The organism is Citrobacter telavivensis, from assembly GCA_009363175.1.
GTDB classification, from domain to species: domain Bacteria; phylum Pseudomonadota; class Gammaproteobacteria; order Enterobacterales; family Enterobacteriaceae; genus Citrobacter_A; species Citrobacter_A telavivensis.
The window spans coordinates 1,494,752-1,610,094 of record CP045205.1; the positions used below are offsets into that span (position 1 = coordinate 1,494,752).

General features: G+C 53.9%; 102 protein-coding genes, 3 tRNA genes and 1 pseudogene (2 of these 106 running past the window's edge). 68 read left to right on the forward strand and 38 right to left on the reverse strand.

Annotation, left to right across the window (positions count from 1 at the left end):
• From GBC03_09285 to GBC03_09295, 3 genes are all read left to right on the forward strand, one after another.
• Positions 1 to 848: the 3' portion of a DUF1116 domain-containing protein gene (locus tag GBC03_09285; protein ID QFS70387.1), read on the forward strand. The gene continues 571 nt to the left of window position 1, outside the view; only the last 848 of its 1,419 coding nucleotides appear in the window; its start codon lies off the left edge, out of view; its stop codon occupies positions 846 to 848.
• An 88-nt stretch (positions 849 to 936) separates the two neighbouring features.
• Entirely contained in the window at positions 937 to 1,887 is a 951-nt protein-coding gene (locus GBC03_09290) for a carbamate kinase (protein ID QFS70388.1), read from the forward strand.
• A 12-nt stretch (positions 1,888 to 1,899) separates the two neighbouring features.
• On the forward strand, positions 1,900 to 3,282 hold the full coding sequence (locus tag GBC03_09295) for an amidohydrolase family protein (GenBank protein ID QFS70389.1): 1,383 nt from the start codon (positions 1,900 to 1,902) through the stop codon (positions 3,280 to 3,282).
• 15 nt (positions 3,283 to 3,297) lie between these two features.
• On the opposite strand, the gene GBC03_09300 is transcribed toward GBC03_09295, so the two are convergent.
• The 6 genes from GBC03_09300 to rcnA form a co-directional block, all read right to left on the reverse strand.
• Positions 3,298 to 4,023 (reverse strand): fimbria/pilus periplasmic chaperone, encoded by a 726-nt coding sequence (locus GBC03_09300; protein QFS70390.1) that lies wholly within the window; start codon positions 4,021 to 4,023, stop codon positions 3,298 to 3,300.
• Entirely contained in the window at positions 3,989 to 5,326 is a 1,338-nt protein-coding gene (gene stbD / locus GBC03_09305; protein ID QFS70391.1) for a fimbrial usher protein StbD, read from the reverse strand. The genes GBC03_09300 and stbD overlap by 35 nt, the downstream gene beginning before the upstream one ends.
• 6 nt (positions 5,327 to 5,332) lie before the next feature.
• Positions 5,333 to 7,885 carry a fimbrial outer membrane usher protein gene (locus tag GBC03_09310; GenBank protein QFS70392.1) on the reverse strand — a complete coding sequence of 851 codons (2,553 nt, stop codon included), beginning with the start codon at positions 7,883 to 7,885 and terminating at the stop codon, positions 5,333 to 5,335.
• Positions 7,866 to 8,624, reverse strand: coding sequence for a fimbrial chaperone (locus GBC03_09315; protein QFS70393.1), 759 nt, complete (start codon positions 8,622 to 8,624; stop codon positions 7,866 to 7,868). Before GBC03_09315 ends, GBC03_09310 begins: the two co-directional genes overlap by 20 nt.
• 52 nt (positions 8,625 to 8,676) lie before the next feature.
• Entirely contained in the window at positions 8,677 to 9,210 is a 534-nt protein-coding gene (locus tag GBC03_09320) for a fimbrial protein (GenBank protein QFS70394.1), read from the reverse strand.
• An 834-nt stretch (positions 9,211 to 10,044) separates the two neighbouring features.
• Entirely contained in the window at positions 10,045 to 10,968 is a 924-nt protein-coding gene (gene rcnA, locus GBC03_09325; GenBank protein QFS70395.1) for a nickel/cobalt efflux transporter RcnA, read from the reverse strand.
• A 120-nt stretch (positions 10,969 to 11,088) separates the two neighbouring features.
• On the opposite strand from rcnA, the gene rcnR reads away from it, so the two are divergent.
• Positions 11,089 to 11,361, forward strand: coding sequence for a Ni(II)/Co(II)-binding transcriptional repressor RcnR (gene rcnR / locus GBC03_09330; GenBank protein ID QFS70396.1), 273 nt, complete (start codon positions 11,089 to 11,091; stop codon positions 11,359 to 11,361).
• Positions 11,362 to 11,388: 27 nt separating this feature from the next.
• On the opposite strand, the gene GBC03_09335 is transcribed toward rcnR, so the two are convergent.
• Both GBC03_09335 and GBC03_09340 read right to left on the reverse strand, forming a co-directional pair.
• Entirely contained in the window at positions 11,389 to 11,700 is a 312-nt protein-coding gene (locus tag GBC03_09335) for a hypothetical protein (GenBank protein ID QFS70397.1), read from the reverse strand.
• A gap of 20 nt (positions 11,701 to 11,720) precedes the next feature.
• Complete coding sequence (locus GBC03_09340; GenBank protein ID QFS73960.1) at positions 11,721 to 12,422, reverse strand: helix-turn-helix transcriptional regulator; 702 nt, start codon at positions 12,420 to 12,422, stop codon at positions 11,721 to 11,723.
• A gap of 593 nt (positions 12,423 to 13,015) precedes the next feature.
• On the opposite strand from GBC03_09340, the gene GBC03_09345 reads away from it, so the two are divergent.
• The gene (locus GBC03_09345) at positions 13,016 to 13,819 is read left to right on the forward strand and encodes a hypothetical protein (protein QFS70398.1); all 804 of its coding nucleotides are present in this window, start codon (positions 13,016 to 13,018) and stop codon (positions 13,817 to 13,819) included.
• Positions 13,806 to 14,276, forward strand: a complete 471-nt coding sequence (locus GBC03_09350) for a hypothetical protein (protein ID QFS70399.1) — start codon at positions 13,806 to 13,808, stop codon at positions 14,274 to 14,276. The genes GBC03_09345 and GBC03_09350 overlap by 14 nt, the downstream gene beginning before the upstream one ends.
• 29 nt (positions 14,277 to 14,305) lie before the next feature.
• Here GBC03_09350 and GBC03_09355 read toward each other — a convergent pair whose 3' ends face one another.
• The gene (locus GBC03_09355) at positions 14,306 to 15,535 is read right to left on the reverse strand and encodes a transporter (GenBank protein ID QFS70400.1); all 1,230 of its coding nucleotides are present in this window, start codon (positions 15,533 to 15,535) and stop codon (positions 14,306 to 14,308) included.
• A 142-nt stretch (positions 15,536 to 15,677) separates the two neighbouring features.
• Positions 15,678 to 16,133, reverse strand: a complete 456-nt coding sequence (locus tag GBC03_09360; GenBank protein ID QFS70401.1) for a multidrug/biocide efflux PACE transporter — start codon at positions 16,131 to 16,133, stop codon at positions 15,678 to 15,680.
• 101 nt (positions 16,134 to 16,234) lie between these two features.
• Between GBC03_09360 and GBC03_09365 the strand changes: the two genes are divergently transcribed.
• From GBC03_09365 to kduD, 4 genes are all read left to right on the forward strand, one after another.
• Positions 16,235 to 17,122, forward strand: a complete 888-nt coding sequence (locus GBC03_09365) for a LysR family transcriptional regulator (GenBank protein ID QFS70402.1) — start codon at positions 16,235 to 16,237, stop codon at positions 17,120 to 17,122.
• 99 nt (positions 17,123 to 17,221) lie between these two features.
• Complete coding sequence (locus GBC03_09370; protein ID QFS70403.1) at positions 17,222 to 18,400, forward strand: acetyl-CoA C-acyltransferase; 1,179 nt, start codon at positions 17,222 to 17,224, stop codon at positions 18,398 to 18,400.
• A 412-nt stretch (positions 18,401 to 18,812) separates the two neighbouring features.
• Complete coding sequence (gene kduI, locus GBC03_09375; protein QFS70404.1) at positions 18,813 to 19,649, forward strand: 5-dehydro-4-deoxy-D-glucuronate isomerase; 837 nt, start codon at positions 18,813 to 18,815, stop codon at positions 19,647 to 19,649.
• A 55-nt stretch (positions 19,650 to 19,704) separates the two neighbouring features.
• Complete coding sequence (gene kduD / locus GBC03_09380; GenBank protein QFS70405.1) at positions 19,705 to 20,466, forward strand: 2-dehydro-3-deoxy-D-gluconate 5-dehydrogenase KduD; 762 nt, start codon at positions 19,705 to 19,707, stop codon at positions 20,464 to 20,466.
• Positions 20,467 to 20,522: 56 nt separating this feature from the next.
• Here the strand turns inward: kduD and GBC03_09385 are convergent, their stop codons facing one another.
• Complete coding sequence (locus GBC03_09385) at positions 20,523 to 20,849, reverse strand: cupin domain-containing protein (GenBank protein QFS70406.1); 327 nt, start codon at positions 20,847 to 20,849, stop codon at positions 20,523 to 20,525.
• A gap of 141 nt (positions 20,850 to 20,990) precedes the next feature.
• On the opposite strand from GBC03_09385, the gene GBC03_09390 reads away from it, so the two are divergent.
• Positions 20,991 to 21,683 (forward strand): aspartate/glutamate racemase, encoded by a 693-nt coding sequence (locus GBC03_09390; protein QFS70407.1) that lies wholly within the window; start codon positions 20,991 to 20,993, stop codon positions 21,681 to 21,683.
• On the opposite strand, the gene GBC03_09395 is transcribed toward GBC03_09390, so the two are convergent.
• Positions 21,670 to 22,605, reverse strand: a complete 936-nt coding sequence (locus tag GBC03_09395; protein ID QFS70408.1) for a LysR family transcriptional regulator — start codon at positions 22,603 to 22,605, stop codon at positions 21,670 to 21,672. The genes GBC03_09390 and GBC03_09395 overlap by 14 nt on opposite strands.
• A 117-nt stretch (positions 22,606 to 22,722) precedes the next feature.
• On the opposite strand from GBC03_09395, the gene lysA reads away from it, so the two are divergent.
• Entirely contained in the window at positions 22,723 to 23,985 is a 1,263-nt protein-coding gene (gene lysA, locus GBC03_09400; GenBank protein ID QFS70409.1) for a diaminopimelate decarboxylase, read from the forward strand.
• A 105-nt stretch (positions 23,986 to 24,090) separates the two neighbouring features.
• On the opposite strand, the gene GBC03_09405 is transcribed toward lysA, so the two are convergent.
• The 3 genes and pseudogenes from GBC03_09405 to GBC03_09415 all read right to left on the reverse strand — a co-directional run bounded on the left by GBC03_09405 (position 24,091) and on the right by GBC03_09415 (position 26,405).
• A complete protein-coding gene (locus tag GBC03_09405; GenBank protein QFS73961.1) occupies positions 24,091 to 25,104 on the reverse strand; it encodes a LacI family DNA-binding transcriptional regulator in 1,014 nt (337 codons plus the stop codon).
• A 13-nt stretch (positions 25,105 to 25,117) separates the two neighbouring features.
• Positions 25,118 to 26,146: an HTH-type transcriptional regulator GalR gene (gene galR, locus GBC03_09410; GenBank protein ID QFS70410.1), complete on the reverse strand. Its 1,029-nt coding sequence runs from the start codon at positions 26,144 to 26,146 to the stop codon at positions 25,118 to 25,120.
• A gap of 25 nt (positions 26,147 to 26,171) precedes the next feature.
• Positions 26,172 to 26,405, reverse strand: a pseudogene (locus GBC03_09415) (hypothetical protein).
• Positions 26,406 to 26,736: 331 nt separating this feature from the next.
• On the opposite strand from GBC03_09415, the gene GBC03_09420 reads away from it, so the two are divergent.
• Together GBC03_09420 and lplT are read left to right on the forward strand one after the other, a co-directional pair.
• Complete coding sequence (locus tag GBC03_09420) at positions 26,737 to 28,896, forward strand: bifunctional acyl-ACP--phospholipid O-acyltransferase/long-chain-fatty-acid--ACP ligase (GenBank protein ID QFS70411.1); 2,160 nt, start codon at positions 26,737 to 26,739, stop codon at positions 28,894 to 28,896.
• A complete protein-coding gene (gene lplT / locus GBC03_09425; GenBank protein ID QFS70412.1) occupies positions 28,889 to 30,085 on the forward strand; it encodes a lysophospholipid transporter LplT in 1,197 nt (398 codons plus the stop codon). The genes GBC03_09420 and lplT overlap by 8 nt, the downstream gene beginning before the upstream one ends.
• Positions 30,086 to 30,118: 33 nt before the next feature.
• On the opposite strand, the gene GBC03_09430 is transcribed toward lplT, so the two are convergent.
• The 5 genes from GBC03_09430 to GBC03_09450 all read right to left on the reverse strand — a co-directional run bounded on the left by GBC03_09430 (position 30,119) and on the right by GBC03_09450 (position 33,470).
• A complete protein-coding gene (locus tag GBC03_09430; protein ID QFS70413.1) occupies positions 30,119 to 31,159 on the reverse strand; it encodes an NADP(H)-dependent aldo-keto reductase in 1,041 nt (346 codons plus the stop codon).
• A 107-nt stretch (positions 31,160 to 31,266) separates the two neighbouring features.
• A complete protein-coding gene (gene ygdR / locus GBC03_09435; GenBank protein ID QFS70414.1) occupies positions 31,267 to 31,485 on the reverse strand; it encodes a lipoprotein YgdR in 219 nt (72 codons plus the stop codon).
• A gap of 137 nt (positions 31,486 to 31,622) precedes the next feature.
• The gene (locus tag GBC03_09440) at positions 31,623 to 32,336 is read right to left on the reverse strand and encodes a TerC family protein (GenBank protein QFS70415.1); all 714 of its coding nucleotides are present in this window, start codon (positions 32,334 to 32,336) and stop codon (positions 31,623 to 31,625) included.
• 64 nt (positions 32,337 to 32,400) lie between these two features.
• Complete coding sequence (mutH, locus tag GBC03_09445; protein ID QFS70416.1) at positions 32,401 to 33,096, reverse strand: DNA mismatch repair endonuclease MutH; 696 nt, start codon at positions 33,094 to 33,096, stop codon at positions 32,401 to 32,403.
• Positions 33,097 to 33,275: 179 nt separating this feature from the next.
• The gene (locus tag GBC03_09450; GenBank protein QFS70417.1) at positions 33,276 to 33,470 is read right to left on the reverse strand and encodes a hypothetical protein; all 195 of its coding nucleotides are present in this window, start codon (positions 33,468 to 33,470) and stop codon (positions 33,276 to 33,278) included.
• Between the two features lie 310 nt (positions 33,471 to 33,780).
• Between GBC03_09450 and rppH the strand changes: the two genes are divergently transcribed.
• The 12 genes from rppH to recD all read left to right on the forward strand — a co-directional run bounded on the left by rppH (position 33,781) and on the right by recD (position 52,052).
• A complete protein-coding gene (gene rppH, locus GBC03_09455) occupies positions 33,781 to 34,311 on the forward strand; it encodes an RNA pyrophosphohydrolase (protein ID QFS70418.1) in 531 nt (176 codons plus the stop codon).
• A 12-nt stretch (positions 34,312 to 34,323) separates the two neighbouring features.
• Positions 34,324 to 36,570, forward strand: coding sequence for a phosphoenolpyruvate--protein phosphotransferase (gene ptsP, locus GBC03_09460; protein QFS70419.1), 2,247 nt, complete (start codon positions 34,324 to 34,326; stop codon positions 36,568 to 36,570).
• Between the two features lie 148 nt (positions 36,571 to 36,718).
• The gene (locus GBC03_09465) at positions 36,719 to 37,594 is read left to right on the forward strand and encodes a prolipoprotein diacylglyceryl transferase (GenBank protein ID QFS70420.1); all 876 of its coding nucleotides are present in this window, start codon (positions 36,719 to 36,721) and stop codon (positions 37,592 to 37,594) included.
• 6 nt (positions 37,595 to 37,600) lie between these two features.
• The gene (gene thyA / locus GBC03_09470; GenBank protein QFS70421.1) at positions 37,601 to 38,395 is read left to right on the forward strand and encodes a thymidylate synthase; all 795 of its coding nucleotides are present in this window, start codon (positions 37,601 to 37,603) and stop codon (positions 38,393 to 38,395) included.
• Between the two features lie 185 nt (positions 38,396 to 38,580).
• Positions 38,581 to 39,051, forward strand: a complete 471-nt coding sequence (locus GBC03_09475; GenBank protein ID QFS70422.1) for a prepilin peptidase-dependent protein — start codon at positions 38,581 to 38,583, stop codon at positions 39,049 to 39,051.
• The gene (locus tag GBC03_09480) at positions 39,042 to 39,605 is read left to right on the forward strand and encodes a prepilin peptidase-dependent protein (GenBank protein ID QFS73962.1); all 564 of its coding nucleotides are present in this window, start codon (positions 39,042 to 39,044) and stop codon (positions 39,603 to 39,605) included. The genes GBC03_09475 and GBC03_09480 overlap by 10 nt, the downstream gene beginning before the upstream one ends.
• The gene (locus GBC03_09485) at positions 39,602 to 40,009 is read left to right on the forward strand and encodes a DUF2509 family protein (GenBank protein QFS70423.1); all 408 of its coding nucleotides are present in this window, start codon (positions 39,602 to 39,604) and stop codon (positions 40,007 to 40,009) included. The genes GBC03_09480 and GBC03_09485 overlap by 4 nt, the downstream gene beginning before the upstream one ends.
• A complete protein-coding gene (locus GBC03_09490; protein QFS70424.1) occupies positions 39,994 to 40,314 on the forward strand; it encodes a prepilin-type N-terminal cleavage/methylation domain-containing protein in 321 nt (106 codons plus the stop codon). The genes GBC03_09485 and GBC03_09490 overlap by 16 nt, the downstream gene beginning before the upstream one ends.
• Before the next feature lie 15 nt (positions 40,315 to 40,329).
• Positions 40,330 to 43,698 carry an exodeoxyribonuclease V subunit gamma gene (gene recC, locus GBC03_09495; protein QFS70425.1) on the forward strand — a complete coding sequence of 1,123 codons (3,369 nt, stop codon included), beginning with the start codon at positions 40,330 to 40,332 and terminating at the stop codon, positions 43,696 to 43,698.
• 113 nt (positions 43,699 to 43,811) lie between these two features.
• Positions 43,812 to 46,700 (forward strand): pitrilysin, encoded by a 2,889-nt coding sequence (locus GBC03_09500; GenBank protein ID QFS70426.1) that lies wholly within the window; start codon positions 43,812 to 43,814, stop codon positions 46,698 to 46,700.
• A complete protein-coding gene (gene recB / locus GBC03_09505) occupies positions 46,693 to 50,238 on the forward strand; it encodes an exodeoxyribonuclease V subunit beta (protein ID QFS70427.1) in 3,546 nt (1,181 codons plus the stop codon). Before GBC03_09500 ends, recB begins: the two co-directional genes overlap by 8 nt.
• A complete protein-coding gene (gene recD, locus GBC03_09510; protein QFS70428.1) occupies positions 50,235 to 52,052 on the forward strand; it encodes an exodeoxyribonuclease V subunit alpha in 1,818 nt (605 codons plus the stop codon). Before recB ends, recD begins: the two co-directional genes overlap by 4 nt.
• Positions 52,053 to 52,152: 100 nt before the next feature.
• Here the strand turns inward: recD and GBC03_09515 are convergent, their stop codons facing one another.
• A complete protein-coding gene (locus GBC03_09515; GenBank protein ID QFS70429.1) occupies positions 52,153 to 53,484 on the reverse strand; it encodes an amino-acid N-acetyltransferase in 1,332 nt (443 codons plus the stop codon).
• Between the two features lie 234 nt (positions 53,485 to 53,718).
• Between GBC03_09515 and GBC03_09520 the strand changes: the two genes are divergently transcribed.
• The gene (locus tag GBC03_09520) at positions 53,719 to 54,972 is read left to right on the forward strand and encodes an AMIN domain-containing protein (protein ID QFS70430.1); all 1,254 of its coding nucleotides are present in this window, start codon (positions 53,719 to 53,721) and stop codon (positions 54,970 to 54,972) included.
• A 71-nt stretch (positions 54,973 to 55,043) separates the two neighbouring features.
• Here the strand turns inward: GBC03_09520 and GBC03_09525 are convergent.
• From GBC03_09525 to GBC03_09535, 3 genes are all read right to left on the reverse strand, one after another.
• Positions 55,044 to 55,120 (reverse strand) — tRNA-Met (locus tag GBC03_09525).
• A gap of 94 nt (positions 55,121 to 55,214) precedes the next feature.
• A tRNA-Met gene (locus GBC03_09530) sits at positions 55,215 to 55,291 on the reverse strand.
• A 94-nt stretch (positions 55,292 to 55,385) separates the two neighbouring features.
• A tRNA-Met gene (locus tag GBC03_09535) sits at positions 55,386 to 55,462 on the reverse strand.
• A 207-nt stretch (positions 55,463 to 55,669) separates the two neighbouring features.
• On the opposite strand from GBC03_09535, the gene mltA reads away from it, so the two are divergent.
• Together mltA and tcdA are read left to right on the forward strand one after the other, a co-directional pair.
• Complete coding sequence (mltA, locus tag GBC03_09540) at positions 55,670 to 56,767, forward strand: murein transglycosylase A (GenBank protein QFS70431.1); 1,098 nt, start codon at positions 55,670 to 55,672, stop codon at positions 56,765 to 56,767.
• Positions 56,768 to 56,875: 108 nt separating this feature from the next.
• Positions 56,876 to 57,682 (forward strand): tRNA cyclic N6-threonylcarbamoyladenosine(37) synthase TcdA, encoded by an 807-nt coding sequence (gene tcdA, locus GBC03_09545; GenBank protein QFS70432.1) that lies wholly within the window; start codon positions 56,876 to 56,878, stop codon positions 57,680 to 57,682.
• Positions 57,683 to 57,706: 24 nt separating this feature from the next.
• Here tcdA and csdE read toward each other — a convergent pair whose 3' ends face one another.
• Both csdE and csdA read right to left on the reverse strand, forming a co-directional pair.
• Positions 57,707 to 58,153 carry a cysteine desulfurase sulfur acceptor subunit CsdE gene (gene csdE / locus GBC03_09550; GenBank protein ID QFS70433.1) on the reverse strand — a complete coding sequence of 149 codons (447 nt, stop codon included), beginning with the start codon at positions 58,151 to 58,153 and terminating at the stop codon, positions 57,707 to 57,709.
• A complete protein-coding gene (gene csdA, locus GBC03_09555) occupies positions 58,153 to 59,358 on the reverse strand; it encodes a cysteine desulfurase CsdA (GenBank protein ID QFS70434.1) in 1,206 nt (401 codons plus the stop codon). Before csdA ends, csdE begins: the two co-directional genes overlap by 1 nt.
• Positions 59,359 to 59,550: 192 nt before the next feature.
• Here csdA and GBC03_09560 point away from each other — a divergent pair, with 192 nt between their 5' ends.
• The 5 genes from GBC03_09560 to GBC03_09580 all read left to right on the forward strand — a co-directional run bounded on the left by GBC03_09560 (position 59,551) and on the right by GBC03_09580 (position 63,300).
• Complete coding sequence (locus tag GBC03_09560; protein ID QFS70435.1) at positions 59,551 to 59,778, forward strand: YgdI/YgdR family lipoprotein; 228 nt, start codon at positions 59,551 to 59,553, stop codon at positions 59,776 to 59,778.
• 351 nt (positions 59,779 to 60,129) lie between these two features.
• Positions 60,130 to 61,047: a transcriptional regulator GcvA gene (gene gcvA, locus GBC03_09565; protein QFS70436.1), complete on the forward strand. Its 918-nt coding sequence runs from the start codon at positions 60,130 to 60,132 to the stop codon at positions 61,045 to 61,047.
• An 18-nt stretch (positions 61,048 to 61,065) separates the two neighbouring features.
• Positions 61,066 to 61,461: a DUF423 domain-containing protein gene (locus GBC03_09570; protein ID QFS70437.1), complete on the forward strand. Its 396-nt coding sequence runs from the start codon at positions 61,066 to 61,068 to the stop codon at positions 61,459 to 61,461.
• A complete protein-coding gene (rlmM, locus tag GBC03_09575; GenBank protein QFS70438.1) occupies positions 61,454 to 62,554 on the forward strand; it encodes a 23S rRNA (cytidine(2498)-2'-O)-methyltransferase RlmM in 1,101 nt (366 codons plus the stop codon). Before GBC03_09570 ends, rlmM begins: the two co-directional genes overlap by 8 nt.
• Before the next feature lie 578 nt (positions 62,555 to 63,132).
• Positions 63,133 to 63,300 carry a DUF4223 domain-containing protein gene (locus tag GBC03_09580; protein QFS70439.1) on the forward strand — a complete coding sequence of 56 codons (168 nt, stop codon included), beginning with the start codon at positions 63,133 to 63,135 and terminating at the stop codon, positions 63,298 to 63,300.
• Positions 63,301 to 63,884: 584 nt separating this feature from the next.
• Here the strand turns inward: GBC03_09580 and fucR are convergent.
• The 4 genes from fucR to fucI all read right to left on the reverse strand — a co-directional run bounded on the left by fucR (position 63,885) and on the right by fucI (position 68,350).
• On the reverse strand, positions 63,885 to 64,595 hold the full coding sequence (fucR, locus tag GBC03_09585; protein ID QFS70440.1) for an L-fucose operon activator: 711 nt from the start codon (positions 64,593 to 64,595) through the stop codon (positions 63,885 to 63,887).
• Between the two features lie 42 nt (positions 64,596 to 64,637).
• Positions 64,638 to 65,060, reverse strand: a complete 423-nt coding sequence (gene fucU / locus GBC03_09590; protein ID QFS70441.1) for an L-fucose mutarotase — start codon at positions 65,058 to 65,060, stop codon at positions 64,638 to 64,640.
• A gap of 10 nt (positions 65,061 to 65,070) precedes the next feature.
• Positions 65,071 to 66,468 carry an L-fuculokinase gene (gene fucK / locus GBC03_09595; protein ID QFS70442.1) on the reverse strand — a complete coding sequence of 466 codons (1,398 nt, stop codon included), beginning with the start codon at positions 66,466 to 66,468 and terminating at the stop codon, positions 65,071 to 65,073.
• Between the two features lie 106 nt (positions 66,469 to 66,574).
• Positions 66,575 to 68,350, reverse strand: coding sequence for an L-fucose isomerase (gene fucI / locus GBC03_09600; GenBank protein QFS70443.1), 1,776 nt, complete (start codon positions 68,348 to 68,350; stop codon positions 66,575 to 66,577).
• A gap of 478 nt (positions 68,351 to 68,828) precedes the next feature.
• On the opposite strand from fucI, the gene GBC03_09605 reads away from it, so the two are divergent.
• The 5 genes from GBC03_09605 to fucA all read left to right on the forward strand — a co-directional run bounded on the left by GBC03_09605 (position 68,829) and on the right by fucA (position 74,184).
• The gene (locus GBC03_09605) at positions 68,829 to 70,328 is read left to right on the forward strand and encodes an ATP-binding cassette domain-containing protein (protein ID QFS70444.1); all 1,500 of its coding nucleotides are present in this window, start codon (positions 68,829 to 68,831) and stop codon (positions 70,326 to 70,328) included.
• 3 nt (positions 70,329 to 70,331) lie between these two features.
• On the forward strand, positions 70,332 to 71,315 hold the full coding sequence (locus tag GBC03_09610) for an ABC transporter permease (GenBank protein ID QFS70445.1): 984 nt from the start codon (positions 70,332 to 70,334) through the stop codon (positions 71,313 to 71,315).
• 73 nt (positions 71,316 to 71,388) lie between these two features.
• Positions 71,389 to 72,339, forward strand: coding sequence for a substrate-binding domain-containing protein (locus GBC03_09615; GenBank protein ID QFS70446.1), 951 nt, complete (start codon positions 71,389 to 71,391; stop codon positions 72,337 to 72,339).
• 141 nt (positions 72,340 to 72,480) lie between these two features.
• On the forward strand, positions 72,481 to 73,479 hold the full coding sequence (locus GBC03_09620) for a substrate-binding domain-containing protein (protein ID QFS70447.1): 999 nt from the start codon (positions 72,481 to 72,483) through the stop codon (positions 73,477 to 73,479).
• Between the two features lie 57 nt (positions 73,480 to 73,536).
• A complete protein-coding gene (fucA, locus tag GBC03_09625) occupies positions 73,537 to 74,184 on the forward strand; it encodes an L-fuculose-phosphate aldolase (protein ID QFS70448.1) in 648 nt (215 codons plus the stop codon).
• 64 nt (positions 74,185 to 74,248) lie between these two features.
• On the opposite strand, the gene xni is transcribed toward fucA, so the two are convergent.
• From xni to queF, 5 genes are all read right to left on the reverse strand, one after another.
• On the reverse strand, positions 74,249 to 75,004 hold the full coding sequence (gene xni, locus GBC03_09630) for a flap endonuclease Xni (protein QFS70449.1): 756 nt from the start codon (positions 75,002 to 75,004) through the stop codon (positions 74,249 to 74,251).
• 154 nt (positions 75,005 to 75,158) lie between these two features.
• On the reverse strand, positions 75,159 to 76,526 hold the full coding sequence (locus tag GBC03_09635) for an L-serine ammonia-lyase (GenBank protein QFS70450.1): 1,368 nt from the start codon (positions 76,524 to 76,526) through the stop codon (positions 75,159 to 75,161).
• 60 nt (positions 76,527 to 76,586) lie between these two features.
• Positions 76,587 to 77,876: an HAAAP family serine/threonine permease gene (locus GBC03_09640; protein ID QFS70451.1), complete on the reverse strand. Its 1,290-nt coding sequence runs from the start codon at positions 77,874 to 77,876 to the stop codon at positions 76,587 to 76,589.
• Between the two features lie 507 nt (positions 77,877 to 78,383).
• Complete coding sequence (gene ppnN, locus GBC03_09645; GenBank protein QFS70452.1) at positions 78,384 to 79,748, reverse strand: nucleotide 5'-monophosphate nucleosidase; 1,365 nt, start codon at positions 79,746 to 79,748, stop codon at positions 78,384 to 78,386.
• A 112-nt stretch (positions 79,749 to 79,860) separates the two neighbouring features.
• Complete coding sequence (gene queF / locus GBC03_09650) at positions 79,861 to 80,709, reverse strand: NADPH-dependent 7-cyano-7-deazaguanine reductase QueF (GenBank protein QFS70453.1); 849 nt, start codon at positions 80,707 to 80,709, stop codon at positions 79,861 to 79,863.
• Positions 80,710 to 80,777: 68 nt separating this feature from the next.
• Here queF and GBC03_09655 point away from each other — a divergent pair, with 68 nt between their 5' ends.
• From GBC03_09655 to GBC03_09690, 8 genes are all read left to right on the forward strand, one after another.
• Positions 80,778 to 81,323 (forward strand): SecY-interacting protein, encoded by a 546-nt coding sequence (locus tag GBC03_09655; GenBank protein QFS70454.1) that lies wholly within the window; start codon positions 80,778 to 80,780, stop codon positions 81,321 to 81,323.
• A 636-nt stretch (positions 81,324 to 81,959) separates the two neighbouring features.
• Positions 81,960 to 82,289 carry a hypothetical protein gene (locus GBC03_09660; GenBank protein QFS70455.1) on the forward strand — a complete coding sequence of 110 codons (330 nt, stop codon included), beginning with the start codon at positions 81,960 to 81,962 and terminating at the stop codon, positions 82,287 to 82,289.
• Complete coding sequence (truC, locus tag GBC03_09665) at positions 82,289 to 83,083, forward strand: tRNA pseudouridine(65) synthase TruC (protein QFS70456.1); 795 nt, start codon at positions 82,289 to 82,291, stop codon at positions 83,081 to 83,083. The genes GBC03_09660 and truC overlap by 1 nt, the downstream gene beginning before the upstream one ends.
• Before the next feature lie 6 nt (positions 83,084 to 83,089).
• Positions 83,090 to 83,539 (forward strand): flavodoxin, encoded by a 450-nt coding sequence (locus tag GBC03_09670; GenBank protein QFS70457.1) that lies wholly within the window; start codon positions 83,090 to 83,092, stop codon positions 83,537 to 83,539.
• A gap of 482 nt (positions 83,540 to 84,021) precedes the next feature.
• The gene (locus GBC03_09675; protein QFS70458.1) at positions 84,022 to 85,380 is read left to right on the forward strand and encodes an MFS transporter; all 1,359 of its coding nucleotides are present in this window, start codon (positions 84,022 to 84,024) and stop codon (positions 85,378 to 85,380) included.
• Positions 85,377 to 86,717, forward strand: a complete 1,341-nt coding sequence (locus GBC03_09680) for a glucarate dehydratase (protein ID QFS70459.1) — start codon at positions 85,377 to 85,379, stop codon at positions 86,715 to 86,717. The genes GBC03_09675 and GBC03_09680 overlap by 4 nt, the downstream gene beginning before the upstream one ends.
• A gap of 20 nt (positions 86,718 to 86,737) precedes the next feature.
• Positions 86,738 to 88,078 (forward strand): glucarate dehydratase, encoded by a 1,341-nt coding sequence (gene gudD, locus GBC03_09685; GenBank protein QFS70460.1) that lies wholly within the window; start codon positions 86,738 to 86,740, stop codon positions 88,076 to 88,078.
• A gap of 88 nt (positions 88,079 to 88,166) precedes the next feature.
• Positions 88,167 to 89,309, forward strand: a complete 1,143-nt coding sequence (locus tag GBC03_09690; protein ID QFS70461.1) for a glycerate kinase — start codon at positions 88,167 to 88,169, stop codon at positions 89,307 to 89,309.
• A gap of 38 nt (positions 89,310 to 89,347) precedes the next feature.
• Here the strand turns inward: GBC03_09690 and barA are convergent, their stop codons facing one another.
• Complete coding sequence (gene barA / locus GBC03_09695; protein ID QFS70462.1) at positions 89,348 to 92,104, reverse strand: two-component sensor histidine kinase BarA; 2,757 nt, start codon at positions 92,102 to 92,104, stop codon at positions 89,348 to 89,350.
• A gap of 57 nt (positions 92,105 to 92,161) precedes the next feature.
• On the opposite strand from barA, the gene rlmD reads away from it, so the two are divergent.
• The 8 genes from rlmD (at position 92,162) to queE (ending at position 102,155) form a co-directional block, all read left to right on the forward strand.
• Positions 92,162 to 93,457 (forward strand): 23S rRNA (uracil(1939)-C(5))-methyltransferase RlmD, encoded by a 1,296-nt coding sequence (rlmD, locus tag GBC03_09700; GenBank protein ID QFS70463.1) that lies wholly within the window; start codon positions 92,162 to 92,164, stop codon positions 93,455 to 93,457.
• 259 nt (positions 93,458 to 93,716) lie between these two features.
• Complete coding sequence (relA, locus tag GBC03_09705) at positions 93,717 to 95,951, forward strand: GTP diphosphokinase (protein QFS70464.1); 2,235 nt, start codon at positions 93,717 to 93,719, stop codon at positions 95,949 to 95,951.
• Positions 95,952 to 96,068: 117 nt separating this feature from the next.
• Positions 96,069 to 96,896, forward strand: coding sequence for a DUF4225 domain-containing protein (locus GBC03_09710; protein QFS70465.1), 828 nt, complete (start codon positions 96,069 to 96,071; stop codon positions 96,894 to 96,896).
• Between the two features lie 2 nt (positions 96,897 to 96,898).
• Positions 96,899 to 97,222 carry a hypothetical protein gene (locus GBC03_09715; protein QFS70466.1) on the forward strand — a complete coding sequence of 108 codons (324 nt, stop codon included), beginning with the start codon at positions 96,899 to 96,901 and terminating at the stop codon, positions 97,220 to 97,222.
• A gap of 68 nt (positions 97,223 to 97,290) precedes the next feature.
• Positions 97,291 to 98,100 (forward strand): nucleoside triphosphate pyrophosphohydrolase, encoded by an 810-nt coding sequence (mazG, locus tag GBC03_09720; protein QFS70467.1) that lies wholly within the window; start codon positions 97,291 to 97,293, stop codon positions 98,098 to 98,100.
• A gap of 224 nt (positions 98,101 to 98,324) precedes the next feature.
• On the forward strand, positions 98,325 to 99,962 hold the full coding sequence (pyrG, locus tag GBC03_09725; protein QFS70468.1) for a CTP synthase (glutamine hydrolyzing): 1,638 nt from the start codon (positions 98,325 to 98,327) through the stop codon (positions 99,960 to 99,962).
• An 88-nt stretch (positions 99,963 to 100,050) separates the two neighbouring features.
• Entirely contained in the window at positions 100,051 to 101,346 is a 1,296-nt protein-coding gene (locus GBC03_09730) for a phosphopyruvate hydratase (GenBank protein ID QFS70469.1), read from the forward strand.
• Positions 101,347 to 101,483: 137 nt separating this feature from the next.
• The gene (gene queE, locus GBC03_09735; GenBank protein ID QFS70470.1) at positions 101,484 to 102,155 is read left to right on the forward strand and encodes a 7-carboxy-7-deazaguanine synthase QueE; all 672 of its coding nucleotides are present in this window, start codon (positions 101,484 to 101,486) and stop codon (positions 102,153 to 102,155) included.
• An 84-nt stretch (positions 102,156 to 102,239) separates the two neighbouring features.
• Here the strand turns inward: queE and queD are convergent, their stop codons facing one another.
• Entirely contained in the window at positions 102,240 to 102,602 is a 363-nt protein-coding gene (gene queD, locus GBC03_09740; protein ID QFS70471.1) for a 6-carboxytetrahydropterin synthase QueD, read from the reverse strand.
• A gap of 305 nt (positions 102,603 to 102,907) precedes the next feature.
• Between queD and cysJ the strand changes: the two genes are divergently transcribed.
• The 4 genes from cysJ (at position 102,908) to GBC03_09760 (ending at position 107,709) form a co-directional block, all read left to right on the forward strand.
• A complete protein-coding gene (gene cysJ / locus GBC03_09745; GenBank protein QFS70472.1) occupies positions 102,908 to 104,707 on the forward strand; it encodes an NADPH-dependent assimilatory sulfite reductase flavoprotein subunit in 1,800 nt (599 codons plus the stop codon).
• Positions 104,707 to 106,419, forward strand: a complete 1,713-nt coding sequence (cysI, locus tag GBC03_09750) for an assimilatory sulfite reductase (NADPH) hemoprotein subunit (protein ID QFS70473.1) — start codon at positions 104,707 to 104,709, stop codon at positions 106,417 to 106,419. Before cysJ ends, cysI begins: the two co-directional genes overlap by 1 nt.
• 160 nt (positions 106,420 to 106,579) lie before the next feature.
• Positions 106,580 to 107,314, forward strand: coding sequence for a phosphoadenosine phosphosulfate reductase (gene cysH, locus GBC03_09755; GenBank protein QFS70474.1), 735 nt, complete (start codon positions 106,580 to 106,582; stop codon positions 107,312 to 107,314).
• Between the two features lie 113 nt (positions 107,315 to 107,427).
• Positions 107,428 to 107,709: a hypothetical protein gene (locus GBC03_09760; GenBank protein QFS70475.1), complete on the forward strand. Its 282-nt coding sequence runs from the start codon at positions 107,428 to 107,430 to the stop codon at positions 107,707 to 107,709.
• Positions 107,710 to 107,809: 100 nt separating this feature from the next.
• Here the strand turns inward: GBC03_09760 and GBC03_09765 are convergent, their stop codons facing one another.
• Entirely contained in the window at positions 107,810 to 108,847 is a 1,038-nt protein-coding gene (locus GBC03_09765; protein ID QFS70476.1) for an aminopeptidase, read from the reverse strand.
• A gap of 274 nt (positions 108,848 to 109,121) precedes the next feature.
• Here GBC03_09765 and cysD point away from each other — a divergent pair, with 274 nt between their 5' ends.
• The 9 genes from cysD to surE all read left to right on the forward strand — a co-directional run.
• Entirely contained in the window at positions 109,122 to 110,030 is a 909-nt protein-coding gene (cysD, locus tag GBC03_09770) for a sulfate adenylyltransferase subunit CysD (GenBank protein QFS70477.1), read from the forward strand.
• 9 nt (positions 110,031 to 110,039) lie between these two features.
• On the forward strand, positions 110,040 to 111,467 hold the full coding sequence (cysN, locus tag GBC03_09775) for a sulfate adenylyltransferase subunit CysN (GenBank protein ID QFS70478.1): 1,428 nt from the start codon (positions 110,040 to 110,042) through the stop codon (positions 111,465 to 111,467).
• A complete protein-coding gene (gene cysC, locus GBC03_09780; GenBank protein ID QFS70479.1) occupies positions 111,467 to 112,072 on the forward strand; it encodes an adenylyl-sulfate kinase in 606 nt (201 codons plus the stop codon). The genes cysN and cysC overlap by 1 nt, the downstream gene beginning before the upstream one ends.
• Positions 112,073 to 112,118: 46 nt before the next feature.
• On the forward strand, positions 112,119 to 112,442 hold the full coding sequence (locus GBC03_09785) for a DUF3561 family protein (GenBank protein ID QFS70480.1): 324 nt from the start codon (positions 112,119 to 112,121) through the stop codon (positions 112,440 to 112,442).
• A gap of 183 nt (positions 112,443 to 112,625) precedes the next feature.
• Complete coding sequence (ftsB, locus tag GBC03_09790) at positions 112,626 to 112,937, forward strand: cell division protein FtsB (protein ID QFS70481.1); 312 nt, start codon at positions 112,626 to 112,628, stop codon at positions 112,935 to 112,937.
• An 18-nt stretch (positions 112,938 to 112,955) separates the two neighbouring features.
• On the forward strand, positions 112,956 to 113,666 hold the full coding sequence (gene ispD, locus GBC03_09795; GenBank protein QFS70482.1) for a 2-C-methyl-D-erythritol 4-phosphate cytidylyltransferase: 711 nt from the start codon (positions 112,956 to 112,958) through the stop codon (positions 113,664 to 113,666).
• The gene (ispF, locus tag GBC03_09800; protein QFS70483.1) at positions 113,666 to 114,145 is read left to right on the forward strand and encodes a 2-C-methyl-D-erythritol 2,4-cyclodiphosphate synthase; all 480 of its coding nucleotides are present in this window, start codon (positions 113,666 to 113,668) and stop codon (positions 114,143 to 114,145) included. Before ispD ends, ispF begins: the two co-directional genes overlap by 1 nt.
• Positions 114,142 to 115,191, forward strand: a complete 1,050-nt coding sequence (truD, locus tag GBC03_09805; GenBank protein ID QFS70484.1) for a tRNA pseudouridine(13) synthase TruD — start codon at positions 114,142 to 114,144, stop codon at positions 115,189 to 115,191. Before ispF ends, truD begins: the two co-directional genes overlap by 4 nt.
• Positions 115,172 to 115,343, forward strand: partial view of a 5'/3'-nucleotidase SurE gene (gene surE / locus GBC03_09810; GenBank protein ID QFS70485.1) — the beginning only. It continues 590 nt past the right edge of the window; the window shows 172 of its 762 coding nt (coding positions 1-172); its start codon is at positions 115,172 to 115,174; its stop codon lies off the right edge, out of view. The genes truD and surE overlap by 20 nt, the downstream gene beginning before the upstream one ends.

Below are 115,343 nucleotides of genomic sequence, written 5' to 3' on the forward strand. Positions count from 1 at the left end.
TGCGTATGGGAGCCAACGACCAGAGCGTGATCGACCGTCTGAACTGGATGCGTGACGTGCAGGGGCCCATGCTGCGCGATGCGATGAAGATTATCGGTGAAATCGATCTGCGCTTAATGCTGGCACAGGCGCTACATATGGGCGATGAGTGCCACAACCGTAACAACGCGGGCACCACGCTGCTGATTCAGGCGCTGACGCCGGGCATCATTCAGGCCGGTTACCCGGTTGAACAACAGCGTGAAGTGTTCGACTTTGTTGCCAGCAGCGACTACTTCTCCGGCCCGACGTGGATGGCGCTGTGTAAAGCGGCAATGGACGCGGCGCACGGTATCGAATACAGCACGGTGGTAACCACGATGGCACGTAACGGCGTGGAGTTTGGGCTACGGGTTAGCGGCCTGCCGGGTCAGTGGTTTACCGGTCCGGCACAGCAGGTGATTGGCCCCATGTTCGCAGGGTACAAGCCGGAAGACTCTGGTCTGGATATTGGCGACAGTGCGATTACCGAAACCTACGGCATCGGCGGTTTTGCGATGGCCACGGCACCGGCTATCGTTGCACTGGTCGGCGGAACGGTGGAAGAGGCGGTCGATTTCTCCCGACAGATGCGTGAAATCACGTTGGGCGAAAACCCGAACGTCACCATTCCGTTACTGGGCTTTATGGGGATACCGACGGCGATCGACATTACCCGCGTCGGTAGCAGCGGCATTCTGCCGGTGATCAACACCGCGATTGCGCATAAAGATGCCGGTATCGGCATGATTGGCGCCGGGATTGTCCACCCGCCGTTTGCCTGCTTCGAAAAAGCGATCCTGAGCTGGTGCGAACGCTACGGCGCATAACCACTCACCCCCCGGCGCTTTCTGAGCCGGGGGTTCTTTCTCAACACACACAATAATCCCATCACACTCTGTACCGGAAACCTACACGATGAAAGAACTTGTGGTCGTTGCCATTGGTGGCAACAGCATTATCAAAGATAACGCCAGCCAGTCGGTTGAACATCAGGCCGAGGCGGTGAAAGCCGTCGCCGATACCGTACTGGAGATGCTGGCATCGGACTACAATATTGTGCTGACCCACGGCAACGGCCCGCAGGTTGGACTGGATTTGCGCCGCGCGGAGATCGCTCATGAACGTGAAGGGCTACCGCTGACGCCGCTGGCAAACTGTGTCGCCGATACGCAGGGGGGAATTGGCTATCTGATCCAGCAGGCGCTGAATAACCGACTGGCGAAGCGCGGCGAGCAGAAAGCCGTCACCGTCGTCACCCAGGTGGAGGTGGATAAAAACGATCCGGGATTTACCCATCCCACTAAACCCATCGGTGCGTTCTTTAGCGAAGCCCAGCGCGATGAATTACAGCGGGTTAACCCTGGCTGGCGGTTTGTGGAAGATTCCGGGCGCGGCTACCGTCGGGTTGTCGCGTCACCTGAACCGAAGCGCATTGTTGAGTCGGAAGCGATTAAGGCACTGACTCAGAAGGGCTTTGTCGTTATTGGCGCGGGCGGCGGCGGGATCCCGGTGGTGCGCGGCGAGCAGGGCGATTATCAGAGCGTCGATGCGGTTATCGATAAAGATCTCTCTACCGCGCTGCTGGCGCGCGAGATTCAGGCGGACATTCTGGTTGTCACCACCGGCGTTGAGAAGGTGTGCATTCACTTTGGCAAACCCGAACAGCAGGCGCTGGACTGGGTCGACATCCCTACGATGACCCGTTATATGCAGGAAGGTCACTTCCCGCCGGGCAGTATGCTACCAAAAATTATCGCCAGCCTGGCTTTCCTCCAGCACGGCGGCAAACGCGTCATCATCACTACGCCTGAGTGCTTGCCTGCGGCCATTCGCGGCGAGACGGGCACCCATATCGTCCATTCATAACAGGAAGCAACGATGAAGGAAAACAAAAGCCGCCGTGAGTTTTTGAGCCAGAGCGGGAAGATGGTCACCGCCGCCGCGCTATTGAGTGCTGGCGCGCCGGTCGCCTATGCGGCAACCTCTGGTGCAGCAACCTGTGACGCCAGAGGCACCATGACGATTAACGATACCCATTACTACCTCGACAACGTCCTGCTTGAGACGGGCTTTGACTATGAGGGCACGGTCGCGGTTCACACGCGTACGGCGCTGCAAACCGTGGAGATTCAGGCGGGCAAAATTGTCGCGCTGCGCGACAACAAAAGTCATCCGGACGCCACGCTGCCGCATTACGATGCGGGCGGCAAACTGATGCTGCCGACCACGCGCGACATGCACATCCACCTCGACAAAACGTTCTACGGCGGGCCGTGGCGTTCGCTGAACCGTCCGGCAGGCACGACCATTCAGGACATGATCAAACTTGAGCAAAAACTGTTGCCAGAACTGCAGCCCTATACGCAGGAACATGCCGAAAAGCTGATCGACCTGCTGCAGTCGAAAGGGACCACCGTGGCGCGCAGCCACTGCAATATCGAACCGGTCTCTGGCCTCAAAAATCTCGAGAATTTGCAGGCGGTACTGGCACGGCGTAAAGCGGGCTTCGATTGTGAAATCGTGGCGTTCCCACAGCACGGCCTGTTGTTATCGAAATCAGAACCATTGATGCGTGAAGCGATGCAGGCCGGCGCGCACTATGTCGGCGGGCTGGATCCGACTAACGTCGACGGCGCGATGGAAAAATCTCTCGATACTATGTTCCAGATCGCTCTCGATTATAACAAGGGCGTGGACATCCATCTGCATGAAACCAGCCCGGCGGGCGTCGCGGCGGTGAAGTATATGGTTGAAACGGTTGAGAAAACGCCGCAACTGAAGGGCAAGCTGACCATCAGCCACGCCTTTGCGCTGGCGACGATGAATGCACAGCAGGTTGATGAGATTGCCGCACGCATGGCGGCACAGCAAATATCCATCGCGTCAACGGTGCCGATTGGCACGCTGCATATGCCGCTTAAGCAGTTGCACGATAGCGGCGTGATGGTGATGACCGGCACGGACAGCGTGATCGACCACTGGTCGCCTTACGGTCTGGGCGACATGCTGGAGAAGGCTAACCTTTACGCCCAGCTCTATATCCGTCCCAATGAACAAAGCCTTTCCCGCGCGCTGTTCCTTGCGACAGGTAACGTGCTGCCGTTGAACGAGAAAGGTGAGCGTGTCTGGCCGAAAGTGCAGGATGACGCCAGCTTTGTGCTGGTGGACGCCTCCTGTTCTGCCGAGACGGTTGCACGAATTTCACCACGAAGCGCCACATTCCATAAGGGACAACTGGTGTGGGGAAGCGTCGCACGCTAAACGGGGGAGAGCCCGCTACGGTTGCGACGAGACGGTTTTTTCGTAGTGCCAGGCAGTGCCGTGATCGTTGATCGCGTCATAGCGGATCGACGAACACGGCGCACCACGTCCCTGTAGCGGTACCGGGACAGTAGAAAGCGGTGCGATCATGACGCCGCTTGCACTGCCGGCTTCACAGCTTATTCCGGCCAGCGTGATATGCCACGGGGTAGGGTTGGTTATTTGCAACTGATTCTGTGGTCCAGCATACGTCACGCGCAGCTTTTCTGCGTCGCTTTCCTGGAGCACGCCAATGCCCTGCGGACGGATAAACAGCTTCATGCGGATGCGTAATGGCAGTACCACTTTTTGTGCCGCCTGCGCATCGGTCTGCGTCATGGGGGGAATTTGATACACATTCAGCCAGTAAAGCGCTTCACGATCGCGCGGCAGGGCGGCGGTGTCGGTGAGTTGCAGCGTAATGCTGCGCAACTCGCCGGGCTGCATTTTAAACACCGGCGGCAGCGCGATGACGGGCGTCGTCTCCTCGTTGGGCTGGCTCGACGGATTGCCCGTATCGGTCCAGACCTGAACCAGTGCCGGCTGCTGCGGGGAATTAATCAGCGCCAGCGACGTGCTTTTGTCACCGGCATTAAAAATCACTCGGGTCACTTCGCTATTCACTACCGCGTGGCTGGAGAACGGCAGAACGTTCAGTAGCAACGCGCTACTGAAAGCTAACCACCACCTGAAGTTGTGCATAAACTGATCCTGCTGTAATGGCTTCGCCAGGAATTGCTTCCAGCGAGGCGGTGAATTCACCGTTGTAAAATTCGGTCGAACCGCTTGAGGTTTTACTGGTTAAATCGGCATAGCCATACCACCCTCCGGCGTTGCCCGTCGCGGTCGCCGTCAGATTCGGCAACAGGTTGATGGCGCTACCGCCCAGTTTTTCGCTGTAAATACGAATGCCTACGCCGGACGCCACGCCGCTGGCACCGTAATGGTTATCGAGCAGCCAGGTCCAGGCCCCCGATCCGGTCTTGAGCCCTAACTGGTTCGCCGCATTCGCCGCCGTCAGGTTATTCACCAGAAACCCCATCGCCACATTCGCTTTGCTGGTGGTCGAGACCGCGGTACTGGAAATCGCGCCGGTTTCGCATTCGACGGTGATGTTAAAGGGCGTCTGCGCCGTGCCGCCGCCGCTCAGTTCACCAACGCTAATCGGCGGCAGGCGGACGATGGCGGGATAGTCGTCGATCCGACAGGCGGCGCCGCGCACAAAGTAACTTTGACTGGTGAGCGTCCAGCCGCCTGGCCACTGCATGGCACCCCAGCCGTCGTAATTGGTTCTGCTGTCTGCGCCGTCAAAGAGTCCGGAACTCATGCCACCGCCGTGAAAGGCGATATAGCCCGCCGGCCCCGCGTAGGTATAGCCATAGCGATTTGAACCGTTCACGCCTTTCGACGCGTCATCAACCCGAAAAAGCTCAACGAAAACATCGCTGAAGGCGCTGCCCGGGATGTAAATATAGGTCCCGTCATTAAACATCTCGCTTTCAGGGATGAGGCGTGTTTTCCAGTAGCGCGAGTAGTATTGCCCGGTTTTCAGGTTCGTCAGTCGGAGCGCCACGTTTTTGACGTAGGTGTAGTACGCGCCTTCAATACCCGCAACCGCTTCTCTGCCGCCCCAGGCGTCATCGCCGTTGGTGGCGTAATACTCATACACTTTGCCGATTTCTGCGACATCACAGCGGAAATAGATTTGGTTGGCGTTGACGCCCTGGGTGCGGCCGTTAGGCACAAAGCTGGCCGTTGAGCTGGCGAGCAGCGTGCCTTCACTCTGAAAGCCGGTGCCGCTGCTTAAGGTGATGACGCCGGGCAATCCCAGTTTGCCTTTTACTTCGCTATCGCCAACGCCACCCCAACTGGCGCCGACGTAGCCTGCGTCTTTTGCCACCTGCGACAGGTCGTTGGCTGAGGTCACCCTTTTACAGGCAGACCATGCGGGCGGTGTCAGTACGACAGCGACCAGCAGTAGCGGGAGGACAGAGGATAATTTCATGAGTCATCATTCCTGGCGACAAGGTAGCGTGAGTTGATACAACGGCGTGTCGCTCGTCGTCGGCAATTGATACCAGACCTGGCACCGCTGAGCGGCATTTTTGCCCCACTTAACAAACAGCACGCCGGACTGCGCGGCGATTCGGGCGTAGATTTGGCCGCCCTGACCCATGATGCCCACGTCGTCACCGTTGCCGTCCGTGACGTCCGCGCCCATCGGCGGCAGGCTGCCGTCGGGCAGGGTGGTATTGATCAGCGTCGCTTTGCCGTGAGTGGTCTTGAACGTCACGCGGGAAATCGCCCCTGCATAGGGGACAAGGCGCTTGCTGCCGCCCTGAAGTTCGACGTCATCGGCCATATTCTGGCTGTCGAGACTGATGGTGTTATAGCGATAGGGCGTTAGGGACGGGAGGATCGCGTAGCCGAAACGGTCTACCGTCGCGCCCTGACCATTACGTATCGTCGCACCGCGTGCGCCCGGGGCCTCTACCAGTGCGAAGGTGTCGCTGGTATACGGGCCAGCGGTAATTCCGCCGCGATGGGCGACCAGCGTACCGGACATGCCCAACCCATACTGCTGATAGCTGTCACCCCGGGAGGCCCAGGCGCGGAAGGCACCGACGGAGGTGCGGCGTTCAATATTACCGCCCCAGGTTGAGCTGTCGCCGCTATCATTGTTGTGCTCAATACCGCTGTAGAGCGCCCACGAGGTGGTACTTTTCTCGCCCGTTGTCCCACTCATCCCGACCGTTGCCGTCCGGCTGTCGCGACTGCGGTTCATGTCCAGATTGATCTGCGAACGGCTGGAGCCAAAGTCGAACGGAATCGAAATCCCCAGCGACACGGTGTTTTCGGTGTATTTACGCTGGTTCTCATTATCGAAATCGCGATCGTTGACGCTGCTGAAGTAGCGGCTGGAGTAAGTGCTACGCTGGCGTGCGGCGCTGACATTGAAGCTGATATCCCGCCAGCTATTGCTGTAGCCGAGCTGTAGTTGAGTGATGCGTGAGGCGTTGTTGTAGTAATCCGACGTGCTGCCGGTAAAGCTCAGCATGCCCCAGTTGCCCATCGGCTGGCTGAGGGTCGCCGAGAAGTTGTTCCGCTGATTGAGCGTGTCGGAGTAGTAGGTGGTGCCGCTTTTTTCCTGGCGACGCACGCCGAGTACGTCCTGCAAATCGCGATAGCCGCTGGTGGAATAGCGATACGCTGCGAGGACCAGGTTGGTTCCGGTGGTGAAGGTTTTACTATAACTCGCCTCGACGCGCCAGCCCTGTTGCTTCTCGTCATTTTCTACACGGGCGCTGGAAAATACCGTGTTCAGACCGAAGGCGCCGACAGAGGTCGCCAGCACGCCGCCCGCGAGAATGGCCTGATAATTATCCGCCAGTCGCGACCCCATGTTGGCCGTCAGCACGTTGCTCATCCCGCGCTGCAACACACCTTCTATAAACTTATTTTCCACGCTGTAGTACTGACGAACGTAGCCCATCGCCAGTTCGTAGTTCCAGTTACCGGGACGAATCGAGTCTGGTACGGCAGAGTAGGGGACGGTAAAGCGCGATACCTGTCCGTTGGCGTCAATCACATCGACCGTCAGATCGCCCTGACCGCGGGTGTTGTACAGATCGTTAATGACGAAGGCTCCGGGCGCGACAGTGGTCTCGTAGATGACTTTTCCCTGCTGGCGCACAACGACATGGGACGTTGTGGTGGCGACGCCGCGCACTTCCGGCGCATAGCCCCGTTTTCCCTGTGGCCACATGCGCTGATCGGTGCTGAGCTTGACGCCGTTGAATGACAGACTGCCAAACAGACTGCTGTTGGTGTAGTTATCACCGAAGGCAATGATGCTGTCCAGTTGCGGCAAAGGCCGTTGTACCGAGGTGGCGACCGCATTGTATTTGTAGTGACCTCCCGTCTGATTGTCATCGGCGTAGCGCAGGTTACCCTGATGACGAACCTGCCAGAGGCCAAGGTTGATCCCACCGTTGATATTGCTCCACAGATAGTCATAGCGCAGATGGCTGTCCGTGTTTTCGGTATGGTAAAAATTGGTGTTGTGGCGCAGAAACAGCGCGGTTTCACCGGCATCCCATTCGGATACCGGAATGAAGCCTCTTGGCGAATGTAACAGCCCCGCCTGAGGAATCACCATGTTCAGGCGTAACGTGCTTAAATCCACTTCCCAGTTGATTTTCTGTCCCAGACTGTCAATTGGCAGACACGCGTCGGGCGTAGAATTTTGCGTTGTACGAATAGCACTGGCGGCAATCAGTTCAGGTGACAGACAGGGCTGAACCCGCGCATTGTCGCCTTCCGGTTTTACCAGCGTGATTGACTCCTGGTGACGAATCAACTGGTTATTGAGATAGACGTCGAGCACATAGTTGCCCGTTGAAAGCGCGTCATCTCGCTGATTAAAGCGATCCAGATCCAGTGTCTTACCCACATCGGAACCCTGCAAAAGCGCCGGGTCAAAGTAATATTCCGCGCACGCCGTCGCCGGGGTTAACGCCAGGCCTATCAGGGGCGCGACGACGTTATAGCGGATAGTCGGCACTGATGCGTGCTCCCTGATCGTTGATCAAGGTAACGCGTACGCGCTGTGCGTCAGCGCCAGAGGTACGCGGAAAGTGAAACGTTTCGCTGGCAAAGGGCGAAATCATGTCGTTTTTGGGGTGCAGAATTTCCGATGAGCGACCGGGTTGCAGGACCGCAACCGTGACAAAATAAGGCTGGTTATTTTTTATGCTTATCGCCAGTTCTTTATTTCCGCTAATACGTTTGACCTGCAGATTTTCCAGCATTTTTTGCGGATCGCCGACGAGACCTGCCGGGCGATAAAAAAGTTTAACCCGATTGCGCAACATAATCAGCAGACTGTTTTGTTTTTCTGTGTGGGTCGCGGATTGTCCGGCATTGGCGGGCGGGATCTGCATGAAATTAAAATAGACCAGCGATTCCCTGTCCTGAGGTAATGCTTTCCCCCGGGTGTAAACAATACGAATGATTTGCCCTTCTCCAGACTGAATACGAAATGCCGGAGGTGTGGCAATAAACGGAACCTGCGCAGATTTATCCGGACCATCGGCCATATTGCCGTTATCGAACCAGCTCTGGACAACATAGGGAATGGCATCTTTATTTTTCAGATGCACATCGGTAGATTTCGCTGCACCATTATAAATAATACGCGTTCCTGTCATCGTAATACTGGCATTCACGTGGCTACAGCAGGCGCTAAAAAAGAGAAACAGGCAACCTGAAATAAACGGACGATAACGATGAGAAGTTCGCATTGTATTTTCCCTGAAGGTGGGTGGCGGGAGTTCATTCCCGCCAGGACTACTTTTACTGATAAGAAACGGCGTATTGCAGTGAGGCCAGCACCGTACCGGTGGTGGCGGCACCACCGCTGTAATACTGAGCTTTATAGGTCGCGCTCGCGGAGTCCTTGTTAGCGGCGAGAGAGAGGTCGCCGGTACCGGTAAAGGCGCTGCGGAAGTCAATTTCATCGCCGCTGGTATCGAGGATTTGGATCTCCACATCTGTCGCAGAGCCCGTGCTGCCGAGGTTCCCGGTGGCTGAACTGATGTTGTTGCCAACGAAGACCGTTGAGATCTGCACGCCAGAAGGTGAGCCGGTACAGTTGCTCACACCAACATCAAATGTCGTCGCGCCAGCCACCTGATTGGCATTCAGTTCGGTGGCCGTCACGGTCGGCAGCAATACCACCGGAGAGGCATCAGAGCCATTTACCGATATTGAACAGGTCTCGTCACTCACTTCACCCATAAACGTAATGGTGTTGTCAGAGGCTAGTGCATTCGTGGAAAAGAGCGCAGAGGCCATCAGCGCCGAAAGGAAGGCACGATTTAAGGTCATAATATAAACTCCATTTTTTTCAGTCGTGTTGATTTACCCTGCGGGACAGGGTTCTTCCATGCGCAGGGACATTTATCGCGATGGCTCTGTGCGGGAATGGGGACAAAATAAAATAATTGGTGATTTTCTTAAAAGGTGAATGCTTCCTGTATCAGGAATATCGTAACGGCAATGATTATATTTTCGTAGCGAGAATAAATTCACCCTGGTTAATCAGTTAATTTGTCTGCGTGGATATTACCGAGAATATCCATAAAGAGGAAAATCGTTTAAAACGAACAGATAGATTACTGGTGATAGGTTGAGTCTATTAAAATCTGGAAATAGATCGGCGGTAGCTTTATTAGGAATTTTAGATTATTAGATGATTAATGTTGAAGTGTTTCGCCGGGTGAAAAGCGTATTCCCGCCTGACAGGTTCCCGGACCAGGAAAATTCACACGCTATACATAAAGAAAAATGAATAGTGCACCGTGCTAATTATTTTGCTGATGACATTCAGGGATGAGAATTTTATTTGATTACAGAGTTGTTTCTGGAAGCTTAATGTCGGGGGTTCCAGTAATCGCGGACTGCTCAACATCAAAAAACAAGAAAAAATTTTTTCCTCTGCAATTGATGTCGCGTCATTTTTGCCAGGTTCATGGCAAAAAACGCGGTGTCAGACCCTGAAAGAGATGACTTTTGACAATTTTTTCACCAGCAATTTGTGCCATGCGGTACGCGTTGATTCTTTTGCGCTGACAAACCCTTATCTTCACAACGAGAAAAATGAGGTTTTTTTGGAAAGATGAGTGAGCACAGCGACAGGCGCTGTGCGTCAGAAACGTATTTTCAGGAAGCGTGAACAATCCCCATGTAGCCATGAATGCCCATATAAAGGCCGACCAGACCGATTAGCAGGCTGGAAAAATAGGGCGCTTTTCTTGCCAGTGCGTTGAATCCACTCCAGCGTTTGGCGACCTGGTGGACGCTAACTGCCGCACCCACGCCGACCGTCACCAGCGTTATAGCCAGTCCCAGACTAAAGCAGAGCACCATCGTTGCACCGAGAGTAAAGGCTTTCAACTGGATACAAATCAGCAGCACGGTAATCGCTGCGGGGCAGGGGATCAGCCCACCTGTCAGACCGAACAGCAAGATTTGCCCATTGGTCACCTCTTTGCCGTGAAAACGGCGCTGAATATCACTGGCATGCGCGCGCTCGTGGGCGTCCTGCCAGGCTTTCGATCCTTCCGACAGTTCCGCCAGAACGTTGTGGTTGTGCTGATGCTCGCGATCGTGATGCGCGTGATCGTGGTGGTCATGATGATCGTGAGCATGATGATCGTGATGATGATCGTGATGATGATCGTGGTCATGGTCGTGATGAGGGGCATGAGCGTGGTCGTCATGCTGCATATCGGTGAGCCAGTTTCGCTCCCCCTGCCACGTCCGCCAGAACATCCAGGTCGCAGTGCCCAGAATAATAAATGCGGAAATCAGTTGCAGCCAGGGCTCCACGGACTCTGCGGTAAACGCCCGACTGATATACATGCCGCCAAGAGCAATCAGCCAGACCACGGCGGTATGGGAGAGCGTTGCCGCCAGTCCCAGCATCACCGCCTGTTTGATGGTCCCTTTAATGGCGATGATAAATGCCGCCATCATCGTCTTCGAGTGGCCGGGCTCCAGTCCATGCAGCACGCCGAGAAGAATCGCGCTGGGAATAAAAAACCACGCGTTACCTTGCTGAAGAAGTGTTGAAAATTCGCCCATGATAATGATTCTTAGTTGCCTGTTTTGCCAGATTCTACCCCCCCCCCAGTACCAAATACTACCCCCCAGTAGCAGCGTAATGCTATAATCCACAACGATTTATGTTAATGAGGTGTTGCGATGTCACATACCATCCGGGATAAGCAGAAACTAAAAGCCCGAACCAGCAAAATTCAGGGACAGGTCGTTGCGCTGAAGAAAATGCTCGACGAACCCCATGAGTGTGCCGCTGTGTTGCAGCAGATCGCCGCGATACGCGGGGCGGTAAATGGATTAATGCGGGAAGTGATCAAAGGGCATCTGACCGAGCATATCGTTCATCAGAGTGATGAAGAGAAGCGAGAAGAGGATCTGGACGTGGTTCTTAAGGTTCTGGATTCCTATATAAAATAGCCGGGAACGTTGTCCCGACTCTGTGTCTTAGCAATACACTACAGCCTGATTCCGCTGGGAAATATAGCGCTCAACGTGCTTATAGCCACTAATGGATTCCAGCGCATGCAACAGGCAGCAGACCGCCCGGGCATTCGTTCGATCGGTTTCGTCTTCACTATGACTTTGCAACGCCTCTTCGCATAGCTTGCGCACGGCAGGTGGAAAGGCGAGTTTTTGCAGAGAGCGCTCCAACTCTCCAAAGGCGAGCTCATTACGTGCCGTAAAGAGCGATAACAATATCGCACTCAGCGCGCGCGTTTCTTCTTCGTAGTATCCCACTTTATATCCCTTGTCCATTTCGTTCCCTGTTGTCGGACTCATCTGCGTCTTTGCAAATGCACTGCTGTACCATCCGTCTCTTTAAGCAACAGCGGATAAGATGACTTATCGCCAGAAACCGGATGCGAGTGAATAAACAACGAATTGATTCGTCCACCCATTCTTTTTTCAATTCTTTGCTTGTAGGCGTAGATGCTGCGGATATCCATGTCCAACAGTTGAGCGATCTGGTGCGGATTGCTGCCTGCAACCATATGGCCCAGAATGGTGAACTCCATCTGCGTCAACGTATTCCCTTTGGTGAACGACAAATGCCGTCCGATAAACACCTGGCGGATCTTCTCATTGGCGACATCCAGTCCGTCATCGTGGTAAATGATGGCGGAAATCGCAGGATGTTTTTTACGCCAGTAGTTGGCGAGCGACTGCATGTTGCGATCGCTTATCAAAATAATGCCCATGCGCGTGCTTGCGAGATATTCTATCCACTCTATATCCAAAAACAGGCGTAAAAAGCTGATAGAGAAATCTACAAAAATATAGCCACTAAGTCTGGCGTTGTGATTATTATTTAAAATCCCTTCAATGACCCCCTTATTAAAATAAATGCTTTCTTCTGGCCACATGCAAAAGCAAGCATTGGCACAATACTGTAAGCGGGGTGATTTTTCGGGCATTATTTTACAATGCAAGGTACAACTGCTGCATGTCAAATTCTTTAATTTAACGTCCAGCCCCATATTGAGAGCCTCCCTATCCGTAGATGATTTCATAATTTCATCCGTTTTAAAACATGTCAATACTCAACAAAATGCAACTTTGATAGAGAGAAAATCCGAAAATTTATTTATTGCTATTATTCTTAATCGTGACTTTTGTTAGGGCGTTGCCTCTGTATCAATTCAGGTTTCTATCGGGGTCATTCTCCAACGGGCGAAGCATGAAAAAACGCCTCCAGGAATTTTGTAACAACCACCAGGAAAATCTATATTGCAAAAATGTTTAAGTTTTATCGCTAAATGGCATTAATGGCAAAAAGTTGAACTTATGTTAAATTGTCTGAAACAATTGTAACAATGCTTTTGTCTTTTATTAAGTAATGCTATTTATCTGTTTGTCCGTTTTTTAAACGTGAAACAATAATAATGAGTGCTGAGTGATAAAGCATCTAAAATGGTCTTAATTAAGAATACATGATCTTTTTCAGCTGGAAGTGTATTGATTTATAAGAAATTTTATTTTTGAGCTATGACCGCACTGACATATCTATTATATATTTGGTGATCTCTGTATAAGATTTTTGTAGCATGTCATTCATCAAGTAAATGCGAGAATGCACACCGTGTTTGAGAAGTACACGCACACAACATTATATACAATTAATAACCTGGTTGACTTTCACCCGGGTGACAGAACGCTGACAAATAAAAATACGCAAAAAACGGTCATTCTTCAAAACCCTGCGAGTTTCATTCTTTTATATCTCCTCACAAATTGTGGGGTTGTTATTCCACAAACCCAGCTCGTAGAGGTGGGCTGGGGGGATAAAAACACTATCACCTCCGTCAATACGTTATATCAGACGGTGCTCACGCTCAGAAATGCGTTAACTGAAGTCGGGTTGCCGCGCGATCTGATTAAAACCGTTGCCCGGCGCGGTATGATGATGACCGCGGAAATTCAACGTACGGAGATGGAATCGGTTGATAATGCGGGAGAGAGCGTTACCGGGGAGGAGCCAACATCACCCGCGCTGACGGCACCTCCGCTCAAAATGCGGCCTTCAAGGGAAACGCTAATGGTGGGTGCCGTTTTACTGTCGGTATTGCTGATCGGTGTCGGCCTTTCTTTTGGTTTGTTATATCCGACGGCAGAATCGCTGTTTTCTTCCTATGCTATTGTTGATACCACCTCCTTTTCATCCTGTACCCTGTTACTGAAAGGCAATAGTACGCTAAATACTCGCTATGCAACATTCCTGACAAGACACCCGGATATCTGTCAGAACCATAAATATGTGTATCTCTCGGGAATGAACAGCGCGAAAAATATTGCGGCAGTCGCCTGTCAGTTAGATATAAGGGAAAACCCTCAGACCAAATGTACGACGTGGTACTCGATTAATGATAAAAATTAAAATAGTAGTATTCATTTCACTGGTTGTAGTAGTGATATTGGCAGGCGCAGGTTATTGGTATTCACATAAAGGCAAAAGTGGGATTGATTGCCAGGGTCGCGTGGTATGGGAAATTAATAATGAGGAGTTCCGGGGAGACGTCGCCTACCAGATGCAGAATAACCAGGGGATAGTCACAATCACCGGCGATTTGCATACGCCGGAAGCTGATAATTATAAAATTAGCCGGATTATCTATTTCACTTATTACAAGGTGCGGGACAACTATGTTATTAGCAGCAATAACCTCGTGCGGTTTCCGAGTGATAATTTAGAGGCGAAAAAAGGATACCGGTCACTGCCCTCGCTCTATCTCTCCGAGCGCGCTTCTTTCTCGCTATTGATTAAACGTTATCGGGAAGGGTGGGTCTTTACGACGGTAGGCGCCCCTTCGCTGCTGTGTCGCAGTATTGAGTAAACGGCCCGGACGAGCCGTTTACTCCAGCATTAGCCGAGAAACATCACGGACACGCAGAGCAGGCCGACAATCAGGGTGATCAGATTACCAGGAGAACGGTACGGTTTTAACGCCGGGATCAGGTATGTCGACAGGGTCGGCATAATGAACAAAATCATGGCGATGAGCGGTCCGCTGATGGCGTAAATCATCGAGATGGCATTCGGGTTGATGCAGCAGACAATAAAGGTGATAGCTGACACCAGCATGATGGACAGGGCGCGGTTAAAGGCCCGGCTTTTCTTCACACCAACCTGTTGCAGACCGGTTTTGACCACCTCGGTTGCCCCTTCGATAACGCCAAAGTAGGTGCCGAGAAAGGATTTCGACATTGCCACCACGGCGACGATGATACCCGAAACAGAGAGCCACGCCGGGGCGGCAGGCATCATGGATAAGGCCGAAAGGATAGTGACGCCCTCATTTTTGGCGGCTTCGATATACGACGGCGGAATCGATAACAGGCAGCTAAAGACGAAGAACAGCACGCTTAAGCAGATAATCAGATAGGCTACCTTCATGATTTTTTTGCATTTACCCATGGCCAGCTCGCCATATTTCTCACGTCTGTCGATGGCAAACGTGGAGATAATAGGCGTATGGCTAAAAGCAAAAACCATCACCGGAATCGATATCCAGACCTGACGCAGGGTGTGCTGATCGAACGCCATTTGTCCGGTGAGTAACGAGGGTTGCCAACTGCCGGTCAGATACAGCGAGAGAAATAAGAAGTAAGCGATCAGCGGGAACACCAAAAATCCCATCACCCGAATGGTCGCATGGCGGCCCATCAGAAAAATCAGGTTCAGGGTTAACACCACACCGAGGCTGACGCCCATGCGGATGCCCAGGCTAATCTCAAGATACCGGGCTAACTGCTCTGTCAGGGAGTTGGTTATGGCGACGGCATAAATCAGAACCACAACAAAAAAGGCAACAAAGTACAGCGCGGTGATGAGGCTGCCGATCTTCTTACCATAATAATGTGTCACCGCGCCGGTGATCCCTTCTCCTGCGGAGGTTTTAGACGAGAGAATGAACTGACATAAGGCTCTGTGCGGCCAGTATGTGAGAGGCCAGGCGACCAGGGCGGTGACAAACAATACCATCGCGCCCGCGGAGCCAAGCTGGATGGGGAGAAACAGGGTTCCTGCGCCAACGGCAGTCCCATATAACGCAAAGCTCCAGAGCGTCTCTTCTTTTGACCAAATTTTCGACATTTCTTGAACGTATCAACTATAAAATAAACAAAAAGAAGCGCAATTTACCATAAATGAGCGGGCGGGCGTGAGGACTGAACGGGAGAAGGGGTGGCAACGGGCCTTGCCGGAACCCAGGTGATTCCGGCAAATGTGAGAATTATCAGGCAGTCACGCGCTGTTCGCGACGCTTCATAACGCGTACGCGTAACGTGTCGTAAGCCCAGTTGTAGAACATGGTGTAGGGCAGGAAGAACAGGAAGAAGCCAATCTCCAGCGTAAAGGCCTGTATCAGGCTAACGTTCAGCACGTACGCCACGATACTCACGCCAATGACGATAAAGCCGCTTTCAAACCCCAGCGCGTGAAATGCACGCACTTTCGCCGTTCGCTTCACCAGATGTGAAGGCCAGAAACGGTCAAACAGCGCGTTGTAGATGATGTTCCAGATCATCGCCGTGGTCGCCAGCAGGATCGTCAGTCCGCCCATTTCCAGCACCGATCGCTGCATTAACCAGGCCGTGGTCGGTGCCAGGATCGCCGTGGCAATCCCTTCAAAACATACGGCGTGGAAGACACGCTCCAGTAACGAACGACGTTGAACCGCATTGTGTTGCATAACTTACCTTTATTAAAAACGCCCGGATAACGGAATAGAGGGTATTTTATCGCTTTATATGATATCTAAAAGATAGTATCCATCGATAAAGTAGATAGTTTATGCGTTACTCACCTGAAGCTTTAACCGCATTTGTCGAGACCGTTTCCTGTGGGTCTTTCTCGGCTGCAGCACGCAGACTGCGTAAAAGTCAGTCCACCATTAGCACGGCGATTGCCCATCTTGAAGCCGATCTTGGCGTTCAACTTTTTGACCGTTCCTCGCGTCAGCCGGTGCTGACGGAAGAAGGAAAGAAAGTGCTCGTCTACGTTCAGGCGATTCTCTCGGCCAGCGAGCGTCTCGATGAGGTAGCGCTTTCGCTGGCCGGAGAAACCGAAGCGCGGCTGACGTTTGTGCTCTCCGATACCCTGCACCCCGATGTGCTGGAGGAACTGATGGTGCAGTTTGATCGCCAGTTTCCGCATACCGAGTTTGAATGTTTGATTGGTGAGGATGTGGACGTCATCGATCTGTTGCAAAAAGAGCGGGCGCAGGTCGGTTTGATTGAAGCCAGGGACCACTATCCCACGGATATCGGTGCGACGCGCTTGCCAATGCAAACGTGGATGGGGCTCTACGTTGCCGCTTCCCATCCCCTGGCGAAAGAGAAGAAACTGCAATGGGATCAACTGCACGTCTGGCGTGAGTTGCGCCTTAACACCTACATCGATCGTGGCGCTCCGCTTGCCCGTGGTCCGGTGTGGTCCGCGCCGAACTATTTGCTGTTGTTGAGTATGGCAGTACAGGGTTTTGGCTGGTGCGCGCTCCCCTGTGCGTTGGTGGAGGAATTTGCGGCGGAAAAACCACTGATGCAACTCGATGTTCCGGGATGGCCCAAAGCGATTGCTATCGATCTGCTCTGGAACAAAAAATCACCGCCCGGCGCGGCGGGGAACTGGCTTAGATACCATTTACAGCAAGGCAGTGTCCCAGGCCGCGGGGCGTTATAACGATTTCCTTTGTGATAAAACTCACTTTTCTTAAACAATCAAGATAACTATTTTTAACAATCCTCTACTATTGCGGTGTTATTTTGCGCTGAGGTCGTAATGAAAGAGGTGGTGATAGTCGGGGCGTTGCGTACGCCAATTGGTTGTTTTCAGGGGACGCTGGCACGTCATTCTGCCGTGGAATTGGGCAGTATGGTGGTCAAAGCGTTGATTGAAGCCAGCGGCGTGAAGGCGCATGCCGTTGATGAAGTGATCCTCGGGCAGGTGCTGACGGCGGGGGCGGGACAAAACCCGGCGCGTCAGTCAGCAATCAAAGGGGGATTACCGAATACCGTTTCTGCTATCACCATCAACGACGTTTGTGGCTCAGGGCTTAAAGCGCTGCATCTTGCCACGCAGGCGATCCAGTGTGGCGAAGCGGACATTGTGATTGCGGGTGGGCAAGAGAACATGAGCCGTGCGCCGCATGTCCTCACCGACAGCCGGACCGGCGCGCAGTTGGGCAACAGCCAACTGGTCGACAGCCTGGTGCACGATGGCCTGTGGGATGCCTTCAATGATTACCACATGGGCGTGACTGCCGAGAATCTGGCGCGTGAATACGGCATCAGCCGGGAACTGCAGGATGCGTATGCCCTCAGTTCGCAGCAAAAGGCGCGAGCGGCCATCGATGCCGGTCGCTTTAAAGCGGAAATTGTTCCGGTTGCCACCCAGCGTAATGGGCAAACCGTGATGGTTGATACTGACGAGCAGCCGCGAACCGATGCCAGCGCAGAAGGTCTGGCGCGGCTGGATCCGGCCTTCGAACTGTCAGGATCGGTGACCGCCGGCAATGCTTCTTCGATTAATGATGGCGCAGCGGCGGTGATGATGATGAGCGAGTCCAAAGCGCAGGAGCTGGATTTGCCCGTGCTGGCCCGCATCCGCGCTTTTGCCAGCGTCGGCGTAGATCCTGCTCTGATGGGCATTGCCCCCGTGTATGCTACTCGCCGCTGTCTGGAGCGGGTCGGCTGGCAGCTGGCCGATGTGGATCTCATTGAAGCGAATGAGGCGTTTGCCGCCCAGGCGCTTTCCGTGGGCAAAATGCTGGAGTGGGACGAGCGCCGGGTGAACGTCAATGGCGGCGCGATTGCCCTTGGACATCCGATTGGCGCTTCCGGCTGTCGTATTCTGGTTTCTCTGGTTCACGAAATGGTCAAACGCAATGCCCGCAAAGGTCTGGCGACGCTGTGCATTGGCGGTGGGCAAGGCGTAGCATTAGCCATCGAACGCGATTAACTCCCCTTTTTTCTCTCCCTCTACATTCCCTTTATACCCGTTATGCCGTGCGAGAAATCGTGACGGCATTACTGCGTTTTGTTTTGTATTCCCTTCATTATTAGCATCAGACAGATGAACTAAGCGAATGAACATACAGCGGTTTGCCTGGGAGCGTGGGTGTCGCAGACTCGGGGTTAAATCCTATTTCTTTGTTTTACTATACGATTTTACCCCTGCGCTTAATCATGGAATGAATCGATCGTGATCGGAATTACACTTTTGACAATAAGATGCAGAAAAAGTGAAACGATGTTTTATTTGTAATTGAAAACGGGTTCCTGGAGGACTATCATGGGCGCATAACGTAAAACGGAACAGCGTTTCGCTCTCCGTCGAGGAATTCCCGCTCAGTACATCACTGGAGGTAAATGTGGACGTAAGACAAAGTATTCACAGCGCGCACGCCAAAACACTGGATACCCAGGGGCTACGCAAGGAGTTTTTGGTTGAGAAAGTGTTCGTGGCTGACGAATACACAATGGTTTACAGCCACATTGACCGCATCATCGTCGGCGGCATTATGCCGGTGGCAAAAACGGTCTCCGTCGGCGGCGAAGTCGGTAAACAACTCGGCGTGACCTATTTCCTGGAACGTCGTGAACTGGGTGTGATCAACATCGGCGGCGCAGGCACCATCACCGTCGACGGTCAGTGCTATGAAATCGGCCACCGCGACGCGCTGTATGTCGGCAAAGGGGCAAAAGAAGTGGTCTTCGCCAGCGTGGATAGCGCGACGCCAGCCAAGTTCTACTACAACTGCGCGCCGGCTCATACCACCTACCCAACCAAAAAAGTGACGCCTGCCGATGTTGCGCCCGTGACGTTAGGCGACAATCTCACCAGCAACCGTCGCACCATCAATAAATATTTCGTGCCGGATGTGCTGGAGACCTGCCAACTGAGCATGGGCCTTACCGAACTGGCACCGGGCAACCTGTGGAACACTATGCCGTGCCACACCCATGAACGCCGCATGGAAGTGTACTTCTATTTCAATATGGAAGAAGACACTTGTGTCTTCCATATGATGGGGCAGCCTCAGGAAACGCGTCATATCGTTATGCACAATGAACAGGCGGTCATTTCGCCAAGCTGGTCGATCCACTCCGGGGTGGGCACCAAAGCCTATACCTTCATTTGGGGCATGGTCGGTGAAAACCAGGTCTTTGATGACATGGACCACGTTGCGGTGAAAGATCTGCGCTAGTCGCGGGCGCTCATAACGCCTGTCCGTGACAGGTATGAAAAACTAAGGATTTACAATGATTTTGAATGCATTCTCTCTCGAAGGTAAAGTCGCTGTCGTGACCGGTTGTGATACGGGTCTGGGCCAGGGCATGGCGCTCGGTCTGGCGGAAGCCGGCTGCGATATCGTCGGGATTAACATCGTTGAACCGACCGAAACCATCGAGCGAGTGACCGCACTGGGCCGTCGCTTTTTGAGCCTGACCGCAGACCTGCGTCAGATCGACGGGATCCCGGCGCTGCTGGAGCGTGCGGTTGCTGAGTTTGGTCATATCGATATTCTGGTTAACAACGCTGGCCTGATCCGCCGTGAAGATGCGATCAATTTCAGCGAAAAAGACTGGGATGACGTGATGAACCTGAACATCAAGAGCGTGTTCTTTATGTCTCAGGCGGCGGCAAAACATTTCATCGCGCAGGGTAACGGCGGCAAAATCATCAATATCGCTTCCATGCTCTCCTTCCAGGGCGGTATCCGCGTCCCGTCTTACACGGCTTCCAAAAGCGGCGTAATGGGGGTAACCCGTCTGATGGCGAACGAATGGGCGAAGCACAATATCAACGTCAACGCGATCGCACCGGGTTACATGGCAACCAACAATACCCAGCAGCTGCGTGCCGATGAACAGCGTAGCGCTGAAATCCTCGACCGCATCCCGGCTGGCCGTTGGGGTCTGCCGAGCGATCTGATGGGACCGGTGGTGTTCCTGGCATCCAGCGCATCGGATTACATCAACGGCTACACCGTGGCTGTTGACGGTGGCTGGCTGGCACGTTAATTCGCCCCCGTTTATCGAAAAACCCTGCCATCGCGCAGGGTTTTTTATTGATGAAATCAGGCGTTGAGAAAATCCTCGCGAACCGGTGTAAAAGTATCCAGCAGGGTTCCCGGTTTCAGGCAGACACAGCCGTGCACAATATCCGGTTGCTTATATAACGTATCCCCTGCGCGTACCACCTGCTTCTCGTCACCGATGGTAAATTCAAATTCACCGGATAAGACATAGGTCAGTTGTTCATGAGGATGATGATGCAGCGGGCCGATCGCCCCTTGTTCGAAATTCACCTCAACGGCCATCATGTTGCCATTATGCGCGAGGATGCGGCGGGTGACGCCATTGCCCAGATCTTCAAGCGTCGTCTCGTTATGGAAAACAAACATGCGGGATCCTGTTAGTGTTTGAAACAATGTTTCATTCAAGCTAACTCAGGCACGCGATAAAGAAAACGGCAGATCGAATGAACTGGAAACTTGATCACAAGTTTGCTTCACTGCTGTAAATCACTGATGAAGGAGCAGGTAATGAAGACGATCGGCTTGTTAGGCGGCATGAGTTGGGAATCGACGATCCCGTACTACCGGTTAATTAATGAAGGGATCAAACAGCAACTGGGTGGGCTTCATTCTGCGAGCCTGCTGCTGCACAGCGTTGACTTCCATGAGATCGAAGCGTGTCAGAGTCGCGGTGAGTGGGACAAAGCCGGAGAGATACTTGCGCAAGCCGCGATCGGGCTGCAGCAGGCGGGGGCGGAAGGGATCGTCTTATGTACCAACACGATGCACAAAGTGGCGGAAGCCATTGAATCGCGCTGCTCGCTGCCTTTTCTACATATTGCCGATGCAACCGGTCGCGTCATCTCCTCGCAGGGAATGCGCCGGGTTGCACTGCTGGGTACGCGTTACACCATGGAGCAGGATTTTTATCGCGGTCGTCTGGAACAGCAGTTTGCTATTGAGAGCCTGGTGCCAGATGCGCAGGCTCGGGCGAAGATCAACCAGATTATCTTTGATGAGCTTTGCCTGGGACACTTTACCGAGACCTCGCGCCAGTACTATGTCGAGGTGATTGAAGACCTCGCGGCGCAGGGTGCAGAGGGCGTCATTTTTGGCTGCACCGAGATTGGCCTGTTGGTACCGGTAGAGCGCAGTCCAATTCCCGTGTTCGACACCGCCGCGATCCATGCCGCAGACGCCGTGACGTTTATGCTGTCGTAACCGGTCCGAGGATCTGCTCCAGCGCCGTCACCAGAAGGTGATGGCGGGTTTGCAGATGATCGCTGAAGGCCTCGACCAGTGCGGAAGCGGGACGGTGGACCGGACGAACCAGGCTGACGGTAAACGGCACGGAAATACTGAAACGGCGCACGACCACGCCGCTCGCCGCATAATCCAGCGCGGTGAACGGGTTTACGACTGAAAGACCAACGCCGGCGCGCACCATTGCGCACACTGACGCCGCGCTGTGGGTCTCCACGACCATTCGCCGTTTAACGTCGTGCTCATTAAACAGCGCGTCCAGCAGCTTCCGGTAACTGTCCGTGCGCGACAGGCTGATGTAGTTCTCCCCCTGAAAATCCTGCGGCGTTAATACCGGCTTTTCCGCCAACGGATGCCCCGGCGGCAGCACGCAGACTTCATCGAGCGAGAAGAGTTCCGTACGTTGCGTTCCGGCAGGCGTATGCAGCGTCTCTGTTAACCCCAGATCGTGACGCTGGGCGGAAAGCCACTCTTCCAGCAGCGGTGACTCCTGAGGCACGATGTTCAGGCTGACGTCCGGGTAGCGGGCGAGAAACGGCTGAATCAACGCAGGCAGCAGCGACTGCGAAAAGACCGGCAGACAGACAATCGACAACTCTCCCTGGCGAAACTCCCGCAGGCTTTCCGCCGCGCTGACAATTCGATCCAGCCCGTACCAGGATCGCTGAACCTCTTCAAACAGACGTAACCCCTGGACCGTCGGATGCAGGCGACCGCGTGTGCGTTCAAACAGCGTTAATCCCAGCACTTTTTCAAATCGTGCCAGTTCGCGACTGACGGTGGGCTGTGACGTATGCAGCAGTCGCGCGGCTTCAGTCAGGTTTCCGGCGGTCATGACCGCATGAAAAATTTCAATATGACGTAAGTTAACGGCAGCCATAGTCACCTCGTTTGATTCAACCCATATCATTTTTGCATAGAGTCGATATAAAACGATATTTTTTATTCTCTTCGTACTGTGGCGTAATGATAAAAAACGTCATGTCCGGAGTCCGTTATGCCTCATTCACTGTATTGCACCGATACCGATCTCACTGCGGAAAACCTGCTCAGGTTGCCGGCTGAATTTGGCTGTCCGGTCTGGGTTTACGACGCACAGATCGTTCGTCGCCAGATTGCGGCGTTGCAGCAGTTTGATGTGGTGCGCTTCGCGCAGAAAGCCTGCTCCAATATTCATATTCTGCGTTTAATGCGTGAGCAGGGCGTCAAAGTGGACTCTGTGTCATTAGGCGAAATCGAGCGTGCGCTGGCGGCGGGATACGATCCGCAAGCGCACCCGGATGACATCGTTTTTACCGCCGATGTGATTGATAGCGCCACGCTGGCCCGCGTCAGCGAATTGCGCATTCCGGTCAATGCCGGCTCTGTCGATATGCTCGATCAGCTTGGACAGGTTTCGCCGGGCCATCGTGTCTGGCTGCGCGTTAATCCTGGTTTTGGTCATGGTCACAGCCAGAAAACCAATACCGGTGGCGAAAACAGTAAACATGGCATCTGGCATACCGATTTGCCGCAGGCGCTGGCGGTGATGCAGCGCCATCAGTTGAAACTGGTCGGTATTCACATGCACATTGGTTCAGGCGTTGACTATGAACATCTGGAGCAGGTGTGTGGCGCGATGGTGAGTCAGGTGGTTGATTTTGGTCAGGATCTGGAGGCCATTTCCGCCGGTGGCGGCCTGTCGATTCCTTATCACGATGACGAAGAGGCGGTGGACACCCGGCATTACTTTGGCCTGTGGAACGCCGCGCGCGAGCAGATCGCCCGTCATCTGGGACATCACGTGAAGCTGGAAATTGAGCCTGGACGTTTTCTCGTCGCTCAGTCAGGCGTACTGGTTACCCAGGTACGCAGCGTGAAGCAGATGGGCAGTCGTCATTTCGTGCTGGTGGATGCGGGTTTTAACGATCTGATGCGCCCGGCGATGTACGGCAGTTATCACCATATTACCGCGCTGGCGGCGGATGGCCGCTCGCTGGAGAAGGCACCGCGGGTCGATACGGTCGTCGCAGGACCACTGTGTGAATCGGGCGACGTCTTTACCCAGCAGGAGGGAGGCAAGGTGGAGACGCGTGCGCTGCCGGTCGTGGCACCGGGAGATTATCTGGTGCTGCATGATACCGGCGCATACGGTGCGTCGATGTCGTCGAACTACAACAGCCGTCCGCTGTTGCCGGAAGTGTTATTTGACAACGGTCAGGCGCGACTGATTCGCCGTCGCCAGACCATTGAAGAACTGTTAGCGCTGGAAGTGTTTTAATTTCTTGTCGGGCAGCGGCTTATCCGGCCTGCGGAGTTACCGTCGTTTGTAGGCCTGATAAGCGAAGTGCCATCAGGCATTGCGTCGCGCAGATAACATTACGATTTATATGTTAAAATACGGCCCGGTGGTCACCGAGTCGCGCAGGACCAGCGTGCCGGTAAAGGGCGGGATCGGTTCAACCTCTTCACCATTGACCATGCGAATTGCCTGGTCAATGGCGGTGGTGATCATCGTGTCGATGGGGAGATAAACCGTCGACAGTCCTGGCTCAAGCCATTTCGCACTCGGCGCATCGTCAAACCCAAACAGCGACACATCCTGCGGAATGTTAAGCCCGGCCTGGTGCAGGGCTTTCGATGCGCCCAGCGCCATATCGTCGTTACAGGCGAACAGGGCGCTGAACGTTACCCCTTCCCGCAGCAGTTCGTTACAGGCGTCATAGCCGCGCGTCATGCTGGAATCGCCATACTTCACCTTCGCCGGATCCCAGGCGATGCCATTTTTCTCCAGCGCCTTACGGTAGCCCATCAGACGCGACTTCCCGGTCGGCGTGTGTCCCGGCACGGTAATACAGGCAATCTCGCGGTGTCCCTGAGAAATCAGGTAATCCACCGCCTGAAATGCCGCATCTTCCTGTTCAAAAAAGATGGCGCGTTCACGGGCGAGGCTGACGTCGCGGTTGATGATAATCAACGGCATCGTAATCGAATCCGCCAGCGCCAGGATCGCCTTTTCGCTCATATAACGGGTGTAGAGAATGATGGCGTCACACTGCCGGTCGGCCAGCATCTGCACCGCTTCCTGTTCGCGCTCTGGTGTATCGTGACCATCGGTGACAATCAACTGCTTGCCATGAGATTCAGTCTGCCGCGAGGCCTGCTGTAGCAGGCGGCCAAAGTAGAAGCCATCAAAGGTCGATACGACCAGTCCAATGCTGTTGCTGGTCCGGTTCGCCAGCGATCGGGCCAGAAAGTTTGGGCGATAGTCCAGCGCCTGCATCGCCTTAAACACTTTCTGACGTGTACTCTCTTTAACCTGACCGGTGCCGTTCAGCACGCGAGAAACGGTGGCTTTCGAGACACCGGCACGACGGGAAACATCCAGCATTGTTATCATGACGCGTTCCTGATTACTCGTTTGATGACGCATTGCCCGACTCCACTGGCGTCGTCACGGAATGGCGACGGACCAGCGTAGGGCTGAAGACATGGGTGACATCCGGCAGCGGACGTTTTTCCGCCAGCGCGAGCGCCAGTTCTGCGGCCTGCGTCGCCATCGTCACGATGGGATAACGCACGGTGGTCAGCCGCGGGCGAACGTAACGCGAAACCAGCACATCATCAAAGCCGATAAGCGAAATTTCCGCCGGGACGTCCACGCCGTTATCATTCAGCACGCCCATTGCGCCTGCGGCCATGGAGTCGTTATAACAGGCTACTGCAGTGAAGTTTCTGCCCCGACCCAGCAGTTCGGTCATCGCCTGCTCCCCGCCGCTCTCATCCGGCTCGCCAAACGTCACAAGGCGATCGTTAACCGGGAGATGGCTCTCTTCAAGGGCATCGTAATAGCCTTTGAGGCGATCTTCCGCATCCGAAATAGAATGATTCGAGCAGAGATAGCCAATGCGGGTGTGGCCCTGTTGGATCAGATGACGGGTCGCCAGCCAGGCGCCGTAGCGGTCATCCAGCGCCACACAGCGTTGTTCGAAACCGGGCAGGATCCGGTTGATCAGCACCATGCCGGGCATTTGCTTCATTAATGACGCCAGATCGGCATCCGGGATCATCTTGGCGTGAACGACGAGCGCTGCGCAGCGGTGACGAATGAGTTGCTCGATCGCCTGGCGCTCTTTTTGTTCATTATGGTAGCCGTTGCCAATCAGTAAAAAATTCCCAGTGTTATAGGAGACCTGCTCCACGGCTTTCACCATCGCGCCGAAAAAAGGGTCGGAAACATCACCAACCACCAGGCCTATGGTCTCGGTGGACTGCTGCGCCAGCGCGCGCGCGTTGGCGTTGGGATGGTAGCTGAGCGACTCCATCGCACTGGTTACCGCCAGGCGTGACGCCTCGCTGGCTTTGGGGGAATGGTTGATGACGCGGGAAACGGTGGCGACTGATACACCAGCCAGTCGGGCTACATCCTTTATGGTCGCCATGACAGTACCTATTGTGGGTAAACGCTTACATTCTGTCAGTGTTACGGAAAACGTCTGCTGGTTCAAGCAGATTGCCTGTTACGACGCGGCAAATGTGAGCAACACCCTCGGAATTAAGACAAAAATCGAAAGATGCAAACCATTAGTTACACTTTGCGAAGGGCTGTTGCGATTGTTCGCTGGCGACGTTTCCTGGCGGCTTGATAAAGTTGAGATCCCAGAGGTATTGATAGGTGAAGTCAACTTTCGGGTTGAGCACACGAATTACACCAACCTGCGCCAGTTGCGCAGGTTTTTTTTTGCGATTTCCGCAATCTGTAACAGTAAGCGATAATTTACACAACTGGTTGCATTTCCCTTCATTCCTTTGCGTTTTCTCGCTGGCGAAGCGGTCACGTACCGACCACAATCAAGATCCCAGAGGTATTGATTGGTGAGATTATTCGGTACGCTCTTCGTACTCTGTCTCTTGCACCAACCTGCGCGGATGCGCAGGTTTTTTTTCGCCCCGACTTTACTGTCGCTCCTGTTGCCTTGTTCGTGTAATCTGCCACCATTATTTTACCGAATCGTGCGCAAAGGGAGTTGAAATGTTATTTGGCTTTTTCCGTAACCTGTGCCGTGTGCTCTACCGGGTACGCGTGACGGGGGATATGCAGGCGTTACAGGGAGAGCGCGTCGTAATCACCCCTAACCACGTTTCTTTTATCGACGGTATTCTGCTGGCGTTGTTTCTGCCGGTACGCCCGGTGTTCGCGGTCTACACCTCAATTAGCCAGCAGTGGTACATGCGCTGGTTAACCTCGCTGATTGATTTTGTGCCGCTCGACCCGACGAAGCCGATGGCGATTAAACATCTGGTTCGCCTGATCGAGCAGGGTCGTCCGGTAGTGATTTTCCCGGAAGGACGCATATCGGTGAGCGGCTCGCTAATGAAAATCTACGACGGTGCCGGATTTGTCGCCGCGAAATCCGGCGCGACGCTGGTGCCGGTACGGATTGAAGGGGCAGAGCTCACCCATTTTAGCCGCCTGAAAGGGCTGGTGAAACGTCGCTTCTTCCCGCAGATCCATCTGCATGTTTTGCCGCCAACTCGTCTGCCTATGCCAGACGCGCCGCGCGCGCGCGATCGTCGTAAAATTGCTGGCGAAATGCTGCATCAAAAAATGATGGAAGCGCGAATGGCGGTGCGCCCGCGCGAAACGCTGTATGAATCGCTCCTGGCAGCGAAGTACCGCTATGGCGCGAGCAAGCACTGTATCGAAGACATCAACTTCAAGCCGGACAGCTACCGACAGTTGCTTACTAAGACGCTGTTTGTCGGGCGTATTCTGGAAAAATACAGCGCAGAGGGCGAAAAAATTGGCCTGATGCTGCCGAATGCCGCCATCAGCGCGGCGGTGATTTTCGGCGCGGTGTCTCGCCGTCGTATCCCGGCAATGATGAACTACACGGCGGGCGTCAAAGGGCTGACCAGCGCCATCACCGCCGCGGAAATCAAAACCATTTTTACCTCCCGTCAGTTCCTGGATAAAGGCAAACTCTGGCACTTGCCGGAGCAACTGACGCAGGTTCGCTGGGTCTATCTGGAAGATCTCAAAGCTGATGTGACCACCGCAGACAAGCTGTGGATCTTTGCGCACCTGCTGATGCCGCATCGGGCGCAGGTCAAACAGCAGCCGGAAGAGGCGGCGGTGATCCTTTTTACCTCTGGCTCTGAAGGCCATCCAAAGGGCGTGGTGCATAGCCACAAGAGCCTGCTGGCTAACGTCGAGCAGATCAAAACCATTGCTGACTTCACTGCCAATGACCGCTTTATGTCGGCGCTGCCGCTGTTTCACTCCTTCGGCCTGACGGTGGGGCTGTTTACGCCGCTGCTCACCGGCGCTGAAGTGTTCCTCTATCCCAGTCCGCTGCATTATCGCATTGTGCCGGAACTGGTTTACGACCGGAACTGCACGGTGCTGTTCGGCACCTCCACGTTTCTTGGGAACTATGCGCGCTTTGCCAATCCGTATGATTTCTATCGCCTGCGCTATGTGGTGGCGGGAGCGGAGAAACTCCAGGAGAGTACAAAACAGCTCTGGCAGGACAAGTTTGGTCTGCGCATTCTCGAAGGTTACGGCGTGACGGAATGTGCGCCTGTAGTCTCGATTAACGTCCCGATGGCAGCGAAGCCTGGAACCGTAGGGCGGATCCTGCCCGGCATGGACGCGCGCCTGCTGGCGATCCCCGGCATTGAAGAGGGAGGACGTTTGCAACTGAAAGGACCAAACATCATGAACGGTTACCTGCGCGTGGAAAAACCGGGCGTGTTGGAAGTGCCGGTGGCGGAAAACGCTGCGGGAGAACTGGAGCGCGGCTGGTATGACACCGGAGATATCGTGCGCTTTGATGAACAGGGATTCGTGCAGATTCAGGGACGTGCCAAGCGCTTTGCGAAAATTGCCGGTGAGATGGTCTCGCTGGAGATGTTGGAGCAACTGGCGCTTGGTATATCGCCGGAGAAAATGCATGCAACGGCTATCAAGAGTGATGCCAGCAAAGGCGAAGCGCTGGTGCTCTTTACCACCGACAGCGAACTGACGCGTGACGTTTTACAGCAGTACGCCCGCGCGCACGGCATCCCTGAACTGGCGGTGCCGCGCGATATCCGTTACCTGAAACAACTCCCGTTACTCGGCAGCGGTAAGCCGGATTTCGTTACGCTGAAAAGCTGGGTTGATAATCCGGAAAAACAAAATGCCTGAGTCAGTACATACCAATACCTCTGTCTGGTCGAAAGGGATGATGTCGGTTATCGCGGCGCAGTTTCTCTCGGCGTTTGGCGATAACGCCCTGCTGTTTGCCACGCTGGCGCTGCTGAAGGAACAGTTCTATCCGGACTGGAGTCAGCCGATTCTGCAAATGGTGTTTGTGGGCGCTTACATCCTGTTTGCGCCATTTGTGGGGCAGGTCGCTGACAGCTTTGCCAAAGGTCGGGTGATGATGTTCGCCAACGGCCTTAAACTGCTGGGGGCGGCAAGCATCTGCTTTGGCTTCAATCCGTTTCTCGGCTATACGCTGGTGGGCGTTGGCGCGGCGGCTTACTCACCGGCCAAATACGGCATTCTGGGTGAACTGACCACCGGCGATAAGCTGGTGAAAGCCAACGGTCTGATGGAAGCATCCACCATTGCGGCGATCCTGCTTGGCTCGGTGGCCGGTGGGGTGCTGGCCGACTGGCATGTCATTGCCGCACTGGTTGCCTGTGCGCTGGCCTACGCCGGAGCCGTGGTGGCAAACCTCTCTATTCCCAAACTGGCCGCCGCGCGTCCTGGGCAGTCCTGGCATCTGGCAAAAATGACCCGCAGTTTCTTCTGCGCCTGTGTTTCACTGTGGCGCAACGGCGAAACACGTTTCTCGCTGGTGGGCACCAGTCTGTTCTGGGGCGCGGGAGTGACGCTACGTTTCCTGCTGGTGCTGTGGGTGCCGGTGGCGTTAGGCATTACCGATAACGCCACGCCAACCTATCTTAACGCGATGGTCGCGGTCGGTATTGTGGTCGGGGCGGGTGCCGCTGCCAGACTGGTGACGCTGGATACGGTGGTGCGTTGCATGCCTGCGGGGATCCTGATTGGCGTCGTCGTGCTGATTTTTTCTCTGCAACACGCGCTGCTGCCTGCCTATGCGCTGCTGATGCTGATTGGTGTGCTGGGCGGCTTCTTTGTGGTACCACTGAATGCGCTGTTGCAGGAGCGCGGTAAGAAGAGTGTCGGCGCGGGTAATGCGATTGCGGTACAGAACCTCGGTGAGAACAGTGCGATGCTGTTGATGCTGGGGCTCTACTCGCTGGCGGTATGGGTAGGGATCCCGGTCATTGCCGTGGGTATCGGTTTTGGCGGTCTGTTCGCACTGGCCATTGCGGCGCTGTGGATCTGGCAGCGCCGTCAGGCGTAATCAACGCGCCGGAATTCCTCCGGCGCGCTTCTGTTACGGTGCAGGATAGGTGTAAACCTGATGCACCGCTTCAATTTCTGCCAACACCTCTTCGCTTAACTCCAGATGTAAGCTCTCAACGTTGGTTTTCAGTTGTTCCATGGTGGTGGCGCCAAGCAGCGTACTGGCAACAAACGGCTGACGACGAACGAATGCCAGCGCCATCTGCGCCGGACTGAGGTTATGGCGTCTGGCTATCTCCACATACGCAGCCACGGCTTTTTGCGTCTGCTCGCCGCTGTAGCGGGTAAAACGACTAAACAGCGTATTGCGCGCCCCGGCCGGTTTCGCGCCGTTCAGGTATTTACCGGTCAGCGTGCCAAATCCCAGACAGGAATAGGCCAGCAGTTCGACGCCTTCGTACTGGCTCACTTCCGCCAGTCCCACTTCAAAACTGCGGTTGACCAGACTGTAAGGGTTCTGGATGGTGACAATGCGCGGCAGGTCATGTTTATCCGCCAGGTGCAGATAGCGCATCACGCCAAAGGCCGTTTCATTTGAGACGCCGATGTAGCGAATCTTACCCGCGCGCTGAAACTCGGCCAGCGCATCCAGCGTATCCAGCAGCGACACCACCGGCGCGGCATCGGTCCAGCTGTAACCGAGCTTGCCAAAACAGTTGGTCGGGCGCTGCGGCCAGTGAACCTGGTAGAGATCCAGATAATCGGTTTGCAGACGCTTCAGGCTGTCGTGCAGCGCTTCGCGGATGTTCTTACGATCCAGTGCCTGGTTCGGACGAATGCTGTTGTCGTTATTACGCGACGGGCCGCTGACCTTGGAGGCGACAATCAGTTTTTCACGGTTGCCATGTTTGGCCAGCCAGTTTCCGACGTAAGTTTCGGTGAGCCCCTGGGTTTCCGGGCGCGGCGGGACCGGGTACATTTCGGCCACGTCGATCAGGTTAATGCCGTTGGCGACGGCATAGTTGAGCTGTGCATGTGCGTCGGCTTCGCTATTTTGTTCACCAAACGTCATTGTGCCCAGCCCCAGTGTACTAACTTCAAGCGAGCTGTGGGGTATACGGTGATATTGCATAGCCGTTTCCTTTTTATAATCACGACATAAGGATTATAAAAATGGCTGAGGGAAGGGAAAAAGGGAAGAAAAATTGTTAAGGCCAGCAGCGTGGCTGACCTCAACCCTCAACGTTCAATGATCTGAGAAACCTCGTCACGGTTAATTTGCATGGCGTTGCCCTGCTGGTCGTGGTAGCTCACCAGACCGGTATCATCGTCAATCTCGGGTTTCCCGTCGGTCAGGATCATCCGACCATCTTTGGTCGCCATCACATAGTCGCTACTACAGCCGGAAACAGCAAAAGCCAGTCCAACTGCGGAAATTATCACTGCCCATTTTTTCATCCATTTATCCTCACGTGGCCTGCGTCTGATAATAGTCTAGTAATAACCTGACGTTATGGGCAGGAAAAGCAGGAAAATCTTAAACTGGGAGGGGAAAAGGAAAGAATTTCGCTCCCCAACGGGAGCGAAAAAGACAATTACAGCGGGTTTTTTTTATTTCGCAACAGGTTCAGGCTCTCGACCGCAATCGAGAAGAACATGGCGAAATAGATGTAACCCTTCGGCACGTGAACATCGAAACTTTCCAGAATCAGGGTGAAGCCCACCAGAATCAGGAACGACAGCGCCAGCATCTTCACGGACGGGTGTCGGTCGACAAACTCGCCAATAGGACGTGCTGCAAACATCATTACGCCAACGGCAATCACCACCGCCGCCATCATAATGAACAGATGATCGGACAAACCGACCGCCGTGATCACCGAGTCCAGACTGAAGATGATGTCGAGCAGCATGATTTGCACGATTGCTCCCAGGAAGGAGGTGACGCGCATGTTCATCCCTTCTTCTTCACCTTCAATGGATTCGTGGATCTCCTTACTCGCTTTCCAGATCAGGAACAATCCGCCGAGCAGAAGGATCAGGTCGCGGGCGGAAATGGCCTCACCAAACACGTCAAACAGCGGATTGGTCAGCCGGGTCACCCAGGCGATGGAGGCCAGCAGCGCCAGACGCATGATCATCGCCGCCGCAAGACCCAGACGTCGGGCATGTGCGCGTTGCGCAGTCGGGAGTTTTGCAACCACCAGAGAGAGGAAAATAATATTATCGATCCCAAGCACGATCTCCAGCAGCGTCAGCGTACCGAGCGCAAGCCAGGCGTTAGGATCGGTTATCCATGCAAATAACATTGAACAAAGTCCTGCCAAAAAAAAGAAGCGCTAATTATATGCTTCCGGGGCACCGGGCGAAAGTCTAACGCTGCTGTAACAAAAAGTGGCGTTCCAGCAGGGCGCGTGTGAAGTTCTTTTTCAGATAAAAACCACGCGGCAACGTCAGTATTGGCTCGCCCTGGGCGCCGATGGCCTCGGTGAGCGCTTTGGCGTTTGCCGCCTTTGGTCTCAGTTGTAAAAATTCGCCATGCCGGGCGGTAATGCGTTCAACCTGACCGAGCACAATCATGTCCATTAACTCTTCCCAGTCCAGACGCAACTGACGGTCTTCTTCTTCATCGGGACTCCACAGCACCGGCGAACCCACCCGCCGTTGTGCGAGGGGAATGCTGCGCTCGCCTTCTACCGGGATCCACAGCACTCGCTTCAGTTTGTGCCGCACGTGGCTGGTTTCCCACGTTACGCCACTGTTTCCCGTCAGCGGCGCGACGCAGACAAAGGTGGTTTCGAGCGGGCGCCCAAGGCTATCCACAGGAATGGTTTTCAACTCGACGCCGAGTGCGGCGAAATCCTGCTCAGGCTTACTTCCGGCGCTGGCGCCCAGCCAGAGTTCCAGCAACACGCCGATCCAGCCTTTGTCCCGCTTGAGATCTTTCGGCGCAACAATGCCCGCCAGCGCAGCCAGTTCGCCTAACGAATAGCCCGAAAGCTGCTGCGCCTGCTGGAGCAGAAGGGCTTCAGATTCCGGCGGAAAGCGTAAAGGATGGAGTCCGGACATGGCGTCATACCTTAGGTGAAAAAATAAACAATGATTTTATACCGTGGAAAAGAAGTTTATCGTTTTCCACATGTGATATCCAATGCCATGATTTATATTGATTTTTAGTTTACGGCATCACGTGTTGCGCAACACCAGAATGGGTTTTCCATTTCTGGTCACTGAAAATAAACAGGATCTTACACCATGTTATCCACAGAAAGATGGGATAACTGTGAAAAACCCCGACTACTGTTTCCATTTACAGCCTTGACGTGCGACGAAAATCGAATTTTCACACAATTTGTGTTTAACTTATTGGCACAATCTGTGGATAAAGTCGGCGCTGTTCGATCTTTCATCAGCCTGAGGATCGTCAGTGTGATACTTGTCACTTTTTTGCCTGATAACAGGTGGGATGACCAAGTAACCTCATGAATATAAGAAAAGATTTTTTTCACCCTGTCGGCAGTTTATTCAAACTGTACCGGTTTTTCCCGGAGTAATTCCGTACTTCTTCACAACTCTATCCACAGAAAAGGTGAATAAAATCGCCCATATGGGTGAGTGTCTGTTTATAACTTTGTCTTTAACTGTGAGTTATTCAATTGTTATTAGATGCACACCGTCTTAACTCAGTGGTTTACCGTCTGTCAGGAGTGTGAAACAATCATTCTCATATAAGGTTTATATTGAGGTAGTCCGGTGATTGATGACGATGGCTACCGCCCAAATGTAGGTATCGTAATTTGTAATCGTCAGGGGCAGGTGATGTGGGCCCGGCGGTTTGGTCAGCACTCCTGGCAGTTCCCACAGGGTGGGATAAACCCAGGAGAATCAGCAGAACAGGCGATGTACCGGGAACTGTTTGAAGAAGTAGGGTTAAGCCGTAAAGATGTGCGAATCCTTGCCTCTACTCGCAACTGGTTGCGTTACAAGTTACCAAAACGTTTGGTGCGTTGGGATACAAAGCCGGTATGTATCGGCCAGAAACAAAAGTGGTTTCTTTTGCAGTTGATGAGCGGGGACGCGGAAATCAATATGCAAACCAGCAGCACTCCTGAGTTCGACGGCTGGCGTTGGGTAAGTTACTGGTACCCGGTCCGGCAAGTGGTTTCATTTAAACGCGATGTCTACCGCAGGGTGATGAAAGAGTTCGCAAGTGTTGTGATGGCGCTTCAGGAAACGACGCCGAAGCCGCAAAGTACACCTGCTTATCGACGTAAAAGAGGTTAAGCCACGCAAATTATGCTCACCCGCCTGCGCGAAATAGTCGAAAAGGTGGCCAGTGCTCCGCGTCTTAATGAAGCGCTGAATATTCTGGTTACTGACATCTGTCTTGCGATGGATACAGAGGTCTGCTCGGTTTATCTGGCCGATCATGACCGGCGTTGTTATTACCTCATGGCGACGCGGGGGCTTAAAAAACCGCGCGGTCGCACTGTCGCACTCGCGTTTGATGAAGGTATCGTCGGCCTGGTTGGCAGGCTGGCGGAACCTATCAACCTTGCCGATGCGCAAAAACATCCCAGTTTTAAATATATCCCCTCGGTAAAAGAAGAGCGCTTCCGTGCCTTCCTCGGGGTGCCGATCATTCAGCGTCGTCAACTGCTGGGCGTCCTCGTTGTACAGCAGCGTGAACTGCGCCAGTATGACGAAAGTGAAGAATCTTTCCTCGTGACGCTCGCCACGCAGATGGCGGCGATCCTGTCACAATCTCAGCTTACCGCCCTGTTCGGCCAGTATCGCCAGACGCGTATTCGTGCGTTACCGGCGGCACCGGGCGTGGCGATCGCAGAAGGCTGGCAGGACGCGACGCTGCCGCTGATGGAGCAGGTGTATCAGGCCTCGACGCTGGATCCTGCTCTGGAGCGTGAGCGCCTGACCGGTGCGCTGGAAGAGGCGGCAAATGAGTTTCGCCGTTACAGCAAGCGTTTTGCCGCAGGCGCGCAGAAAGAGACCGCTGCGATATTCGATCTCTATTCACACCTGCTCTCCGACGCCCGCCTGCGACGCGAACTGTTTACCGAAGTCGATAACGGTTCGGTGGCAGAGTGGGCGGTCAAAACGATCATCGAAAAGTTTGCCGAACAGTTTGCCGCGCTGAGCGATAACTACCTCAAAGAGCGTGCGGGCGATCTGCGTGCGCTGGGTCAGCGACTGCTGTTTCATCTTGATGATTCCGTACAAGGGCCAAATGCCTGGCCAGAACGCTTCGTGCTGGTGGCTGACGAACTCTCCGCCACGACGCTGGCGGAACTGCCGCAGGACCGACTGGCGGGTGTTGTGGTTCGCGACGGGGCGGCCAATTCCCATGCTGCCATTATGGTGCGTGCGTTGGGCATTCCCACCGTGATGGGGGCTGATATCCAGCCGTCTGTACTGCACCGGCGTACGCTGGTGGTGGATGGCTATCGCGGTGAGCTGCTGGTCGATCCTGAACCGGTATTGATCCAGGAATATCAGCGGCTTATCAGTGAAGAAAACGAGCTTAGCCGTCTGGCGGAAGATGACGTCAATTTACCTGCACAGTTGAAAAGCGGCGAGCGGGTCAAGGTCATGCTGAACGCGGGACTCAGCCCGGAGCATGAAGAAAAGCTGGGCAGTCGTATCGACGGTATTGGCCTGTATCGCACCGAAATTCCCTTTATGCTGCAAAGCGGTTTTCCTTCTGAAGAGGAGCAGGTGGCGCAGTATCAGGGTATGTTGCAGATGTTTAACGACAAGCCAGTGACGCTACGAACGCTGGACGTTGGGGCGGACAAACAGTTGCCGTACATGCCGATCAGCGAGGAGAATCCCTGCCTGGGTTGGCGAGGGATCCGCATTACGCTCGACCAGCCAGAGATCTTCCTTGTCCAGGTCCGCGCCATGCTGCGCGCCAATGCGGCGACGGGCAACCTGAGTATTCTGCTGCCGATGGTAACCAGTATTGACGAGGTGGATGAAGCGCGCCGCCTGATTGAACGTGCCGGGCGTGAAGTGGAAGAGATGATCGGTTACGCGATCCCGAAACCGCGTATCGGCATCATGCTCGAAGTGCCGTCGATGGTCTTTATGCTGCCGAATCTGGCAAGTCGTATCGATTTTATCTCCGTCGGCACGAACGATCTGACTCAGTACGTGCTGGCGGTGGATCGCAACAATACGCGCGTCGCCAGCATCTACGACAGCCTGCATCCGGGGATGTTACGTGCGCTGTCGATGATTGCGCAGGAAGCCGAGCGCAGCGATATCGACCTGCGCGTGTGTGGCGAAATGGCGGGCGATCCGATGTGCGTGACCATCCTGATTGGGCTGGGTTTCCGCCATCTCTCAATGAACGGTCGCTCCGTGGCGCGCGTGAAATACCTGCTGCGCCGTATTGATTACGAAGAGGCAAAAACGCTTGCCCAGCGTAGCCTTGAGGCGCAACTGGCAACGGAAGTGCGCCATCAGGTGGCGGCGTTTATGGAGCGTCGCGGGATGGGTGGTCTGATCCGTGGAGGGATGTAAAAGCGCTATACAGATCTTTTACATCTTCGGCGCAGCCTCGTTAACCCCCTTATGCTATCATTCGCTCCTTTGGAGCGCCTGTAAGCAGTGGGTGCGCATATCGCTCGCTGAGTTTTTTCAGCGGAATAACAAGAACTTGTGGTGACAGATGACCAGTAGCTATCTGCATTTTCCGGAATTCGATCCGGTCATTTTCTCAATTGGGCCCGTTGCACTTCGTTGGTACGGCTTAATGTATCTGGTGGGCTTCATTTTCGCGATGTGGCTGGCGACGCGTCGTGCCAATCGCCCTGGCAGTGGCTGGACTAAGAATGAAGTCGAAAACTTACTCTATGCAGGTTTCCTCGGGGTCTTCCTCGGTGGGCGTATTGGCTACGTACTGTTCTATAACTTCCCGCTGTTCCTGGATAATCCGCTCTACTTGTTCCGCGTCTGGGACGGGGGCATGTCCTTCCACGGTGGCCTGATTGGCGTGATTCTGGTGATGATTATTTTCGCCAAACGCACGAAGCGCAGTTTCTTCCAGGTCTCTGATTTCATTGCTCCGCTGATCCCCTTTGGCCTGGGGGCCGGGCGTCTGGGCAACTTTATCAACGGCGAACTGTGGGGCCGTGTCGACCCGAATTTCTCTTACTCCATGCTGTTCCCTGGGTCACGCACCGAAGATATTCTGCTGCTGCAAACCAACCCGCAATGGCAATCCATTTTCGATACCTACGGCTCCTTGCCGCGTCACGCGTCTCAACTCTATGAGATGGCGCTGGAGGGGGTAGTGCTGTTTATCATTCTTAACCTGTTTATTCGTAAACCGCGCCCGATGGGGTCCGTCTCCGGGCTGTTTTTGATTGGCTATGGCGCGTTTCGTATCATCGTTGAATTCTTCCGTCAGCCGGATCAGCAGTTCACCGGCGAATGGGTACAGTACATCAGCATGGGACAGATCCTCTCGATTCCGATGATTGTCGCTGGTGTTGTCATGATGATGTGGGCCTATCGCCGTCGCCCACAGCAACACGTTTCCTGAGGAACCATGAAACAGTATTTAGAACTGATGCAAAAAGTGCTGGATGAAGGCACACAGAAAAACGACCGCACCGGAACCGGAACGCTTTCCATTTTTGGTCATCAGATGCGTTTTAACCTGCAGGACGGATTCCCGCTGGTGACGACAAAACGTTGCCACCTGCGCTCCATCATCCATGAACTGCTGTGGTTCCTGCAAGGTGACACCAACGTGGCCTATCTGCACGAAAATAACGTCACCATCTGGGACGAATGGGCGGATGAAAACGGCAATCTGGGCCCGGTGTACGGCAAACAGTGGCGTGCCTGGCCGACGCCGGATGGTCGCCACATTGACCAGATCACGACCGTGCTGAACCAGTTGAAAAATGATCCCGATTCGCGCCGTATTATCGTTTCGGCGTGGAACGTCGGCGAACTGGACAAAATGGCGCTGGCACCGTGCCACGCGTTTTTCCAGTTCTATGTCGCGAACGGCAAGCTCTCCTGCCAGCTGTATCAGCGCTCCTGCGACGTGTTCCTCGGCCTGCCGTTTAACATCGCCAGCTATGCGCTGCTGGTACACATGATGGCGCAACAGTGCGATCTGGAGGTTGGCGATTTCGTCTGGACCGGTGGTGACACGCATCTGTACAGCAACCACATGGAGCAGACGCACCTGCAACTGACTCGCGAACCGCGCGCGCTGCCGAAGCTAGTGATCAAACGTAAACCCGATTCTCTCTTCGACTACCGCTTCGACGATTTTGAAATCGAAGGTTACGACCCGCATCCGGGGATTAAAGCGCCGGTTGCTATCTAAACTGACCCTTATCCTGTCATAGCCGACGCCTCCGTGCGTCGGTTTTTTTTATCCAGATGCTGGTTTTTCGGCGTGGATTCCTGAAATGTTGCAACCAGCTGCAACAGAGGAAATTTCCCTCGTAACGCGCCGAAAAACCTGAATTCTCGCCTCGTTTTAACTTCCCGACGCGTCATACTGCCGCCATGAATACACAGCAGGGCTATACGCTCATCGAAACGCTGGTCGCGATGCTTATTATTGTCAGCCTGAGCGCAACGGGTCTCTACGGCTGGCAGCAGTGGCAGCAACAGCAACATCTCTGGCAGACAGCCTGTCAGCTGCGCGATTTCTTGCTGCAGCTACGGGAGGACGCCAACTGGCATAACCGCGACCACATCATTACCGCCATCAGGGAGGACGCGTCATGGTGTCTTGTCAGTTCGACAGCCTCACGAAATACCTGTACGCCGCGCTCTGCGCTCGTTTTTGTGCCGCTCTGGCGCGATGTCGATCTCGTCGGGGTCACCGCCTCGCTGGCGTTTTATGGTCAACGCAATACCGCGTGGCCGGGGAATATTCGCCTGAAAAATACGGCAGGAGAGTGGCGAGTGGTGGTTTCGCCCTGGGGACGCATTCGCCTGTGCGAACGCGACGATACCCAGGGCTGTCGGTGAGTGAGCGTGGTTTTTCTCTGCTTGAGGTACTGATTGCGATGGCAATCAGTAGCGTACTGTTGTTGGGGGCTGCCCGGTTTTTACCGGCGTTACAGCGCGATATTTTGCAGCAGACCCGCAAACTCGCGCTGGAGGATGACGTGTGGCAGCGGGTGTATACCGTCGCGAAGCACCTTCAACGCGCGGGATATTGTCACGGTAGTTGTCGTGGCGAAGGGGTAAACATTGCCGAGGCGGGCCAGTGCGTTATCGTACAGTGGGACGCAAACGCGAATGGTATCTGGGAAACCGAGCCGGTAAAGGAGGCTGAACAAACCGGATTTCGTCTGAATGACAACGTGCTGGAGACGCAGCGCGGCGCGAAAACGTGCGGCGGAAAAGGATGGGATAAAATGACCGATCCTGATGTTGTGCAGATTACGGCATTTGAGGTCACGCGCCAGGATATCGCGGGCTTTGCACCCGAACTGACCTTACATCTGCGCGGCAGTAGTCGGGCAGATCCGCAAACCGTGGCCGACGCGCGCTACAGCGTCAGCGGCTTTAATTTATGAATCGCGAGCGGGGCGTTTCCTCTCTGGCGCTGGTTCTGATGCTGTTGGTCCTCGGTAGCCTCCTGTTGCAGGGCGTTAATCAGCAGCAGAGCAGTTTTGCTTCGCGGGTGGCGATAGAAAGTCAGGCTTTGCAGCGCCAGGCTGTCGTGCAGTCAGCCATGGAGTGGGGCAGGATGCAGCAATGGTCAGTAAACTCCGATAAACCGTGTCGGTACTATGGAGAGGACAATGTTGCTGTTTGCCTGCGCAGACTCGCTGACAGTCGCGCGTTGCTTATTGCCAACTATCAGGGAACGTCCGTATGGCGAGAAGGCGAACAAAAGGAGGAATTCGTTATTTTTTCTCCTCATGGCTGGAGCGATTTCTGTCCGCTACGGGAGGCCGCATTATGCCAGATCCCCTGAGCCGACAGCGTGGGTTTAGCTTGCCGGAAGTGATACTGGCAATGGTCCTCATGGTGATGGTGGTGACGGCGCTTTCCGGGTATCAGCGCGCGTTGATGAACAGTTTTTTCATCAGAGGTCAGTATCTTCAGCTCTGGCGGCAGGGCTGGCAGCAGACGCAACTGCATTCGTTTTCGCCACCTGTTAACTGGCAGGTTAACCGGATGCAGACAACGCAGGCGGGATGTGTCAGCATCAGCGTTACGCTATCTTCACCTCAGGGCAGGCAGGGGAAAATGACGCGCCTGCACTGCCTAAACCGTTAGTTGCCAGGAGTCTCTATGTTAAGGGTCTACCACTCAAACCGTCTGGATGTGCTGGAAGCATTGATGGAGTTCATCGTCGAGCGCGAACGGCTGGACGATCCCTTTGAGCCAGAAATGATTCTGGTGCAGAGTACCGGGATGGCGCAGTGGTTACAGATGACCCTTTCGCAGAAATTTGGTATTGCCGCCAACATAGAATTCCCACTCCCGGCAAGCTTTATCTGGGATATGTTCGTCCGCGTACTGCCGGAGATCCCCAAAGAGAGCGCCTTCAACAAACAAAGCATGAGCTGGAAGTTGATGACGCTGCTCCCGCAACTGCTGGATCATGACGACTTTGCGCTTTTACGCCACTATCTGACGGACGATACCGACAAGCGTAAGCTGTTTCAGCTGTCGTCGCGCGCGGCGGATCTTTTCGATCAGTACCTGGTGTATCGACCGGAATGGCTAACGCAGTGGGAAGCGGGGCGAACGGTCGAGGGGTTAGGCGAGGCGCAATGCTGGCAGGCGCCGCTGTGGAAAGCGTTGGTGGAGTACACCGATACGCTGGGTCAGCCGCGCTGGCATCGTGCTAATCTCTATCAACGGTTTATCCAGACTCTCGAAAATACCGATACCTGCCCGCCAGGCCTCCCTTCCCGTGTGTTTATCTGCGGGATCTCCGCGTTGCCGCCCGTGTACCTACAGGCATTGCAGGCGCTCGGCAAACATATCGACATTCATCTGCTCTTCACCAATCCCTGCCGCTACTACTGGGGCGATATAAAAGACCCGGCGTATCTGGCAAAGCTGCTGGCGCGTCAGCGGCGACATAGTTTTGAAGACCGCCATTTACCCCTGTTCCGTGACAATTCGAATGCCGAAAGTTTGTTTAACGGCGATGGTGAACAGGATGTCGGTAACCCGATGCTGGCCTCGTGGGGGAAACTGGGACGTGACTATATTTATCTGCTCTCAGAACTGGAAAACAGCCAGGAGCTTGATGCGTTTGTCGATGTGACCCCGGATAACCTGCTGCATAACATTCAGGCCGATATCCTTGAGCTGGAAAACCGCGCAGTGGCGGGGGTGAGCCTGGAAGAGTATTCGCGCAGCGATAATAAGCGACGCCTTGACCTGGATGACACCAGCGTCACCTTTCACGTCTGTCATAGCCCACAGCGTGAAGTTGAAATCCTCCACGATCGTCTGCTGGCGATGCTGGAAGCGGACCCAACGCTCACCCCGCGCGACATCATCGTGATGGTGGCGGATATCGACAGTTATAGCCCGTTTATTCAGGCGGTCTTTGGCAGCGCCCCTGCAGAGCGTTATCTGCCTTATGCCATTTCCGACCGCCGGGCGCGTCAGTCGCATCCGGTATTGCAGGCGTTCATCAGCCTGCTGTCACTGCCTGACAGTCGCTTTATTTCTGAGGATGTGCTGGCGCTGCTGGATGTCCCGGTGCTGGCGGCGCGCTTCAATATCAACGAAGAAGGGCTGCGCTATTTGCGACTGTGGGTCAATGAGTCGGGCATTCGCTGGGGAATTGATGATGACAACGTGCGGGAGCTGGAACTTCCGGCAACGGGACAGCATACGTGGCAATTTGGCCTCACGCGTATGCTTTTGGGCTATGCCATGGAAAGTGCGCAGGGCGAGTGGCAGTCCGTTCTGCCTTATGATGAGTCCAGCGGGCTGATAGCCGAGCTGGTGGGGCATCTGGCGTCATTACTGATGCAGCTTAATCTCTGGCGTCGTAGTCTGGCACAGGAGCGTCCGCTGGAAGAGTGGCTGCCGGTGTGTCGTGAGATGCTCAACGACTTCTTCCTGCCGGACACTGAAACCGAGGCGGCCATGACGCTTATCGAGCAACAGTGGCAGGCGATGATCGCCGAAGGATTGAAGGCTGAATATGACGACGCGGTCCCCCTGTCACTGCTGCGCGATGAGCTGGCGCAGCGGTTGGATCAGGAGCGGATCAGCCAGCGTTTTTTAGCCGGGCCGGTGAACATCTGTACTCTGATGCCGATGCGTTCTATTCCCTTCAAAGTCGTCTGCCTGCTGGGAATGAACGACGGTGTCTATCCGCGCCAGCTTGCGCCGCTCGGCTTTGATCTCATGAACCAGAAACCGATGCGTGGGGATCGCAGTCGTCGTGATGACGACCGTTATCTGTTCCTTGAGGCCTTAATTTCTGCCCAGCAGTCGCTTTACATCAGCTACATCGGGCGCTCGATCCAGGATAACAGCGAACGCTTCCCTTCCGTGCTGGTTCAGGAACTGCTCGATTACATCGGACAAAGCCACTATTTGCCGGGTGACGAAGCATTGACCAGCGATGAGAGCGAGAAACGGGTCAAAGCGCATATCGCCCGACTGCATACCCGCATGCCGTTCGATGCGCAAAATTTCCTGCCCGGCGAGCAGCAGAGCTACGCCAGCGAGTGGTTGCCCGCGGCAAGCCGTTGCGGAGAGGCCCATAGCGATTTTGTGCAGCCGTTGGCCTTTGACATGCCAGAGATGCTGAGTCTGGAAACGCTGCAACGTTTCTGGGCGCATCCAGTACGGGCGTTTTTTCAGCAGCGCTTGCAGGTCAATTTCCGCTCCGAAGAGAGTGAAATCCCGGATACCGAACCATTTACCCTGGAAGGACTAACCCGTTATCAGCTCAACCAGCAGTTACTGAATGCACTGGTCGAACAGGAGGATGCCGAACGTCTGTTCCGTCGCTTCCGCGCGGCGGGGGATCTGCCGTATGGGGCTTATGGCGAGATCCTCTGGGAAGTTCAGCATCAGGAAATGCAGACGCTGGCGGACAGGATCGTGGCCTGCCGTCAGCCGAGCCAAAGTCTGGAGGTCGATCTGCACTGTAACGGCGTACAGTTGACCGGGTGGCTACCGCAGGTGCAGGAAGATGGGCTGCTGCGCTGGCGGCCTTCGTTAATCAGCATTTCACAAGGCGTGCAACTTTGGCTCGAACACCTTGTCTATTGTGCCTGCGGGGGAAAAGGTGAAAGCCGGCTGTTTTTGCGAAAAGACGGAGAGTGGCGTTTCCCACCGCTGGAAAAAGAGCAGGCATTGGGTTACCTGGCGCAACTGATTGACGGATATCGCGAAGGAATGTCCGCACCGCTGCTGGTGCTTCCGGAAAGCGGCGGCGCGTGGATAAAAACCTGTTATGACGCGGCAAATGATGCCATGTTAGATGACGATGATACGCGACAAAAAGCCCGCGTGAAGTTTATGCAGGCTTACGAAGGCAACATGGTCGTGCGTGGCGAAGGCGAGGATATCTGGTATCAGCGCCTGTGGCGGCAACTGGACTCCGAGACCCTGGAGGCCATTATTTTGCAGTCACAACGTTACCTGCTTCCGCTTTTCAGATTTAATCAGTCGTGATGATTGTATAAAAATTGCGCAATTTTGATGCTTCCTTTATGATGCGTTGCCCTGCTCAGAGAAGCATCCAACATGTCTTTGCGCAGAAAGAAAGTTAATGATGAGGTTCTTGAATGCCCCGCAGCACCTGGTTCAAAGCGTTACTGTTGTTGGTCGCCTTTTGGGCGCCCTTAAGTCAGGCAGACACCGGTTGGCAGCCCATTGCGGAAACCATCCGTAAAAGCGACAAAGATACCCGCCAGTATCAGGCCATTCGTCTGGATAATGGCATGGTGGTATTACTGGTATCCGACCCGCAAGCGGTGAAATCGCTTTCTGCGCTGGTGGTACCCGTGGGGTCGCTGGAAGATCCCGATGCGCATCAGGGACTGGCACATTATCTTGAGCACATGTGTCTGATGGGATCGAAAAAGTACCCACAGGCCGACAGCCTGGCGGAATACCTGAAATTGCACGGCGGCAGCCACAATGCCAGTACCGCGCCGTACCGTACCGCGTTCTACCTGGAAGTGGAGAACGACGCGCTTACCGGTGCTGTTGATCGTCTGGCCGATGCCATTGCCGAACCGCTGCTGGATAAAAAATATGCCGATCGTGAGCGCAATGCGGTAAACGCAGAGCTGACGATGGCGCGCACCCGTGACGGGATGCGGATGGCGCAGGTGAGTGCGGAAACCATCAACCCGGCGCATCCTGGTTCACGTTTTTCCGGTGGTAATCTGGAAACCTTAAAAGACAAACCGGGTAACCCGGTGCAGCAGGCATTGCGCGATTTTCACAGCAAGTATTACTCCGCCAATCTGATGAAAGCGGTTATCTACAGCAATAAGCCTTTGCCGGACCTGGCAAAGATTGCTGCAGAGACCTTTGGGCGGGTGCCAAACAAGAATATCGAAAAGCCGGAAATTACCGTTCCGGTTGTCACCGATGCGCAGAAGGGCGTCATTATCCATTACGTTCCTGCGCTGCCGCGTAAAGTGCTGCGCGTTGAGTTCCGAATTGACAACAACAGCGCGCAGTTTCGCAGTAAAACCGACGAGCTGATCACATATCTGATTGGCAACCGTAGTTCGGGTACGCTTTCTGACTGGCTGCAAAAGCAAGGGCTGGTGGAAGGCATTCGCGCGGATTCCGATCCGGTGGTCAACGGCAACAGCGGTGTGTTAGCCATTTCCGCCACGCTGACCGATAAAGGCCTGGCAAATCGCGAAGAGGTTGTCGCGGCTATTTTCAGCTATCTCAACCTGTTACGTGATAAGGGTGTGGATAAACGCTACTTTGACGAGCTGTCGCATGTGCTTGATCTCGACTTCCGTTATCCGTCGATCACCCGTGATATGGATTACGTCGAGTGGCTGGCGGATACCATGATCCGCGTGCCGGTGGCGCATACGCTGGATGCGGTGAACATCGCCGATCGGTACGATGCGAAAGCGATTCAGGCGCGTCTGGAGATGATGACGCCGCAAAATGCGCGTATCTGGTACATCAGCCCGAAAGAACCGCACAACAAAACTGCTTACTTTGTTGATGCCCCTTATCAGGTCAATAAAATCAGCAAGCAGACCTTCAGCGACTGGCAGAATAAAGCGCAGGGTATTGCGCTGTCTCTGCCGGAACTGAACCCCTATATTCCTGACGATTTCACGCTGATTAAACCGGAAAAGAAATATGACCGTCCGGCGCTGATCGTGGATAAGCCTGATCTGCGCGTGGTGTACACCTCGAGCCAACATTTTGCCAGCGAACCAAAGGCGGACGTGAGCGTCATTCTGCGTAATCCGCAGGCGATGGACAGCGCCAGGAATCAGGTTATGTTTGCGCTGAACGACTATCTGGCGGGGATTGCGCTCGACCAGTTAAGTAATCAGGCGGCAGTGGGGGGCATCGGTTTTTCAACCAACGCCAACAATGGCTTAATGCTCAACGCTGACGGCTACACACAGCGTTTACCGCAGCTTTTCCAGGCATTGCTTGAAGGCTACTTCAGCTACACCGCAACCGAGGAGCAGCTTGAGCAGGCGAAATCCTGGTATAGCCAGATGATGGATTCCGCCGAGAAAGGGAAAGCTTACGAGCAGGCGATTATGCCGGTGCAGATGATCTCTCAGGTGCCCTATTTCTCGCGCGATGAGCGGCGCGCGCTGCTGCCGTCGATCACCCTGAAAGAGGTGATGGCCTACCGTGAAGCGTTAAAATCGGGTGCCCGTCCGGAATTCCTGGCAATTGGCAACATGAGCGAAGCGCAGGTCACAACGATGGCGCGGGATATCCAGAAACAGCTTGGCGCGAACGGTTCCGAATGGTGTCGCAACAAAGATGTGCTGGTGGATAAGAAGCAGTCGATCATTTTTGAAAAAGCGGGCAGCAGCACCGACTCTGCACTGGCGGCGGTATTTGTTCCCACCGGCTATGATGAGTATGCCAGCGCGGCCTACAGCGCCATGCTGGGTCAGATTGTTCAGCCGTGGTTCTACAATCAACTGCGTACGGAAGAGCAGTTAGGATATGCGGTGTTCGCCTTCCCGATGAGCGTCGGACGTCAGTGGGGGATGGGCTTCCTGCTGCAAAGCAGCGATAAACAGCCGTCATATCTTTGGGATCGCTATAAGGCGTTTTTCCCCACGGCGGAGGAGAAGCTGCGGGCGATGAAACCGGAAGAGTTTGCCCAGATTAAGCAGGCTATCGTCGCGCAGATGTTGCAGGCACCGCAAACGCTGGGTGAAGAGGCATCGAAATTAAGCAAAGATTTCGATCGCGGTAATATGCGATTCGATTCACGTGATAAAATTGTGGCTCAGATAAAACAGCTGACGCCGCAAAAACTTGCTGATTTCTTCCATCAGGCGGTGGTAGAGCCGCAAGGCGTGGCGGTACTGTCGCAGATTTCCGGTGGTCAAAACGGGAAGCCACACTATGTGCACCCGGAAGGCTGGAAAGTGTGGGACAACGTCAGCGCGTTGCAGCAAACTTTGCCCCTGGTGAGAGAACAGAATGAATGATGTCGCCGAGTCCCTTGATCCCCTGCGCTTGCCCCTCACGGGCGAGCGCCTGATTGAAGCCTCTGCGGGCACCGGCAAAACCTTTACTATCGCGGCGCTCTATCTGCGTCTGCTCCTCGGACTTGGCGGTTCCACTGCCTTTCCCCGTCCCCTGACCGTTGAAGAACTGCTGGTGGTGACCTTTACCGAGGCCGCCACCGACGAGTTGCGTGGTCGCATCCGCAGTAATATTCATGAGCTGCGGATAGCCTGTCTGCGCGAATCGACCGACAATCCCCTTTATGCCCGTCTGCTGGACGAGATCGACGATAAAAAGCAGGCGGCTCAGTGGCTGCTGCTCGCCGAGAGACAGATGGATGAGGCGGCGGTGTTCACCATCCACGGTTTTTGTCAGCGCATGCTGAGTCTGAATGCCTTCGAATCCGGCATGTTGTTTGAGCAACAGTTGATCGAAGATGAATCTCTGCTGCGCTACCAGGCCTGCGCGGATTTTTGGCGTCGACACTGTTACCCCTTATCACGTGACATTGCCCAGGTAGTGTTTGAAACGTGGAAAGGACCGCAGGCGCTGCTGGCAGATATTAACCGTTACCTGCAAGGGGAAGCGCCGGTCATCAAAGCGCCGCCGCCGGATGATGAAACGCTGGCGTCCCGTCATCAACAGATCGTGCAGCGAATCAACGCGCTTAAACAACAGTGGTGTGACGCGGTGGGTGAGCTTGAGGGATTGATGGAAGCCTCAGACATCGACCGGCGTAAATTTAATCGTGGCAACCAGGGTAAATGGATCGAGAAGATCAGCGTCTGGGCTCAATCCGGGACGCAAAGCTACCAGTTGCCAGAGGCACTGGAGAAATTCTCGCAGCGTTTTCTTGAGGATCGCACCAAAGAAGGCGGTGCTGTGCCGCAGCATCCGCTGTTTGTCGCGATAGATGAACTGTTGTCAGAACCTTTGACCCTCAGAGATCTGCTGATCACCCGTGCGCTGGCGGAGATCCGTGAGACGGTGGCGAAAGAAAAACGTCGCCGGGGTGAGCTGGGATTTGACGATATGCTCAGTCGACTGGATGGCGCGCTGCGCAGTGAAAGCGGCGATGCGCTGGCAGCGGCGATTCGAGCCCGCTTCCCGGTGGCGATGATCGATGAGTTCCAGGATACCGATCCGCAACAATACCGCATTTTCCGTCGCATCTGGCAGCATCAGCCGGACACCGCGCTGTTGCTGATAGGCGACCCCAAGCAGGCGATTTATGCGTTTCGCGGCGCGGATATTTTTACCTATATGAAGGCCCGCGGTGAGGTCAGCGCGCACTATACCCTCGACACCAACTGGCGTTCCGCGCCGGGCATGGTGAACAGCGTCAACAGGCTGTTCGGCCTGATGGACGATGCCTTTATGTTTCGCGAGATCCCGTTTCAGCCGGTGAAATACGCCGATAAAAATCAGTCGCTGCGTTTTGAATTTCATGGCGAAACTCAGCCCGCGATGACGATGTGGCTGATGCAAGGGGAAAGCTGCGGAGTAGGGGATTATCAAAGCTATATGGCGCAGGTGTGCGCCGCGCAGATCCGCGACTGGCTGAAGGCCGGGTTGAGCGGTGAGGCGATACTTTTCAACGGCAAGGATGCGCGTCCGGTGAGTGCGGCGGATATCAGCGTGCTGGTACGTAGCCGTCAGGAAGCGGCGCTGGTGCGCGACGCCCTGACGCATCTGGCGATCCCTTCCGTGTATCTTTCCAACCGCGACAGCGTGTTTGAAACGCTGGAAGCGCAGGAGATGCTCTGGGTTTTACAGGCGGTGATGGCACCGGAAAAGGAAAATACGCTGCGTAGCGCACTGGCAACCTCCATGATGGGGTTGAACGCGCGCGACATTGACATGCTCAACGACAATGAAAATGCCTGGGATCAGGTGGTCGAAGAGTTTGTCGGCTACCGCCAGATCTGGCAGAAACGGGGCGTGATGCCGATGCTGCGCGCGCTGATGTCGACGCGAAAGATTGCGGAAAATCTGCTGGCGACGGCGGGGGGCGAACGTCGCCTGACCGATATTTTGCACATTAGCGAGTTGTTGCAGGAGGCGGCTTCGCAACTGGAAAGCGAGCATGCACTGGTACGCTGGCTTTCGCAGCATATTCTTGAGCCTGACAGCAACGCCTACAGCCAGCAAATGCGCCTGGAAAGCGACAACCATCTGGTGCAAATCGTCACTATCCATAAGTCAAAAGGGCTGGAGTATCCGCTGGTCTGGCTGCCGTTTATCACTCATTTCCGCATTCAGGATCAGGCGTTTTATCACGATCGCAACTCGTTTGAAGCGGTACTGGATCTGAGCGAAGCGGACGAAAGCGTGGCGCTGGCAGAAGCCGAACGGTTGGCGGAAGATCTGCGTTTACTGTACGTGGCGCTGACCCGTTCAGTCTGGCACTGTAGTCTGGGCGTCGCCCCTCTGGTGCGTCGTCGGGGCGATAAAAAGGGCGATACCGATGTGCATCAGAGCGCGCTGGGGCGTCTGCTGCAAAAGGGCGAACCGATGGATGCCGCCGGGCTACGCGCGGCGATAGAGGCGGTTTGCGATGAGAACATCATCTGTCTTGTCCCGGAAGCGGTCAGCATGGAGCCGTTGCCCGTCACTGCGGCGAGCGGGGCGTCGCTGAATGCCCGACGAGTACAACGAACGCCTGGCGACAGTTGGCGGGTGACCAGTTATTCTGGCCTGCAACAGCGCGGTCATGGTATTGCGCAGGATCTCATGCCGCGACTGGATATCGATGCGACTGGCGTCGGTGAGGTGGTTGAGGAACCTGAACTGACGCCGCACCAGTTTCCGCGCGGTGCGTCGCCGGGGACGTTTTTACACAGCCTGTTTGAAGATCTCGATTTTACCCAACCGGTAGAGGCTGCCTGGGTGCAGGACAAACTGGCGCTTGGCGGTTATGACGCCGGTTGGGAGCCGGTGATTACCGCGTGGGTGACGGCCATTCTCCATGCGCCGCTGAATGAGACAGGCATCAGCCTGAGCCAACTGTCTGCGCGTGAAAAACAGGTCGAGATGGAGTTTTATCTGCCCATTAGCCAACCGCTTATCGCGGAGAGGCTGGATGCGCTGATCCGTCAGTTTGACCCGCTTTCGGCGGACTGCCCGCCGCTGGAGTTCGCCCAGGTTCGCGGGATGCTCAAGGGCTTTATCGATCTGGTGTTTCGTCACAACGGGCGCTATTACCTGCTGGATTACAAATCGAACTGGCTGGGTGAAAACAGCTCGGCTTACACCCCACAGGCGATGGCCACGGCAATGCAGGCGCATCGCTACGATTTGCAGTATCAGCTCTATACCCTCGCGCTGCACCGGTATTTGCGCCATCGCATTGCGGATTACGACTACGAGCGCCATTTTGGCGGCGTGATTTATCTGTTCCTGCGCGGTGTGGACAGCGAACAGCCGCAGCAGGGGATTTACACCACCCGCCCGTCTGAGGAGCTGATTGCCCGGATGGACGAGATGTTTGCCGGTGTGGCACTGGAGGACGCATCGTGACGCTACAAAAGCGATTGCTTGAGGCCGTCGAGCAGAAGCAACTGCGCCCTCTGGATGCGCAATTCGCGCTGGCGGTGACCGGCGAACATGAACCTGCCGTCACGCTGGCAGCGGCGTTACTCAGCCGGGATGCCGGAGAAGGGCACGTTTGTTTACCGCTCGCCCGACTGACGATGGGGGCTGACCTGCCTCCTCTGCTGGCAGCCTGCCTGAGTGAGACAGGTGAACCGACTGACTGGGCGGAATGTCTGCTCGCATCGGACGCCGTCAGTCGTGGAGAGCGGCCATCGCCGATGATCCTCCACGGCGATCGGCTGTATCTGAACCGGATGTGGCGCAACGAACGCACGGTCGCCCGTTTCTTTAGCGAGGTGAATCGACCCATTGCGGTAGATGAAGCCTTACTGACGCAAACGCTGGAAGCGCTGTTCCCGACAACAAACGAAATCAACTGGCAAAAAGTTGCCGCTGCGGTGGCGCTGACCCGCCGCATTTCGGTGATTTCCGGCGGGCCGGGTACGGGGAAAACAACGACCGTGGCGAAACTGCTGGCGGCGCTGATCCAGATGGCGGAAGGCGAGCGTTGCCGTATTCGCCTGGCGGCACCGACGGGCAAAGCCGCCGCGCGTCTGACTGAGTCCTTAGGCAAGGCGCTGCGCCAGTTGCCGCTGACGGATGAACAAAAGCAACGCATCCCGGATGATGCCAGCACCTTACACCGACTGTTGGGCGCTCAGCCTGGCAGCCAGCGCTTACGTCATCACGCAGGCAATCCGTTGCATCTGGATGTGCTGGTGGTGGATGAGGCGTCGATGATCGACCTGCCGATGATGTCGCGACTGATAGATGCATTGCCACCGCACGGGCGCGTCATTTTCCTCGGCGATCGCGACCAGCTCGCCTCGGTTGAGGCGGGGGCGGTGCTGGGCGATATCTGCGCCTGGGTGAATGCGGGCTATACCCCAGAACGGGCGCAGCAGCTGGCTCGCCTGACGGGGATGCCCGTTCCGGCAGGCGTGGGCAACGACGCCGCCACGCTGCGTGACAGTCTCTGCCTGCTGCAAAAAAGCTATCGTTTTGGCCGTGATTCCGGCATCGGACAACTGGCTGCGGCGATCAACCGTGGTGATAAGGCCGCGATAAACGGCGTTTTCCAGCAGGGCTTCAGCGATATCGATAAACGGACGCTGGAGAGCAGTGAAGATTACACCGCCATGCTTGAAGACGCGCTGACAGGTTACGGACACTACCTGACGTTGCTTCAGGCGCGCGCGGAGCCGGCGTTAATCATTCAGGCATTCAATGAATTCCAGCTGCTGTGTGCGCTGCGTGAAGGGCCGTTTGGCGTGAGCGGACTGAATGAACGCATCGAACTGGCTATGCAGCAAAAGCGTAAAATTCATCGTCTGCCCCATTCCCGCTGGTATGAAGGGCGACCCGTAATGATTACCCGTAACGACAGCGCGCTGGGATTGTTTAACGGCGATATCGGCGTGGCGCTCGATCGTGGGCAAGGATTACGGGTCTGGTTTGCGATGCCGGATGGCAGTATTAAATCTGTACAACCCAGTCGTCTGCCGGAGCATGAAACCACCTGGGCGATGACGGTGCACAAATCGCAGGGCTCAGAGTTCGATCATGCCGCGCTGGTGTTACCCACGCAGCGTACGCCGGTGGTAACAAGGGAGTTAGTGTATACCGCTGTCACCCGCGCACGTCGCCGCCTGTCGCTGTATGCTGATGAACGCATTCTTGGCAGTGCGGTTGCGACCCGTACCGAACGTCGCAGCGGGCTGTCGACGTTGTTTAAATGACAGGTTACCGGATGGCGTTTGCGCTTATCCGGCCCGTGTTGAATTCATGACGCCAGGCCGGATAAGGCGTTTACGCCGCCATCCGGCAATTCAATAACCGCTAACCCAGATCGGCCATCAGCACTTTGGATTTCCGCTGATAGTTGTACATCTCTTTCTTGCTTTCTGGCAGCAGGTCAATATCCACGGGCGTGAAGCCGCGCTCCTGGAACCAGTGAATACTGCGGGTCGTCAGGACGAACAGCTTGCTCAAACCAATCTGCTTCGCCTGGGCGGCGATTCGCTCCAGCAACACTTCTCCTCTTGAAGAACTGCGGTAGTCAGGATGGACAGCCACGCAGGCCATTTCACCAATCTTCTCTTCCGGGAAGGGATACAGCGCGGCACAAGCGATGGTCATGTTATCGCGCTGAATAATGGTGAATTTGTCGATCTCCATCTCCAGCTGTTCGCGCGAACGACGCACCAGAATACCCTGCTGCTCCAGCGGGCGGATCAGCTCCAGGATCCCACCGATATCGTTAATGGTGGCGCGGCGGATCTGCTCGGCGCTCTCCATCACAATTTGCGTCCCGATACCGTCGCGCGAGAACAGTTCCTGCAACAGCGCGCCATCTTCCTGATAGCTGATCAGGTGACAGCGACGGACCCCGCTCCGGCAGGCTTTTACCGCGCCACGCAGGAAGCGTACGGTACCCGAGTTGTAATCGCCTTTTTCTTCCTGTGCTTCTACGCGCGCCTGTGCTTCATTTGGGAACAATTCAGAGACGATATCGCCATCATCATTGGTCACCCCCTGCGAGGAGCAAAAGCCGATCATCTTTTCGGCTTTCAGCTTGATAGCCAACTGCGTGGCGATCTCTTCCGACGTCAGGTTAAAGCTTTCGCCGGTGACAGATACCGCGACGGGGCCCATCAGCACAATGGCGCCGCTGTCGAGTTGACGATGGATCGCCTCTTCATCGATTCGACGGATGCGCCCGCTGTGGCAGTAATCCACACCATCATCAACGCCCAGCGGCTGCGCAATGATAAAGTTGCCGCTGACCACGTTGATATGCGCGCCCTGCAGCGGCGTATTGTTCAGGCTCATCGACAGACGAGCGGTGATATCCAGTTGCAAAGTGCCCGCCGCCTGCTTAACCAGCTCCAGCGTTTTGGCGTCAGTGACGCGGGTATTTTTGTGATACATCGGTTCATGGTGGTGGGTGACGAGGTTGGCGTCGATTTGCGGACGCGCGCCATAGACCACCACCAGGCGAATGCCGAGGCTGTGTAGAAGCCCAATGTCATTGACGATGCTGGAAAAGTTTTCATGCTCAATGGCTTCGCCGCCGAGCATAATGACAAACGTTTTTCCCCGATGGGTATTGATATAGGGAACAGAATGGCGGAATCCCTGTACCAGTTCGGTTCTACGTTCCTTCACCACGGCATATCCTCATTGCATGATTATTCGTAATTAGTGTATTTTTATTCTGTTTTTTCGCCGCGCGCAAGCGCAAATTTTGACCCTGACAAAGTTTTTTCTCAGTAATACCGTGAATACAATAACAATGTTTACCCTTTTATAGATGACAGATTATGCGTCATTCGTTAAAGTTTCCGGTCAATTTAGACGTTTAGTATCTCATCACCATTACGTTTTATTTTGCTCGGGAGAAGCATGTCAGGATCCAATCCACCTATCAGCCGCCGTCGTTTACTGCAAGGGGCGGGCGCCATGTGGCTATTGAGCGTCAGTCAGGTCGGTCTGGCTGCGGTCAGTCAGGTCGTTGCGGTTCGTATTTGGCCAGCATCCAGTTACACCCGTGTGACGGTGGAATCGAATCAACAGCTGAAGTACAAGCAGTTTGCGCTGAGCAATCCTGAGCGCGTGGTGGTGGATATTGAAGGTGTGAACCTGAATTCCGTGCTGAAAGGTATGGCGGCGCAAATTCGTCCCGACGATCCTTATATCAAGTCGGCACGCGTGGGGCAGTTCGATCCACAGACCGTACGTATGGTGTTTGAACTGAAGCAAGATGTGAAGCCGCAGCTGTTTGCACTGGCACCGGTGGCAGGCTTTAAAGAACGTCTGGTGATGGATCTCTATCCGGCCAATGCGCAGGATATGCAGGATCCGCTGCTGGCGCTGCTGGAAGATTACAACAAAGGCGATCTCGATAAGCAGGTTCCCCCCGCGCAAAGTGGCCCGCAGCCAGGTAAAGCCGGTCGCGATCGCCCGATTGTGATCATGCTCGATCCGGGGCATGGCGGTGAGGATTCTGGCGCCATTGGTAAGTACAACACGCGTGAGAAAGACGTGGTGTTGCAGATTGCCCGGCGACTGCGGGCTTTGATCGAGAAAGAAGGCAACATGAAGGTCTACATGACGCGTAATGAAGATATCTTCATTCCGCTGAAGGTGCGCGTGGCGAAAGCCCAGAAGCAGCGTGCGGATCTCTTTGTCTCGATTCATGCGGACGCCTTCACCAGTCGACAACCCAGCGGTTCATCCGTGTTTGCGCTGTCGACCAAAGGGGCAACCAGTACGGCGGCGAAATATCTGGCGCAGACGCAGAACGCCTCGGATTTGATCGGTGGCGTAAGTAAAAGCGGCGACCGCTATGTCGACCACACCATGTTCGATATGGTGCAATCGCTGACCATTGCCGATAGCCTGAAATTTGGTAAAGCGGTGCTCAACAAGCTCGGCAGGATTAACAATCTGCATAAAAATCAGGTGGAACAGGCCGGGTTTGCGGTGCTGAAAGCGCCGGATATCCCATCGATTCTCGTCGAAACGGCGTTTATCAGTAATATCGAAGAAGAACGGAAGCTGAAAACGGCAACCTTCCAGCAGGAAGTGGCGGAGTCGATTCTGGCAGGGATCAAAGCGTACTTCGCCGATGGGGCGACGCTGGCGAGAAGAGGATAATAAAAAGCGCTGAAAAGCGCTTTTTTTCTGGACCGCAGAAACAAAAAAACACCCGTTAAGGTGTTTGATGTTGGTTGCGGGGGCCGGATTTGAACCGACGACCTTCGGGTTATGAGCCCGACGAGCTACCAGGCTGCTCCACCCCGCGTCCGTCTTTCTGCTGTGCATTTCAAACCACATGAGCCTTGGCTTTCCTGTGATTCGAACGACTATGCAAAAGCTTTACTGCATCAAATTTTAATTGGTTGCGGGGGCCGGATTTGAACCGACGACCTTCGGGTTATGAGCCCGACGAGCTACCAGGCTGCTCCACCCCGCGTCCGTCTTTCTGCTGTGCATTTCAAACCACATGAGCCTTGGCTTTCCTGTGATTCGAACGACTATGCAAAAGCTTTACTGCATCAAATTTTAATTGGTTGCGGGGGCCGGATTTGAACCGACGACCTTCGGGTTATGAGCCCGACGAGCTACCAGGCTGCTCCACCCCGCGTCCGTGGATGCGCACTATACTCTGCTCGCATTTTCATGCAACCCTTTTTTCACCTTGATCACGGTTTCGGGATGAAAATGAACAAAAACAAGGCATTTCAGTTTAAATAATGTGCAAAATTTGCGTCAGGGCAGCGGTGCTCGTTTCATTAGCGGGCCGGGTTTGTTATCTTCATTGCGCATGATTTACAGCTAAAAGAAGAGAACAATGAAAGGACGTTGGGTCAGTTACCTTCTCGTGGGCGCGGTAGTTGCAATGCTGGCTGCCTGTTCCTCTAAACCAACCGATCGCGGGCAGCAGTATAAAGACGGGAAGTTTACCCAGCCTTTCTCACTGGTGAACCAGCCGGATGCCATCGGCGCACCGATCAACGCCGGCGATTTTGCCGAACAGGTCAATCAGATCCGCAGCGCTTCTCCGCGCTTGTACGGTAATCAAAGCAACGTTTATAACGCCGTACAAGACTGGCTGCGCGCCGGGGGCGATACGCGCACCATGCGCCAGTTTGGCCTTGATGCCTGGCAGATGGAAGGCGCTGATAACTACGGCAACGTGCAGTTTACCGGTTACTACACGCCAGTGATTCAGGCGCGTCATACGCGTCAGGGCGAGTTCCAGTATCCTATCTATCGTATGCCGCCGAAGCGAGGTCGTCTGCCGTCACGCGCTGAGATCTACTCCGGTGCGCTGAGCGACAGCTATATCCTGGCGTACAGCAACTCCCTGATGGATAACTTCATTATGGACGTGCAGGGCAGCGGCTATATCGACTTTGGCGACGGTTCCCCGCTGAACTTCTTTAGCTATGCCGGGAAAAACGGTCACGCCTACCGCAGTATTGGCAAAGTGCTGATCGATCGCGGTGAAGTGAAGAGAGAAGATATGTCGATGCAGGCGATTCGCCACTGGGGCGAAACGCACAGCGAAGCACAAGTGCGTGAATTGCTTGAGCAGAACCCGTCATTCGTCTTCTTTAAACCGCAATCTTTTGCCCCGGTGAAAGGGGCCAGTGCGGTACCGCTGATTGGCCGCGCATCGGTGGCGTCTGACCGCAGTATTATCCCGGCGGGCACGACGTTGCTCGCAGAAGTTCCGCTGCTGGACAACAACGGGAAATTTAACGGTCAGTATGAGCTACGTCTGATGGTGGCGCTGGATGTTGGTGGGGCGATTAAAGGTCAGCACTTCGACATTTACCAGGGCATTGGACCGGACGCCGGACACCGCGCGGGCTGGTATAATCACTATGGTCGCGTATGGGTACTGAAGAGCGCGCCTGGCGCGGGTAACGTGTTTAGCGGCTAGTCGCCGGATGGCGCTTCGCTTATCCGGCCTACATCATCGGGTAGGCCTGATAAGGCGCAGCCGCCATCAGGCAGTCATCCCGCTCGGTATTAATGAATTTGAGGTGTTATGTCTGTTGTAATTAGTGATGCCTGGCGTCAGCGTTTTGGCGGCACCGCGCGTCTGTATGGTGAAAAAGCGCTACAGCTGTTTGCCGATGCGCATATCTGCGTGGTTGGGATCGGCGGCGTCGGCTCCTGGGCGGCGGAAGCGCTGGCGCGAACCGGGATCGGCGCGATTACGCTTATCGATATGGATGACGTTTGCGTGACGAACACCAACCGCCAGATCCATGCGCTGCGCGACAATGTCGGGCTGGCAAAGGCGGAAGTGATGGCCGAGCGTATTCGCCTGATCAACCCCGAGTGCCGGGTGACGGTAGTCGATGACTTTGTTACGCCGGATAACGTCGCGGAATATATGAACGCGGGATTCAGCTATGTCATTGATGCCATTGACAGCGTACGGCCAAAAGCGGCGCTGATTGCCTACTGTCGACGCAATAAGATCCCGTTAGTGACCACCGGTGGTGCGGGTGGTCAGATCGATCCTACGCAGATTCAGGTCGTCGATCTGGCGAAAACTATCCAGGATCCGCTGGCGGCAAAACTGCGCGAACGGCTGAAAAGCGATTTTGGCGTAGTGAAAAACAGTAAAGGCAAACTCGGCGTCGACTGTGTGTTTTCAACGGAAGCGCTGGTGTATCCACAGTCAGACGGTAGCGTCTGCGCCATAAAGGCGACGGCAGAAGGACCAAAGCGGATGGACTGTGCGTCGGGCTTCGGCGCGGCAACGATGGTCACCGCCACGTTCGGTTTCGTGGCAGTATCCCATGCGTTGAAAAAGATGATGGCAAAAGCGGCACGCCAGGGGTAGGCCGGATAAGACGCTTCAGCGTCATCATCCGGCGGAATGAGCCGCATTAATGACTGCCTCGTTCAACGCCGCCAGACCCTGGCCGCGCGACGCGCTGAGCTGAGTTCGTAGCCCCAGCTCATCAAACAACGCCAGCGGCGAATGGGCCAGAAGTTCCGCCGGCGTTTTCCCTTCTGCGGCGGTCAGCAATACCGCCAGCAGTCCGCGCACAATGCGACCTTCACTGTCGCCGAAAAAGTGTAGCGTGCCCTTTTCAGAGCATGTATATCCCAGCCAGACGCGATTTTCGCAGCCAGCAATCTCTTTGGCCTGCGCTTTGAGATAGTCGGGCAATGCCGGAAGCTGTTTACCGAGCAGGATCAACTGACGATATTTGTCTTCCCACTGGGTCAGCGGGAGAAAGGTATGGCGCAACGTCTCTTCGGTTATGGTTGTGCCGAACGGGTGTCCGGCAAACATTGGGCTAGTCATTAATCCACCAGTATTTCCAGTGCGCGATCAACAGCGTTGACCAGCGCATCCACATCACTTTGGGTATTATACGGCGCAAATGAGGCGCGTAGCGTACCCGTGACGCCAAGTTCAGCCAGCAGCGGCTGCGCGCAGTGCTGACCGGCACGCAGTGCGATGCCATACTCCGCCAACAGGGTGACCATATCGCTATGGTGAACCCCGGCAAAATCAAAGGCCAGCAGACTGGAGTCCTGACAGCGAAACGAACGGAACCCCGGACGCTGAGCCAGCGCCTCTTCCGCCAGCGTGGCCAGCCCACGACTCCAGCTTTCCGCCTGGATGATATCAATGTCGGCCAGCCACTCCAGCGCGGCGCTCATGCCAATCACGCCAGCGACGTTAGGAGTACCCGCTTCCAGCTTCCACGGTGCGGCTTGAGTAGTGAAGCCCTCGAAACTGACTTCGTTGATCATCTTACCGCCACCAAGCCAGGGCGACATGGCTGCCAGCAACGCTGGTTTGCCGAAAAGCACGCCGATGCCGGTTGGGCCGTACAGCTTATGTCCGGAGAAGGCGTAGAAGTCGATATCGAGCGCCTGGACATCCGCCGGGAAATGGACCGCCCCCTGCGCGCCATCCACCATCACCACCATGTCAGCGGCATGGGCGAGCGTAATGGCTCGGGCTAAGTCCGGGCAGCCGCCGGTAACGTTCGACATCTGCCCTAGTGCGAGAATTCGGCTTCGCGGGGTGATAATTTCCGGCAGGCGTTCGACATCAGGCAGGTGCTGGGTATTGAGCGGTAGCTTGACCACTTTTGCCCCGGTTTGCTCCGCGACCATCAGCCACGGCACAAGGTTCGCATGGTGCTCCGCGACGCTGACGATAATCTCATCACCCGGTTGCAGGCGAGGGCGGGCATAGCTCTGCGCCACCATGTTGATGGCCTCCGTGGTGCCACGGGTCCAGACGATGGTTTTGTCATCAGGCGCGTTCAGCAAACGCGCCACCTTTTCCCGCGCGGCCTCATAGCGCGCGGTCAGGCGCTGGGCTTCGGCAAACTGACTGCGGTGGACGTTGCCGGCGCTCAGACTATAGAACTGTCGGGTCGCCTCAATAACGGCCTGTGGTTTGAGGGCCGTCGCGGCGCTATCAAGATAGACGCCCGCGTCAGCTAATGCGGGAAATTGCGCGCGAAACTGCGCGGGATTGAAAGCGTTCATGGTATTCCTCGATTCAGTGATCCGATCGTGGCGCAAATTGGTCGCTGATTCAAGGATTGTGCGGCCACCAGGAATACTCTGGATGTTGTGGCGAAATCAGACCAGTAGCTTATGCTGAATTATGTTAGGTAAATATTTATGCCTGTTACGGAGTACGTTTTAAATAGCATAAACAGCTTTAAGGAGAAGAAGATGAAAAAGACTGCCGCAATTATCTCTGCATGTATGCTGACTTTTGCCCTGAGCGCCTGTTCCGGTCCGAACTATGTGATGCACACCAATGATGGTCGTAGCATCGTCGCGGACGGTAAGCCGAAAACCGATGATGAAACCGGGATGATTTCGTACAAGGACGCTAATGGCAACAAACAGCAGATCAATCGTACCGATGTGAAAGAGATGGTCGAGTTGGATCAGTAGTCGCCAGATATCAGGTAAAAAAAAAGCACCGCAAATTGGCGGTGCTACATTAATCACTATGGACAGACAGGGTAAATGTACAGGAAGTGAAAAAGGGTAGCGTTGCTACCGTGGTCTGAATCGCAGACCAATTGCAAACACAACAACACAACATCACAACCGTAAGCCAAAAGCCCACCAGAACACGCATTCCGATAAAACTTTTCGTTCCGGCTCAGGAAGTGCCGCCACTATAGGTATTTGCTGGTAGTTCCTCAACGGACAAATTATAATGGCTCAGATTAAAAAAACTAATAGGTTACATAGTGTAGCCTAATTGTTAAATTCTTTTAACATCAAAGTTTAAAAGCCATGTCAAAACGACTTCCACCTCTGAACGCATTACGTGTTTTTGATGCCGCCGCACGGCATCTGAGCTTCACCCGCGCAGCAGAAGAGCTTTTTGTGACGCAGGCCGCAGTAAGCCACCAAATCAAGTCACTTGAGGATTTTTTGGGGCTGAAGCTGTTTCGTCGACGCAACCGTTCTCTTCTTCTTACCGAAGAAGGGCAGAGCTACTTCCTCGACATAAAAGAGATTTTTTCGCAATTAACCGAAGCGACGCGTAAACTTCAGGCGCGGAGTGCAAAAGGGGCGCTGACGGTCAGTTTATTGCCCAGTTTTGCGATTCAGTGGTTGGTGCCACGACTCTCTAGCTTTAACTCAGCTTATCCGGGAATTGACGTCAGGATCCAGGCGGTGGACCGTCAGGAAGATAAACTGGCGGACGACGTCGACGTGGCGATTTTTTATGGCCGCGGCAACTGGCCTGGACTGCGCGTAGAAAAATTGTACGCCGAGTATCTGCTGCCGGTGTGCTCGCCGCTGCTGCTGACGGGGGATAAGCCCCTGAAATCGCCCGCGGATTTGGCTTCGCATACTTTGCTGCATGATGCCTCACGTCGTGACTGGCAAACCTATACGCGACAGTTGGGGCTGAATCACATCAACGTCCAGCAAGGGCCTATCTTTAGCCATAGCGCGATGGTGCTGCAGGCCGCTATCCACGGACAGGGTGTGGCGCTGGCGAATAACGTGATGGCGCACTCAGAAATTGAGGCGGGACGACTCGTCTGCCCGTTTAATGATGTGCTGGTCAGTAAAAATGCATTTTATCTGGTTTGTCATGACAGTCAGGCAGAACTGGGTAAAATAGCCGCGTTCCGTCAGTGGATACTGGCGAAAGCGGCCACGGAACAAGAGAAATTCCGCTTTCGTTACGAACAATAACTTACTTAGGGTATTACCATGACCAGCCGTTTTATGCTGATTTTTGCCGCGATCAGTGGCTTTATTTATGTCGCTCTGGGGGCTTTCGGTGCGCATGTCCTGAGCAAAACCCTCGGTGTGGTTGAAATGGGCTGGATCCAGACCGGCCTGCAATATCAGGCGTTTCATACGCTGGCTATCTTCGGGCTGGCGGTGGCGATGCAACGCCGGATCAGCATCTGGTTTTACTGGAGTAGTGTTTTTCTTGCCCTGGGCACGGTGCTGTTTAGCGGTAGCCTGTATTGCCTGGCGCTGTCTCATCTGCGCCTGTGGGCGTTTGTTACCCCTGTCGGCGGCGTCAGCTTCCTGGCAGGTTGGGTGCTGATGTTAATTGGCGCCATCCGTTTGAAGCGTAAGGGCGTAGTTCATGAATAAGGTTGTGTTGTTGTGTCGCCTGGGCTTTGAAAAAGAGTGTGCCGCCGAAATTACCGACAAAGCAGGGCGTCGGGAGCTTTTCGGTTTTGCTCGCGTCAAAGAGAACGCGGGCTATGTCATCTATGAGTGCTATCAGGCAGAAGACGCCGAAAAAATTATCAGCGAGCTGCCGTTCAGTTCACTGATTTTTGCTCGTCAGTGGTTTGTGGTTGGCGAGTTGCTCCAGCATCTGCCACCGGAAGACCGCATTACGCCGATTGTTGGCATGTTGCAGGGCGTGGTGGAGAAAGGCGGCGATCTGCGCGTGGAAGTGGCCGATACGAATGAAAGCAAAGAGCTGATGAAGTTCTGCCGCAAATTTACGGTGCCATTGCGTGCCGCGCTGCGCGACGCTGGCGTTCTGACGAATTATGAGACGCCGAAGCGTCCGGTGGTGCACGTCTTCTTTATTGCGCCAGGCTGCTGCTATACCGGCTATTCCTGTGCCAGTAATAACTCGCCGTACTATATGGGCATTCCGCGCCTGAAGTTCCCGGCCGATGCGCCAAGCCGCTCGACGCTGAAGCTGGAAGAAGCGCTGCACGTGTTTATTCCGCAAGATGAGTGGGATGAGCGTCTGGCAAACGGGATGTACGCGGTGGATTTAGGGGCCTGCCCCGGCGGCTGGACCTATCAACTGGTCAAACGCAATATGTGGGTGTATTCAGTCGATAACGGCCCGATGGCGCAAAGCCTGATGGATACCGGGCAGGTCACCTGGCTTCGCGAAGACGGCTTCAGGTATCGCCCCAACCGCAGTAACATCTCGTGGATGGTGTGCGACATGGTTGAGAAGCCGGCGAAAGTGGCGGCGCTGATGGCGCAGTGGCTGGTCAACGGCTGGTGCCGGGAAACCATCTTTAACCTCAAGTTGCCGATGAAAAAACGCTACGAAGAGGTTTCGCAGAACCTGGCCTATATCCAGGCGCAACTCGACGAGCACGGCGTGAATGCGCAGATTCAGGCGCGTCAGCTGTATCATGACCGTGAAGAAGTGACGGTGCACGTCCGCCGCCTGTGGGCAGCGGTCGGTGGGCGTCGCGACGAGCGCTAGCGTCTGCTTTTGTCTTTTGCCAGAGTAACCACAGCGCCGTCAGGCGCTGTTCTTCCCATCAGTATTTCTTATTTTCATCAGCATTAATCCGGCCTGAGAATGGGACACATCAATATTAGTATCATTAAAATGCTAATTATTTACTTTGGCAGGTATAATTAATACCCTAAAGATAAAACGCTGGTTTGTGTAGTTTTGAATGGACAAAACACTGAATGTTGCCATGGAATAAGATATTCATGTATCCATCAAGGAATGTTATTAGACTGATAGTCATATAAACGTCCAAAAACAGATAAAGTCGATAATGTTTATATTGTCCTAATTTTCTTTTATGTATTGCGTTCGTCAGAGCTTGTTGATAATAATAGTTGCACGTTTTCCCGGTCAGGTTTGTTATCTGAACGAAAAACAGCAAAGCTGACATTGTATTGAATGTGAATAATCGTGGTACTCTGGATTTTTTGATGTTAAGGATAAAACGTAATGTTAAATTCCATAATATGGCAGGTTAAATTGCCAGGGCTTAATGGCTAAAAACGTTAGGTTGGCATCATTTTTTATACCAAGGAGACAACATGTCAAAGGTAATTAAATTCTCGCTGCTTGCTATTGCTATCTCTGTGATTTCTGGTTGCACAGGTAGTGTCTATAACAAACAAAAAAATTGTGATTACGATTATTTGTTACACCCGGCAATTTCTATTTCTAAGATTATTGGCGGTTGTGGTCCTGTAGATCAGTAATCCTTTGTCTGAGCCAACCGCTCTGGTTGGCTCAGCATCTGTCTTACCCACGTAAAGTCAGCACACTCTGAGAAATCATTCTTTTATCCAGCAGATCAATGCGTAAGTACCACGTTACTATGACACAGTAAAAACTCAACTTTTGCCTGAATATCATTGATTGAAACCGATGATGTGAAGAAAAGGGTGACGTGTTATAATTTCGGTCTAATGACTTAATTATTCATCTCGTCTTGTCAGCGAAGAGAAATATTGACGGAATCTGTTTTATCGGGGAGATGAAGGCGTATTTCACCTTCCGACAGCCATTCCACACGCCAGGCCATTACCTCTGTTGAACCCACACGATCTGGGGTTGCAATCAAAAAGAAGATTGTTATCTTTATGTGTTTTTAATGGTTTTTTTCTTGCTTTGTATTTTACAGAGGAGTTGAGTTAATGAACTATTTTAATTTATTATGTTAAATAATAATTTTGTGGTTAATTATTCTTATGATTGTTTCTGGCGCGATAGATGATATTGTCAGGGACATTGCCACTGTAGCGAGAGCAATGACTTTTATTTGTTGAATGTGATGACCTGATTACATCGACGTACTGTCCGACACAATATGCGTTACGTCATCCAGATGCCCGAGTCGGGCTTCTCCTGAGCGATTGAATTTACTCTTATCGATCAGCAATAACGACTGCGACGCGCGTTTCAACAGGACCGATTTGAAATCGGCGTTAAAGGTGCTGGAATCCCATAGTGCGCCGCCGCCGTCGATCCCTTCGCAGGAAAAAATAAACAGGTCGACCTCAAGGGATTTGAGCTGCGAAATGAGCGCAGGATTGACGTAACAGCCATGCTTGCGCTCGAGTCTGCCGCCGGAACTGATGAGCTGAATATGCTGGCGCTTACCGAGTTCCTGGCAAATGGGCTGGCTGTTGGTAAAGACCTGTATATTGATATCCGGCAGTTGCCGAGCCAGATACCAACAGGTAGAACTGGCATCCAGCGCAATGACCATGCCTTCTTCAATCCAGCTCAACGCCTTTCTGGCGATATCGGCTTTATGCGCGTAATGGCTCTTCAGGCGCATATGAAAGGGATCGCCGCTGTCCGGATTTTCCCGCAGGATCCCTTTCGCGCGCCCGTGGTTGCGCAGTATTTTTCCTTGAATCTGCAGTTCGCTGAGATCGCGGCGGATGGTCTCTTTACTGACGCTGAGCTGAACGGCCAGTGTCTCGGTGGTCAGGCTTTTATACTGACTGAGCAGATCCACGATCGCCTGCTGACGTGCCGCTTTCATCTCTTATCACCTCTCAATCAAATGCCCCAACCGCGATTGAGATTACGGTGTTACCCCTTTTTTTAAAAGAATATTCCCATACTTTGCGCACTCGCCGGTGATGACAATCGCAAAAGCCTTTTGCGCACGCTCGTAGAAGGCGAAGCGATCGATACGAGTAATCTCCGGACACGGCGTCTGTGCGGAAAGTGCATCGCGATAGCGCGCTTCAACGCGCGGGTCGAGCGTGTCGCCTTCGACGGCAGCCATCATGACCAGCGGTGGCGCATAGCTGTCGAGCTCAAACAGCGGGATCACGGCTCGCAGCAGGTCGCTGACGCTGAGACCATCGGCACGGATCACCTGCGGTCCCATGCTGTGCGCCGGGAAGTGCGCGTCTGAGAAAATAATTTCATCGCCGTGACCCATTTGCGTCAGAACTTTAAGCAGTTCTGGTGAGATGAGAGGAGAAATGGTTTTAAGCATATATATTCCTTTACTCTGTGCGGGGATAGAAATAACGGTACTGGTAGCGCACCTGTTCTCTGGCCTGCTGCGGACTGGAAAACGCGCCGATGCCATACCAACCGTACATCGCCGCGCCGGCAACGGTGGTTTCCGCGTCATCCAGCACTTTGATAGAGATCTCAAGAGTATTGGCCTTGATCTGATTCCACAGCGCATTGCGGCTCCCGCCGCCGACCAACAGCAGTTCCGTCGCGCTGAATTGACCAATTTTTTCCAGCGTATGCAGGTTATGTCGCAGTTGCTCCGTTAATCCTTCCAGCGCCGCGCGATAGAAATGCGCGCGGGTGGTATTGAGCGTAACGCCTCGCCAGCCTGCGTTTGCAGAAGAGAGCAGTTCGCACTGCATCTGCACGCCATCGGACCCGGCAGGAATCGCTTGCGCTTGTGCAATCAACGTTTGCCAGGGGGTTTCGGGTGTCCACAGCAGCTTGCGCACCCATTCAAGTACGCCGGAAGCAAGCCACTGCATCCCCGGATTATAAAGTCCTGACTGGCTGTCCAGTTCACAGGTTGAACCCGCATGTCCGCTCAATAGCGACGTATCAACCCTCGCGCTACGCACCATCAGGATCTCCCACGTGCCGGAAGAGAGAACCGGTTCGTCTTGCTCCGCGCCGGCGCCAAACAGCGCAAACTGGGTATCGTGTCCGGCGGAGATCACGGGAATTCCCGGCGGGAGACCGAGTATCGTTGCCATAGCAGGCTGTAGCGAACCTGTCTGTTCACCCGCCTCTACAAGTCGCGGGAAGAGCCGTCGCGGCAGTCCTGTGGCCTGTAAAATATCGGTACTGAAATCCCGCTGCTGGATATCCAGCATCTGGCTGGTGCCAGCCATGGTGATGTCAGTGGTGAATTCGCCGGTCAGACGATGATTAATGAGTGAAGAGATAAACAGCCAGGCGTGGGCCCGCTCCAGCAGCTGTGGGTAATTTTCTTTAAGCCATATCAGCTTGTACAGCGTGTTGAAGCTAAATGCGCCGACGCCGGAAAGGGTCTGAAGTTGACGCGGCGACATAAAACGACGGATGTTTTCCATCACCGAGGCGGTGCGTGGGCATTTCCAACTGATGATGGGGTAGAGTAACTCGCCGCGTTCATCGACCAGCGCGCCGTCAACGCCAAAAGTGGTGACCGTGATGCCGCGAATCCGACAGGCCGAGAGTTCAGCGGATAGTTTCTGGCAGCATTGTGCAAAACGTTGCAGGATGGCATCCAGCGACCATTGGTGCCAGGCACTGTTTTCTACGGCAATCTCGCTGGCATTGGCAACCGCAGCACGGGCGACAATGTGTCCCTGACGATCGACGGCAATGGCCCGCACGTTTGTTGCGCCGCAGTCGAGAACCAGGATGATTTCATTTTTCATTATGACTCCCGTTGCCGGATGGCACTGCGCTTATCCTGTCTACACGTTGTTTACCCGTAGGCAGGATAAGCTGTCTCAGCGTCGCCATCAGGCAATTGCGCAATGCTTAACGTTTATACAGTGGCCCGTAGTTCTGACAGGCGCGGTAATCCTGGCCTTCTGTATCCATACCGTGCGCGGCCCAGGCGGAGGGGCGGTAAATTTTCGCCTCTTCCACGTTGTGCATGCAGACCGGAATGCGCAGCATGGCGGCGAGGGTGATAAAGTCTGCGCCGACGTGGCCGACGGTCAGGACGCCGTGGTTCGCGCCCCAGTTAGCCATCACGGAATAGACGTCGGAGAATGGTCCTTTACCGGTAAGGCGTGGTGCAAACCAGGTGGTGGGCCAACTGGAATCGGTGCGTTTGTCGAGGGTGTCATGCACCGCTTTCGGCAGTTCGACGCTCCAGCCCTCTGCAATTTGCAGTACCGGCCCCAGACCTTTGATGATGTTCACGCGGGTCATGGTGAACGGTACGCCGCCTTCAGTCAGGAAGCGTGATGAATAGCCGCCGCCGCGGAAATATTCATGGATAGCCGGACACCACTCTGTGGCCGCCAGGCAGGCGTCAGCCTCCTGCTGTGTCACCTCCCAGTGCGGTTTCACCGTCGGTTTTCCTTCGCTGTCGCGCTGTTTACAGGTACCATCCAGCGCGGCGGAACCGGAGTTGATCAGATGGATAATGCCGTGTTCTGCACGTCCGGTCAGCGCTTGACCCGTCACACGTTCAACCGCTTCTGGCGACCAGTAGGTACGCACATCGGCAAAGACCTGTGCGGTGCCGGTCAACTGATGTCCAAGCAGCATGGCGACGCCGTTCAGACTGTCGTTTTCGGTGGCGACCACAAATGGTTCGCGCACGCCGTTCCAGTCAAACGAACTGTTCAGCAACGCTTCGGCGGTATCGCCGTTGGGGTATTGATCGGTCCAGTGACGTTGCCCCTGAAAGCCCGCGGCAATCGCGTTATAGCCGAGTGACTCTTCCACGCGTCCCTTTTCTGCCAGCTTAGGGTTCCCTTGCATCATGTCGCGAATGCACATTGCCATCAGCAGGCTTTCCCGCAGGATCGCCCGGCTTTGTTCGGCGTTACGCTGATACTGTTTAGCATTTTTATCTTCGCCATAGCGGAAGTGTTTATCCGCCCATGCCAGCGCCATTTCCAGTTCAGCTTCGTCATAGATTTTTTGATCGATGCGGCGACGCAACTCGGTCATATCGACGGACTGGACCTTCATCCCTAGCCAGGACTCAAAGAAATGATGATCGACGATGGAACCGGCGATCCCCATCGACACCCCGCCCAGAGAGAGGTAGCTCTTACCCTTCATGCTGGCGACGGCAAGTCCTGCCCGGGCGAAGCGCAGCAGTTTTTCCTCAACATCGTCCGGGATAGACGTATCGCCGGCATCCTGTACATCCTTGCCGTAGATGGAGAACGCAGGGATCCCCTTTTGGCTATGCGCCGCCAGCGCCGCAGCCAGGTAAACCGCGCCCGGGCGTTCAGTGCCATTAAAGCCCCAGATGGCTTTCGGACGTAGAGGATCCATATCGATGGTTTCGCTACCGTAGCACCAGCACGGCGTCACGGTGATCGTCAGACCGACATTCTGACGACTGAATTTTTCCTCACAGGCGGCGGATTCCGCCATTCCGGCAATACAAGTGTCGGCAATAACACATTCAACCGGCGTGCCGCAGGCGTAGCGCAACTTCTCCGTCAGCAGGGCTGCAGTCGCCTTTGCCATATTCATCGTCTGTGCTTCCAGTGATTCACGAACGCCCATTCGGCGTCCATCAATGACCGGACGAATACCAATTTTCGGTAGGCTGATCTTCTTCATTCGGGGTTCCTCATCTCACGTATTGGCGCGCTGCTCAGGCGGATGAAAAGAGCACCACCGCAGCAGGCGGCTGAAACAGATAAAATTGCTAACTCGAGTTAGCTTAGATATTGGTGTGTTTTTTACACAACTTTTTTCTGATGGGATTGTGAGTGGCTTCACGAGAAGTGGTTAAAATTCGATCTGCATCAAATAATTCAGAGGCAGTCAAATTTATTAAAATATTTAAAATCAAATAATTAGAAATAAATGTCTGTCCGGTATCACAGTTTTAACCCAAATGATTTGGCTATTTTTGGTGGCTAAAATAGCTTTAAAAGGGCAAATCGCTAACTCGAGTTAGCAATATCTGGCAACATATCGACGTGACGTATACGTGTTTTCAGGAAGTATTCACATTCATGGTGACGCTCGCTCCCTGAGAATGCACTTCGCCTGATTCACTGCCTGCAGTTTCTGATTATTGAGGAAAGCAGCAATGTCCGAAACATTTTTACAGATGAATCATATAACCAAACGCTTTCCCGGCGTATTAGCGTTGAGCAATGTGAACTTTACTCTTCGCAAAGGCGAAGTGCATGCGCTATTAGGCGAAAATGGTGCAGGAAAGTCCACGCTAATGAAAATTTTATCCGGTGTTTATCAACCGGATGAAGGGAATATTATATTTGAGGATCGTCCTGTGTCATTCAGCGATCCGCTCAGTGCGAAAAATGCCGGGATCACTATTATTCATCAGGAATTTAATCTCTTTCCGGAATTAACCGTGGAAGAAAATATCTTTATTGGCAGAGAGTTTTGTAAAAATAACCGTTGGCGACTGGATGAAAAGCAACAGCGACAGGCGGCAAGCGAGATTTTGCAGAAATTAAACCTGAATATTTCGCCAGAAACGCTGGTGGCAGACCTGACGGTGGCACAACAGCAGATGGTGGAAATCGCGAAAGCGATATCCGTCAATGCCAAAATCCTGATTATGGATGAACCTACGGCGGCGCTGACGGAAACGGAAATAGAAAGTTTATTCCAGGTGACCCGGTTGCTTAAAGCACAGGGAACCGGGATTGTCTACATCTCGCATCGTCTGGAAGAACTGGCGCTGATTGCCGATCGCGCGACGGTTATGCGCGACGGCCAGTACATTGATACCGTTGATTATGAAAACGTGAAGATAAGCGACCTGATTGCGATGATGGTCGGGCGTGAATTGGGAAACATCTATCCTCGCCGCGAAGCGCGGGCACATCAGGAACCGGTGCTGGAAGTCAGCGGCCTCACGCGCAAAGGCGTTCTCAATAACATCGACTTTACGTTGAATCGGGGAGAGATCCTGGGTTTTGCCGGTTTGATGGGCGCCGGGCGTACGGAACTGGCGCGGGCCATTTTTGGCGCCGATCCTATCGACAGCGGGACCATTACGCTGAACGGCAAGGTCATTGTGATAAAGAGTATTTCTGACGCCATTGCGCAAGGTATTAGCTATTTAACCGAAGATCGCAAAAAAGAGGGGCTGGCGCTTAATTTGTCCGTTGAGCGCAATATCATGTTGGGGAATTACCCTGAATACGCCGACCGTTTTGGTAACGTTGATTCGAAACGCTGCCAGCAAACCAGTGAAGAACAGGTCAGGGCGCTCAGAATTAAAACGCCGCACCTTGAACAGGCGGCCCTGAATCTGAGTGGGGGAAATCAGCAAAAAATAATTATTGCCCGCTGGGTGTGTAAAGATACCGATATTCTTATTTTTGATGAACCCACCCGGGGAATTGATGTCGGCGCAAAATTAGAAATCTATGAATTAATGAATCGTCTTGTGGCGAAAGGGAAGTCGATCATTATGATTTCCTCGGAATTACCGGAGGTTCTGGGCATGTGCGATCGTATCTTAGTCATGCGCAGTGGTCGTATTACCGGAGAATTAACTGCTGATAACGCCACCCAGGAAAAAATCATGCAATATGCGACGTTAGAGGATTAAATCATGACCATCTCTGTAACCTCTTCAGACAGCAATAATAAGAAAATAAAAATTAATAAAGAACTTTTAATGCGCCTTGCGCCGCTGTTCAGTTTGATTATTTTGGTTGTCTTCTTCAGTTTCAGCTCGCCGTTTTTCTTTAATACCGAAAATATTATGACGATTGCGCTGCAAACGTCGGTTATCGGCATTATGGCCATTGGCGTCACGTTTGTGATTATTACGGCAGGAATCGACCTCTCCTTAGGGTCGGTGGTGGCGTTTTCCGGCGTTGCGGTGGGCATCTGCGCGACACTCGGACTGCCCCTGCCGGTCTGCATTCTGGCTGGCGTGCTGGCCGGGGGATTATGCGGCTACGTGAACGGTTTGCTGGTGACCAAAATGACGATCCCGCCGTTCATCGCTACGCTGGGGCTGATGATGTCCGTCAGGGGAATCAACATGGTGATGACCGACGGTCGCGCCATCTATTTTGCCGATTACCCCACCTTTAAATTGCTGGCGCAGGGACGTTTATTCGATGTGCTGCCGTATCCGGTGTTCTATCTGGTGATTGTCGCCCTGGTTGCCGGTTACATCCTCAAGAAAACGGTGATTGGTCGCTACGTCTATGCCGTGGGCAGTAATGAAGTGGCGGCACACCTTTCCGGGATCAAAGTCCAGCGCGTCAAAATTTTTGTCTATGCCTTTTGCGGGCTGTTGACTGGTATTGCCGGGGTGATTCTGGCCTCGCGCCTGAACTCCGGTCAGCCAACGGTCGGTGTTGGTTATGAACTGGAAGCCATCGCGGCAGTGGTGATTGGCGGCACCAGTCTGATGGGCGGGATTGGCACCATCGGCGGCACCATCATTGGCGCATTCATTATGAGCGTATTGAAAAACGGCCTGAACCTGATGGGGGTCTCCCAGTTCTGGCAAATGGTTGCGATGGGGGTTGTGGTCGTCGCCGCCGTCTATCTCGATACATTACGCAAAAAGATTCGTTGATTTACGCTCCCGGCAGTCACGGGGAACACTGACCCTGACGTTAAGGGTGACACACTTACAACGGAGTACCACAATGAAAACCAGGCATTTTGTCTACGCGTTATCCCTGCTGGCGTGCATCACGTCCAGCGCGTTAGCGAAAGATTTGAACCTTCCGGTCATCAGTAAAGGTTTCCAACATGAATTCTGGCAAACCGTGAAAATGGGGACGGAAGCGGCGGCGAAAGAGTTGGGCGATAAAACCAGCTATGTCGGACCTGCGGACGAAACCCAGATTGCGGAGCAAATTCAGCTGGTTGAAAACGCCATGGCGCAAAAACCGAACGGCCTGCTGCTGGCCGCGCTGGATGCGAATGCGCTTGCTCCGCTGGTGGAAACGGCAAATTCACGTGGCATTAAGGTTGTCACCTTTGACTCTGGCGTGAACTCCGATATTCCAGTCAGCTTTGTCGCGACCAATAACCGTAAAGCTGGCGCTGAAGCGGCAGATGCGCTGGCGGCGCAGGTGAATAATAAAGGTAAGGTCGGCATTATCGCTCACGTCGCCGGAACGTCATCGGCGATTGAGCGCTCGGAAGGGTTTATCGCCCGCATGAAGGAAAAGTATCCGGATATCAAGGTGCTGCCCGTGCAGTACAGTGATGGCGATCCGCAAAAAGCGATGGATAAGACCATTGATATGATTCAGGCCAACCCCGATCTGGCTGGGATCTATGGCACCAATGAAGGCTCAACGCTGGGCGTCGCTAACGCTATCGACAGTCAGAATCTGAAAGGGAAGGTGAAAGTCATTGGTTTCGACAGTACCGAAGCCATTATTAACTTCCTCAACACCGGGGTTATCCAGGGCTTTGTCGTCCAGGACGCTTATCAGATTGGTTATCAGGGGATCAAAACCCTGAATGCCGCGCTGTCCGGGCAAACGGTCGCGAAAGAGATCGATATCCCGGTGAAATTCGTCAGCGCTCAGAACATCAATACGCCAGAAATTGACAAGCTGTTACATCCTTTCGGCAAGAAATAAACAGGCAGGGGGCGGCGTCTGCGCCCCCGCTTAGCTGGTGAGATCAACAGCGTGCGCTTAACCGACTGATGCGGTAAGACAAAAGTGTAAAATGCTTTTATGATTGTCAATTGACGCGTGGACGGTGACTGGGGCACATATATGGCTAAAACAGTAGAACAGATAGCCAGCGACCTGAATTTATCGGTGACAACCGTGAGACTGGTGCTAAACGGAAAAGCTGAACAGTATCGGATCAGCCTCAAAACGCAAACGCGTATTAATGAATATGTTGAGCGATATGGTTATGTGATTAACCATTCCGCCCGCAGTCTGAAGCTGAATAAAACGGATACGCTAGGTCTTATCGTACCGAATATTTCTAACGTCTTCTTTGCCACGCTGGCGGAGAAACTGGAGCAGCGCTGTCGCCGCTCCGGTTACCAGTTGATGATTAGCTGTACCTATGATGATGTCGATTACGAAAACAAAATAACTAAGGCCTTAATAGCCCGTAATGTGGACGGCCTGTTTATTGTCCCGTCGACGTTAGAAAATCAGCAGCATCATTTACGTCAGGTGAGAAAACCGATGGTATTGCTGGACCGTGATTTTAAGTACACGGATAACGCGCTGGTGGAAAGTCACAATATTTCAGGCGGTGAACAATTAACCCAAAATCTACTGGATGCAGAAAAGCTGCCGATCTGGTTTCTGGTCGGCGACACCGGTTTGCCGAGTATCAGCGATCGTCTGTCGGGCTATCTGAATGCGCTCAGTAAAAAAGGGATTCATCACCGCGACTGGGTGCGTGAAGGACCGGTGAATACCCCGGAAGGGGGATACCAGATCATGCAGGCGCTGATCGACGAAGTGGGATGCCCACAGGCGTTTATCGCCTCGTCGTTACCGGTGCTGGAAGGCGCGGTAAGAGCCATCCGCGACCGTTTTGGCGTCATTCCACCCGAGATCAATATCGGCACGTTCGACGAACATCCGATGCTGGGATTTCTGTCCAATAACGTGTGGTCAATGCAGCAGGACGAGAATGCCTGGGCGGAAAAAGCCTTCGCGATGATGCTCAATGCCATTGAAGATCGTCCCGTCCATGAGACGGTAAAAGTGGAAATGAAATTAATTAAGCGCTTAAGACAAAAATAATACGCGCGATAAAAAGAGCGTTATCAGTCATTGAACCGATTACCCCGGAGAACTGAGATGGAAAGAACTCGTTTATCTCGAGAAATTATCGAAACCTGTCTGGAAATGACGCGCCTGGGTTTAAACCAGGGGACCGCGGGAAATGTGAGCGCGCGTTATCAGGGCGGTATGCTGATTACCCCGAGCGGTATCCCTTATGAGCGAATGACCGAACAGATGATTGTCTACGTGGATAACGACGGCAAATACGAAGAGGGGAAATTACCGTCCAGCGAATGGCGTTTTCATCTGGCGGCTTATCAGACTCGCCCGGAGGCGAATGCGGTTGTGCATAATCACGCCATTTACTGTACTGCGGTGTCTATTCTCAACCGACCTATTCCGGCAATCCATTATATGATTGCGGCGGCGGGGGGAAATTCTGTTCCCTGCGCGCCTTATGCTACCTTCGGAACCCGCGAGCTCTCTGAACATGTCGTCGTGGCACTGAAAAATCGCAAAGCCACGCTGTTGCAACATCACGGTTTAATTGCCTGTGAGGCGAATCTGCAAAAGGCGCTGTGGCTGGCACATGAAGTAGAAGTGCTGGCGCAACTCTATATGAAGACGCTGGCGGTGGTGGATCCGGTGCCTGTGTTATCCGATGAAGAGATCGCCGTTGTGCTGGAGAAGTTTAAAACTTACGGATTACGCATCGAAGAATAAGCGGCGGAGAGTCCGTCGCTGTTTGTGTGTCGGGTCAGACGGTCTGCGCCATCTGGCCCTGACACTACCGCGTCAGGCGTAACTGTTGCAGGTTACCGTCAAGATGCAAATCGGTTTGCAAACGCGCGATATCACGGCACAGGAATGCCATCTCCTGGTGAGCTTCCAGTTTCTTGCGCCATTTATCCGGCACCTCATCCAGATGCGCGTAGAGACCTTCCAGCGTCTGAAACTGCACCAACAGTTGGGTTGCGCTTTTCGGGCCAATACCGGCGACGCCTGGCACTTTTGAACTGCTGATCCCCGCCAGTCCCCAGTAATCCGGCAACTGCTGCGGTTGAACGCCAAACTCTTTTTCGATGAACGGTGCGTCCAGCCAACGCTTCTGAAAGTAATCACGAATGCGTAAGGTTGGGGAGAGCAACTGGCAATAGCCTTTGTCAGTCGACACGATGGTGGCCTGATGGCCCGCTTGCGCAACTTTTACCGCCAGCGTTGCCGCCAGGTCGTCGGCTTCATTGCCGCTCGACACCCAACACGCGACGCCTCGCTGTTCGAAGGCGGCACGCAGGGCGGGCATCTCATCGTGCAGTTCGTCAGGCATGGGGGGGCGACCGGCTTTGTAGTCCGGAAGGCGTTGATGACGCCAGCCGCTGCTCCGCGCTTCATCATCAAACACCGCCACGGCGTGGGTGGGCTGACTGTGGACAATCAACTGATCAAGCGCGTGCAGACAGGTCTGCGCACAGGGCGACCCCTGAACGGCGTGGATCCGGCGAATTAAATTGAGCGCGTCGACGATGAGCAGATGGACAGCCACGGTGTTCTCCCTTACCAGTCAGCGTATAGGGTAACATTCACCGCAAATTGTGGCTAATGTCAGGAGTCAGTCCGTAGGTCTGATAAGCGTAGCGCCATTAGGTAAAACAAAGCCGGATAAGGCGCATGCGCCTTATCCGGCCTACAGGCAGGTCTTAATCGCAGGTGACAATCTTCATGGCCAGGCCGCCGCGAGAGGTTTCGCGATACTTGGCGTTCATGTCTTTGCCGGTTTCATACATGGTTTCGATGACTTTATCGAGGCAGACGCGCGGTTCACTGGTGCGACGCAGCGCCATACGCGCCGCGTTGACCGCTTTGACGGAAGCAATCGCGTTACGCTCGATGCACGGTACCTGAACCTGGCCCGCAACCGGGTCGCAGGTCAGACCGAGGTTATGTTCCATGCCGATTTCCGCTGCAATACACACCTGTGTCGGACTGCCGCCCAGCAGTTCTGCCAGACCGGCTGCCGCCATCGAACAGGCCACGCCGACTTCACCCTGACAGCCCACTTCCGCGCCGGAAATGGAGGCATTCATCTTGTACAGTGAGCCAATCGCGCTGGCGACCAGCATATAGCGCGCCAACGAGTTAGCATTCACTTCGCGGATGAATTTGTCGTAGTAGGCGAGGACTGCCGGCACGATACCGCAGGCACCGTTCGTTGGTGCGGTAACCACGCGTCCGCCAGCGGCGTTCTCTTCATTCACCGCCAGCGCGAACATGTTGATCCAGTCAACAACCGCCATCGGATCGGTGGTGGTTTTGTCACTGCTTACCAGCATACGACGCAGCGCCGCAGCACGGCGTGGTACGCGCAGTTTTCCTGGCAGTACGCCTTCGGTGGTGATGCCGCGCTCAATGCCGCCGCGCATCACGTCCCAGACGTTAGCAAAGTGCTGTTCCAGCTCTTCTTTGCTGTGCAATGCCAGTTCGTTTTGCATCATCAGGCCGGAAAGAGAAAGCCCGGTTTCCTGGCAGTGTTTCTGCAGATCGGCAGCCGATTTGTACGGATACGGTACGTTGACCGGCGCACTGTTCGGTAAACCGAAATGTTCTTCATCAACGATGAAACCACCGCCAATAGAGTAGTAAGTCTGGCTGTAGAGAACGTTATCGCCCGCCAGCGCGGTAATGCGCATCCCGTTCTCGTGCAGAGACAGGTTATCAGCATGGAAATTCATGCACTTATCAACCGGGAATTCGACTTCATGCTGCCCATTCGCCAGCAGCAGCCGCCCGTGGGTGTTCACATCCTGGATAAAGCCCGGGATGGCGTCGATGTCGACGGTATCCGGCAGATTTCCCGCCAGACCCATGATAATCGCGATATCAGTGTGGTGGCCTTTACCCGTCAGCGACAGGGAGCCATACACATCCACCACGACGCGGGTGACATCCGTCAGAATATTGCGGGCAATCAGGTCATCCGTGAAATGTTTGCCGGCTTTCATTGGTCCAACGGTATGTGAACTGGAGGGGCCAATGCCGATTTTGAAAATATCGAATACGCTAATCATAGGGCATCCATTGCGGTTATATCAGGGAGGAAGCGCCGCCCGAAAGCGGCGCTAAAAAACTTAGCTGAACAGGGAGTAGAAAATCGCGGAGATAGCAATCAGACCCATCACGACAACGAACACGTTGCTGATGTGACCGCTGTATTTACGCATTGCAGGTACTTTCTGGATAGCGTACATCGGCATCAGGAACAGGATCATCGCGATGATTGGACCGCCCAGGGTTTCAATCATACCGAGGATGCTCGGGTTCAGGGTGGCGACAATCCAGGTCGTAACCAGCATGAACAGCGCAGTGATTTTGTTCAGTTTGTTGATTTCGATGGATTTGCCTTTACCGCGCAGCGACTTAATCACCATACCGTTAAAGCCTTCACGCGCGCCCAGGTAGTGGCCGAGGAAGGATTTAGTGATAGCGATAATGGCGATAATTGGCGCCATCCATTCGATGAACGAGACGTTAAAGTGGTTCGCCAGGTAAGACAGAATTGAGATGTTCTGTGCTTTTGCCGCCGCCAGGTCTGCCGGCGTCAGGCTCAGTACGCAGCTGAAGACGAAGAACATAACGGTCAACACCATCATGATGTGCGCGCAGGCCAGAATTTTGGAACATTTCTTCTCAGCACCCTGACCGTATTCTTCACGTTTCGCCACTGCGAAAGAGGAGATGATCGGAGAGTGGTTGAAGGAGAAAACCATCACCGGAATTGCCAGCCACAGCGTCATCCACAGGCCGTTGCCGGTTGACGCGGCAGTGTCAAAGGACAAGGTTTCCAGCGCCGCACCGCTCCACTGAGGGATCAGGTACACCGCCAGCAGCATCAGCGCCGCAACAAACGGGAACACCAGGATACTCATCGCCTTCACGATCATCTGCTCACCGAAGCGGACGATGGTCATCATACCGACAATCAGAATCAGCGACAGAATCGCACGCGGCGGCGCAGTCATTTGTAACTGGTGGGTCATGAAGCTTTCAACGGTGTTGGTAATCGCGACGCTGTAAACCAACAGAATTGGATAGATCGCGAAGAAGTAGAGCAGGGTAATCAGTTTACCTGCACCAACGCCAAAGTGCTCTTCAACCACTTCTGTAATGTCTTCGCCCGGGTTTTTGCCGGACAGCACGAAGCGAGTCAGACCACGGTGGGCGAAGAAGGTCATCGGGAAGGCGATAATTGCCATGATGATCAGCGGGATCATACCGCCGACACCTGCGTTGATTGGCAGGAACAATACGCCCGCACCGATAGCCGTGCCATAAAGGCCCAGCATCCACATGGTATCAGTCTTGCGCCATGCGCTTCGTGTTTCAGTCGAAGCAATCGTGCTGGTTTGAATGGTTTCCATCTGTTTCTCCTGGAGGAAGCTAAAAATCAGGAAAAAATTCCTGACAGTAAAACGAAATTCTTGCAATGACGATTTTTATAAAATTTTTAACCGTAGTAATTTGCGGGCAGAAAGATACATTTAACTAATGAATCTATCAGTGATCGCGATCCCAAATGCAATAATCCACTTCTAACATGGATATGTTTGGATCATTAGTCTGTTAAAAAAACATCAAAGCGAATTTACGCGCGCGAAGGCTAGCATTAACGACATATCAGCTGAAAGTATTGCGAGGTAGATGCGGAGGTTGCGTTGTAAAAAGCGTTGTTTTTGGTGGTTTATGATGACTAAGTTAAATTTAGACTGATAAAACGCGGTTGCATTAGGTGGGTAATCGTTTGCGTTGCGATAATTTTTGTATGATGTATTAGCTACCTTAATAAAGTAAAGACGTTATCTCTTTGGTAATTATAAAAAAAACGGGAGAGGCAGTAGCCGCTCCCGATTCATGAAACGCTTTACGCGTCAGGCGCTGATTTCGTAGCAGGGGATATAGGCGGTGCCGGGTAGCTTCATACGGTGCTGCGCGACAAAACCTTGCAGGAGATCGTCCATGCGACGCATCATTTCACTGTCGCCATGGATTTTGTATGGGCCAAACTCTTCAATGGCGCGGATGCCCATTTCCTTGACGTTACCCGCCACAATCCCGGAGAAGGCGCGACGCAGGTCTGCTGCCAGCACCTCAACCGGTTGGTCGGGATACAGCTTCAGGTTGGCCATGTTCTCGTGGGACGGTTCGAACGGCATTTGCAGATCCGGCGTGATACGAATCGACCAGTTGAAGCTGTAGGCGTCACCGGTGTCACGACGGTTCTCTTTGACCAGCGGCATCGCTTTTTTCATCAGACGCGCCACTTCTGCCGCGTCATCAATGATAATGCGGTAATGCGAGCGCGCGGCTTCTCCCAGCGTATGCACGATGAACTCATCCAGCACGCGGAAGTAGTCGGCACTCTCTTTCGGGCCGGTCAGGATGAGCGGCAGAACCTGATCTTTGTTCGCCGGGTTCATCAGGATCCCCAGCAAATACAGCAGCTCTTCTGCCGTTCCCACACCGCCCGGGAAGATGATAATGCCGTGGGCGATACGCACGAAAGCTTCCAGACGTTTTTCAATGTCCGGCATGATGATCAGCTCGTTAACCAGCGGGTTCGGTGGTTCAGCGGCGATAATCGACGGTTCGGTCATCCCAATAAAACGGCTGTCTTTATAACGCTGCTGAGCATGCCCCACCGCCGCGCCTTTCATGGGTGCTTCCATCGCACCTGGTCCGCAACCGGTGCAGATATTCAGCTCGCGCAGACCTAACTGCGTCCCGACGCGTCGGGCGTACAGGTATTCGTTTTCATTAATGGAGTGGCCGCCCCAGCAGACAACCATGTTTGGCGCTTCGCCCACGTGCAGCGCTCTGGCATTACGCAAAATAGAGAACACCAGGTTAGTAATGTGCACGGAGCTTTCGAGATCCAGATGCTGGAAACGACCCGCGTTATGAATCTGACCATTAACAAACAGAATGTCGCGCAGTACAGCAAACAGGTTTGCCTGTAGGGCGCGGATGATACGACCATCAACGAATGCATCTTCTGGCGGGTTGATCAGTTCCAGCTTCACGCCGCGTTCGCGACGCAGCACGTTAATGTCGAAACTTTCAAAGCGGGACAGCAGCTCTTTGCTGTTGTCAGTCAGACTGCCGGAGTTTAAAACGGCAAGCGAACAGTTACGAAACAGTTGATACAGATCGCTGCTGGCCGTGCGTTTAAGCATATCGACTTCCAGCTGCGACAACATGTCCATTGAGCCAAGCGGGCTAATATGTGTAATCAAGTAAACTCCTTATGGGACGCAAAACGTCATTCCCTGTAGATTACAATAGCCCTGGCTTATGACCTTTCACAACCTTGCGCGTGGAATCCGGCGCGCAAAATGGTGAAATAATTCACTGTCGAACTAATCTGCCGGTTGCCGGAACGAAGTTGGTGTTGCTTCGCCATGGATTAATATCCAGACCTCCACGGCGTGTATAGCGTGCATAAACACTCAGTTTCTCTGGCTGGCAGAAGCGTAGCAGGTCATTGAAAATGCGTTCCACGCACTGTTCGTGGAACTCGTTATGATGACGGAAAGAAACCAGATAACGGAGCAACTTCTCTCTGTCAATTTTACGTCCACGATACTGAATTTGTATGGAGCCCCAGTCCGGCTGATGGGTGATCAGGCAGTTTGATTTCAACAAATGGCTTACCAGCGTCTCTTCCACTACTTTTTCCCCGCTGGCGGCGGACTGCAGAGAGTCAGTGGTGAACTGGTAGTTGTCGATGTCGATGTCTTGAAAATCAATGCAGGTGCCGTGAAAATGCGCGACAGGTTGTCCTTCCAGTTCGTCGAGACGGTACAACGCCACGGTCACATCCCCTTCGGCACAGGCGCGCAGATCGTTTTCCAGCGTCTGTTGTACCGCCTCCCAGGAATCAAACCGCGTCTGGTTGAAGCTGTTCAGGTACAGCTTAAAGCTTTTGGATTCAATCAAATTAACGCTGGTGTAATCCAGTTCAACATGGCCTACCGCCACCTGCGGTAATCCTCTGGCATTCAGCCATGACAGTTCATACAGCGTCCAGATATCGGCACCGTGAAACGGCAGACTGCCTGCTTTTAATCCCAGCGGGTCGCGATTCAAACTGCGGGGTACACCCTGTAGCAGGCTGGGGTCGTAAAGATCCCGGTAATCGGTTGATTTACCGAGCGTCAGGCCGTCAAGAGCCTGATGGTTTTCATAAGAAGACATGTTTCACCGTCATAAACCAGATACACTATGCGTCAAGTGTATCCTGGCTTTTATGAAGAGAGAAACCGGTGGACGAACAGACAGCTCTGGCCCTGAAGGACTTTACGACGCGCTACTGCAACGAATGGCACGAAAAACACGCAAGCTGGCCCATGAGCGAAGAGCTGTACGGGGTGCCTTCTCCGTGCATTATTTCTACAACCCGTGATGCCGTTTATTGGCAACCGCAGCCGTTTGAAGGTGAACAGAATGTAAACGCGGTTGAACGTGCCTTCGATATTGTGATACAACCAGCCCTTCATGCATTTTATACCACGCAGTTTGCCGGGGACATGCGTGCACAGTTGGCCAGTGAAACGCTGACGCTGTTGCAGACCTGGAGCGCGGATGATTTCAGACGGGTTCAGGAGAACCTGATTGGTCATCTGGTGACGCAGAAACGTTTGAAACTGTCGCCGACCCTTTTTATTGCCACGCTGGACAATGAACTGGAGGTGATTTCACTCTGCAATCTGTCCGGTGAAGTGATCAAAGAAACGCTGGGAACCCGTAATCGTTCCGTTCTGGCGCCTTCTCTTGCGGATTTCCTTACGCGACTTAAGCCTCTTCTGTAATCCATTTACCCCATCAGTGTGTGAGAGATCTCTTACAAGCCCTGTAGGAGATCGCCAGGTGATAACGGAAGACATCGCGAAACAAAAATCGCTAATATTCTAATAAATCATAAAGTTAATCATTTTCTGTCAACTTTCATATGAAATTTTCCTTAAGGCATTGCCTATAAGCACCTTGTAAGACGGCGTGAAAAAGGCGATTCTATCTACGTCGACAAGGAGTCGCACAACGAAGTGAACATCAGGATGATGGCACTTCGGCAGGACACACCAGGACGGTGTTACAGGGAAAGGCTTCAGGATGAAGTGAAGAGGAAAACGCAGGAGCGCGTTAAAGGACACCTCCAGGAAGGAGAACGAGAGCCGGTCAGGATAGTCGGTGGGTCAGGATGGCCAGGACGCTTCGGGATGAAGTCATCACATCGGGGTGGTGTGTGCAGGACGCAAATGTTCAGGATGAACAACAGGTCGCAAGACCACAGGAAAAGTTGTCACGGATGAGCAGGGAGCACGAAAAGTAGCTGGAATGCTGCGAAACGAACCGGGAGCACTGTTTTTACAGTGCTCCCTTTTTTTGTTTCTTTTTTTACTGGTGGTATCCTTCGCGCCAGATTTTTCATCATTGAGGTGACTTTCATGACGACTCATGACCGTGTGCGTCAGCAGCTCCATGCACTTGAAGCGCTGCTGCGTGAGCATCAACACTGGCGGATGGATGAACCCGAAGCCCACCTGTTTTCCAGTACCCAACCGTTTTGTATGGATACGATGGCGCCGATTGAGTGGCTGCAATGGGTTCTGATCCCTCGTATGCATGCTTTACTGGACAGCGCGCAGCCGCTGCCAGAGGCGTTTGCCGTCGCACCCTACTACGAAATGGCGCTGACCGCCGATCATCCGCAGCGTGAAATCCTGCTGGCGGCGTTGCAGGCACTGGATGCGCTTTTTGCGCAAGATGAATCCTGATGCTGGAGATTTTGTATCAGGACGAGTGGCTGGTTGCGGTCAACAAACCCTCTGGCTGGCTGGTGCACCGCAGTTGGCTGGATCGCGACGAAAAAGTGGTGGTGATGCAGACGATACGTGACCAGATTGGTCAGCACGTGTTTACGGCCCATCGCCTCGACAGACCAACCTCCGGCGTGCTGCTGATGGGCCTATCCAGCGAAGCCGGGCGCCGCCTCGCACAGCAGTTTGAGCAACATCAGATCCAAAAACGCTATCACGCTATTGTCCGCGGATGGCTAATGGAGGAGGCGGTACTCGATTATCCGCTGGTGGAAGAGCTGGATAAAATCGCCGATAAGTTTGCCCGCGAAAACAAGGATCCGCAGCCTGCGGTGACCCATTATCGCGGCCTCGCCACCGTTGAAATGCCTGTGGCAACCGGGCGTTATCCGACGACGCGTTACGGACTGGTGGAACTGGATCCGCAAACAGGACGCAAGCATCAGCTCAGACGCCATCTGGCGCACCTGCGCCATCCGATTATTGGCGACAGCAAGCATGGCGATTTACGGCAGAACCGCAGCGCGGCGGAACATTTTTCCTGCAACCGGCTGATGCTGCACGCCAGCCAGCTTTCGCTGACGCACCCGTTTACCGGTGAATCGTTGACGATTCATGCCGGGCTGGATACGGTCTGGATGCAGGCACTATCACAGTTTGGCTGGCAGGGACTTCTCCCTGAGAATGAAAGGGTTGAGTTAAGTGAGCCAGCAGGTCAGGATGAAGGCATAAGTTCTTCATCCAGGGAGTAATTAAGCATGGCGGAAATTGGGATTTTTGTCGGGACGATGTATGGCAATGCGCTGCTGGTTGCCGAAGAGGCAGAAGCGATCCTGACGGCACAGGGGCACAAAGCGACTGTTTTTGAAGATCCTGAACTGACGGACTGGCAGGAATATCAGGACAAAATCGCGCTGGTGGTCACCTCCACGACCGGGCAGGGCGATTTACCTGACAGCATTGTGCCGCTGTTTCAGGGGATCAAAGACCAACTGGGTTTTCAGCCCAATCTGCGTTACGGCGTGATTGCGTTGGGTGACAGCAGTTACGTCAATTTCTGCAATGGCGGTAAACAGTTTGACGCCCTGTTGCAGGAACAAAGCGCACAGCGCGTGGGGGAAATGTTGCTGATTGATGCCAGTGAGCACCCGGAGCCCGAAAGCGAATCCAATCCCTGGGTTGAACATTGGGGCACACTCTTACCCTGAGAGTTAACCCTCCCCCTACCGGGAGGGACTCCCTTGTGACGCCAGGCACGGGAACGACCTGTCTCTAGTCTACCCAATACTGAATCGTGTTAGCCTCGGGCGAACGCCCCTAAAAGCCTTCGCTATTGAAGGGTTTTTAGGGGCGTTTTCATAGGGTCAAGCGACCTGTTTCACACTCCTGCCTTTTCCACGTAAGCCCTGCGCGATTTCCGTTATATGTTTTCATTTCCGTGAAGTCGCTTCCATCACCCTGGGCTTTTGCCATAAACATAAGTGATACGTTGTCTAAATGTTGGGTTCTTGCACGGTGAGCAAGAACCTGGTGCTTTTTATACTTCTCCTGCCAGTTATAAAAAAATGCAGTTAGCAAGGCGAACGACCTAATAAAAGCTGCAAAAAAACACGAAACGTCACCTCTGATCCCCTACCAGTTGTGCTGTTCAGAGTGAGCGTGACTAACGCGAAAATTCAGGAGTGCAACAATGAGTTCATTAAGTCAGGCTGCGAGCAGTGCGGAAAAACGCACAAATGCTCGCTACTGGATAGTGGTGATGTTGTTTATCGTCACCTCCTTCAACTATGGCGACCGCGCCACTTTATCCATTGCCGGTTCGGAGATGGCCAAAGACATTGGTCTGGATCCGGTCGGTATGGGTTACGTTTTCTCTGCGTTCTCATGGGCCTACGTTATCGGGCAGATCCCGGGCGGCTGGCTGCTGGACCGTTTTGGTTCCAAACGTGTTTACTTCTGGTCCATCTTCATCTGGTCCATGTTTACCCTGTTACAGGGCTTCGTCGATATCTTCAGCGGATTCGGCATTATCGTCGCGCTGTTTACCCTGCGCTTCCTCGTCGGTCTGGCGGAAGCGCCGTCCTTCCCCGGCAACAGTCGCATTGTTGCGGCCTGGTTCCCGGCGCAGGAGAGGGGAACGGCAGTCGCGATCTTCAACTCTGCACAGTACTTTGCCACCGTTATTTTCGCCCCGATCATGGGCTGGCTGACGCATGAAGTGGGTTGGTCGCACGTGTTCTTCTTTATGGGCGGCCTCGGGATTGTTATCAGCTTTATCTGGCTGAAAGTGATCCACGAACCAAACCAGCATCCGGGTGTGAACAAAAAAGAGCTGGAATATATTGCAGAAGGCGGTGCGCTGATCAACATGGATCAGAAAGACACCAAGGTCAAAGTGCCGTTTAGCGTGCGGTGGGGGCAGATCAAGCAGTTGCTGGGTTCCCGCATGATGATCGGCGTATACATCGGCCAGTACTGCATCAACGCGCTGACTTACTTCTTTATCACCTGGTTCCCGGTTTATCTGGTGCAGGCTCGCGGCATGTCGATCCTGAAAGCGGGCTTCGTGGCTTCGGTTCCGGCCGTGTGCGGATTTGTCGGCGGAGTGCTGGGCGGCATTATCTCCGACTGGCTGATGCGTCGGACCGGCTCGCTGAACATTGCGCGTAAAACGCCTATCGTGATGGGGATGCTGTTGTCGATGGTGATGGTGTTCTGTAACTACGTTAACGTCGAGTGGATGATCATCGGTTTCATGGCGCTGGCGTTCTTTGGCAAGGGCATCGGAGCGCTGGGCTGGGCGGTGATGGCCGATACCGCACCGAAAGAGATCAGCGGCCTGAGCGGCGGTCTGTTCAACATGTTCGGCAACATCTCCGGTATCGTAACGCCCATTGCGATTGGCTATATCGTCGGCACGACGGGCTCCTTTAACGGCGCGCTGATCTATGTGGGCGTGCATGCACTGGTGGCGGTACTGAGCTATCTGGTGCTGGTGGGTGATATTAAACGTATCGAACTGAAACCTGTCGCAGGACAACTATCATGACGACACAATCCAGTCCCGTTATCACGGACATGAAGGTCATTCCGGTCGCCGGACATGACAGTATGCTTCTCAATATTGGCGGCGCGCATAACGCGTACTTTACCCGCAACATCGTGGTCCTCACCGATAACGCCGGCAACACCGGCGTAGGTGAAGCACCGGGCGGTGAGGTGATCTACCAGACGCTGGTGGATGCCATCCCGATGGTGCTCGGTCAGGAAGTGGCCCGACTGAACAAAGTGGTTCAGCAGGTGCACAAAGGCAATCAGGCCGCTGACTTTGATACCTTTGGCAACGGCGCATGGACCTTCGAACTGCGCGTAAACGCGGTAGCCGCGCTGGAAGCAGCCCTGCTTGATCTGTTGGGCAAAGCGCTCAACGTACCGGTCTGTGAACTGTTGGGGCCTGGCAAACAGCGCGATGCGGTGACCGTGCTCGGATATCTCTTCTACATCGGCGATCGCACAAAAACCGATCTGCCCTATCTGGAGACCACCCCGGGCAATCACGACTGGTATCACCTGCGTCATCAGGAAGCGTTGAACAGCGATGCCGTGGTTCGCCTGGCGGAAGCCTCACAGGATCGCTACGGCTTTAAAGATTTCAAACTCAAAGGCGGCGTGCTGCCTGGCGAGCAAGAGATAGACACCGCCCGTGCGCTGAAAAAACGTTTTCCGGATGCGCGGATTACCGTTGATCCCAACGGTGCTTGGCTGCTTGATGAGGCCATCACGCTGTGTAAAGGGCTGAACGATGTGCTCACGTATGCAGAAGATCCGTGCGGCGCAGAGCAGGGATTCTCCGGTCGCGAAGTGATGGCGGAATTCCGCCGGGCCACGGGGTTGCCGGTGGCGACGAACATGATCGCCACCAACTGGCGTGAAATGGGCCATGCGGTGATGCTCAATGCTGTCGACATCCCGCTTGCCGATCCGCATTTCTGGACACTTTCCGGTGCGGTGCGGGTGGCACAGTTGTGCGACGACTGGGGGCTGACCTGGGGTTGTCACTCTAACAACCACTTTGATATTTCACTGGCGATGTTTACCCACGTTGGTGCCGCGGCGCCGGGTAAACCGACTGCCATCGACACGCACTGGATCTGGCAGGAGGGCGATTGTCGCCTGACGAAAAATCCCCTTGAGATTAAAAACGGAAAAATTGCCGTTCCCGACGCGCCTGGACTGGGTGTTGAACTGGACTGGGATCAAGTGCAGAAGGCACATGAAGCTTATAAAAAACTGCCGGGCGGCGCGCGAAATGACGCAGGTCCGATGCAGTACCTGATCCCCGGCTGGACTTTTGACCGTAAACGTCCCGTTTTCGGCCGTCACTGATTTTGTATAAGGACTCAATAATGAACGCACAATTTACCACCCCAGTGGTTACGGCCATGCAGATTATCCCGGTTGCGGGACACGACAGTATGCTGATGAACCTGAGCGGTGCGCATGCGCCATTCTTTACGCGTAATATTGTGATTATCAAAGATAATTCTGGTCATACTGGCGTTGGTGAAATCCCCGGCGGCGAGAAAATTCGTAAGACGCTGGAAGATGCGATCCCACTGGTGGTGGGTCAACGGCTTGGCGAGTACAAAAACGTGCTGAATGCGGTACGCAATACCTTTGCCGATCGTGACTCAGGCGGTCGTGGCCTGCAAACGTTTGACCTGCGTACCACCATCCACGTCGTCACCGGGATTGAAGCTGCGCTGCTGGATCTGTTGGGACAGCATCTGGGCGTTAACGTGGCTTCTCTGTTGGGCGACGGTCAACAGCGTAATGAAGTGGAAATGCTGGGTTATCTGTTCTTCGTCGGTAACCGCAACGCCACGCCGTTGCCGTATCAGAGCCAGCCCGATGAGAAGTGCGACTGGTATCGTCTGCGTCATGAAGAGGCGATGACGCCCGATGCGGTCGTCCGTCTGGCTGAAGCCGCATACGAAAAATACGGTTTCAACGACTTCAAACTGAAAGGCGGCGTGCTGGCAGGGGAAGAAGAGGCAGAATCCATTGTGGCGCTGGCAAAACGCTTCCCGCAGGCGCGCGTCACGCTGGATCCCAACGGCGCATGGTCGCTGAATGAAGCGATCAAAATCGGGAAGTACCTGAAGGGTTCGCTGGCCTACGCGGAAGATCCGTGCGGTGCTGAGCAGGGCTTCTCAGGTCGTGAGGTGATGGCGGAGTTCCGTCGCGCTACCGGTTTGCCGACGGCGACAAACATGATCGCCACCGACTGGCGTCAGATGGGTCATACGTTATCGTTGCAGTCGGTGGATATTCCGCTGGCTGACCCGCATTTCTGGACGATGCAGGGCTCTGTACGCGTCGCGCAGATGTGCCATGAGTTCGGTCTGACCTGGGGTTCACACTCCAACAACCACTTTGACGTTTCACTGGCGATGTTCACCCACGTCGCGGCAGCGGCTCCGGGCAAGATCACGGCGATCGATACCCACTGGATCTGGCAGGAGGGCAACCAACGCCTGACTAAAGAGCCGTTTGAAATTAAAGGCGGCATGGTGCAGGTACCGGCGAAACCAGGCCTGGGCGTTGAGCTGGATATGGACCAGGTGATGAAAGCCCATGAGTTGTATCAGAAGCATGGGTTGGGCGCGCGCGATGACGCGATGGGGATGCAGTATCTGATCCCGAACTGGACGTTCGATAACAAACGTCCGTGCATGGTTCGTTAAGATAGACACCGGTCCCAAAAGGACCGGTTATTTTTTATCTGTAAACCGGGTGTATGCTTAGCTGAGTCAACATGCGTAAGGACGGCTTATGAAAATAGTGATCGCACCGGACTCGTATAAGGAAAGTTTGAGTGCTCTCGAGGTGGCGAATGCCATTGAGCAAGGTTTTCGTGAAATCTGGCCCGATGCGGATTACGTAAAACTTCCGGTTGCTGATGGGGGGGAAGGAACGGTCGAAGCCATGGTTGAGGCGACGACGGGACGCATTGTTGAAGTCGATGTTACGGGCCCTCTTGGGGAACCGGTCACCGCGTTTTATGGTTTATCCGGTGACGAGCGCACGGCTTTCATTGAGATGGCGGCGGCCAGCGGTCTGGAGCAGGTGCCTGTCGCGTTACGCGATCCATTAAAGACAACCTCCTGGGGAACCGGGGAGTTGATTCGTCATGCGCTGGATGCGGGCGTAGACCATATTATTATCGGGCTCGGCGGTAGTGCGACCAATGACGGCGGCGCAGGCATGGTGCAGGCGTTAGGGGCAAAATTGCTTGATGCTCAACAGAATGAAATTGGTAAGGGCGGTGCGGCGCTCGACGCGCTTGCACAGATCGATATCAGCCGGTTGGATCCGCGTCTTGCCGCATGCCGTATTGAAGTGGCGTGTGATGTGACCAATCCGTTGATCGGAAAAGAGGGGGCGTCGGCCGTGTTTGGCCCACAGAAAGGTGCAACGGCCGAGACAATCGATCGTCTGGATACGGCACTGGCGCATTATGCGCAGATTATTGCCCGTGACCTGGAGGTGGATGTCCTTGAACTGGCAGGCGGCGGCGCGGCAGGCGGTATGGGGGCGGCGCTGTACGCGTTTTGCGGTGCGCAACTGCGGCGCGGGATTGAGATTGTCACCGATGCGCTGCAACTGGATGAGTGCGTTGCCGATGCCGATTTGGTGATCACCGGGGAAGGGCGCATCGACAGCCAGACTATCCACGGTAAAGTTCCGGTAGGCGTGGCGAAGGTGGCGAAACGCTACAACAAACCGGTGATCGGTATTGCCGGCAGCCTGACGGCCGATGTCGGCATTGTCCATGAGCATGGACTTGATGCCGTATTTAGCGTGATTTATACCATCTGTACGCTGGACGATGCGTTGAAGAGCGCCGCAGAGAACGTGCGCATGACCGCGCGCAACGTCGCGGCGACGCTCAAAATGGGACAGACGCTACGCTGAAGCGATCGGCAGACCGGATGGCGCGATGCCTGTCCGGCCTATAACAGCCATTTGCGCGCTTCACGCGCTACGTTATCCATCTCGTCAAGCAGTTCCAGAAACTCGGGTTCCAGATCCTCTTCTGACGTGCCTTCTCGTAATTGATTTTCCAGCAACTGACACAGATTTTTCATGCGCGGTACGCCGCTATAGCCGCAACTGCCATGCAGTTTATGAATCAGGTCGATTAAGCCTTGCGGGTTTTCACCCACCAGTTGCTCTTCAATTTTATTACGCACTTCCGGCAGAAAATCGATCAGCATTTGCAGCATATCCCGTGCCAGATCCGGTTTCCCGGCGGCCTGGCGCAGCGCCAGTTGCCAGTCCAGCGTGGCGTTCGGGTTGAAGATCGGTTCGATCGTTTCTGCACCGACCTGGCGCGTCGGGGCGCTTGCGCCAGGTTTATAGCGTTGCAGCAGGTTACACAGCTTCTCTTCTTCGATCGGTTTTGCCAGGTAGTCATTCATTCCGGCACTCAGTAATTTTTCTTTCTGACCCGCCATCGCGTGCGCCGTGACGGCAATTACCGGGGTTTGCTGTTGATGCGGAAGCTGGTGGATCAGTTCGCAGGCCCGAATGCCATCCATATCCGGCATCTGAATATCCATCAGGATCAGATCAAACTGCATTTGCTTCGCGCGATCGACCGCCTGCTGGCCGCTATCACACAGCTCAACGTGTTGAACCAGATCGTCCAACAGTGCACCAATCAGCTTCAGGTTCGCCGGATTATCATCGACCGCCATGACGGTCATGGCGATTTTACTTTCGTCTGATGTCAGCATGCTTTCGTGGTGGTTTTGACGACACAAATCCACCAGTGCGGGCAGCAGACGCGTAGAGGTCAGGGGTTTTAGCAGACAGCTGGCAACGCCGTCCTGCTTGAGTTTTTCGGCATTCACCTGAGCGTGGCACGGCAGCGCCAGCATCAGGAAATCGGTCATTTTGGTCGCCTGTATTAGCCGCTCGTGCTGCATCGTCAGCGGTTCTTTGAAGGTGACGGCAACGCCGAGCAGCATAAAGTCGTAATGCTCAACGGTCAGCGCGGAAAACGTTGGGCTGTAGACCACGTCCAGCGGCGTTTCGCTGAGAATATCCAGCGTGCATTGCGCGGCGGCGGCATTCGGCTCGATGTAGGCAATGCGTTTACCGGCCAGGCATGCGGTGGCCGGGCCGTCGCTGATCACATTCGGATTCAGATCGAGATTAATATGGAACCAGAAGGTTGAACCGCGATGCGGCTGACTGTGGAAGGAGATATCCCCTCCCATCTCGTTGACCAGTTTTTGCGTGATCACCAGTCCCAGCCCGGTGCCGCCGTGGCGACGGGAAATACTGGCATCGGCCTGACGGAAAGCCTGGAACAGGCGCGACTGATCGCGCTCAGGGATGCCGATGCCGGTATCGCGGATCTGCACTTCGATCTGCACTTTGGTGTTACTCAGCGAGCGCTTCTCCACCAGAATGTCGATGTTGCCGCTCTCGGTGAATTTGATCGCATTGCCGACCAGATTGGTGATCACCTGCTGTAAACGCAGTGGGTCGCCAATCACGTTATCCGGTACGTCATTCTTAATATTGAGCGTCAGCTCCAGCCCTTTGTCGTGCGACGAATGCGCCAGCAGCGTCACCACTTCATCGAGCGTATTGCGAAGCGCGAAGGGAATGCTTTCGAGAATGAGTTTACCCGCTTCCAGCTTGGAGAAATCCAGGACGTCATTGATGATCGCCAGCAGATTATTGGCCGACCGCTCGATGGTATTCAGGTGATCGCGCTGCGTGGTATTCAGTTCGGTTTTCAGCGTCAGGCGCGTAAAGCCGATCACGCCATTCAGCGGGGTACGTAGCTCATGGGACATGTTGGCCAGAAACTCAGATTTGATGCGCGCGGCTTCCTGCGCGCGTTTTTTCGCCAGGTCCAGCTCGACGTTCTGGATCTCCATCTGTTCGAGCGTTTCACGCAAATCGGAGGTGGCCTGATCGATATTGTGCTGCATCTCTTCATGATAGGCGGCGAGCGACATGGCCATCGAGTTAATGCCGTTTTTCAACATATCCAGCTCGCCGAGCATAAAGCCCTCGACGCGGCTGTCGAGTTGCCCTCGTCGGATACGGTCAACCGTATTGACCATGTTGCGAATCGGCCCCGTCACGTCGCGCATCAGACGCCAGCCAAAGATGAGCGCAATGCCGATACAGAACAGCATCATGACGGAGGAGATGAAGATTTCTTTATACTGTTGTAAGCGGACCGACTTGAGATCGAGCTCAAGCGCCACATATCCCAACATATTACCCGCGTTTTTTGCGTCAGTGGCTGGGGATTCGTCCAGCGAATAACTTTCCGAAACGATCGGTGTTCGCAGGATTAAAATATCACCATGACGCTCAACGTTCAGTCGGCGCGGAAACGGTGAGCCCGGGGGCAACTGCATTTCCGACGGGTTGAGATTGAAATTCGAGGTGACGAAGAGGTGATTACCCTCATCGTAGACTGAAATCGCCCGCACGATATCAGAGTGGCGGCGATGTAGAACGCTGATGAGTTGGCCGATGGATTCGCGGTTTTGCAGGTTCATACCGTATTCGGTAGAGACCGCGAGAGGCTCGATGATACTGGCACCGGCATCTTCCAGTTGACGCTGCAAGTCGTGGTAGCGATGCACAACAAAAAAGATACTGAGCAGTAAACCAATAAGTACGGTTGGGGCCAGGATCAGAATCATCATGCGAGCGCGCAGGCTGTAGTTGGTCATGGAGTTCCGTTATGGGACAATTAGGGTCACACTGTTAAATTGAGAACAATCTCGTCGATGGCGCAATTCTACTCTGCAAAACGGCGCGTGACGACGCGCCAGATCATAACCGTTACCGTCAATGACCTCGATGCTTTTGGTCAGGGCGTTGCGCGGCACAACGGAAAGACGCTGTTTATCCCCGGTTTGCTGCCGCAGGAAAGTGCGGACGTGGCGATCACCGAAGATAAAAAACAGTACGCGAAAGCTCAGGTTAAGCGCCGTTTGAATGATAGTCCGGATCGCGTAACGCCGCGCTGTCCACACTTTGGCATTTGCGGCGGCTGTCAGCAACAGCATGCCAGTATCGAACTGCAACAGCGCAGTAAAAGCGCCGCGCTGTCGCGCCTGATGAACCACGATGTCACTGAGGCGATCGCCGATGCGCCGTGGGGCTATCGTCGTCGCGCGCGGTTAAGTCTCAACTTCCAGCCGAAAACCCAGCAGTTCCAGATGGGGTTTCGCAAGGCGGCGTCCAACGACATCGTCGATATCAGACAGTGCCCTATTTTGGTGCCCCAACTTGAAGCGTTGCTGCCCGAACTCAGGGCATGCCTCAGTAGCCTGCAGGGAATACGCCATCTGGGACACGTTGAACTGGTGCAGGCGGGCAGTGGCACGCTGATGATACTGCGCCATACCGCGCCACTCACTGCGCAGGATAACGAAAAACTGGAACGCTTTTCGCATTCAAAGGGACTGTCTCTGTATCTGGCGCCGCAAAGCGAGATACTGGAAACGGTATCTGGTCAGACGCCCTGGTATGAGTCAAACGGACTACGCTTAAACTTCAGCCCGCGTGATTTTATTCAGGTCAATGAAGGGGTGAACCAGAAAATGGTGGCCAGTGCGCTGGCGTGGCTGGACGTACAGCCAGGCGATCGCGTGTTGGATCTCTTTTGCGGGATGGGCAATTTCACGCTCCCGCTGGCGACCCGGGCGGCAAGCGTCGTCGGGGTGGAAGGCGTGCCTGCGCTGGTGGAGAAAGGGCGCGAAAACGCGCAACAAAATGAATTACACAATGTGACATTCTTTCATGAAAATCTTGAAGAGGATGTTACCCGACAGCCGTGGGCCAAAAACGGTTTTGATAAAGTCTTGCTCGACCCTGCGCGTGCAGGGGCTGCAGGCGTAATGCAACATATTATAAAATTGCAGCCTGGCCGCATTGTTTATGTATCCTGTAATCCTGCCACGCTGGCGCGTGATAGCGAGGCGTTATTACGCGCAGGATACCAAATTCAGCGGCTGGCGATGCTCGACATGTTCCCCCACACGGGACACCTGGAGTCAATGGTGTTGTTTGAGCATTAAAAATAAATCTAATACCCAAAGGATTTCGGGTTGCATTGAGGCGGCAACAGAGAGAGTCCCCAGGAACTTACGGAAGTCAATTGACTGGGGTGAAAGACAAATCTGTCAGGAACAGATTTGAACGTCGCGGAGCGACGGCCCGAAAGGGCGAGTCTCATGGATGAGACGAGTAACTCAGAAGCCAACAAAAATGCAGCGTGAAAGACGACGGGTATGGCTTGTCGACTTCGACAGGCCAGATCCCCTTAAGGAGAGGACAATGGTTGCGGTAAGAAGTGCACATCTAAATAAAGCTGGGGAATTTGACCCGAAAAAATGGATCGAAAGTCTTGGGATCACCAGCCAGCAGTCATGTGAACGCTTAGCCGAAACCTGGGCGTATTGCCTGCAACAGACACAGGGGCATCCGGATGCGGAACTGCTGCTGTGGCGTGGCGTGGAGATGGTGGAAATCCTCTCAACGCTGAGTATGGATATCGACACGCTGCGGGCTGCGCTGCTGTTCCCTCTGGCAGATGCCAATGTCGTTAGCGAAGATACCCTGCAGGAAAGCGTAGGTAAGTCTATCGTCAACCTGATTCACGGCGTGCGTGACATGGCGGCCATTCGCCAACTGAAAGCGACCCATACCGATTCCGTCTCCTCAGAGCAGGTCGATAACGTGCGGCGGATGCTGCTGGCGATGGTCGACGACTTCCGCTGCGTGGTTATTAAACTCGCCGAACGCATTGCCCATCTGCGCGAGGTGAAAGACGCGCCGGAAGATGAACGCGTACTGGCGGCGAAAGAGTGCACCAACATCTACGCTCCGCTGGCGAACCGATTAGGTATCGGCCAGTTGAAATGGGAACTGGAAGATTATTGCTTCCGCTATCTGCATCCTGCCGAGTACAAACGCATTGCCAAACTGCTGCACGAACGACGTATCGACAGGGAGCATTACATCGAAGAGTTCGTCGGTCATCTGCGATCGGAAATGAAAACCGAAGGCGTGAAGGCGGAAGTGTACGGACGCCCGAAACACATCTACAGCATCTGGCGAAAAATGCAGAAAAAGCATCTGGCGTTTGATGAGCTGTTTGATGTCCGCGCCGTACGTATTGTCGCCGAGCGTTTGCAGGACTGCTACGCTGCGCTGGGGATTGTGCACACCCACTATCGCCATCTGCCGGATGAGTTTGACGACTACGTTGCCAACCCGAAACCGAATGGCTATCAGTCGATTCATACCGTGGTATTGGGGCCGGGCGGCAAAACGGTTGAGATCCAGATTCGCACTAAGCAGATGCACGAGGACGCCGAACTGGGCGTTGCCGCGCACTGGAAGTACAAAGAAGGCGCGGTCGCGGGCGGAGCGCGTTCTGGTCATGAGGACCGCATTGCCTGGCTGCGTAAGCTGATCGCCTGGCAGGAAGAGATGGCGGACTCCGGCGAGATGCTCGACGAAGTACGCAGTCAGGTTTTTGACGACCGGGTCTACGTCTTTACACCGAAAGGCGATGTGGTGGATCTGCCCGCCGGCTCCACGCCGCTCGATTTTGCGTATCACATTCACAGTGACGTAGGGCATCGTTGCATCGGGGCGAAAATCGGTGGGCGCATCGTACCGTTCACCTATCAGTTGCAGATGGGCGATCAGATCGAAATTATCACCCAGAAACAGCCAAACCCCAGTCGTGACTGGCTGAACCCGAATCTGGGCTATGTGACGACCAGCCGTGGGCGCTCGAAAATTCACGCCTGGTTCCGTAAACAGGATCGGGACAAGAACATCCTCGCCGGACGGCAGATTCTGGATGATGAGCTGTCGCATCTCGGTATCAGTCTGAAAGAAGCGGAAAAGCACCTGCTGCCGCGCTACAACTTTAACGAACTGGAGGAGTTGCTGGCGGCGATTGGCGGTGGAGATATCCGTCTGAATCAGATGGTGAATTTCCTGCAATCGCAGTTCAACAAACCGAGCGCCGCCGAAGAGGATGCCGCCGCGCTGAAACAGCTTCAGCAGAAAACGCATTCCCCGCAGAACCGCCGTAAAGATGATGGTCGCGTTGTTGTGGAAGGGGTCGGCAACCTGATGCATCACATTGCCCGTTGCTGCCAGCCGATTCCGGGCGATGAGATTGTCGGGTTCATCACCCAGGGGCGCGGGATTTCCGTCCATCGGGCAGACTGTGAGCAGTTGGTCGAACTGCGCGCGCATGCGCCGGAGCGCCTCGTGGAGGCCGTCTGGGGCGAAAGTTACTCGGCGGGATACTCGCTGGTGGTGCGCGTACAGGCCAACGATCGCAGCGGCTTACTGCGTGATATCACGACGATTCTGGCGAACGAGAAGGTCAACGTGCTTGGCGTTGCCAGCCGCAGCGATACCAAACAGCAGCTTGCCACCATCGACATGACGATTGAAATCTATAACCTGCAGGTACTGGGACGCGTGCTCAGCAAGCTGAATCAGGTCCCCGATGTGATTGACGCTCGTCGTTTGCACGGCAATTAATAAATCAGAGGCCACTGAAGTTTTTTTGGTGGCCTCTCCTTTTAAGTGGGCACATTTCCGAATTTTTATCTGATTGCCCAAAGTTCCCTTTTTGCGCAGTAAACTCTCTACGGTATTTTGTTTAAAACATTTAAATGTTATTTAGCCGCAGCAGAGGCACTTATGATTTATGGATCAAAACAAGAGTTTGAGATTCAGAAAAATGAATTCATGTCTGTAGCACAGCGTCTGTGGATGACAGAACCTTTTTACTTTAAACAATCAGATTACTTTAGTCGAGTTATTGATGTGGTTAGGCAGATCGAGACTGAAATTCAGATGCATTGCCTATCATGGTTGGGAGGGGAGGAAATATTAAAATACAAAACTGCCGTTCTGAATTATCAGCGCTCGGTAATTATGAATAATAAAATTTATTCACGATGGATGGCTGAACAGGAGTACAAAAACAAAAGAGCCGCAGAGTTATATAAGCTATACACCAAAATAATAGGATTCTTATCAGGCATAGGCCAGGTTACTACCGGTGTGGGACTATGTGTATCAACTGGTGGAAGTGCAACGGTACCGGGTACTGCAATGATTCTGCAAGGCCTGAACAATATCTATGAGAACGGGTATTATCTTGTAGTTTATGAAGAGGCCTCAGGTCCACTCAGAGAAGCATACTATTATGCAGCAAATAAGGCCGGTTATGACAAGAATCAAGGGGATATTGCATATAGTACAATAGATCTTGTCCTATCAGGATATGGTATGGCCAGAAGGATCCCTACGCCGAGAGAAAGATCATGGAATCTGTTTGGTATCCAATCACACCAGACAGATTATGTTAGGGGGGTGAGTGGCATGACAAAACCTGTGTTTATGCTTGAGATTATCAGCGATGAAGTGACTGTTTTATCATTGATGCCTGCTTATAATGAAAATGACTTGAGGCACTAAGTATGGAGCAAGATATTATTTTCTTTTCAAAACCGTGGTTACCGGTCATGTTGTATTATTTAATGGGGGTAATTGTTTTTATTGGTTGTTATTTGTGGTATCGTTTCATTAAATTTCATTCAAATACGCTTTGTCGGTTTTTATTTATTATTGTAACAACGCTTTCCTGTGTCGTTCACATTGTCACTGGATACTACGATGTGGTGGGCTATCACGGCTATGGCAATAGTATTTTGCGAGCGTACTACTTAACTGATTACGAAACGATCCGTTACGGCGTTATTTTGTTCGTCACCCTGAATGGATTATTAATCTGTCGAATATAATATTAGGGGATGGCAGTCATCCAGCAACACGCTATCATGAGCGAAAGTGAAGATGATAAAGAGGCTGTATGACTGTCACCATCAATAAAACTCAAATTGACCGCCTGCTTGGCATCATGCAACGCCTGCGCGACCCGGAAACCGGCTGCCCGTGGGATAACGAACAGACTTTCGCCACGCTTGCCCCCTACACCCTTGAAGAAACCTACGAAGTACTCGACGCGATTTCTCGTGAAGATTTTGACGATCTACGCGGTGAACTGGGCGACCTGTTGTTCCAGGTGGTGTTTTACGCGCAGATAGCCCAGGAAGAGGGGCGCTTTGATTTCAATGACATTTGTGCCGCCATCAGTGACAAACTGGAGCGCCGACATCCGCACGTTTTTGCCGATGCTCAGGCTCATAACAGCAGCGAAGTGCTGGCTCGTTGGGAGCAAATTAAAACCGGCGAACGGGCACAAAAGGCGCAGCATTCTGCCCTTGATGATATTCCGCGTAGCTTACCGGCGTTAATGCGGGCACAGAAAATCCAGAAGCGTTGTTCGAATGTTGGCTTTGACTGGACGACGCTGGGCCCGGTGGTTGACAAGGTGTACGAAGAGATTGACGAGGTCATGCACGAGGCGCGGCAGGTCGTGGTCGACCAGGCTAAACTGGAAGAGGAAATGGGCGATTTGCTCTTTGCCACTGTCAATATGGCTCGTCACTTAGGCACCAAAGCGGAGACCGCCCTGCAAAAAGCCAACGAAAAGTTCGAGCGGCGTTTTCGTGAGGTCGAGCGGATTGTGGCGGCACGGGGCCTGGAAATGACGGGTGTTGATCTGGAAACCATGGAAGAAGTCTGGCAGCAGGTAAAACGGCAGGAAATTGATCTCTAAGGAGTTTGAGCGGTCAAGGGCGTTTTGTGTGATTTTTTAAATAACAAGCTCTTGATTTGCGTCAAAAACATTTACCCCAAAGGGGCTATTTTCTCACTCCCGATGTTAAATGTGAGCTGACGAAGAGGAGGGATAATGAAAGTTTGTGGCGTACGTCATGTTCGGGTATACTACTTTCCCGTCCTGGTTATTCCATCGTTTCACCCTAACTTCTCAGGTTCAGCATGACAACGAACTATATTTTTGTGACCGGCGGGGTCGTCTCCTCTCTGGGTAAAGGCATTGCCGCAGCCTCCCTCGCAGCCATTCTTGAAGCCCGTGGCCTCAACGTGACCATCATGAAACTGGATCCGTATATCAACGTCGATCCGGGTACCATGAGCCCAATCCAACACGGGGAAGTGTTCGTTACTGAAGACGGCGCTGAAACCGACCTGGACCTGGGTCATTACGAGCGTTTCATTCGCACCAAAATGAGCCGCCGCAACAACTTCACTACGGGTCGTATCTACTCTGACGTTCTGCGCAAAGAGCGTCGTGGCGACTATCTGGGGGCGACCGTACAGGTTATCCCGCACATCACCAACGCTATCAAAGAACGCGTGCTGGAAGGCGGCGAAGGCCATGACGTTGTCCTGGTTGAAATCGGTGGCACCGTCGGTGATATCGAATCTCTGCCGTTCCTTGAAGCGATTCGACAACTGGCGGTTGATATCGGTCGTGAACACGCGCTGTTCATGCACCTGACCCTGGTGCCTTACCTGGCCGCCGCGGGTGAAGTTAAAACCAAACCGACCCAGCACTCTGTGAAAGAACTGCTGTCCATCGGTATTCAGCCTGATGTCCTGATTTGTCGTTCCGATCGCACCGTTCCGGCAAATGAGCGCGCAAAAATTGCATTGTTCTGTAACGTGCCGGAAAAAGCCGTTATTTCAATGAAAGATGTCGATTCCATTTATAAAATTCCAGGCCTGTTGAAATCGCAGGGCCTGGACGATTATATTTGTAAACGATTCAGCTTGAACTGTCCGGAAGCTAACCTGTCTGAATGGGAACAGGTTATTTATGAAGAAGCGAATCCGGCAGGCGAAGTGACTATCGGCATGGTGGGCAAGTACATCGAACTGCCGGATGCCTACAAGTCCGTTATCGAAGCGCTGAAACACGGTGGCCTGAAAAATCGTGTGACCGTTAACATTAAGCTTATCGATTCGCAGGATGTTGAAACGCGTGGTGTCGAAATCCTGAAAGATTTGGACGCTATCCTGATCCCTGGCGGCTTTGGCTACCGTGGTGTGGAAGGGAAGATCGCCACTGCACGCTATGCGCGTGAGAACAATATTCCTTATCTGGGCATTTGCCTGGGTATGCAGGTTGCGTTGATTGAGTTTGCGCGTAATGTCGCCGGTATGGACAACGCCAACTCGACGGAATTTGTGCCAGACTGTAAGTACCCGGTTGTGGCGCTGATTACCGAATGGCGTGACGAAGAAGGCAACGTTGAGGTTCGTACTGAGAAGAGCGATCTCGGCGGCACGATGCGTCTGGGCGCGCAGCAGTGTCAGCTTGGCGACGATAGTCTGGTTCGTCAGCTGTACGGCGCACCGATCATTGTTGAGCGTCATCGCCATCGTTACGAAGTCAACAATATGCTGTTGAAACAGATTGAAGCTGCGGGTCTGCGTGTTGCAGGCCGTTCCGGTGATGATCAGTTGGTCGAGATCATTGAGGTACCGAATCATCCGTGGTTCGTGGCCTGTCAGTTCCATCCGGAATTTACTTCCACGCCACGTGATGGCCATCCGCTGTTTGCTGGCTTTGTGAAAGCCGCCAGCGAGCATCAGAAGCGTCAGGCGAAGTAAGAAGTAAAAAAGTTAGAACGGCAACGCGTACCAAAGGTACGCGTTGTTTGTCTGGAGTTTTAGTTTAACTTGTACTGAGGAAAACCTAATGTCCAAAATCGTTAAAGTCATCGGTCGTGAAATCATCGACTCCCGTGGTAACCCGACTGTTGAAGCCGAAGTACACCTGGAAGGTGGTTTCGTCGGTATGGCAGCAGCTCCGTCAGGTGCTTCTACGGGTTCCCGCGAAGCGCTGGAACTGCGCGATGGCGACAAATCCCGCTTCATGGGTAAAGGCGTACTGAAAGCTGTTGGCGCGGTTAACGGCCCGATTGCTCAGGCAATCCTTGGCAAAGATGCCAAAGATCAGGCTGGCATCGACAAAATCATGATCGACCTGGACGGTACTGAAAATAAATCCAACTTCGGTGCAAACGCCATCCTGGCTGTGTCTCTGGCAAACGCCAAAGCTGCTGCTGCCGCTAAAGGCATGCCGCTGTACGAGCACATCGCTGAGCTGAACGGTACTCCGGGCAAATACTCCATGCCGGTTCCGATGATGAACATCATCAACGGTGGTGAGCACGCTGACAACAACGTCGACATCCAGGAATTCATGATTCAGCCGGTTGGCGCGAAAACCCTGAAAGAAGCCGTACGTATGGGTTCTGAAGTGTTCCATAACCTGGCTAAAGTTCTGAAAGCGAAAGGCATGAACACGGCTGTGGGTGACGAAGGTGGCTACGCGCCGAACCTGGGTTCTAACGCAGAAGCGCTGGCTGTTATCGCTGAAGCGGTTAAAGCAGCAGGTTACGAGCTGGGCAAAGACATCACTCTGGCGATGGACTGTGCAGCATCTGAATTCTACAAAGACGGTAAATACGTTCTGGCGGGCGAAGGCAACAAAGCGTTCACCTCTGAAGAATTCACTCACTTCCTGGAAGACCTGACCAAACAGTACCCGATCGTTTCTATCGAAGACGGTCTGGACGAGTCTGACTGGGATGGTTTTGCTTACCAGACCAAAGTACTGGGCGACAAAATCCAGCTGGTTGGTGACGATCTGTTCGTAACCAACACCAAGATCCTGAAAGAAGGTATCGAGAAAGGCATCGTTAACTCCATCCTGATCAAATTCAACCAGATCGGTTCTCTGACCGAAACGCTGGCTGCAATCAAGATGGCGAAAGACGCTGGCTACACGGCTGTCATCTCTCACCGTTCCGGTGAAACTGAAGATGCAACCATCGCTGACCTGGCTGTTGGTACCGCTGCAGGCCAGATCAAAACCGGTTCTATGAGCCGTTCTGACCGCGTTGCTAAATACAACCAGCTGATTCGTATCGAAGAAGCGCTGGGTGAAAAAGCACCGTACAACGGTCGTAAAGAGATCAAAGGCCAGTAATTTATTACTGCCGCTTTACGCTCTGAAAAACCCGCTTCGGCGGGTTTTTTTATGCCTGCGGTTAGCGCAGCCGCTGCGCATGACCAGGAAGACGAAATCTGCGATAATTACAGATTATCCCTTTAACAGAGAACGCTATGCAGTACCCGATTAACGAGATGTTCCAGACCCTGCAAGGTGAGGGTTACTTTACCGGCGTCCCCGCCATTTTTATTCGTTTACAGGGATGCCCGGTCGGCTGTGCCTGGTGCGATACCAAACACACCTGGGATAAGCTTGAGGATCGGGAAGTTTCCCTGTACAGCATCCTGGCGAAAACCAAAGAGAGCGATAAATGGGGCGCGGCGAACAGCGAAGATCTGCTGGCCGTGATTGGTCGACAAGGGTACACCGCGCGTCATGTGGTGATTACCGGCGGCGAGCCCTGCATCCATGACCTGACGCCGCTCACTGATTTGCTGGAGAAAAATGGATTCAGCTGCCAGATAGAGACCAGCGGTACGCATGAAGTGCGCTGCACACCCAATACCTGGGTGACCGTTTCGCCGAAGGTGAACATGCGTGGTGGTTATGACGTTCTCTCACAGGCCCTGGAACGCGCGAATGAGATTAAACATCCGGTCGGTCGCGTGCGTGACATTGAAGCGCTGGACGAACTGCTTGCCACGCTGAGTGACGACAAACCGCGAGTGATTGCGCTGCAACCCATCAGTCAGAAAGAGGATGCCACACGCCTGTGCATCGAAACCTGCATCGCGCGCAACTGGCGCCTGTCGATGCAGACGCACAAATATCTGAATATTGCCTGATAAATAGCCCGGCGCGTTAACCTGTCGGGCTTATCTGTAGGCCGGATAAGACGTTTTGCGTCGCCATCCGGCAAGACGAAACGTTTACTCGCCGCGATAAACGCAGCCCGCCGTACAGGTTTCTTTCACCATTACGGCGCTCAACAGGGGGAGTGACGGTTTGACCTGATCCCAAATCCATTTTGCCAGCACTTCGCTGGTCGGATTTTCCAGACCGGGAATATCGTTCAGGTAGTAATGATCGAGCCTGTCGTAAGTTGGCTTGAACGCGGCTTTTAATTCGGCGAAATCGATAATCCAGCCTGTATGTGGACAGACTTCACCGGTGACTTCAAGGCGCACCATAAAGGAGTGTCCGTGCAGACGGCCACATTTATGCCCTTCAGGAACATGAGGCAAATGGTGAGCGGCTTCGAAGGTGAAATCTTTAAACAGGGTGGTGGTCATCTTAAACTCTCAGTCAGGCAAAAAACCGCCGTAGGGTACCGGAAAGTACATTTTTTATCATTAACTAAAACGGCTTTCCGTCGCAGATTACGTCATTCATCAACTTTATAGGAGATAACTTCATATATTTCATGTGGTTATTCAATCGTTTTTGTTGTTAATAACTATAACTAAAACAGGTTAGTCCATTTGGTTATTTGTTATTTCCATCCCTTCTTTAATTGTTACTATCACCGCCGTTACCCTTATCTTCAGTTTGGGTTTTATTGCTTAAATCCGCTTTGCTTACTGGAACATAACGACGCATGACGACACAGGCCCCACCTTCCGCTTTGCTTCCGCTGAACCCGGAGCAACTGGCCCGCCTTCAGGCGGCCACTACCGATCTCACGCCCATGCAGCTTGCATGGGTTTCTGGCTATTTCTGGGGCACGCTGAATCAGCAACCCGGCGCGACCGTTGCGACGCCGGCCCCCGTTGCTGAAATGCCGGGCATCACATTGATCTCCGCGTCACAAACGGGCAATGCGCGTCGTGTGGCAGAAGCGCTGCGTGACGACCTGCTGGCGGCAAAGCTCAGCGTCACGCTGGTGAACGCAGGCGACTACAAATTCAAACAAATCGCCAATGAGAAACTGCTGGTTGTCGTCACGTCTACCCAGGGTGAAGGCGAGCCGCCGGAAGAAGCCGTCGCGCTGCATAAGTTCCTGTTCTCTAAAAAAGCGCCGAAGCTCGAAAACACGGCATTTGCTATTTTTGGTCTGGGTGATACGTCATACGAGTTTTTCTGTCAGTCAGGCAAAGATTTTGACAGCAAACTGGCGGAACTTGGCGGTGAGCGTTTGCTGGATCGCGTTGACGCCGATGTGGAATACCAGACCGCCGCCGCCGAGTGGCGTACCCGTGTGGTCGAGGTGTTGAAATCACGTGCGCCGGTTGCGACGCAGACTCCGTCGATTGCCAGCGGAGCGGTGAATGAGATCCACTCCAGCCCCTATACTAAAGAAGCGCCGCTGAGCGCGGCGTTGTCCGGGAATCAAAAAATCACCGGCCGTGATTCAGAGAAAGATGTTCGCCATATTGAAATCGATCTCGGTGAGTCGGGTCTGCGCTACCAGCCTGGCGACGCGCTGGGCGTCTGGTATCAGAACGATCCTGCGCTGGTGAAAGAGATGGTGGAACTGGTCTGGCTGAAAGGTGATGAGCCCGTGACGGTCAATGGCCAGTCTCTGTCGCTGTCCGACGCGCTACAGTGGCATGTCGAACTGACTGTCAATACTGCCAATATCGTTGAAAACTATGCCACCTTAACGCGCAGTGAATCGCTGTTGCCGCTGGTTGGCGACAGGGCACAGTTGCAGCATTATGCGACGACAACGCCGGTTGTCGATATGCTGCGTTTTTCGCCAGCACAGCTGGATGCACAGGCGTTGGTCGACCTGTTGCGTCCGTTGACGCCGCGCCTTTACTCCATCGCGTCGTCTCAGGCTGAAGTGGAGAACGAAGTACACATCACCGTCGGTGCGGTGCGTTATGAAGTGGAAGGTCGCGCGCGCGCCGGCGGCGCATCCAGCTTCCTCGCCGATCGCGTTGAAGAAGAGGGCGAAGTGCGTGTGTTCATCGAACATAACGATAACTTCCGTCTGCCGACGAACCCTGAAACGCCGGTGATTATGATTGGTCCGGGCACGGGCATCGCGCCGTTCCGCGCCTTCATGCAGCAGCGCGCCGCTGATGAAGCGTCAGGTAAAAACTGGCTGTTTTTTGGCAATCCCCACTTTACCGAAGATTTCCTCTACCAGGTGGAATGGCAGCGTTACGTCAAAGAGGGCGTACTGAGCCGTATCGATCTCGCCTGGTCACGAGATCAAAAAGAAAAAGTGTATGTACAAGACAAACTGCGCGAACAGGGCGCAGAACTGTGGCGCTGGATTAATGACGGTGCGCATATTTATGTCTGCGGCGACGCTAATCGCATGGCGAAAGACGTTGAGCTGGCATTGCTGGAAGTGATTGCTGAATTCGGCGCGATGGACGCGGAATCAGCGGATGAATTTTTAAGTGAGCTGCGCGTTGAGCGCCGTTATCAGCGAGATGTCTACTAATGAGCGAAAAACATCCAGGGCCCCTGGTGGTCGAAGGTAAACTGACGGACGCCGAGCGCATGAAGCTGGAAAGCAACTATCTGCGCGGCACCATTGCTGAGGATCTGAATGACGGTCTCACCGGCGGTTTTAAAGGTGATAACTTCCTGCTGATCCGTTTTCACGGCATGTACCAACAGGATGACCGTGATATCCGCGCCGAGCGTGCAGAACAGAAGCTGGAGCCGCGTCACGCGATGCTGCTTCGCTGCCGTCTGCCGGGCGGTGTCATTACCACCAAACAGTGGCAGGCGATTGATAAGTTTGCCCATGACAACACCATTTATGGCAGCATTCGCCTGACCAACCGGCAGACGTTTCAGTTCCACGGGATCCTGAAGAAGAACGTGAAGCCGGTGCACCAGATGCTGCACTCCGTTGGGCTGGACGCGCTGGCAACCGCCAACGACATGAACCGTAACGTGCTGTGCACCTCGAACCCGTACGAGTCAGAGCTGCATGCCGAAGCTTACGAATGGGCGAAAAAGATATCCGAGCATCTGCTGCCGCGTACCCGCGCCTATGCTGAAATTTGGCTCGATCAGGAAAAAGTCGCGACCACCGATGAGGAGCCGATCCTCGGTCAGACCTATCTGCCGCGTAAGTTCAAAACCACGGTGGTGATCCCGCCGCAGAACGATATCGATCTGCATGCTAACGACATGAACTTTGTCGCGGTTGCGGAAAATGGCAAGCTGGTGGGCTTTAACCTGTTGGTGGGCGGCGGTCTTTCCATCGAGCACGGTAACAAGAAAACCTACGCCCGTACGGCGAGCGAATTTGGCTATCTGCCGCTGGAGCACACGCTGGCTGTGGCGGAAGCCGTTGTCACCACGCAGCGTGACTGGGGTAACCGTACTGACCGTAAAAATGCGAAAACCAAATATACGCTGGAACGCGTGGGAGTCGAGACATTCAAAGCGGAAGTGGAACGTCGTGCCGGCATCAAATTCGAACCGATTCGTCCGTACGAATTTACCGGTCGTGGCGATCGTATTGGCTGGGTGAAGGGCATCGACAATAAATGGCATCTGACGCTGTTTATCGAAAATGGTCGAATTCTCGATTATCCGGGACGTCCGCTGAAAACGGGCCTGCTGGAGATTTCGAAAATCCATAAAGGCGAGTTTCGTATTACCGCGAATCAGAATCTGATTATCGCGGGTGTACCGGAGAGCCAGAAGGCGAAGATTGAGAAGATCGCGCAAGTGAGCGGCCTGATGAACATGGTGACGCCGCAGCGTGAAAACTCCATGGCCTGCGTGTCTTTCCCAACCTGTCCGCTGGCGATGGCGGAGGCCGAGCGCTTCCTGCCGACGTTTATCGATAAAATTGATGGTTTGATGGCGAAGCATCATGTCAGTGACGAGCATATCGTAATGCGTGTGACGGGTTGCCCGAACGGCTGCGGCCGCGCGATGCTGGCAGAAGTCGGGCTGGTCGGGAAAGCGCCGGGACGCTACAACCTGCATCTTGGCGGTAACCGAATCGGCACGCGTATCCCGCGGATGTTCAAAGAGAACATCACCGAACCGGAAATTCTCGACTCGCTGGACGAACTGATTGGGCGCTGGGCGAAAGAGCGAGAAGCGGGTGAAGGCTTCGGCGACTTTACGGTGCGTGCGGGCATTATTCGCCCGGTGCTCGATCCTGCCCGGGATTTCTGGGAATAACGTCTTATTGCCGGATGGCGGCGTGAACGCCTTATCCGGCCTACGGATTTTGTAGACGCCCGGTGGCCGTTGTAGGCCTGATAAGCGAAGCGCCATCAGATAAAGCCGTTGTAGGCCTGATAAGCGAAGCGCCATCAGGCAGTCAAACAGTGAGGAACTTATGTCCAGACTCGATCTACACGCTCTGAACGCGCTGCCGAAAGTGGAGCGCGTGATGGCACTGGCTGAAACCAACAGCCAACTGGAAAAACTTGACGCTGAGGGGCGGGTAGCCTGGGCGCTGGAGAATTTGCCTGGCGAATACGTCCTTTCATCAAGCTTCGGGATTCAGGCGGCGGTGAGTCTGCATCTGGTCAATCAGATCCGCCCGGATATCCCGGTGATCCTGACCGATACCGGCTATCTTTTCCCGGAAACCTACCAGTTTATTGATGAGTTAACGGACAAGCTCAAACTGAATCTGAAGGTTTATCGCGCCCCCGAAAGCGCCGCCTGGCAGGAAGCACGTTATGGCAAACTGTGGGAGCAGGGCGTGGAAGGCATTGAGAAATACAATGAGATCAACAAAGTCGAACCGATGAACCGGGCGCTGCAGGAACTCAATGCGCAAACCTGGTTTGCGGGGTTGCGTCGCGAACAGTCCGGTAGTCGTGCGCATCTGCCCGTGCTGGCTATCCAGCGTGGGGTCTTTAAAGTGCTGCCAATTATCGACTGGGACAACCGCACGGTTTATCAGTACCTGCAAAAGCACGGGCTGAAGTATCACCCGTTGTGGGATCAGGGCTATCTTTCCGTGGGGGATACACATACCACGCGCAAATGGGAACCCGGCATGGCAGAAGAAGAGACACGTTTCTTTGGGTTGAAGCGTGAGTGCGGACTGCACGAAGGCTAAAATAAAAATCTGAAAATATTATCCCGGGCTGTTTTATAAATCGCTTTGTTTTACCCTTGGTGACGTTATTGCCGGAGGCAGTGACGTCAATTTAAAACTGAGGGATTAAATAAATGAAAAAGATTTTTTTTGTTGTGATGCTAACTCTGGTGTCTGGTTCTTCTTTTGCAGCAATTACTGATACTTGTCAGCAATACTTTGATGATGTTGATGCGTTGATTGTTCAGGCATCAAAAACCAGCGATCAGGCTAAACAGCAGATGGAAGCAATGAAACCTCAACTGGAGGAGGCTAAGAAGCAACTCGCAGGATTACCGGCTGAAAATCAGGATGCTGGCTGTAAACAAGGCGCTGCTGCGCTGGTACAAATGAAGCAGTCCATGGGCATCCAATAATTTATTATAAAAGAGCGTAATGGAAATAAACGACGCTCAGAATGGTGTCACTCTTCGCGTCTTTTGCCGGATAGCAATATCGCTTTATCCGGCCGTATGATTAGCTCGCTTTCGCTAATTCTTTCACCAGCGGCAGCATAATGCGCATGACGTCGCGATTGCGATGTTCAATACGTCCAGGCAGGGCTTTATCAATATGCTGTTGATTATCCAGACGTACGTCGTGCCAGCTATTTCCTGCCGGGAAAGAGGCGGTTTTGGCGCGCTGCTGGTAACCATCTTTCTTGCCGAGATTCCAGTTCGTCGCCTCGACGGAAAGCACCGAAATTCCCGCTTTATCGAAAACCTCTGCGTCGTTGCAACAACCGGTGCCTTTTGGATAATCCTTATTCAGGCCAGGATTAGTGGTAGCGACAATACCATGACTGCGCGCGAGAGCTAATGCCCGGTCGCGGGTTAATTTGCGCACGGCTTCCGGGGTATTTTGCCCACTATTAAAATACAACTTATCGCCGACGATCAGGTTATCGAGGTTAATCACCAACAGTGTGTTTTTCTTCTCGGCCGCGCTCATGCGTTTGAGCAGGTTTTCGGCCCCCAGTTTTCCCTCTTCCTCGCCGCTGGTGGCAATAAAGCGAATACCGTATTCGGTAGGCACATTTTTCAGGCGTTCTGCCAGTTCGAGCATAACGCCCAGTCCGGCGGCGTTATCATCCACACCTTGCAGTGTCAGACCGCCAAGATTTGCATCGCTATCGGTGTCACTTTGTGGGGCGTAGGTGTCCAGATGCGCCATGATAATAATCTGCTGCGGGGCTTTGCCTTCATGGGCGGCAATGACGGTACTGCCGGTCACGTTATGCCAGTTTTTGCGGTTATTTTTAGCGGTATAAATGTAGCGACTGTTGAACGTGCGGATATCGCTGCGATAGCCCATTTGCTCAAACTGCTGGCGTAAATAGTCGGCAGACAACATTTCTGCCGGGGAACCGGTCATCCTTCCCGGGAAAACGGTCGCAATATGACGGGTCTGCGTTGTCGCAAAATCGCCCGGTTTTGGGGATGACGCCTGAGCGGGGACAATAAAGCATACGCCGAGCGCCAGGAGAGCAGAAAGACGGCGCGTTGCGGAAAACATAGTGAATCCTTAATAGCCAGCGGGGGAAACCCTGAATACAAAGCAAAAATTTTAATCCATCTAGTATGAAACGGTGACCTCGCTAAGACAATTTCATTTGCTCTTAAATGCCCGAATTCCGGCGGGTTAAGCACTTTTTGATATTTGCTTTGCCAGATCGTTATTCCTTTGAGGAACTACTCATTCCAATTCGTAATTTCATTCGTTCTCCTGCGCTCCCTATAGTCGGGTTATCTGACGTGCTCGACATTCGCGGTATTGTAAAGGAACGGTTATGGACCAAAAACGACTCACCCACCTGCGACAGCTGGAGGCCGAAAGCATCCACATCATTCGCGAGGTGGCGGCTGAATTCTCTAACCCGGTAATGCTGTACTCCATCGGCAAGGATTCCAGCGTCATGCTGCATCTTGCCCGTAAGGCATTCTATCCGGGGTCGTTGCCGTTCCCGTTGCTGCATGTCGATACCGGCTGGAAGTTCCGCGAGATGTATGAATTCCGCGATCGTACTGCCAAAGCGTACGGCTGCGAGCTGCTGGTGCATAAAAACCCGGAAGGGGTGGCGATGGGCATCAACCCGTTTGTCCACGGCAGCGCCAAGCACACCGACATCATGAAAACAGAAGGACTGAAGCAGGCGCTGAACAAATACGGTTTTGACGCCGCATTTGGCGGCGCGCGTCGCGATGAAGAAAAGTCGCGGGCGAAAGAGCGCATCTACTCCTTTCGCGACCGCTTTCACCGCTGGGACCCTAAAAACCAGCGTCCTGAACTGTGGCACAACTACAACGGGCAGATTAACAAAGGCGAAAGCATCCGCGTTTTCCCGCTCTCCAACTGGACCGAACAGGATATCTGGCAGTACATCTGGCTGGAAAACATTGAGATCGTCCCGCTGTATCTGGCGGCAGAGCGCCCGGTACTGGAGCGCGATGGCATGTTAATGATGATCGATGACGATCGCATCGACCTGCAGCCCGGCGAGATGATCAAAAAACAGATGGTTCGTTTCCGTACCCTCGGCTGCTGGCCGCTGACCGGCGCCGTGGAGTCAAACGCGCAAACGCTGCCGGAAATTATTGAAGAGATGCTGGTCTCGACCACCAGTGAACGTCAGGGCCGCGTGATTGACCGCGACCAGGCGGGCTCTATGGAGCTGAAGAAACGTCAGGGGTATTTCTAAGGAGCCGCCATGAACACCACACTTGCACAACAAATCGCCAATGAAGGCGGCGTCGAAGCCTGGATGGTCGCCCAACAACATAAAAGTCTGCTGCGCTTTTTAACCTGCGGCAGCGTGGATGACGGCAAAAGCACGTTGATCGGTCGCCTGTTGCACGATACGCGTCAGATTTATGAAGATCAGTTGTCATCGCTGCACAACGACAGTAAACGCCACGGTACGCAGGGAGAGAAGCTGGATCTGGCGCTGCTGGTGGATGGCCTGCAGGCCGAGCGCGAGCAGGGGATTACCATTGACGTGGCGTATCGCTATTTCTCTACCGAGAAGCGTAAATTTATCATTGCCGATACCCCTGGGCATGAGCAATACACCCGCAATATGGCGACCGGCGCATCAACCTGCGATCTGGCGATCCTGCTGATCGACGCCCGTAAAGGCGTGTTGGATCAGACTCGTCGTCACAGCTTCATCTCAACGCTGCTGGGGATCAAACACCTGGTGGTGGCGATCAACAAAATGGATCTGGTCGACTACAGCGAAGAGACTTTTGCACGCATTCGCGAAGATTATCTGACCTTTGCTGAACAGTTGCCGGGCAATCTGGATATCCGCTTTGTGCCACTTTCTGCGCTGGAAGGTGACAACGTGGCCTCCCAGAGCACCAGTATGCCGTGGTACAGCGGCCCGACCTTACTTGAAGTGCTGGAGACGGTTGAGATCCAGCGTGTGGTCGACAGCCAGCCAATGCGCTTCCCTGTGCAGTACGTAAACCGTCCGAACCTCGATTTTCGGGGCTATTCCGGCACATTGGCCTCTGGTCGCGTTAAGGTGGGACAGCGCGTGAAGGTGCTGCCATCCGGCGTGGAATCAAGCGTGGCGCGGATCGTCACTTTTGATGGCGATCTGGACGAAGCCTTTGCCGGTGAAGCCATTACCCTCGTCCTGAAAGACGAGATTGATATCAGCCGTGGCGATCTGCTGCTGGCGGCGGACGAAAGCCTGCCGGCGGTACAGCACGCTGCTGTCGATGTGGTCTGGATGGCGGAACAGCCGTTGGCGCCGGGACAAAGTTACGAAATCAAAATCGCGGGCAAAAAGACCCGTGCGCGCGTTGATAACGTTCAGTATCAGGTGGATATCAACAATCTGACGCAGCGTGAGGTGGACAATCTGCCGCTGAACGGCATTGGTCTGGTGAATCTGACCTTTGATGAGCCGCTGGTACTGGATACTTATCAGCAGAACCCGGTGACCGGCGGGCTGATTTTTATTGATCGTCTGAGTAACGTCACCGTGGGTGCCGGTATGGTCCGCGAACCGATTGTGCAGGAGACCGCTGCGCCGTCAGAATTCAGCGCCTTTGAGCTGGAGCTGAATGCGCTGGTGCGTCGTCACTTCCCGCACTGGGGCGCTCGCGATCTGCTGGGAGGGAAATAATGGCGCAGCATGACGAAAACATCGTCTGGCATGCCCATCCCGTCACGCCGCAACAGCGCGAGCAACACCACGGTCATCGTGGTGCTGTGCTGTGGTTTACCGGGCTGTCGGGGTCCGGTAAATCGTCGATCGCCGGTGCGCTGGAAGAGGCGCTGCATCAACGGGGCGTCAGTACCTATCTGCTGGATGGCGATAACGTTCGCCATGGCCTGTGCAGCGATCTGGGGTTCAGCGATGCCGATCGTAAAGAGAACATCCGTCGCGTGGGCGAAGTGGCAAACCTGATGGCGGATGCCGGTCTGGTGGTGCTGACGGCGTTCATTTCTCCGTACCGCGCGGAGCGGCAGATGGTGCGTGAGCGCGTCGGTGAAGGACGCTTCATTGAAGTGTTCGTGGATACGCCGCTGGAAATCTGCGAGGCCCGCGATCCGAAAGGATTATATAAAAAAGCGCGCGCCGGCGAGTTGCGCAATTTCACCGGAATTGATTCCGTATACGAAGCGCCTGAATCGCCTGAGGTTCATCTTAATGGCGAACAATTAGTAACAAATTTGGTCGCCCAATTATTAGACCTGCTCAGACAGAGCGATATTATCAGATCCTGAGACACCTGACTTGTGTGTACAGTCAGTCAAGGTTACAGGATTTAATATGCGCGATAGCCAGAACATCACACTCACAACGACAGACGCGTTTGCTACTGATGACGAAACCACCTGGTCGCTGCCGGGCGCCGTGGTGGGTTTCGTGTCATGGTTGCTGGCGTTGGGGATCCCCTTTCTGGTGTATGGCCCTAACACATTGTTTTTCTTCATCTACACCTGGCCTTTCTTCCTGGCGCTGATGCCCGTTGCGGTCGTCGTGGGTATCGCGCTGCATTCCCTGCTCAACGGCAAATTGCGCTACAGCATTATCATAACCCTGCTGACCGTTTGCGCGATGTTCGGCGCATTGTTTATGTGGCTGCTGGGCTAAAGCGCGACCACTGTCCATAATTCAAACCGTAACTAACAATGAGATGATGTTCTCAGGGTTCTGGGTATACGTTATAAAGGGCAATTGTGGTACATTTGCCCGCGTTGTTGCGGCTTTCCCGCCCGCAAACGTCGTGTCGTTTGCGGAAGTATGGGAGGATGATGCCGTTTTTCAGGGGGCAGGATGGGTAAACTAACGCTGCTGTTGCTGGCTTTACTGGTCTGGCTACAGTATTCGCTGTGGTTCGGTAAGAACGGCATACATGATTACAGTCGCGTCAATGATGACGTGGCGGCGCAGCAGGCGACAAACGCCAAACTTAAAGCACGTAACGATCAGCTCTTTGCCGAAATTGACGATCTCAATGGCGGTCAGGAGGCTATCGAGGAGCGTGCACGCAACGAACTCAGCATGACTAAGCCGGGCGAAACGTTTTATCGTCTGGTGCCCGACGCGTCTAAACGCGCGCAAACTGCGGGGCAAAATACTCGTTAAACCAGCCCAGGAAATCACATGGCAGCCACTTTTTTGGATGTTTGCGCCGTGGTGCCGGCGGCCGGATTTGGCCGCCGTATGCAAACGGAATGTCCGAAGCAATATCTCTCAGTCGGTAATAAAACCATTCTCGAACACTCGGTCTCTGCGCTGCTGGCGCATCCCCGGGTGACCCGCGTGATCATCGCTATCAGCCCTGGCGACAGCCGCTTTGCTCAACTTCCTCTGGCGCAGCATCCGCACATTACCGTCGTGGACGGGGGAAATGAACGGGCAGACTCCGTGCTGGCTGGATTACAGGCCGCCGGAAACGCTGAATGGGTGCTGGTGCATGATGCGGCGCGTCCCTGTCTGCATCAGGATGATTTAGCGCGCCTGCTGGCGATTAGCGAAACCAGCCGCACCGGCGGGATCCTCGCCGTACCGGTGCGCGACACCATGAAACGCGCGGAGCCGGGCAAAACGGCTATCGCCCATACCGTTGAACGCAACGATTTATGGCACGCGCTGACGCCGCAATTTTTCCCTCGTGAACTGCTGCATGACTGCCTGACGCGTGCGCTGAATGAAGGGGCGACCATCACCGATGAAGCGTCGGCGCTGGAATATTGCGGCTTCCATCCACAGCTTGTTGAAGGACGAGCTGATAACATCAAAGTGACGCGTCCGGAAGATTTAGCGCTGGCTGAATTTTATCTGACCCGAACAATCCATCTGGAGGATGCATAATGCGAATTGGACACGGTTTTGACGTACACGCCTTTGGCGGTGAAGGCCCAATTATCATTGGTGGCGTGCGCATCCCGTATGAAAAGGGGCTGCTGGCGCATTCTGATGGCGATGTTGCGCTGCATGCGCTCACCGACGCGCTGCTTGGCGCGGCGGCGCTGGGTGACATTGGCAAGCTGTTTCCGGATACCGATCCGGCGTTTAAAGGCGCGGACAGTCGCGAGTTGCTGCGTGAAGCCTGGCGTCGGATCCAGGCCAAAGGCTACGCCCTGGGCAACGTCGATGTGACTATTATTGCTCAGGCACCGAAGATGCTGCCGCACATTCCGCAAATGCGCGTGTTTATTGCTGAAGATCTCGGTTGTCACATGGATGATGTGAACGTGAAAGCAACCACCACTGAAAAACTCGGTTTTACCGGGCGTGGGGAAGGGATTGCCTGCGAAGCGGTGGCGTTACTCATTAAGGCCGCGAAATGACAGAGTTTGATAATCTCACGTATCTCCACGGAAAACCGCAAAGCACTGGGTTGCTGAAAGCCAGTCCGGAAGATTTTGTGGTGGTCGAAGATTTAGGTTTCGAACCGGATGGCGAAGGTGAGCACATTCTGGTGCGTATTCTCAAAAGCGGCTGTAATACCCGTTTTGTCGCCGACGCGCTGGCGAAGTTTCTGAAAATTCATGTCCGCGAAGTGAGCTTCGCCGGGCAAAAGGATAAGCATGCGGTCACTGAACAGTGGCTATGCGCGCGCGTACCGGGTAAAGAAATGCCCGACCTGAGCGCTTTCCAGCTTGAAGGCTGCAAGGTGCTGGAATACGCACGTCACAAACGCAAGCTACGTTTAGGCGCGCTGAAGGGCAATGCGTTCACGCTGGTGCTGCGCGAAGTCAGCCATCGTGACGAGGTAGAATCTCGTCTGCAGGCGATAAACACCGGCGGTGTACCAAACTATTTTGGCGCTCAGCGTTTTGGCATTGGCGGCAGCAATCTGCAAGGCGCGCTGCGCTGGGCGCAAAGCGATGCGCCTGTGCGGGATCGCAATAAACGCAGTTTTTGGTTGTCGGCGGCCCGCAGTGCGTTGTTTAATCAAATTGTCAGCGAGCGTCTGAAAAAAACAGACTTTAATCAAGTTGTTGACGGCGATGCGCTACAATTAGCGGGACGCGGAAGCTGGTTTGTCGCCACACAAGAAGAATTGGCGGAATTACAGCGTCGTGTCGATGAAAAAGAATTGATGGTGACGGCTTCGCTTCCCGGCAGCGGCGAGTGGGGAACCCAGCGGGATGCGCTGGCGTTCGAACAGTCCGCGATTGCCGAAGAGTGCGAGTTGCAGTCACTGCTGCTGCGCGAAAAAGTCGAGGCTTCTCGAAGAGCGATGCTGCTCTATCCGCAGCAATTAAGCTGGAACTGGTGGGATGATGTCACTGTTGAGTTACGTTTTTGGCTGCCCGCGGGGAGCTTCGCCACCAGCGTTGTGAGGGAACTGATCAACACAATGGGTGATTATGCGCATATTGCTGAGTAACGATGATGGGGTCCACGCGCCCGGTATACAAACGCTGGCAAAAGCCCTGCGGGAGTTTGCTGACGTACAGGTCGTCGCCCCGGATCGGAACCGCAGTGGCGCGTCAAACTCGCTGACGCTTGAATCTTCTCTCCGGACGTTTACCTTTGAAA

Bases quoted from the DNA above. Each gene is read 5' to 3' on its own strand.
- lplT (QFS70412.1), top strand. From the start codon at position 28,889: ATGCCTGAGTCAGTACATACCAATACCTCTGTCTGGTCGAAAGGGATG.
- csdE (QFS70433.1), bottom strand. From the start codon at position 58,153: ATGACTAGCCCAATGTTTGCCGGACACCCGTTCGGCACAACCATAACC.
- queD (QFS70471.1), bottom strand. From the start codon at position 102,602: ATGACCACCACCCTGTTTAAAGATTTCACCTTCGAAGCCGCTCACCAT.
- GBC03_09385 (QFS70406.1), bottom strand. From the start codon at position 20,849: ATGTTTGTTTTCCATAACGAGACGACGCTTGAAGATCTGGGCAATGGC.
- GBC03_09560 (QFS70435.1), top strand. From the start codon at position 59,551: ATGAAAAAGACTGCCGCAATTATCTCTGCATGTATGCTGACTTTTGCC.
- GBC03_09730 (QFS70469.1), top strand. From the start codon at position 100,051: ATGTCCAAAATCGTTAAAGTCATCGGTCGTGAAATCATCGACTCCCGT.
- queF (QFS70453.1), bottom strand. From the start codon at position 80,709: ATGTCTTCTTATGAAAACCATCAGGCTCTTGACGGCCTGACGCTCGGT.
- fucU (QFS70441.1), bottom strand. From the start codon at position 65,060: ATGCTTAAAACCATTTCTCCTCTCATCTCACCAGAACTGCTTAAAGTT.
- barA (QFS70462.1), bottom strand. From the start codon at position 92,104: ATGACCAACTACAGCCTGCGCGCTCGCATGATGATTCTGATCCTGGCC.
- fucR (QFS70440.1), bottom strand. From the start codon at position 64,595: ATGAAAGCGGCACGTCAGCAGGCGATCGTGGATCTGCTCAGTCAGTAT.
- GBC03_09370 (QFS70403.1), top strand. From the start codon at position 17,222: ATGAAAGAGGTGGTGATAGTCGGGGCGTTGCGTACGCCAATTGGTTGT.
- GBC03_09340 (QFS73960.1), bottom strand. From the start codon at position 12,422: ATGGGGCTGGACGTTAAATTAAAGAATTTGACATGCAGCAGTTGTACC.
- GBC03_09785 (QFS70480.1), top strand. From the start codon at position 112,119: ATGCGCGATAGCCAGAACATCACACTCACAACGACAGACGCGTTTGCT.
- GBC03_09300 (QFS70390.1), bottom strand. From the start codon at position 4,023: ATGCACAACTTCAGGTGGTGGTTAGCTTTCAGTAGCGCGTTGCTACTG.
- cysI (QFS70473.1), top strand. From the start codon at position 104,707: ATGAGCGAAAAACATCCAGGGCCCCTGGTGGTCGAAGGTAAACTGACG.
- GBC03_09360 (QFS70401.1), bottom strand. From the start codon at position 16,133: ATGCAACACAATGCGGTTCAACGTCGTTCGTTACTGGAGCGTGTCTTC.
- ptsP (QFS70419.1), top strand. From the start codon at position 34,324: ATGCTCACCCGCCTGCGCGAAATAGTCGAAAAGGTGGCCAGTGCTCCG.
- fucI (QFS70443.1), bottom strand. From the start codon at position 68,350: ATGAAGAAGATCAGCCTACCGAAAATTGGTATTCGTCCGGTCATTGAT.
- cysD (QFS70477.1), top strand. From the start codon at position 109,122: ATGGACCAAAAACGACTCACCCACCTGCGACAGCTGGAGGCCGAAAGC.
- ygdR (QFS70414.1), bottom strand. From the start codon at position 31,485: ATGAAAAAATGGGCAGTGATAATTTCCGCAGTTGGACTGGCTTTTGCT.
- GBC03_09760 (QFS70475.1), top strand. From the start codon at position 107,428: ATGAAAAAGATTTTTTTTGTTGTGATGCTAACTCTGGTGTCTGGTTCT.
- GBC03_09335 (QFS70397.1), bottom strand. From the start codon at position 11,700: ATGGACAAGGGATATAAAGTGGGATACTACGAAGAAGAAACGCGCGCG.
- mutH (QFS70416.1), bottom strand. From the start codon at position 33,096: ATGTCCGGACTCCATCCTTTACGCTTTCCGCCGGAATCTGAAGCCCTT.
- rlmM (QFS70438.1), top strand. From the start codon at position 61,454: ATGAATAAGGTTGTGTTGTTGTGTCGCCTGGGCTTTGAAAAAGAGTGT.
- recC (QFS70425.1), top strand. From the start codon at position 40,330: ATGTTAAGGGTCTACCACTCAAACCGTCTGGATGTGCTGGAAGCATTG.
- tcdA (QFS70432.1), top strand. From the start codon at position 56,876: ATGTCTGTTGTAATTAGTGATGCCTGGCGTCAGCGTTTTGGCGGCACC.
- GBC03_09605 (QFS70444.1), top strand. From the start codon at position 68,829: ATGTCCGAAACATTTTTACAGATGAATCATATAACCAAACGCTTTCCC.
- GBC03_09520 (QFS70430.1), top strand. From the start codon at position 53,719: ATGTCAGGATCCAATCCACCTATCAGCCGCCGTCGTTTACTGCAAGGG.
- truD (QFS70484.1), top strand. From the start codon at position 114,142: ATGACAGAGTTTGATAATCTCACGTATCTCCACGGAAAACCGCAAAGC.
- GBC03_09690 (QFS70461.1), top strand. From the start codon at position 88,167: ATGAAAATAGTGATCGCACCGGACTCGTATAAGGAAAGTTTGAGTGCT.
- thyA (QFS70421.1), top strand. From the start codon at position 37,601: ATGAAACAGTATTTAGAACTGATGCAAAAAGTGCTGGATGAAGGCACA.
- rcnR (QFS70396.1), top strand. From the start codon at position 11,089: ATGTCACATACCATCCGGGATAAGCAGAAACTAAAAGCCCGAACCAGC.
- GBC03_09440 (QFS70415.1), bottom strand. From the start codon at position 32,336: ATGTTATTTGCATGGATAACCGATCCTAACGCCTGGCTTGCGCTCGGT.
- fucA (QFS70448.1), top strand. From the start codon at position 73,537: ATGGAAAGAACTCGTTTATCTCGAGAAATTATCGAAACCTGTCTGGAA.
- GBC03_09640 (QFS70451.1), bottom strand. From the start codon at position 77,876: ATGGAAACCATTCAAACCAGCACGATTGCTTCGACTGAAACACGAAGC.
- rlmD (QFS70463.1), top strand. From the start codon at position 92,162: ATGGCGCAATTCTACTCTGCAAAACGGCGCGTGACGACGCGCCAGATC.
- GBC03_09660 (QFS70455.1), top strand. From the start codon at position 81,960: ATGACGACTCATGACCGTGTGCGTCAGCAGCTCCATGCACTTGAAGCG.
- GBC03_09430 (QFS70413.1), bottom strand. From the start codon at position 31,159: ATGCAATATCACCGTATACCCCACAGCTCGCTTGAAGTTAGTACACTG.
- GBC03_09570 (QFS70437.1), top strand. From the start codon at position 61,066: ATGACCAGCCGTTTTATGCTGATTTTTGCCGCGATCAGTGGCTTTATT.
- GBC03_09715 (QFS70466.1), top strand. From the start codon at position 96,899: ATGGAGCAAGATATTATTTTCTTTTCAAAACCGTGGTTACCGGTCATG.
- GBC03_09500 (QFS70426.1), top strand. From the start codon at position 43,812: ATGCCCCGCAGCACCTGGTTCAAAGCGTTACTGTTGTTGGTCGCCTTT.
- GBC03_09320 (QFS70394.1), bottom strand. From the start codon at position 9,210: ATGACCTTAAATCGTGCCTTCCTTTCGGCGCTGATGGCCTCTGCGCTC.
- GBC03_09580 (QFS70439.1), top strand. From the start codon at position 63,133: ATGTCAAAGGTAATTAAATTCTCGCTGCTTGCTATTGCTATCTCTGTG.
- ftsB (QFS70481.1), top strand. From the start codon at position 112,626: ATGGGTAAACTAACGCTGCTGTTGCTGGCTTTACTGGTCTGGCTACAG.
- GBC03_09615 (QFS70446.1), top strand. From the start codon at position 71,389: ATGAAAACCAGGCATTTTGTCTACGCGTTATCCCTGCTGGCGTGCATC.
- GBC03_09395 (QFS70408.1), bottom strand. From the start codon at position 22,605: ATGGCTGCCGTTAACTTACGTCATATTGAAATTTTTCATGCGGTCATG.
- queE (QFS70470.1), top strand. From the start codon at position 101,484: ATGCAGTACCCGATTAACGAGATGTTCCAGACCCTGCAAGGTGAGGGT.
- GBC03_09420 (QFS70411.1), top strand. From the start codon at position 26,737: ATGTTATTTGGCTTTTTCCGTAACCTGTGCCGTGTGCTCTACCGGGTA.
- GBC03_09390 (QFS70407.1), top strand. From the start codon at position 20,991: ATGAAGACGATCGGCTTGTTAGGCGGCATGAGTTGGGAATCGACGATC.
- GBC03_09365 (QFS70402.1), top strand. From the start codon at position 16,235: ATGCGTTACTCACCTGAAGCTTTAACCGCATTTGTCGAGACCGTTTCC.
- GBC03_09355 (QFS70400.1), bottom strand. From the start codon at position 15,535: ATGTCGAAAATTTGGTCAAAAGAAGAGACGCTCTGGAGCTTTGCGTTA.
- GBC03_09295 (QFS70389.1), top strand. From the start codon at position 1,900: ATGAAGGAAAACAAAAGCCGCCGTGAGTTTTTGAGCCAGAGCGGGAAG.
- galR (QFS70410.1), bottom strand. From the start codon at position 26,146: ATGGCGACCATAAAGGATGTAGCCCGACTGGCTGGTGTATCAGTCGCC.
- relA (QFS70464.1), top strand. From the start codon at position 93,717: ATGGTTGCGGTAAGAAGTGCACATCTAAATAAAGCTGGGGAATTTGAC.
- GBC03_09675 (QFS70458.1), top strand. From the start codon at position 84,022: ATGAGTTCATTAAGTCAGGCTGCGAGCAGTGCGGAAAAACGCACAAAT.
- GBC03_09620 (QFS70447.1), top strand. From the start codon at position 72,481: ATGGCTAAAACAGTAGAACAGATAGCCAGCGACCTGAATTTATCGGTG.
- cysC (QFS70479.1), top strand. From the start codon at position 111,467: ATGGCGCAGCATGACGAAAACATCGTCTGGCATGCCCATCCCGTCACG.
- recB (QFS70427.1), top strand. From the start codon at position 46,693: ATGAATGATGTCGCCGAGTCCCTTGATCCCCTGCGCTTGCCCCTCACG.
- stbD (QFS70391.1), bottom strand. From the start codon at position 5,326: ATGAAATTATCCTCTGTCCTCCCGCTACTGCTGGTCGCTGTCGTACTG.
- mazG (QFS70467.1), top strand. From the start codon at position 97,291: ATGACTGTCACCATCAATAAAACTCAAATTGACCGCCTGCTTGGCATC.
- mltA (QFS70431.1), top strand. From the start codon at position 55,670: ATGAAAGGACGTTGGGTCAGTTACCTTCTCGTGGGCGCGGTAGTTGCA.
- GBC03_09315 (QFS70393.1), bottom strand. From the start codon at position 8,624: ATGCGAACTTCTCATCGTTATCGTCCGTTTATTTCAGGTTGCCTGTTT.
- gudD (QFS70460.1), top strand. From the start codon at position 86,738: ATGAACGCACAATTTACCACCCCAGTGGTTACGGCCATGCAGATTATC.
- GBC03_09345 (QFS70398.1), top strand. From the start codon at position 13,016: ATGCACACCGTGTTTGAGAAGTACACGCACACAACATTATATACAATT.
- GBC03_09405 (QFS73961.1), bottom strand. From the start codon at position 25,104: ATGATAACAATGCTGGATGTTTCCCGTCGTGCCGGTGTCTCGAAAGCC.
- truC (QFS70456.1), top strand. From the start codon at position 82,289: ATGCTGGAGATTTTGTATCAGGACGAGTGGCTGGTTGCGGTCAACAAA.
- cysN (QFS70478.1), top strand. From the start codon at position 110,040: ATGAACACCACACTTGCACAACAAATCGCCAATGAAGGCGGCGTCGAA.
- GBC03_09350 (QFS70399.1), top strand. From the start codon at position 13,806: ATGATAAAAATTAAAATAGTAGTATTCATTTCACTGGTTGTAGTAGTG.
- cysH (QFS70474.1), top strand. From the start codon at position 106,580: ATGTCCAGACTCGATCTACACGCTCTGAACGCGCTGCCGAAAGTGGAG.
- lysA (QFS70409.1), top strand. From the start codon at position 22,723: ATGCCTCATTCACTGTATTGCACCGATACCGATCTCACTGCGGAAAAC.
- GBC03_09680 (QFS70459.1), top strand. From the start codon at position 85,377: ATGACGACACAATCCAGTCCCGTTATCACGGACATGAAGGTCATTCCG.
- GBC03_09610 (QFS70445.1), top strand. From the start codon at position 70,332: ATGACCATCTCTGTAACCTCTTCAGACAGCAATAATAAGAAAATAAAA.
- fucK (QFS70442.1), bottom strand. From the start codon at position 66,468: ATGAAAAATGAAATCATCCTGGTTCTCGACTGCGGCGCAACAAACGTG.
- GBC03_09465 (QFS70420.1), top strand. From the start codon at position 36,719: ATGACCAGTAGCTATCTGCATTTTCCGGAATTCGATCCGGTCATTTTC.
- csdA (QFS70434.1), bottom strand. From the start codon at position 59,358: ATGAACGCTTTCAATCCCGCGCAGTTTCGCGCGCAATTTCCCGCATTA.
- GBC03_09490 (QFS70424.1), top strand. From the start codon at position 39,994: ATGCCAGATCCCCTGAGCCGACAGCGTGGGTTTAGCTTGCCGGAAGTG.
- pyrG (QFS70468.1), top strand. From the start codon at position 98,325: ATGACAACGAACTATATTTTTGTGACCGGCGGGGTCGTCTCCTCTCTG.
- gcvA (QFS70436.1), top strand. From the start codon at position 60,130: ATGTCAAAACGACTTCCACCTCTGAACGCATTACGTGTTTTTGATGCC.
- GBC03_09670 (QFS70457.1), top strand. From the start codon at position 83,090: ATGGCGGAAATTGGGATTTTTGTCGGGACGATGTATGGCAATGCGCTG.
- GBC03_09765 (QFS70476.1), bottom strand. From the start codon at position 108,847: ATGTTTTCCGCAACGCGCCGTCTTTCTGCTCTCCTGGCGCTCGGCGTA.
- rcnA (QFS70395.1), bottom strand. From the start codon at position 10,968: ATGGGCGAATTTTCAACACTTCTTCAGCAAGGTAACGCGTGGTTTTTT.
- GBC03_09635 (QFS70450.1), bottom strand. From the start codon at position 76,526: ATGATTAGCGTATTCGATATTTTCAAAATCGGCATTGGCCCCTCCAGT.
- ispF (QFS70483.1), top strand. From the start codon at position 113,666: ATGCGAATTGGACACGGTTTTGACGTACACGCCTTTGGCGGTGAAGGC.
- GBC03_09475 (QFS70422.1), top strand. From the start codon at position 38,581: ATGAATACACAGCAGGGCTATACGCTCATCGAAACGCTGGTCGCGATG.
- GBC03_09485 (QFS70423.1), top strand. From the start codon at position 39,602: ATGAATCGCGAGCGGGGCGTTTCCTCTCTGGCGCTGGTTCTGATGCTG.
- cysJ (QFS70472.1), top strand. From the start codon at position 102,908: ATGACGACACAGGCCCCACCTTCCGCTTTGCTTCCGCTGAACCCGGAG.
- GBC03_09290 (QFS70388.1), top strand. From the start codon at position 937: ATGAAAGAACTTGTGGTCGTTGCCATTGGTGGCAACAGCATTATCAAA.
- kduD (QFS70405.1), top strand. From the start codon at position 19,705: ATGATTTTGAATGCATTCTCTCTCGAAGGTAAAGTCGCTGTCGTGACC.
- ispD (QFS70482.1), top strand. From the start codon at position 112,956: ATGGCAGCCACTTTTTTGGATGTTTGCGCCGTGGTGCCGGCGGCCGGA.